A 112,366-nucleotide genomic window follows, 5' to 3' on the forward strand; every position below is an offset into this window, starting at 1 on the left:
GGTCGGCCTGGACGGTTCGCCGGCCAGCGGCGGCAGCGCCGCGCAGAGCGTGGTCGACGAGATCACCGCTGCCGGTGGCGAAGCCGTTGCCGACGGCTCCAACGTCGCGGACTGGAACCAGGCGGGCAACCTGATTGCAAAAGCCGTCGACACCTTCGGTGGCCTGGACGTCGTGGTGAACAACGCCGGCATTGTGCGGGACAGGATGATCGCCAACACCAGCGAGGAGGAGTTCGACGCCGTCGTCGCCGTACATCTCAAGGGACACTTCGCCACGATGCGGCACGCCGCGTCGTATTGGCGCGGGCTGTCCAAGGCCGGCGAAACCGTTGACGCACGGATCATCAACACCAGCTCCGGTGCGGGCCTGCAGGGCAGCGTCGGGCAGGGCAACTACAGCGCCGCCAAGGCCGGCATCGCCGCGCTGACGCTCGTCGGCGCCGCGGAGATGGGCCGGTACGGCGTCACCGTCAACGCGATCGCACCGTCGGCTCGTACCCGCATGACCGAGACGGTGTTCGCGGAGATGATGGCCAAGCCCGACCAGGGCTTCGACGCGATGGCGCCGGAAAACGTTTCACCGCTTGTGGTTTGGCTGGGTAGCAGCGAGTCGAAAGACGTCACCGGCAAGGTCTTTGAGGTCGAGGGCGGCATCATTCGCGTCGCCGAGGGCTGGGCACACGGCCCGCAGGTCGACAAGGGCGCGAAGTGGGATCCGGCCGAACTCGGGCCCGTCGTCGCCGATCTGCTGGCCAAGTCGCGGCCGCCGGTCCCGGTCTACGGAGCTGGGTCCTAGCTCAGGGCTCGCAGATGACGATCGGGATGGTCCGGTCGGTCCACGACTGGTAGTCCTCGAACGACGAGTACATCTCGACCAACGAAGGCCAGTACTTTGCGCGCTCTTCCTCGGTGGCGTCGCGCGCGGTGAGGTCGAGCACCTCTTTTTTGATCTGAACCGAAACCTTGGGATTGGCTTTGAGATTGAGATACCACATCGGGTTGCTGGCGCGGCCGCCGTGCGACGCAACCAGCACGATGCGGTCGCCGTCGCGCAGGTAGAGCAGCGGACTTACCCGCGGCTGGCCAGACTTGCGGCCGACCGTCGTCAACAACGCGACCGGCGCTCCCTGGAGGAACTTGCCGCCCAGCTTGCCGCCGGTCGCCTTGTACAGCCATGCGTTGGTGCGCGACATCCATTTGATGAAGACGCCTGTGCCGGCGGAGTTGAGTGCGCGCGGCGGATTGGCCATCGGTAATCCCTATCGCTGGATGAACGGGCGGAGTTGGGCCCGGATGTGGTGGATTTTGCCATCCGGGATGACAAACGTCTCGTCGACGTGCGCACACACCCGTCGACCCAAGAACGACGGCTTGGTGATCACGTCGAACCGTGCCCGCACAGAATCGCCGTCGACGCTGAACTGCGGCAGCGTGGTGGCCTCGATCAACCGGAATTGCGGGCCGCGATTCAGGCTGCGCCGCAAGTGGTTTCCGGAAAATCCCGTCTTGATGCCCTGCTCGATCCGCACACAGCCCGGCGCGAATGGAACAGCGTCGGCGTCGTGGCTGACCAGCGCGTCGATATAGGCCTGCGCCGCGGCAATGCGGTCGTCGTCGGAAACCACTAGATGCGCTCGATGATGGTGCCCGTCGACAGGGCCCCGCCCGCGCACATGGTGATCAGCGCGGTGCTCTGATCGGAGCGCTCCAGCTCGTGCAGCGCGGTGGTGATCAGCCGACTGCCGGTGCACCCCACCGGATGGCCCAGCGCGATCGCGCCGCCGTTGACGTTGACCCGGTCCATGTCGGCTTCGTGCACCCGCGCCCAGGACAACACCACCGACGCGAACGCCTCGTTGATCTCGGTGATGTCGATGTCGCCCATCTTCATGCCGGCCTTCTCCAGCACCTTCGCGGTCGACTGCACCGGGCCGTCCAGGTGGTAGTAGGGCTCGGCGCCGACCAGCGCCTGGCTGACGATGCGGGCCCGCGGCCGCAAGCCGAGCGCCTTCGCCTTGTCCTCGTCCATCCACAGCACCGCGGCCGCGCCGTCGGAGATCTGCGACGAGGTACCCGCGGTGTGGATACCGCCGTCGAGCACCGGCTTCAACGCTGCCAGGCCCTCCAGCGTGGTGTCCCGCAGGCCTTGGTCGCGGCTGACCATGTGCCGCTCGCTGGTCGGCTGCTTCTGCTCGTCGAGCACCGGCGCCTCGATCGGCGAGATCTCCCGGTCGAAGCGGCCCTCGTCCCAGGCCCGCTTGGCCTTGAGCTGGGACTGGAGCCCGAACTCGTCGATGTTTTGACGTGTGATGCTGCGGCGCTTGGCGATGCGCTCGGCGGCCTCGAACTGGTTGGGCAGGTCGATGTCCCACGATTCGGCGCGCCAGTTGCGGTCCGGGCCAGCGTTGGCGCCCAGCCCGACGCGGCTCATCGCCTCGATCCCGCAGGCGATGCCGATGTCGATGGCGCCGGCCGCGATCAGCCCGGCGATCAAGTGGTTGGCCTGCTGGCCGCTGCCGCACTGGCAGTCGACGGTGGTGGCGCCGACCTGCTCGGGCAACCCGACGGTCAGCCACGACGTGCGGGTGATGTTGTTGGACTGCTCGGCATACTGCGTGACGCAGCCGCCGATCAGCTGCTCGACGGCGCCGGCGTCGATGCCCGCTTTCTGTACTAGGGCCTTTTGCACCGACCCCAGCAGCTCGGTGGCATGCAGCCCCGACAACCAGCCGTTTCGTTTACCGATCGGGCTGCGGGTGGCTTCAACGATTACCGGGTTACCCATGCGGTCAGGCTAGAACACGTTTTATTGCTATGCCAAGCGAGGATGCGTTCACACCTTTTGGTCTGCGGTGGAGCCGTGTTTTACTGGCACTAGAACACGTTGCAATGAGGAGCCAGCGATGCCTACCCCTAATCTTGCCCCCGGGTTCGACTTCCTCGATCCTGATGTGAACGTCAAGGGCCTGCCGGTCAAGGAGCTTGCCGAGCTGCGCCGCTCGCAGCCCATCTTCTGGGTGGACGTCCCCGGCGGGACCGGCGGCTTCGGGGACAAGGGCTATTGGGCGATCACCAAGCACAAGGACGTCAAGGAGATCTCCGTCCGCAGCGACGTCTTCTCTTCTCAGCAGGACTGCGCCATCCCGGTCTGGCCGCACACGATGACGCGAGAGCAAATCGACCTGCAACGCAACGTCATGCTCAACATGGACGCGCCGCATCACACCCGGCTGCGCAAGATCATCTCGCGTGGTTTCACGCCGCGCGCCATCGGACGGTTGCGCGACGAACTCGATGCCCGCGCGCAGAACATCGCCAAGACCGCCGCGGCTGCCGGAACAGGTGACTTCGTTGAGCAGGTGTCGTGTGAGCTGCCGTTGCAGGCCATCGCCGGCTTGCTGGGCGTTCCGCAGGATGATCGGGACAAGATCTTCCGCTGGTCCAACGAGATGACGGGCAACGAGGATCCCGAGTACGCCCACATCGACCCGCAGATGTCGTCGGCCGAGCTGATCATGTACGCGATGAAGATGGCCGAGGAGCGCGCCAAGGACCCTGGGGAAGACATTGTCACCCAGTTGATTCAGGCCGACATCGACGGCGAGAAGCTCTCCGACGACGAATTTGGGTTCTTCGTGGTGATGCTTGCGGTCGCCGGCAACGAAACCACCCGCAACTCCATCACGCTCGGCATGATCGCGTTCGCGGAAAACCCCGACCAATGGGAGCTGTTCAAGAGGGAGCGCCCGGAGACGGCGCCCGACGAGATCGTCCGTTGGGCCACCCCGGTCACCGCGTTCCAGCGCACCGCTCTGGAGGACTACGAGCTCTCCGGTGTGCAGATCAAGAAGGGCCAGCGGGTGGTGATGTTCTACCGCTCGGCCAACTTTGACGAAGAAGTCTTCGAGGATCCGTTCACGTTCAACATCCTGCGCAACCCCAATCCGCATGTCGGCTTCGGCGGCACCGGGGCGCACTACTGCATCGGCGCTAACCTGGCCCGGATGACCATCAGCTTGATCTTTAACGCAGTCGCCGACCACATGCCTGACCTCAAACCGCTTTCGACACCCGAGCGGCTGCGGTCCGGGTGGCTTAACGGCATCAAACACTGGCAGGTCGACTACACCGGTAAATGCCCGGTGGTGCACTGATGGATTTCACCCTCGACCCGGCGCAGCAGGCTGTCGCCGACGTGGTCACGTCGGTGCTGGACCGCGATTTGAGCTGGGACGCATTGGTTTCCGGCGGTGTGACGGCGTTGCCGGTGCCGGAACGCCTCGGCGGGGACGGCGTCGGCTTGGCCGAGGTCGCCACGGCACTGACCGAGATCGGCCGCCGCGGCTTCGTCGGGCCCGCCCTGGCCAGCCTCGGACTCGGCGCCGTGCCGCTGCTGGACCTGGCGTCCGACGAACAGCAGGATCGTTACCTCGCCGGCCTGGCCAAGGGATCGATTCTCACGGCGGCGTTCAACGAACCCGGCGCAGCGCTGCCGGAGCGGCCGGCTGTCACGCTGTCCGGTAACCGGTTGTCGGGCACCAAGATCGGTGTCGGGTATGCCGAGCAGGCCGAGTGGATGCTCGTGACGGCCGACAACGCCGTCGTCGTCATCTCCCCGAAAGCCGAGGGTGTGCAACTGGTGCGCACCCCGACCTCCAACGGATCCGACGAGTACGCGGTGACGTTTGTGGATGCACAGGTCGACGGTGTGCTGGACGGGGCGAGCGCGCATCGGGTGAACCAGCTTGCGCTGGCGGCCATCGGTGCTTACGCGGCCGGCCTGGTGGCCGGCGCGTTGCGGCTTACCGCCGACTACGTGGCCAACCGGCACCAGTTCGGCAAGCCGCTCTCGACGTTCCAGACGGTTGCCGCGCAGCTCGCGGAGGTCTACATCGCTTCGCGGACCATCGATTTGGCGTCGACGTCCGTTGTTTGGCGACTGGCGGAGGGCCGCGACGCCGATGACGACCTCGACGTGCTCGGCTACTGGATCACCTCGCAGGCGCCGCCGGTGATGCAGATCTGCCACCACTTGCACGGCGGGATGGGCATGGACATCACCTATCCGATGCCGCGGTACTACTCCACGATCAAGGACCTGACCCGGTTGTTGGGCGGGCCGTCGCATCGCTTAGACCTCGTGGGAGCGCAATGTTCGTAGATCTGACGCCGGAGCAGCGGCAGCTGCAAGCCGAGCTGCGGCAATACTTTTCGAATCTGATCTTGCCCGAAGAGCGCAAGGCGATGGAGTCCGATCGGCACAACGAGGCGTACCGTGCGGTGATCCGGCGGATGGGCCGCGACGGCAAGCTCGGGGTGGGATGGCCAAAGGAGTTCGGCGGCCTGGGTTTCGGCCCGATCGAGCAGCAGATCTTCGTCAACGAAGCCCATCGTGCCGACGTGCCGCTGCCCGCGGTGACGCTGCAGACCGTCGGGCCTACTCTGCAGATGTACGGCAGCGAGATGCAGAAGAAGAAGTTCCTGCCGGCGATCCTGGCCGGTGAGGTGCACTTCGCGATCGGCTACACCGAGCCGGAGGCGGGCACCGACCTGGCGTCGTTGCGCACCACCGCTGTTCGGCACGGCGACGAGTACATCGTCAACGGACAGAAGATCTTCACCACCGGTGCGCACGACGCCGACTACATCTGGCTGGCGTGTCGTACCGACCCGGATGCGGTGAAGCACAAGGGCATTTCGATCCTGATCATCGACACCAAGGATCCCGGTTACTCGTGGACGCCGATCATCCTGTCCGACGGCGCCCACCACACCAATGCCACCTACTACAACGACGTGCGGGTGCCCGCCGACATGCTGGTCGGTGAGGAGAACGGCGGCTGGCGGCTGATCACCACCCAGCTCAACAACGAGCGGGTGATGCTCGGCCCGGCCGGACGGTTCGCCAGCATCTACGACCGCGTCCACGCGTGGGCGTCCAAGCCGGGCGGTAACGGTGTGACGCCGATCGACCACGACGACGTCAAGCGCGCGCTGGGCGAGATTCATTCGATCTGGCGGATCAACGAGTTGCTCAACTGGCAGGTCGCCGCCGCGGGTGAGGACATCAACGTGGCCGACGCCGCTGCCACCAAAGTCTTTGGTACCGAACGGGTTCAGTATGTCGGTCGGCTTGCCGAGGAAATCGTCGGCAGGTACGGCAATCCTGCCGAGCCGGAGACCGCGGAGCTGCTGAGCTGGCTGGACTCCCAGACCAAGCGCAACCTGGTGATCACGTTCGGCGGTGGGGTGAACGAAGTGATGCGGGAAATGATCGCGGCCTCGGGTCTCAAGGTGCCGAGGGTACCGCGATGACCGACATCCAACAGGCCGTCGAGCAAGTGAAGGCGGCCGGTCGCAGCAAGCCGCGCCTGGGCCGGGATCCGGTGAACCTGCCGATGATCCACCACTGGGTCGACGCGATGGGCGATGCGAACCCGATCTACGTCGACGAGGAGGCGGCGAAGGCCGCAGGGCACCCCGGGATCGTCGCGCCGCCGGCGATGATCCAGGTGTGGACGATGATGGGGCTGGGCGGCGTCCGGCCGGACGACGATCCGTTGGGCCGCATTATCGAGTTGTTCGACGACGCAGGCTATGTCGGCGTCGTCGCGACCAACTGCGAGCAGACCTATCACCGGTATTTGCGGCCCGGCGAAGAGGTCAGCGTCAGCGCCGAACTCACCGACGTGATCGGTCCCAAGCAGACGGCGCTGGGCGAAGGGTATTTCATCAACCAGCACATCACCTGGCAGGTCGGCGACGAGGACGTCGCCGAAATGAATTGGCGCATCCTGAAATTCCGTCCACGCGATGCCGACAAGCCGACGGTGCCCGATGACCTCGACCCGGCTGCGATGATGCGACCGTCGTCGTCGAAAGACACGCAGTTCTTCTGGGACGGCGTCAACGCGCACGAATTGCGGATTCAGAAGCGCGCCGACGGCAGTCTGCAGCACCCGCCGGTACCCGCAGTCTGGCAGGACAAAACGGCACCCATCGACTATGTGGTGGCCAGCGGCAAGGGCACCGTGTTCAGCTTCGTGGTGCACCACGCGCCGAAGGTGCCCGGCCGAACGCTGCCGTTCGTCATCGCGCTGGTCGAACTCGAGGAGGGAGTGCGGATGCTCGGCGAGCTGCGCGGGGTCGACCCGTCGCGTGTCGAGATCGGAATGCCGGTGCGGGCAACGTATATCGACTTCCCGGAAACGGAATCGGGGCCTGCCTGGACGCTGTACGCGTGGGAGCCGGACGCATGACAGCGGTAGGCACGACACTGCCGGAGCTCAAGCTGTATGGCGACCCGACGTTCATCGTGTCGACCGCGCTGGCCACCCGAGACTTTCAGGATGTCCACCACGACCGGGACAAGGCGCAGGCCAAGGGCTCCAAAGACATTTTCGTCAACATTCTCACCGATACGGGTCTGGTGCAGCGCTACATCACCGACTGGGCAGGCCCGTCGGCGGTCATCAAGTCGATCGGGTTGCGACTGGGTGTGCCGTGGTATGCCTACGACACCGTGACGTTCTCCGGTGAGGTCACCGCAGTCGATGACGACCTGATCACCGTGAAAGTGGTGGGCCGCAACAGCCTTGGCGACCACGTCATTGCCACCGCTACTTTGGAGGCCCCTGATGTTGTCCGGTAAGGCCGCGATCGTCGGGATCGGCGCCACCGACTTTTCGAAGAACTCCGGGCGCAGCGAGTTGCGCTTGGCGGCCGAGGCAGTCCAAGACGCGCTCGACGATGCCGGGCTGAGTCCTTCCGATGTCGACGGGCTGACCACCTTCACGATGGACACCAACACCGAGGTGGCCGTCGCCCGGGCGGCCGGAATCGGTGAGCTGAAGTTCTTCTCGAAGATCCACTATGGCGGCGGCGCGGCGTGCGCAACCATCCAGCAGGCCGCGATGGCTGTCGCCACCGGGGTCGCGGATTGTGTTGTCGCTTACCGCGCGTTCAACGAACGCTCTGGCATGCGGTTCGGCCAGGTGCAGACCCGGCTGACCGAGAACGCCGACTCCACCGGCGTCGACAACTCGTTCTCGTATCCGCACGGCCTGTCCACACCCGCGGCGCAGGTAGCGATGATCGCCAAGCGCTACATGCATCTGTCGGGTGCAACCAGCCGCGACTTCGGCGCCATCTCGGTGGCCGACCGCAAGCACGCAGCCAAGAATCCCAAGGCCTACTTCTACGAAAAGCCGATCACCATTGAGGATCACCAGAATTCGCGGTGGATCGCCGAGCCGCTGCGGCTGCTGGACTGCTGCCAGGAGACCGACGGCGCGGTCGCGATCGTGGTGACGTCGGTCGAGCGGGCGAAGGACCTCAAGCACCGGCCGGCAGTTATCGAGGCCGCGGCGCAGGGCTCCAGCCCCGACCAGTACACGATGGTCAGCTACTACCGGCCCGAGCTCGATGGCCTGCCCGAGATGGGTCTCGTCGGCAAGCAGCTGTGGGCGCAATCGGGACTCAAGCCTGCGGACATCCAAACCGCCGTGCTCTACGACCATTTCACGCCGTTCACGCTGATCCAGTTGGAGGAGTTGGGTTTCTGCGGCTGGGGAGAGGCCAAGGACTTTATCGCCGACGGCGCGATCGAGATCGGCGGACGGCTGCCGATCAACACGCACGGCGGGCAGCTCGGCGAGGCGTACATTCACGGCATGAACGGAATCGCCGAGGGTGTGCGGCAATTGCGCGGCACCTCGGTGAACCAGGTCGACGGCGTCGAGCACGTGCTCGTGACGGCCGGCACTGGTGTGCCCACGTCGGGCCTGATCCTGGGCTGACCCCCGCTTTCGGCCGAGCGTGAACTTAGGTTCACACTGGCGGTTAAGTGTGAACCTAAGCTCACATTCGACGGGTGAAGTGACGCTCCGTGCGGCTTGTGCGAGTCTGCCGCGATGGCGGGACCATTCATCGGCAGCGAGGCCCTCTCGGCGGGCGCGTTGACCAAGGGTCAGCTGACTGCATGCCACACGCGGCTGTTTCGAAATGTCTATGTTGCCAAAGACATCGACATCACCGCCGCCGACCGTGCCAAGGCGGCGTGGCTGTGGTCGCGACGGCGCGGCGTGGTCGCGGGCTTCTCGGCGGCGGCACTCCATGGCAGCGAATGGGTGGATGCTGCAGAACCCGCCGAACTCATCCACGACAACCGCCATCGGCTGCCCGGGCTGCACGTACGTAGTGATCGTCTGCTGCCCGACGAAATCCAGATAGTGGGCGGTGTGCCCGTGACCACCCCTGCCCGGACAGCGGTTGATTTGGCCTGCTGGCATCCAACAATCCCGGCCGTGGCCGGCATTGACGCACTGGCTCGGGCCGCCGAGATCAAAGACGTAGATGTGCAGGCAATCCTGCGGCGCTCCAGTGGTCGCCGCGGGATTGCACGCGGGAAGGCGTCACTCGATCTGGTCGATGCCGGCGCAGAGTCGCCGAAGGAAAGCTGGCTGCGTGTCATCCTGATTCAGGCAGGGCTACCCAGACCGCAGACCCAAATTCTGGTCCACGACGACTTCGGGGACGTGTTCGCCCGCCTTGACATGGGGTGGCCCAAGGTGAAGGTGGCTGCCGAGTACGACGGCGAACAGCATCGCAAAGACCGCATCCGCTACAACTGGGATGTCAAACGCCAGGAGAAGCTACACCGCTGCGGCTGGATCGTCATTCGGGTGCTGGCCGGTGACCGAGAACCGGACATCATCCGTCGGGTCCGCACCGCGTTAGCCCAACGAGCGTGAACCTAACTTCGCGCTCGGCGGCAAAGCTAGGCGGTGACCAATTCGACGCCGGACAATGCGGCGCTGCCATCGCGTTCGGGCACCACCACGTCGCCTACGACGCGACCGTCGTCGCGCCACAGCCGCGCCAGCAACGTCTCACCGGGAAACACCACGCCCGCGAAGCGCGCACCGTAGGAGGCCACCCGGCTGACGTCGCTGTCCAGACAGGCGTCGACGATCGCCTTACAGGTGATGCCGAAGGTGCACAGCCCGTGCAGGATCGGCTTAGGAAAGCCTGCGGCAGCGGCGAATTCAGGATCGGAGTGCAGCGGATTGCGGTCCCCGCACAGTCGGTAGAGCAGCGCCTGCTGCGGCAGCGTCGGAAGCTCCAGCTCCACATCCGGTGCCCGCTCGGGCGCGGCAACCGACGTTGACGGTCCGCGCTCACCGCCGAATCCGCCTTCGCCGCGGGCGAAAATCGAGCGTCGCTGCGTCCACAGCGGCGACCCGTCCAAGGCGGTCACCGACGTTTCCAGCACGACGACCGCGGCCTTGCCCTTGTCCCACACCTCGACGATCCGGCTCACGGCGCGGGCACTGCCCGACGGCGGCAACGGCGCAGGCACGCTCACCTGCTCGGAGGCGTGCAGAATTTTGGCGAGGTCGATGTCGACGCCCGGCCAACTGACCTTCGGCGGCTCGATGTCGTTGAAGGACGCCGCCACGCAGCCGAAGGTGGGCAGCACCTGCGGCTTGTGATCTATCACGTAGCTCAACTCGCGGGGATCAAGCGGGTCTGCGCCCGCCCCCAGCGCGAGGTTGTAGAGCTGCACATTGCTTGCTGTCCACGAGAATTCGACGTCGCCGAACTCGGCGCCCAGCGCGACGTCCGGATTGATCGGCATGTCAGGCCTCCCCTGCGATGTGTAGCGCCGCCAGGTACCCGAACGTCATCGCCGGGCCGATGGTTCCACCCGGACCGGGATAGGTGTGTCCCATCACCGGAGCACTGACATTGCCTGCGGCGTAAAGGCCTTCGATGACGCTGCCGTCGTCGCGCAATGCCCGCCCGTGCACGTCGGTGCGGATGCCACCCTTGGTGCCCAGGTCGCCGGGGACCATCTTGGCGGCGTAGTACGGCGGATGGCTGATCTCGCCAAGGTTCGGGTTGGGCTTGTTGGTCGGGTCGCCGTAATAGCGGTCGTAGGCGCTTTCGCCCCGGTGGTAGTCCTCGTCGACACCCGAGCGTGCAAAGCCGTTGAAGCGCTGCACCGTGGCGACGAACTCGTCGGCGGGCAGGCCCGCTTTGGCGGCCAATTCCGCCAAACTGGGGGCCTGGATGATCACGCCGGATTCCAACCACTTGCGCGGAATGCGCTGTCCCGGCTGCAAACCGGCGAAGATGTAGCGGTCTCGGTACTGCTGGTCGAAGATCAGCCAGGCCGGAATGTTTTCTCCCGGGCCGGGCCCCTGGCCGTATTCCCCGCCGTACATGTGATGGCACGCTTCGACGTAGGGCATCGACTCGTTCATGAATCGCTTACCGGACATGTTGACGATGATCGAGCCCGGCGAGTTGCGCTCCGACAAGGCGAACCATGGTGCACCCACCAGCGGAACCGTGGGTCCCCACCATGCGTCTTCCATCAGTTCCAAAGTGGCACCGAGCTTTTCGGCGGCCAGAATCCCGTCGCCCGTGTTGGCCGCGGCGCCCACGGTCCACTCGGTGGTGATCGGCGCACGCTGGTACTTGACCCGCATCTGCTCGTTGTGCTCGAAACCACCGCAGGCCAGGATCACTCCGCGCCGAGCCAGGATCAGCTCGCCGTCGTTGACGTAAACCCCGCGCACCGCGCCGTTCTCGACATAGAGATCGGTCAGGGCCGTGTTGAGCTGAACCGGAACGCCGGCCTGCCGCAGCCCGATTCGGAGCGGGGCAATCAACGCGCGGCCCATCCCGACGAGGTTCTTACCGGTGGCCTTGGCCCACATCGTGCGTGCGCCCACCTTCAGGCTGCGCAGTACGCCGCGGGGATGCCGCTTCAGCTGGTTCAGGCGCACGTAATCCTGCTGCATCACAACCACATTCAAAGGCACCTTGCCGTACGGCGGCTCCAGCCCGGGCAGATCAGGCCCGAGCTTGTTGGCGTCGAACGGTTTCGGCTCGATAGAACGGCCCGTGGGCTTGCCCCCCGGGGCTTCCGGGTAGTAGTCGGAGTAGCCGGGCACCCAGCACATCTTCAACGGGGTGTGCTTGAGCACGAACGAGAGCATCTCCGGCCCACGCTGCAGGTAGGTGTCGATGCGCTCGGGTTCGACGATGTTGCCGATGATGCCGTGCAGATAGGTGCGGGCGGCGTCCGGCGTGTCCTTGACGCCGTCGCGTTCGAGGACCTCGTTGTTCGGAATCCAGACGCCGCCGCCCGAGCGCGCGGTAGATCCGCCGTAATGGCCGGCCTTCTCGATGACTATTGTCTTAAGACCTCGGTGGGCGGCGGTGAGGGCAGCAACCATGCCGGCGCCGCCACTTCCGACCACGACGACGTCGAACTCCTGAGCTGTCATGTAGAACACGTTATAGAATTGCCCGGGTCGGGCGCTACTGGCCCGGTCACACCGACGAGGGGACTTCGGGAAATGCTCACCGTCCAGGCCCGCGAGCAGCTGGCCGCCGACCTGGCGCAGGCCGAGCGCAGCCGTCGGCCGATCGCACCGCTGACGGCGGCGCACCCGGAGATCGACGTCGTCGACGCCTACGAGATCCAGTTGATCAACATCCGTCAGCGGGTGGCCGAAGGCGCGAGGGTGGTCGGCCACAAGGTGGGTCTCTCGTCGGAGGCCATGCAAAAGATGATGGGCGTCGACGAACCCGACTACGGCCACCTGCTCGATGAGATGCAGGTCTTCGAGGACAAGCCGGTCAAGGTCGCCAACTACCTCTACCCGCGGGTGGAGGTCGAGGTCGGGTTCATCCTGGGCGACGACCTGCCCGGCGCGGGGTGCACCGAGAACGACGTGCTGCAGGCGACGGCCGCGTTCGCCCCGGCGATCGAGTTGATCGACACCCGCATCACCGACTGGAAGATCGCGCTGTGCGACACGATCGCCGACAACGCCTCTTCGGCGGGGTTCGTGCTGGGCAAAGAACGGGTGTCGCCCAAGGACATCGACATCACAAGCATCGACGCGGTGCTGACCCGCAACGGCGAGGTGGTGGCCAAGGGCCGCAGCGACGCGGTGCTGGGCAACCCGGTCACCGCCGTGGCGTGGTTGTCCCGCAAGGTGGAAAGTTTTGGTGTGCGGCTGCGAAAAGGTGACATCGTGTTACCCGGCTCGTGCACCCGGGCCTTCGATGCCGGGCCCGGCGACAACTTCGTCGCCGAGTTCGCCGGCCTAGGGTCCGTCCGGCTGTCGTTCGAATAACGGAGCGATCGCAAGCGCGGCGAAGCCGGGCGCAGCGGGTCGTGACCATTTGGAAGGAGCAGACACATGCCGTCCAAGGCTTCAGTGGCGATCGTCGGATCGGGCAATATCAGCACCGACCTGCTGTACAAACTGCTGCGGTCCGACTGGCTCGAGCCACGCTGGATGGTGGGCATCGACCCAGAAAGCGAAGGTCTGGCGCGGGCCCGCAAACTCGGCCTGGAGACCACTCATGAAGGGGTCGACTGGCTGCTGGCTCAGCCCGACAAACCCGACCTGCTCTTCGAGGCGACCAGCGCCTACGTGCACAAGGCCGCGGCACCCAAATACGCCGAGGCCGGCATCCGGGCCATCGACCTGACCCCGGCCGCCGTCGGCCCGGCGGTCATCCCGCCCGCAAACTTAAGGGAGCACCTGGACGCCCCGAACGTGAACATGATCACCTGCGGCGGGCAGGCGACCATCCCGATCGTCTATGCGGTGAGCCGCGTCGTCGAGGTGCCGTATGCCGAGATCGTCGCGTCGGTGGCAAGCGTGTCGGCCGGCCCGGGCACTCGCGCCAACATCGACGAATTCACCAAGACCACCGCCCGCGGCGTGGAAACCATCGGCGGCGCGCAAAAAGGCAAGGCGATCATCATCCTCAACCCGGCCGACCCGCCGATGATCATGCGCGACACCATCTTCTGCGCGATCCCCGAGGACGCCGACCGCGACGCGATCGCCCAGTCGATTCACGACGTCGTCAACGAGGTGCAGACCTACGTGCCCGGCTACCGGCTGCTCAACGAGCCACAGTTCGACGACCCGTCGCTCAACTCCGGCGGCCAGGCCCTGGTCACCACATTCATCGAGGTCGAAGGCGCCGGCGATTACCTGCCGCCGTATGCGGGCAACCTCGACATCATGACGGCGGCCGCGACCAAGGTCGGCGAAGAGATCGCCAAGGAAACCCTGTCAGTGGCAGGAGGCACACGATGACCAGCATTTGGGACGTCCGGATCACGGACACCAGCCTGCGCGACGGCTCCCACCACAAACGCCACCAGTTCACCAAGGACGAAGTGCACGCCATTGTCGCCGCGCTCGACGCCGCCGGGGTGCCGGTGATCGAGGTGACTCACGGCGACGGCCTGGGTGGATCGAGCTTCAACTACGGCTTCTCCAAGACCCCCGAGCAGGAGCTGATCAAGCTGGCGGCCGAGACCGCCAAAGAGGCCAGGATCGCGTTCCTGATGCTGCCCGGGGTGGGCACCAAGGACGACATCAAAGAGGCGCAGGACAACGGCGGCTCGATCTGCCGGATCGCCACCCACTGCACCGAGGCCGACGTGTCGATCCAGCACTTCGGGCTGGCCCGCGAGCTGGGCCTGGAAACCGTCGGCTTCTTGATGATGGCCCACACCATCCCGCCGGAGAAGCTGGCGGCGCAGGCCCGCATCATGGCCGACGCCGGCTGCCAGTGCGTCTACGTCGTGGACTCCGCGGGCGCGCTGGTCCTTGAGGGCGTGCGCGACCGGGTCGCTGCGCTGGTGGCAGAGCTTGGCGACGACGCCCAGGTCGGTTTCCACGGGCACGAGAACCTCGGGCTCGGCGTCGCCAACAGTGTCGAAGCCGTGCGGGCGGGCGCCAAGCAGATCGACGGCAGCTGCCGACGGTTCGGTGCCGGGGCGGGTAACGCGCCCGTCGAGGCGCTCATCGGGGTGTTCGACAAGATCGGGGTCAAGACCGGCATCGACTTCTTCGACATCGCCGACGCCGCCGAGGACGTCGTGCGCCCGGCGATGCCGGCGGAATGCCTGCTTGACCGCAACGCGCTGATCATGGGCTACTCCGGGGTGTACTCGAGCTTCCTCAAGCACGCCGTCCGCCAATCCGAACGCTACGGCGTGCCGGCCCACGAGCTGCTGCACCGGGCCGGTCAGCGCAAACTGATCGGCGGGCAGGAGGACCAGCTCATCGACATCGCACTGGAGATCAAGCGCGAGCAGGCCGGCGCCGCCACGCGCTAGGAGCTTGTTTGGGGTCGTGCCTGCGGGTACGACTGAGGACTATGTCCACCGCGCTTCTCGGCAGCGCGCTGAGTTTGATCGCATCGGTGATGATCGTGCCGACGGCAAACGCGGCACCTGCCCCCTGCAGCGCCAGCGCGATGGCCGCCGCATCGGGATCGGTGTCGACCTCTGTGAGCTCGTATCTCGACAACCATCCCGACGTCAACCAGGCGCTGACCGACATCGTCAACCAGCCGCCGATACAGGCCAGAACGTCGTTCCGCAGCTACTTCAACGACCACCCGGAGGTAGCCAACGACCTGCGCGGGCTGCGAGGTCCGCTCAATGCGCTCGACGGGTGTGGATACCAGATCGCACCGTCGCAATTGGCCGCGGCGCTGCAGTCACTCTGAGCTACCTCTCAGGAGCGGGCGGTACCGTCGGAGGGTGAACCGCAAAGAAGGAGCAATCCGATGTCCATGACTGCCAAGACTGCCGCCGGCCTGTTGGGTGTCATCGCCTCCGCGGTCATCGCGGTGCCGGTAGCCCAGGCGGATCCCCCGTGCAATCAGACCGTCGGTAACTCCATTGACCAGTACCTGCAGCGGCATCCTGACCTCCACGCGCAGCTGCAGGCCAGGGCGACGGCGGAAGGCGACAACGGCAACGTCATCGAATACCTCAATCGTCACCCGGATGTCCGGCAGCATCTGATCGACCTGTCGCAGCAGTGCGCGCCGTAGTGAGTCGGCCTCGTCTTTGAACGCCGGGGCTGACGCCCGGAATGTTCGCCCATTGACGAAAAATAGAACACGTTCTAGCGTCTAGGCGTGTTCTCGCAGCAGCTCACCGATGCCATCGCCGAGGCCGAGAAACTCGTCGCTTCCGCCCCGCACATCGAAACCGAAGCCGACCTGCTCGAAGGGTTGCAGTACCTGGCCGGCTGTGTCGCGGCCTGCACCCATCTGGCTTTCGACTACGAACGCGATCACCCGTTCCTGCTCTCCGGCACCGGGCCCTTCACCAAAATGGGGCTGGACAATCCGGACACCCTGTACTTCGGCTGCCGGGTCCACGCCGACCACGACTACCTGATCACCGGCACCCGCGGCACCACCACCGATCTGAGCTTCCAACTTCTCGGCGGCGAGTACACCGACGACAACGTTCCCGCCAGCCAGGCCGCCTTCGACGACCGCGAACTCGACATCGCCGACGACGGCACGTTCGAGTGGCGGGTGCGGCCCACCAGCCCGGGGCAACTGGTGATCCGCGAGGTCTACGGCGACTGGTCACAACAACGCGGCACGGTAGCCATCTCCCGGCTGGACACCGCCGGCACCGCGCCGCCGCCTCTGAGCCGGGCAACCATCGAAAAGCGTTACGCCACAGCGGGAAAGCAACTTGTGCAGCGGGTGAAGACCTGGCTGCAGTTCCCGCAGTGGTTCTACCTGAACATCCCGGTCAACACGATGGTGCCGCCGCGGCTGACACCTGGCGGGCTGGCGACCCAGTATTCGTCGGCGGGCCATTTCGATCTACAGCCGGACCAGGCGCTGGTGATCACACTGCCGGTGACCGACGCGCCGTACCTCGGCTTCCAGTTGGGCAGCATGTGGTACATCTCGCTGGACTACATCAACCACCAGACGTCGCTGAATGCGACTCAGGCTCAGGCAGATCCGGACGGCAAGATTCGCATTGTCGTGGCTGACCAGAATCCGGGAGTAACCAACTGGGTGGAGACACTGGGGCACCGGCGTGGTTTCCTGCAGTTCCGCTGGCAGCGGGTGTCGCGTCAGCTGACTGATGCCGACGGGCCGAGTGTCGAGCTGGTCGACGTGGACGCGGTGCCGGCCGCACTGCCGTACTACGAGCAGAACAAGATTTCCGAGGACGCTTGGCGTGAGCGAATTGCGCAGCGCCAGAAGCAAATCGCCAACAGAATGCTGGGGTAGTGATGGCCGGAATGCTCGACGGCAAGGTCGTGGTGATCAGCGGTGTGGGCCCTGCGCTCGGCACCACGCTGGCCCGCCGGTGTGCCCAGGATGGTGCCGACCTGGTGTTGGCCGCCCGCACCGCGGAGCGTCTAGACGACGTCGCCAAGCAGATCACCGACACCGGGCGGCGCGCCGTGGCGGTCTCGACCGACATCACCGACGACGACCAGGTGGCCAACCTTGTCGAGGCTTCCATGGCGGCCTACGGCAAGGTCGACGTGCTGATCAACAACGCGTTTCGGGTGCCGTCGATGAAACCGTTGGCGGGCACCAGCTTTCAGCACATTCGCGACGCCATCGAACTCACGGTGCTGGGCGCGCTGCGACTGATCCAGGGTTTCACGCCCGCCCTCGCCGCGTCCAAGGGCTCGATCGTCAACGTCAACTCGATGGTGATCCGGCACTCGCAGGCCAAATATGGCGCCTACAAGATGGCGAAGTCCGCGCTGCTGGCGATGTCGCAGTCGCTGGCCACGGAGCTGGGCGAGCAGGGGATTCGTGTGAATTCGGTTGCCCCCGGTTATATCTGGGGCGACACCCTCAAAGGCTACTTCGCTCATCAGGCCGGCAAATACGGCACCACGGTCGACGACATCTACAAAGCCACCGCGGCCAATTCCGACCTCAAGCGGCTGCCCACCGAGGACGAGGTGGCCTCGGCGATCCTGTTCCTGGCCAGCGACCTGTCCAGCGGTATCACCGGGCAGACACTGGACGTCAACTGTGGGGAGTACAAGGCCTGATGGCGCAGCGCACCGATGTCGGCACCGTCGACGACTTGCACGCCTCGGCGTCGAAGTTCATCGGGCTGGACGACTTCGGCTCCGACGACGACAACTACCGCGAGGCACTAGAGGTGCTGCTGGAGTCCTATCGACGCGAGGCGGACCTGACTCCGTTGGGCAGCAAGATGAATCGCTTTTTCCTGCGGGGCGCGCTGGTGGCCAGGCTGCTGTCGCAAGACGCTTGGAAGCAGTATCCGCAGCACGCCGACGTCGTAATCGAGCGACCGATCTTCGTCACGGGGTTGGTGCGCACCGGCACCACTGCGCTGCACCGCCTGCTCGGTGCGGACCCGGCCCATCAGGGTCTCGAAATGTGGCTGGCCGAATACCCGCAGCCCCGCCCGCCGCGGGAAACCTGGGAATCCAATCCTGTTCATCAACAGATTGACGCCCAGTTCACCCGGCACCACGAGGAGAACCCGGACTACACCGGCCTGCATTTCATGGCCGCCGACGAACTGGAGGAATGCTGGCAGCTGCTGCGACAGTCGTTTCATTCGGTGTCGTACGAGACGCTGGCGCATTTGCCGACCTACGCGCAATGGCTGTCGCAGCAGGACTGGACACCGGCATACCGACGGCACCGCAAGAACCTTCAGCTGATCGGTCTGAACGACGCCGACAAGCGGTGGGTGCTGAAGAACCCCAGCCATCTGTTCGCGCTCGACGCGCTGATGTCGACCTATCCCGACGCGCTGGTCATCCAAACTCACCGTCCGGTCGAGACCATCATGGCATCGATGTGCTCGCTTGCCCAGCACACGGCCGAGGGGTGGTCCAACAGCTTCACAGGTGCCCAGATCGGTTACGACGCAATGGAAACCTGGTCGCGCGGGCTGGAACGGTTCAACGCCGAACGCGCCAAATACGATCCGGCGCAGTTCTACGACGTCGAGTACCGTGATTTCATCGCCGACCCGTTGGGTACAGTGGAAAAGATCTACCGCCAGTTCGGCCTGACGCTGACCGACGAGGCCAGAGCCGCGATGGAGAAAACCCACGCCGAGAGCAAGAGCGGACCGCGGGCCCCCAAGCACACCTATTCGCTGGCCGACTACGGGCTTACGGCTGAGTCGGTAAAGGAACGCTTCGCCGGGCTGTAACAGCCCGCACTCAACTCAGAAGTCGGGTGCGTCCAGGTCCAGAACGCCCTCGGCCACCGCGTGTTTGATGCTGTCGGCCAACTTGGGGCAGGACTTGGTGCGCGCGCTGTCGCCGCCGGACGCGCGAAGCTCAGTGAAATAGGCGCAACGCTTCGCTGCTTCGGTGTTCCACTGGACCGCGGTGTGACCGGGACCGAGCTTCTTGACGTCGACGGTGACGTGGCAGAACCGGCAGTCGACCGGCTGCAGGCCGGACTTCAGGTAGCGATCGCGGTCAGCCTGGGTGGCCTCCCGCACCGCCGCGGCACGCTGCGGATCACCCGCGAAAGCCGGTGCCTTGGACCAGGTTCGGCGGCCATCCTCGACAGAGGGGTGTTCGTCGTCGTCATGTCCGCCGTGCAGCAGCAGCATCGCTCGGGCCAGCCGGTCGACGTCGGGCAGCTGCTCGCGCGAACTCATGTCGCGGGCTGCTCCTCGGCTTGGCGCTTGAGGTTCTCCTCGACCTCGACGTGCCAGCGCTCGTTGGCGACGGTGGTGTCGACCTCGATCTCGAATCGGTCCGTCATATCGGGCGTCACCTTGTCGGCGTCGACATAGAACTGCTGATACCAGCGCCGCATCTGGTAGACAGCGCCGTCCTCTTCGACCAGCAGCGGGTTGTCGATGCGGGTCTTGTGCTTCCAGATCTCGACGTCCTGCAGGAAGCCCTTGCTGACACCCTCGGTGAACGTCGCCGCGAGCTTCTCGGTGGTGGCATCGTCGAGCCCCTTGGGCTTTTCGACGATCACGCCCCACTGCAGCACGAACGAATCCTGAGTCACCGGGTAGTGGCAGTTGATCAGGATCGACTCCGCCTTGTAGTCACCGTATTTGTTGTGCAGCCAGTTGATCATGAACGACGGCCCGAAATAGCTGGCCTCCGAATCCAGGTGGGCCTCACCATAAGTGGTGCCCATGTCATCGATGTCGGGGCGACCGACGTTGTGCAGGTACTGCGAGGCGATGTGGCCCTCGAAGACGTTCTTGAAGTACGTCGGCAGGCCGAAGTGGATGTAGAAGAAGTGCGCCATGTCGGTGACGTTGTCGATGATGTCGCGGCAGTTGCTGCCCTCGATCAGCATCGAATTCCAGCGCCAGTCGGTCCACTCGTCGCTGTAGGCCTCGGGAATGTCGGGGATGCGCACTTCCGGCTGCGGCGGGTTGCCCTCGTGGTCGTGCCAGACGAACAGAAGCCCGCCGCGCACGTCGGTGTGCCAGGCCCGGGTGCGGGCCAGCTTCGGAGTGCGCTTGGCGTAGGGGACCAGCTTGCATTTGCCGTCGCCGCCCCAGCGCCAGTCGTGGAACGGGCAAGCGACCTCGTCGCCCTTGATGGTGCCCTGCGCGAGGTTGCCGCCCATGTGCCGGCAGTAGCCGTCGAGAACCTTCAGGTCGCCATGCGAGTCGGCGAACACCACCAGATGGGTGCCGAACGCCTCGACCCCGTGCGGCTTGCCATCCAGATAGTTCGTGACCGGGCCAAGGCAATGCCAGCCGCGCGCGTACCTGTCGGGCAGGGTGCCGGTGTCGATCTCGCGAATGCCGGCGGTCTCGGTAGCCATGACGCCTCCAACTCGATGTCTCTAACTAGAACACGTTACAGTTTTTCCGCCGGATCGCGCAACGACGGCCACGCCTGTCTGCGATTACCCGTCCTGCGGTATATCTGAACGATGCCGCTATTCGCATTCGAGGGCCGGTCGCCGAAGGTCGATCCGACCGCGTTCGTCGCCCCCACCGCCACGCTGATCGGCGACGTCACCGTCGAGGCCGGAGCCTCGGTGTGGTTCAACACCGTGCTGCGCGGCGACTATGCGCCCGTCATCGTGCGTGAGGGCGCCAACGTGCAGGACGGGTCGGTGTTGCACGCACCGCCGGGCATTCCCGTCGACATCGGCCCGGGAGCGACCGTCGCGCACATGTGCACCATCCACGGCGCGCACGTCGGCGCGGAGGCGTTGATCGCCAACCACGCCACCGTGCTCGACGGTGCCGTGATCGGGGCGCGCAGCCTGATCGCGGCGGGCGCGCTGGTGGTGGCCGGCACGAAAATCCCCGAGGAGGTGCTGGTGGTCGGGGCGCCGGCCACCGTGAAGGGCCCGATCGCCGGGACCAGCGCCGAAACCTGGGTGAACGTCAATCCCCAGGCATATCAAGACTTGGCCCGGCGCTATCTGACCGGCCTCGAGCCGCTCTAGACCTTGCGGGCGGTCGCGGTCGCGCGATCGACTTCCCAGTACGCGCGCAACGCCACCAGCTTGCCGTCGTCGTCGGCCCTATAGGTGAACACTCCTTCGGCGGTGACCTGATAGCCGGCCGTCGTGATCACGATGTTGCCGACGTTGGCTTCCTCGTTGCCGCACTGGAAGGTGTCGACGAAGTTGAACTCGATCTTGTCGGTCGGCGCAATCGCCTTGTCCCAGAATGCCGAGATCGCGTCGCGGCCACGGTGGCCTTTGCCTTCCGGGTCGAACTGCGACGGCCCGATCGGGTCTTCGACGATGGCGTCGTCGGCGAACACGGCCAGCCACGCGTCTTTGTCGCGCGCCATTACCGCGTCGCGGGAGCGCTTGCCTGCTTCGTGAGCCGCGTTGTCGGTCATCTGTCCTGCCATCCCGAGTGGATATAGGTGTCGGCGAAGCGTTTCAGCGAGTCCTTCTTCTTGGCCAGCGGGGCGTCGAAGCCCAATCCATCGAAAACCCACGGGATGACGATGTTGTCGGTGACGCCGATTTCGGCCAGCTGCCGATGCCCGTCGACGCCGAACTTGTCGATGCACACCGCCTGAAATTCGAACGGCTGGTCGGCGCGGCCGTATTCGGCGCGTAGGACGTTGAGCTTGCCGATGGTTTCGGCCAGCTGGTCGGCGGTCATCATCGCGCTGGTCCAGCCGTCCCCGACTCGGGCCGCCCGCTTGAGCGCTACGTCGGTGTGCCCACCGACATAGAACGGCACGGGTTGCGACGGTGCGGGGCTCATCTGCAGCCGGTCGAAATCGAAGAACTGGCCGTGGAATTCGACCATTCCGCCGCCGAGCACCAGCTTGATGACCTCGATCATCTCGTCGACGCGTGCGCCTCGGCGCTTGTATGGCACCCCGCACCACTCGAATTCCTCAGGTGCCCAACCGATTCCGATGCCAAACCCGAAGCGGTTACCCGTCAGGTTGGCCACGGAGCCGACCTGACGCGCCAGCAGCAGCGGGTTGCGGGAACCCAGCTTCATCACGTTGGTGTAGAACCGCAGCGTCGACGTGACCGCGCCCATCGCCGCGGCGGCGATCAGTGGGTCCACCCAGGGGGTGTTCTCGTCCCACATCCGGGAGCCGTCCGGCGTGTACGGGTAGTCGGCGGCCGCTTTTTCCATGTAGAACAGCGAGTCCGGCAGCGCGATCGCGTCGAACCCGACTTCTTCGGCGGCCTTGGCCAGCTCGGTCAGCTGGTCGATCGGACCCATCGCGATGCTGCACGTGTACTTCATGGCTTGTCGGCCCCCACCACCCACATCGAGTAGTACTGCGAGCCACCGCCGTAGGCATGACCTAAAGCCTTGCGTGCGTTCGGAACCTGGTGTGCCTCACCCTTGCCCATCACCTGAATGGCCGCCTCGGCGAAGCGGATCAGGCCGGACGCGCCGATCGGGTTCGACGACAGCACCCCGCCGGACGGATTGACCGGCAGCCGCCCGCCGATCGCGGTTTCGCCGGCCTCGGTGAGCTTCCAGCCTTCGCCTTCGGGCGCAAACCCCAGGTTTTCCAACCACATCGGCTCGAACCAGGAGAACGGCACGTAGATCTCGGCGGCGTCGATCTCGTCGATCGGGCTGGTGATGCCTGCTGCCTTCCAGAGCGCCTTGGCGGCGTCGCGCCCGGCCTGCGGGTTGACTTGGTCGCGGCCGGAATACGCCAGCGGTTCGGTGCGCAACGCGGTGGCGTGGACCCAGGCCACCGGATGACCGTCGGCGATCCGGCGGTCGGCGGTCTGCTCGTCACCGATCACCACCGCGCAGGCGCCGTCCGACGACGGGCACGTCTCGTCGAAACGGATCGGATCCCACAGCATTTGCGACGACATCACCTTCTCCAGCGTGATGTCCGGTTGATGCAAATGCGCCAGCGGGTTCTTGGCGCCGTTCAGCCGATCCTTGACCGCGACCATGGCACCGATGTGGGTCGGCGCGCCCGACCGGCGGATGTAGGAGCGTACGTGTGGAGCAAAGTAGCCGCCGGCGCCGGCACCCACCGGCTTGGTGAATGGCACCGGAATACTCAACGCCCACATGGCGTTTGACTCCGACTGCTTTTCCCAGGCCATCGCCAGCACGCGGCGGTACCGGCCCGACTGCACCAGGCTGGCCGCCACCACCCCGGTGGAGCCGCCCACCGAGCCGGCGGTGTGTACCCGGATCAGCGGCTTGCCGGTGGCGCCCACGGCGTCGGCCATGAACAGCTCCGGCATCATCACGCCCTCGAAGAAGTCCGGCGCCTTGCCCACCACGACGGCGTCGATGTCGTCGAACGTCGAACCCGAGTCGGCCAGCGCGCGGTCGATCGCCTCACGCACCAGCCCGTTCATCGACACGTCGTGGCGCTTGGCGACGTATTTGGTCTGCCCGGTACCGAGCACCGCGGCTAACTGCTTGCTCATCAGCGCCACTCCTCCTCATCGCGCTTCGCGCTCTGCATCGTCGCTGGCGCGCTCATCGTGCCTCCATTACCGCGACCAGATTCTGTTGCAGCGCAGGCCCGCTGGTGGCATGAGCCAGCACCCGCTGCGCCGAGCCGTCCCAAATATGCTGCGCGGCAAACCCGATGCGCTCCAAGCCCGCGACGAACATCGGATTGGCGGCCAGCGCGCCACCGGACGGGTTCACCTTCGTTGACGGGCCCAGCCCGATCGCCTCGGTGAGGATCAGGTGCTGGTGGGTGAACGGCGCGTGGATTTCCGCGACGTCGATCGAGCCGACGTCACCGCCGGTCGCCGTTTGCGCCGACGTCGCCGTCGACGGGGAGCTGGTCAGCTCACGCGCACCGAGCACCGGTGTCTCGATGCGATGGTCGAAACCGGTGATCCACGCCGGGTTTTCGCGCAGTTCCCGAGCCCGGCCGTCAGCGGCCAGCACGATCGCCGCGGCACCGTCGGTGATCGGCGCGATGTCGTGGCGGCGCAGGGGGTCGGCGAAGAACGGCCGGGCCAGCAGCTCGTCGATGCTCTTGCCCGGCTTCTCGGAGTCGGTGCGCTCGGCGTGGGCGAACGAGTCCAGCGCCACCTGCGCCATCTGCTCGGCGGTCCACTTGCCGGCGTCCAGCCCGAAGCGGGCCTGCAGCCCGGCCATCGACACCGAGTCCGGCCACAGCGGCGCCACGGTGTACGGATCGGTCTGCCGCGACAGGATGCGGCGCAACACCCCGGCCGAAGACTTGCCGAAGCCGTACACCAGCGCGGTGTCGACCTCGCCGGTCAGCAGCTTGATGTAAGCCTCATACAACGCCCAGGCGGCGTCCATCTCGACATGCGACTCGTTGATCGGCGGCACCGCGCCAATCGAGTCGATCGCCGAGATGAACGAGAACGCCCGTCCGGCAAGGTAATCCGAGGATCCCGAGCACCAGAAACCGATGTCGGCCTTGGTGATGCCGAGCTCGTCGTAGAGCTGGGCGAAGCACGGCATCAGCATTTCGACGCCGTTGGTGGTGCCGTCGGTGCGGCGTACGTGCGGGGCGTGGGCGAAGCCCACCACGGCTACATCACGAATACTCATAACAGCCTTTACAGGTGGTGCTTGTAGGTGTCGTAGTCGGCGTCCGGTTCGCCGGTGGGCCGGAAATGCGAGATGTTGTCAATGCCCAAACCCCATTCCTCGCGGGGCCGCCACACCGCCTCGACCCGCATGCCCATCCGAACCTCGGATGCGTCGATGTCGGTGACCAGGTGCAGGAATGGGATGTCGGCGCCGTCGAGCAGCACGTAGGCCGCCACATAGGGGGGCTTGATCCGCTGGCCGGCGAACGGGATGTTGATGATGGCGAACGTCGTGACCGTGCCCTTGTCGGGCAGCTCGACGTAGTTGTCGAGTGCCAGCCCGGTTGCGGGGTCGGCCTCGCGCGCGGGGAAGTACACCTTGCCTGTTTCGCCGGTGCGGGCACCGAGCAGCTTGCCTTCCTGCAGCGCACGCAGATAGGCACTTTCCGGCTGTGACGCGCTGTGCTGAATCGTCAGGCTGATCGGCGTTTCGAGCATCGTGACCGGGTCGCGGTCGTCTGGTTGGCCCTCGGGTTCGGCCTCATCACCCAGCGCGAAGTACGCGATGTCGGTGATGGCGCCGACGGGCTCGTCGGCCCAGTGCACATGCACCCGGGTGCCGCGGCTGATCGCGTCGGGCGTGCCTGCGTCGACGGCGTGCAGCAGCGTGGTGTCGGCGCCGTCGAGCTTGATCAGCGCCCAGGCGAACGGGCGGTCCAGCGGCTGCCCCTCGAGCGGCTGCGGCTGCCAGGTCCAGGACTCGACGGTGCCGGTGGCAGCCACCGGTACCATCTCGCCCAGCGGTTCGTAGCTGACCGGGTCGTATTCGGCCGGCGGCACATGCACCCGGCCATCGGATCCGCGTACCCCGAGGATGCGGCGTTCGCGCAGGGCGGTGAAGAATTTGCCCAGGGTGGGACCGACCGAACGGGTGTAGTCAAAGGACAACGTCAGCGGCGCCGAGAGAGGCGGCTCCGGGTGTTCGATCAGCGGTGGGCGAGTTGAACTGGGTGTCACGCATCTGAGTAGAACAGGTTCTAAGAATCTGAGCAAGGAGCCAGGATGAAGCTGGGATTGCAGCTGGGGTATTGGGGCGCTCAGCCCCCGGAGAACGCCGGTGAGCTGGTGGCCGCCGCCGAGGACGCCGGCTTCGACGCCGTGTTCACCGCCGAAGCATGGGGATCGGACGCCTACACCCCACTGGCCTGGTGGGGCGCGTCGACCCGACGCCTGCGGCTGGGCACCTCGGTGGTCCAGCTGTCCGCGCGCACCCCGACCGCGTGTGCGATGGCGGCGCTGACTTTGGATCATCTCTCCGGCGGCCGGCACATGCTGGGCCTGGGAGTGTCCGGGCCGCAGGTGGTGGAGGGCTGGTACGGCCAGCGCTTTCCCAAGCCGCTGGCCCGCACCCGCGAGTACATCGACATCGTGCGTCAGGTGCTGGCCCGGGAGAAGCCGGTGACCAGCGACGGCCCGCACTACCCGCTGCCGTTAACCGGCGACGGCACAACGGGTCTGGGCAAGGCTTTGAAGCCGATCACTCATCCGCGGCGCGCCGATATTCCGATCCTGCTGGGCGCTGAGGGCCCGAAGAACGTCGCGCTGGCCGCCGAGATCTGCGACGGCTGGCTGCCGATCTTCTACACGCCGCGGCTGGCCGGCATGTACAACGAATGGCTCGATGAGGGGTTCGCCCGGCCCGGGGCGCGGCGTAGCCGCGAGGACTTTGAGGTCTGCGCGACGGCCAACATCGTCATCACCAATGACCGCGCAGCCGCCTTCGCGGCGATGAAGCCGTATATCGCCCTGTACATGGGCGGGATGGGTGCCGAAGACACCAACTTCCACGCCGACGTGTACCGGCGGATGGGCTACGCCGAGGTCGTCGACGAGGTCACCCGGCTTTTCCGCAGCGACCAGAAGGAACGAGCCGCGGAGATCATCCCGGACGAAGTCATCGACGACGCCGCGATCGTCGGCGACCTGGACTACGTGCGTGAGCAGATCAAGGCCTGGGAGGCCGCCGGCGTCACCATGATGGTGGTCTCCGGTCGCAGCACCGAGCAGATTCGCGAGCTCGCCTCGTTGATCTGACCGTTGCGGTCCGGTTAGAACACGTTCTAGATTGGCCGAGTGTTCATCCGGTCAGGTGAGCGGGTGGGCGTCGCCGAACGACATTTCCACGTTGGCGACCGACCCGGACACCATCGCTCGCTTCGGCAGGCCCAGCGACGCCAACTCCTTGGCGTACGGGTGATCGCCCAGGCGCAGCGTCGCTCCGCCGAGCCGGCCGCGCAGCCCGCTGACCTTCATCTCCCACGGCACTTCGCGGGTGGTGCCGTCGGCGTAGGTGTAGGTCTTGAGCACCTGTCCGCGCGACGTGAACATCGACGGCACCGGCAGGCCGCGACGAAAGTCGATGCCCGCGATGTGCGAGCCTTCGGTGCTGACGTCGAACCCGAACGTGCGTCCTTCGCGAACGGTGAAGTCCGCCATGATCTTTGGGAAACCCCAAATGGTTCGGCCCGCCTCGAGGGTGAAGGATTGGTCGACCGGCAGGTGGTGGATGAACGCCGCGGCATCCTTGAAAGCCCGCCAGCCGCTGGCCGCCGAGCCTGGCGGGTTGACCATCACGCAGGTGCCGAATTCGTGGTACTGCCCGAGATCGCCGTCGATGTAGCGGGCCAGCATCAGGTTGACCACGGCCCGGCCGGGCCGGTGCTGGCAGACCCGCAGGCCGCTGTAGTCGATGAGCCGCTGCGCCGCCTCGGCGTCCACCGAGAACATCGCGGTATGTACGTCAGCCTTGCGAACCCGGACCGGCATGGTCAGCACGGTTCCGGCGATGGTGTGTTGTGATTCAGGCATATCTGGAGGTTAGTAGATGACGGTCACGATTCCAGACGTTGATCTGACCGATGGCACGTTCTATGCCGACGGTCGGCGAGCTCGCGAGGCGTATCGCTGGATGCGGGCCAATCAACCGGTTTTCCGGGACCGCAATGGCCTGGCCGCCGCGACGACGTATCAGGCGATCATCGAAGCCGAACGGAATCCGGAACTGTTCTCCAGCACCGGCGGTATCCGTCCGGACCAGCCGGGTATGCCTTACATGATCGACATGGACGATCCCGCACATCTGTTGCGGCGCAAGCTCGTCAACGCGGGCTTCACCCGCAAGCGGGTGCGCGAGAAGGAGCCGTCGATCGCGCGGTTGTGTGACACGCTGATCGACGCGGTGTGTGAGCGCGGTGAGTGTGACTTCGTCCGCGATATCGCCGCGCCGCTGCCGATGGCGGTGATCGGCGACATGCTCGGGGTCCTGCCCGAAGACCGCGGGATGCTGTTGAAGTGGTCGGATGACCTGGTGACCGGGCTGAGCTCACACCTGGATCCGACGTCGGCCGAATTCCAGGCGGTGATGGACGCTTTCGCTGCGTACACCGAATTCACGAAGGGCATCATCACCAAGCGCCGCTCCGAGCCCACCGAAGACCTCTTTTCGATCCTGGTGAACGCCGAGGTCGACGGGCAGCGGATGTCCGACGACGAGATCGTCTTCGAGACGCTGCTGATCCTGATCGGCGGCGACGAGACCACTCGGCACACCTTGTCCGGTGGGACCGAGCAATTGCTGCGTAACCGCGACCAGTGGGAGCAGCTGGTGGCCGACCCGTCGCTGTTACCGGGCGCCATCGAGGAGATGCTGCGGTGGACGTCGCCGGTGAAGAACATGTGCCGAACGCTCACCGCTGACACCGAATTCCACGGCACGTCGTTGCGCGAGGGCGAGAAGATGATGCTGCTCTTCGAGTCCGCCAACTTCGACGAGTCGGTGTTCGACAACCCGGAGCAGTTCGACATCCGCCGAGACCCTAACAACCACATGGCTTTCGGCTTCGGCACGCACTTCTGTCTGGGGAATCAGCTTGCCCGCCTTGAGCTTTCGCTGATGACGTCGCGGGTATTACAGCGATTGCCGGATCTGCGGCTAGCCTCCGACGACACGTTGCCGCTGCGGCCGGCCAACTTCGTCAGCGGCCTGGAATCCATGCCGGTGGTGTTCACACCCAGCGCGCCGGTGCTCCGAGCGTGAAGCTGTTGCGAGAAATCGGCGAAAAAGTCGCAACACCTTCACGTTCGGCGCAAAGGGTCAGTGGCCCTTGAACTGCGGCGCGCGTTTTTCCTTGAAGGCCAGCGGGCCTTCCTTGGCGTCCTCGGACAGGAACACCTTGATGCCGAGCTGGGTGTCGATCTTGAACGCCTCGTTCTCGTGCAGGCCTTCGGTCTCGCGAATGGACTTCAGGATGGCCTGCACCGCCAGCGGGCCGTTGTTCGAGATGACGTCGGCGATCTCTAAAGCCTTGGACAACGCCTGCCCGTCGGGAACGACGTGCCCGATCAAACCGATCTCCTTGGCCTCCGCGGCGGTGATGTGCCGTCCGGTCAGCAGCAGATCGCAGGCCACCGTGTAGGGGATCTGGCGGACCAGTCGCACCGCCGAGCCGCCCATCGGGTACAGGCTCCATTTGGCCTCCGAGATGCCGAACTTGGCGCTTTCGCCGGCCACCCGGATGTCGGTGCCCTGCAGGATTTCGGTGCCACCGGCGATGGCCGGGCCCTCGACGGCCGCGATCAACGGTTTGGTCAGCCGCCGCCCCTTGAGCAGGGCGTCGATACGCGAAGGGTCGTAGCTGCCGTCCTTGAACGACTCACCCGGCGGCTTGGCAGTGGCCGCCTTGAGGTCCATGCCGGCGCAGAAATAGCCCCCGGCCCCGGTCAGGATGCAGCAGCGGATGTCGGGATCGTTGTCGACGCGGTCCCACGCCTCGACCATGATTTGCATCATTTCGCCGCTCAGCGCGTTGCGCGCCGCCGGCCGGTTCATCGTGACGATCAGGGTGTGTCCGCGCTGCTCAACGAGGGCGTCGGGTTCTTTTTCGGACTCGCTCACCGGTGTCCGCCTTCCTGTCTGTCGACCCCAGACTTGTCAGGAAATGTAACACGTTCTAATTTGGGGTCCGTGGCCCTGAACATAGCCGACTTAGCCGAGCATGCCATCGACGCCGTGCCTGACCGCGTCGCCCTGATCTGCGGCGACGACCAGCTGACCTACGCGCAGCTGGAGGAGAAGGCCAACCGACTGGCGCACTACCTGATCGACCACGGCGTCAAGAAGGACGACAAGGTCGGCCTGTACTGCCGCAACCGCATCGAGATCGTGATCGCGATGCTGGGCATCGTCAAGGCCGGCGCCATCCTGGTCAACGTCAACTTCCGCTACGTCGAGGGCGAGCTGCGCTACCTGTTCGACAACTCCGACATGGTGGCGCTGGTGCACGAGCGCCAGTACTCCGACCGCGTCGCCAACGTCTTGCCGGACACCCCGAACGTCAAGACGATCCTGGTGGTCGAGGACGGCAGCGACAACGACTACCAGCGCTACGGCGGCGTCGAATTCTACTCCGCGCTCGAAAAGGGCTCTCCGGAACGCGATTTCGGCCCCCGCAGCGCCGACGACATCTACCTGCTCTACACCGGCGGCACCACCGGCTTCCCGAAGGGCGTCATGTGGCGCCACGAGGACATCTACCGGGTGCTGTTCGGCGGAACCGACTTCGCGACGGGCGAATTCGTCAAGGACGAATACGACTTGGCCAAGGCCGCCGCCGAAAATCCGCCGATGATCCGCTACCCGATCCCGCCGATGATCCACGGCGCCACCCAGTCGGCGACCTGGATGTCACTCTTCTCGGGCCAGACCACCGTTCTCGCACCGGAATTCGACCCCGACGAGGTCTGGAGGACCATCCACAAGCACAAGGTGAACCTGCTGTTCTTCACCGGTGACGCGATGGCCCGGCCGCTGCTCGACGCATTGCTGAAAGGCCGTGAGAAAGATGAGGCCTACGACTTGTCCTCGCTGTTCCTGTTGGCCAGCACCGCGGCGTTGTTCTCGCCGAGCATCAAGGAGAAGCTCCTCGAGCTGCTTCCCAACAGGATCATCACCGACTCCATCGGCTCCTCGGAGACCGGCTTCGGCGGGACCAGCGTCGTCGCCAAAGACGCGCCGCACAGCGGCGGTCCGCGAGTGACCATCGACCATCGCACCGTGGTTCTCGACGAGGACGGCAACGAGGTCAAGCCTGGCTCGGGTGTCCGTGGCTTTATCGCCAAGAAGGGCAACATCCCGGTCGGTTACTACAAGGACGAGAAGAAGACTGCCGAGACGTTCAAGACCATCAACGGCGTCCGCTACGCGATCCCCGGGGACTACGCCCAGGTGGAGGCCGACGGCACGGTCACCATGCTCGGGCGCGGCTCGGTGTCGATCAACAGCGGAGGGGAGAAGATCTATCCCGAGGAAGTCGAGGCGGCACTGAAGGGTCATCCCGACGTGTTCGACGCGCTGGTGGTCGGGGTGCCCGACGAACGCTACGGCCAGTGCGTGGCCGCCGTCGTGCACCCGCGGCCCGGCATGCGGCCGTCGCTGGCCGAACTCGACAAGTTCGTGCGCAGCGAGATCGCGGGATACAAAGTGCCGCGGGCACTTTGGTATGTCGACGAGGTCAAGCGGTCACCGGCCGGCAAACCGGACTACCGCTGGGCCAAGGAGCAGACCGAGGCCCGCCCGGCCGACGAGAGACACGCCAACCACGTGACGGCGTGACTTAGAGTCGAAGGGTGAATGGTGCCCTTGCTCTGATCAACGCACTGGTCGACGGCGGCGTCGACGTGTGCTTCGCCAACCCCGGCACATCGGAAATGCATTTCGTGGCGGCGCTGGACGCCGTGCCCCGGATGCGCGGGGTGCTGACGCTGTTCGAAGGGGTGGCCACGGGCGCGGCCGACGGCTACGCGCGGATCGCCGACCGTCCGGCGGCGGTGCTGCTGCACCTCGGGCCCGGGCTGGGTAACGGGCTGGCCAACCTGCACAACGCGCGTCGGGCCCACGTCCCGATCGTGGTGGTCGTCGGCGACCACGCCACCTATCACAAGAAGTACGACGCCCCACTGGAATCCGACATCGGGGCGCTGGCCGGCAGCGTGTCGGGCTGGCTTCGGAGGTGCACCGGCGATGTCGCCGCCGACGCCGCTGCGGCCGTCTCCGTGGCCCAGGCAACCAAGCAGATCTCCACATTGATTCTGCCCGCTGACATTTCGTGGTCGGAAGCTACCGGCACCGCCTCCGCGGTCACGGCGACGTCGATGCCGGAACCGGACATCGAGCTGGCGGCCAAGGTGCTGCGATCCGGCGAACCCGCGGTGATCCTCGTCGGAGGCGACGCCACCCGCGCTGCGGGCTTGCACGCGGCGGCCCGGGTCGCCGCGGCCACCGGTGCCCGCTGGTACTGCGAGACGTTCCCAACCCGCTTGGAGCGCGGCGCCGGGCTGCCGGCGGTCGACCGGCTTGCGTACTTCGCCGAAGCCGTTGCGGCGCAACTCGACGGCGCCAAGCACCTGATATTGGCCGGCGCGGCATCGCCGGTATCGTTCTTCGCCTACCCCGGCCGGCCTAGCGATTTAGTGCCCGACGGGTGCGAAGTCCACGTGCTGAGCGGTCACCGTGGTGCTGCCGATGCGCTGACGGCGCTGGCCGACGAGGTAGCGCCCGGCACGGCCGCCCCGGTGGCCGCGCCGTCGCGTCCGAAGCTACCGACGGGTGCACTGACGGCCATGTCGGTCGCCGACGTGGTCGGCGCGCTGTTGCCGGAGCGTGCGATCGTCGTCGACGAATCCAACACGTCAGGACTGCCACTGGCGGCCGCCACTGCCGGTGCGCCCGCGCATGATTGGCTGACGCTGACCGGCGGGGCGATCGGTTACGGCATCCCCGCCGCGGTCGGTGCCGCCGTCGCCGCGCCGGACCGGCCAGTCCTGTGCCTGGAATCCGACGGCTCGGCGATGTACACAATCTCCGGCCTGTGGACGCAGGCCCGGGAGAACCTCGACGTCACCACCGTCGTCTACAACAACGGCGCCTACGACATCCTGCGTTTGGAGTTGCAGCGGGTCGGCGCAGAAGGCGCGCCCGGCCCAAAAGCGCAGCAGCTGCTCGACTTGACCGGTCCGCGAATGGATTTCGTCAAGATTGCCGAGGGCATGGGAGTGCCCGCCAAGCGGGTGGCCACCGCCGAAGAGTTCGCCGACGCTCTGCGCGCGGCATTTAACGAGCCGGGCCCGCATCTCGTCGAGGCGATGGTGCCGTCGATGCTCGGTTACTGAATCGGCTCGTCGCCAAGCACGGTGGTGCGCAGCATCTCTCGCGGCGAGTCCGGGTCGTAAGGCGCAGCGCGGTGCAGCACCCCGCGGTTGTCCCAGATCACCGTGTCGCCGACCGACCAGCGGTGGCTGTACACCTTGTCCGCGGTCGTGGCCCGGTCCAGCAGCTGGGCCAGCAGCGCGCGACCCTCGTCGAGGTCCATGCCCACGACGTAGTCGGCCGACGCTCCCAGCACCAGCGACTTGCGGCCGTCGTTGTGTGTCCAGACCAGCGGATGCTCGTGGGTCGGCCGCGCCCGCCAGCGCGCCAACTGCTCGGGCGTGGGATCGGGCGTAACGCGGCGCTGCGAAGCCTCCAGGGAGTGAACGACTTTCAGTGACGCGAACCGCTGCTTCTCGTCGTCGCTCAACGCGTCGTAAGCCGCGTACGTGCTGGCGAACTCGGTTTCGCCGCCCCGTTCGGCGACCTGCACCGCGGAGAGAACAGTTGCCTTCTGCGGGCATTCTTCGCCCATCGGGGTGCAGCCGTCGATGTGCCAGTCGAAGGTGGCGCGCAGATACGCCGCCGACGAATTCTTCGCCGGGTCCAGTGTGATGGGGTAGATGCCCGCCACCGGATGATGGCCGTCGGAGGAATGGTCGACCTCGCCGAGCCGGCGGCAAAACGCCACCTGCGCTTCGGGATTCAGATGTAGGTCGGGAAAGACCAGCACGCCGTTGTCCTCCAGCGCCTCGAGCACCGCCTCGGCGAGTAAATCGTCGGTGGCGAGCCGGTGGGGGTCGATGTCGCCGACTTCGGCGCCCACCGATGCGGTGAGCTTGTTGACGGTGAGCAGACTCATGGCAGCGGCTCCCTGATTCTCGTCATGACGGCGTCGGCGGCATCGGTCGGTCTTACCTGGTGCATGATCTCCACCGACATCGCGACCATGATCAGCGAATAGATCAGGTGCAGCAGGTTCAGCGCATCGTCGGGCAGGTCGTCCAGCGAGAACTTGTCGCAATACTCGATCGCCTCTTCCAGCCGGGGAAAGAACGCGTCGTAGAACTCCCGCATCTCGGCCATGCTGCTGGCCATCCGCCGCTCCCACCGTTCGGCTTCGGTTGGCAGACACCAAATCTCGGCAAACGGCTCGAGTTCGGCGAAGGCGCTGGGCAGCTTCGCGTCAGCCATGGCCAGCCCCCACCGGTGTGCGTTCGCCCTGATACTGCGCCACCCAGTCGCCGACCACCTTGTGCAAGTGACGCACCAGGATCTCCTGGTCGTTGACCGGAAACTCGTCGACAATGCCGGTCTCCAGCGCCGCCTGAGTGCCGCCCAGCATGCCGGCGTCCTGTAGCGCGAACTCCTTGAGCACCACCGCGGCCACCTCGTGTTCGATGCGCTCGCGCACGCTGCGGGCTGGGTGAAACGCGGTGAAGGCCTCGAACCGGTGGGTGTTGTGCGACGTCGGCCAATACCGATACAGCAGATACCAGCCGCCGTAGATCAAAATCTCCAGGTTCGGGAAGATCTGGAAATTGCTGATGCCCCACGGCTCGATGCCCCCCGGATTCAGGCCGGCCGGCAGCTCACCCAGATCGGGGGTGCGCCAGGGGCCGACAAGCCCACTGCGCGTGGCCCGTTCGATCGGATACATGTACTCCGGTGCCAGCAGCCAGCGGCGAGTTCCGGCGGTGGATACCATACGGTGCGGCCCGTCGATCTGGAAGTGGGCGCATTCGAAGCCGGCATTCGGGTCGCGCACCGCGGGCGGCACTTGCTGCGGGTGCAGCGACGGCACATGGTAGTACTCCTGGAACGCGTCAGCGAAGATCTTCCAGTTGCTGTTGTTGTCGGCGACCCAGTCGTAGCGCTCGGTGAGTTTGTCGAACGGGTAACCGTCCAGGCCGGTGACCATGGGGCCCAAGAATTCTCGCAAGGTCTGGCGCGGCTCGGAGTCGAAGTTGACGAAGATGAAACCGTTCCAGACGTCACAGTGCACCGGACGCAGGCCGTAAGCGTCGCGATCGAGGTCGAAGAACTCCGACTCCTGCTGCACGAACGTCAGCGCGCCATCGAGGTCGTAGCGCCAGCCATGGTACTTGCAGGTGAACTGCCGGCACACACCGCGGGTTTCCTCGTTGGGAAAGTCGTTCCACACCAACTTGTTTCCGCGATGCCGACAGACGTTGTGGAACGCCCGGATCGTCTGGTCCTTGCCCTTGACCACGATGATCGACGTGCCCACGGCCGCAATGTCCTTGGTGAGATAGCTGCCGACACGCGGAAGTTCCTCGACACGGGCGACGTTGAGCCAGGCCCGTTTGAAGATCGCCTCCCGCTCGAGCGCGTAGAACTCCGGCGAGGTGGAGTCCCGGAACGAGATCGGGCCGGTGCCGAGGTCGGAATAGTGTTGTGTCCAGCTGCCTTCCGCCGGTTTAGGCCACCGCGCCATCTGAACCTCCTGTCACATCACTGCTCCGCCGTTGACGCCGAGCACCTGACCGGTGATGAACCCGGCCTCCTCCGAGCACAGAAACCCGACGGCGGCCGCGATGTCGGCCCCGCTGCCCAGGTGCCCGAGCGGGATCGTTGCGGCCATGGTCTCGTTGGACGGCAGGTTGCCCTCGGCCTGGGACTGGTGCTGCATCGGCGTCTCGATGCCCGACGGCGGGATGTTGTTGACGGTGATACCCGCCGGCGCGTATTCCCGCGCAAGCGATTTCGTCAACGTGATCAGCGCGCCTTTGGAAGCGGCGTAGTGCGCCATGCCGGGGGAGCCGCGTTGGGCGGACGACGACGAGATCATCACGATGCGGCCCCAGCCCGCGGCCACCATGTCGGGCAGCGCCACCTGGCAACAGTGAAACGTGCCGGTGAGATTGACGTCGATGATCCGCTGCCACGACTCGGGAGTGATCTCGGTGAACGGCGCAAAACCCACCATGCCCGCGCTGGTCACCAGAATGCCCACCGGCCCCAGCTCGCTGCGCGCTTTGGCGAATGCCTCCTCGACCGCTCGCCGGTCGCTCACGTCCGCCTCGGCCGCCAGCGCGGTAACGCCAGATGCGCGCAGCTCGTCGCAAACCCGGTGGGCGGCTTGGCCGTTGATGTCGAGCACCGCGACTTTGTGGCCGCGGCGGCCCAGCTCGTGGCAGGTCGCCTCGCCCATGCCCGACGCGCCGCCGGTCACCACCGCCACCCGTCCGCTCACTCGTACACCACCCGCACCGTGCGACTCGTCGGCAGCGACTGGCACGTCAGCACCCAGCCCTCGGCGACGTCGTCGTCGGAAAGCGCGTCGTTGTTGATCATCCGCACGCTGCCCTCGACCAACCGCGCCATACATGTTGCGCACGAACCGGTCTCGCACGACGACGGCGCAGCCAGCCCGGCCATCCGGGCGGTTTGCAAAACCGTGTTGCCCGGCCGATAGGGCACGACGGTGGTGCGGCGGTCCAGCTGGATCGTCACCTCCTCGGTGAGGGTGTCGACCACGTGCATGCTCTCGTCCATCGCCCACGAGAGTATCAAGTACTTGCGATACTTATCAAGTACTTGATTCATCGCCGGTGTGGTCGGTGAACAGCGGGTTGCCGGTGCCCTTTTCGACCACGCGGGCCAGCAGGTCGTGCAGCAGTTGTTGTTCGTCGGGGCTCAGCACGCCGAACACCCGTTCGTGGGCGGCCAGCGCGTCGGCGAGCACCGCGGAGACCACGGCGCGGCCCTGATCGGTGAGATAGGTCTGCAGGATGCGCCCGTGCTCCGGGTCCTGCTTGCGCTCCACTAGGCCGCGGTCCTCGAGCGCGGCGATCGCCAACTGGGCGCCCTGCGGGCTGATCAGCAGCCGGCGGGCCAATTCGGCGCCGGAGAGGCCCGGTTCGTTGGCCAACTGGCGCATCAGGCCGATCTGCGCGGTGGTCACTCCGTGAGTGCTGATCGCGTCGTTGACGGTCTTGAGCGAGAAGTGGAAGGCCTGCTTGAGCAGCCACAGGATGTTGTCGGTGAGTTCCATGGTGTGTCTTACGGCCGCTTGTGAACCTGACCGCCCTTCATGACGAACCGTACGTCGAGCGTGCTCGCGATGTCGCGCGACGGGTCCCCCGGCACGGCGACGATGTCGGCGAGGTAGCCGGGCGCCAGCCGGCCGAGTTCGTGGTCGGCCTCGATGAGTTCGGCGCTGGTCAGCGTCGCCGCGCGGATCGCCTGCATCGGTGTCATGCCGCGGTCGACCAGCGCGCAGAGCTCCTTGGCGTTCTGGCCGTGCGGGATCGCGGGGGCGTCGGTGCCGCAGGCGATCCGCACCCCGGCGGCTATTGCCTTGGGCAGCATGGCTTTAGCCTGTGGGAACACCTCGGCGGCCTTCTTGCGTAACTCCGGTGCTACGCGGTCGACTGCCAGCGCGTCGGTCAGGTAAGTGGTCGACACCAGGAAGGTGCCGTGGTCGACCATCATCTGGATGGTGTCGTCGGTGGCCAGGAAACCGTGTTCGATGCAGTCGATTCCGGCCTTGATGCAGGCCCGGATGGCGCGGTCGCCGATCGCGTGCGCGGCCACCCGGATCCCGGCGCGGTGAGCCTCGTCGGCGATCGCGGCGAACTCCTCGTCGGAGTACTGCTGCGATCCGGGCGCGGTGCTGTGCGACATCACCCCGCCCGACGCAGACACCTTGATCACCTTGGCGCCGTGGCGGATCTGGTAGCGCACGCACGCGCGAACGTCGGGTACGCCGTTGGCGATCCCTTCGGCCACCGACAGCGGCATGATGCCCGGCGCCAGCCGCTGGAACACCGTCGGATCCAGGTGCCCCCCATAGGGTGTGACGGCATGCCCGGCCGGCACCACCCGCGGACCGACGTGCCAGCCTTGGTCGATCGCCCGCTGCAGCGCCACGTCGAGCAGGTAGCCGCCGGTCTTGACCATCAGGCCGAGATTGCGGACGGTGGTGAAGCCAGCGTCCAGCGTGGTGCGGGCGTTCACGGCGCCGCGCAGTGTGCGGTAGGCGGGGTCGTCCTGCACGCCGTGCATGGGCGACGGCAACCCTTCCGGCCCGCCGGGTCCGCCGATGAGCAGGTTGAGCTCCATGTCCATCAGGCCGGGCAGCAGCGTGAGATCCCCGAGGTCGATCTCGGTCACCGAATCGGCCGGCGGCTCAGGCGGATTGACCGCGACGATCCGGTCGTTGTCGACCACCACCACCGCCGGCGAGCGGACTTCGCCGGTGTCGACGTCCGCCCAGCGGGCGGCCCGCAGCACGATCACGGCACGGGTTCGCTGACGCAATCCAGTGTCGATGCGCCCGAATCGGGAATGCGGGGCTGCTTCCAGCATTCGACCGGGAACGACACCATGATCATCGAGTACAGCAGGTGCATCAGGTTCATCACGTCGTCGGGCAGGTCGTCGAGGCTGAACTTGTCGCAGTAGGCCAGCGCGTCCTCCGCGCGCGGAATGATCGCGTCGTAGAACGCCTGCATGTCGGTCATCGAGCTGGTGAGCCGCTTGTGATAACGCTCGGGCTCGGTGGGTAGGCACCAGTCGGAAAATGGCTCCAGGTCGGCGAATTCGGGTGGCAGCTTGGCGCTCATCAGACTCCCGCCGTCGCGCGCCGGTATTCGTCGACCCATGCCGCGGTCTCGCGGTGCAGATGCCGAATCAGCACCTCTTGGTCGTTGAGCAGAAAACCCTCGACGGCACGCGATTCGATCATCGACTGGGTGGCCTCCAGGGTGTTCGCGTCCTGCAGCCCGAATTCCTTGAACGTCACCGCCGCCAGCTCCTGCGCGACGCGCTCGCGCGGCGTGCGCGGCGGCGGGAAATACAGCGTGCCCTCGAAAACGTGGCTGTTGTACGACGTCGGCCAGTAGTGGTAGGTCAGATACCAGCCCTGCCCCCAGATCAGGATCACGAAGTTGGGGAACAGCTGAAACGAGTCCAGCCCCCACGGGTCACAGTTGGCCGGGTTGACGCCGTCGGGCAGCGGGCCGAGATCCGGGCTGTCCCACGGCCCGAAAAGTCCACTGCGACAGATCTCGTCGATTGGCTTGCGCATGTCGGCGTCCATCTCCCAGGCTCGCACACCCGATGTGCTGACCAGCCGGTGCGGCCCGTCGATGCGATAGTGCGGCGCCTCGAAGCCGGCCTCCGCCGCGGCCTTGGAGTACTTGGTCGGCGACTGGTTCGCGTGCAACACCGGCGCGTGGTAGAACTCCTGGAACGCGTCCAGGTAGAGCTTCCAATTCGCTTTCACTTCCGAGCGGTAACGCCACCGCGACGTCAGCTGGCCGAACGGATAGCCTTCCAGCCCGGTGATCATCGGGCCAAGAAATTCGCGCAGCGACTGCTCGGGTTCGGCGGCGAAGTTGACGAAGATGAAGCCTTCCCATACGTCGCAGTGCACCGGCACCAGCCCGTAGCGGTTCTTGTCGAGGTCGAAGAACTCGCCTTCCTGCGGGACGTGGGTCAGGTTGCCGTCCAGGTCGTAGCGCCACGCGTGGTACTTGCACCGGAACTGTTTGCAGAAGCCGCTGGTCTCCTCGAGCGGCATGTCGTTCCACACCAGCTTGTTGCCGCGGTGCCGGCAGATGTTGTGGAACGCCGTGATGTCGCCGTTGTTGTTGCGCACCACGATTATCGAGGTGTTGACGACCTTCAGCTCTTTGGTGAAGTAGCTGCCGTTGCGCGGAAGTTGCTCGGCGCGACCGACATTCAGCCAGGCGCGCTTGAAGATCGCTGCCCGCTCGAGCTCGTAGAACTCCGGGGAGATGGAGTCCTCGTAGGAGACCGGCCCGGTGCCGAGATCGGGGTAGTGCTGGGTCCAGCTGCCCTCCGGCGGCTTGGGGAAACGAGCCATGGGCCGACCGTATATGCTCGACCAAGCAATCGCAAGTAGTTGATATTATGCCGGAGGTTGGTGTGCGAAGAGGCGAACTGTTCATCGGCGGGAGTTGGTCCAAGCCGAGCAGCGACGCGGTGATCGAGGTGATCTCGCCGGCCACCGAAGCACCGGTCGCGCCGGTGGCGGCTGCCGGGCCGGCCGACGTCGACGCCACCGTCGGGGCTGCCCGCCAGGCGTTCGACGACGGACCGTGGCCGCGGCTCGATCCGTCCGAGCGCATTGCCGTGGTGCGCCGACTGGCCGAGCTCTACGGTGAACGGCGTTCGGAGATGGCCGATCTCATCACCGCCGAGATCGGCGCGCCGATCAGCTTCGCGCAGCGCGCTCAGGTGGGTCTGCCGTGGATAATGATGACCGCGTTCTGCGATCTGGCCGAAAGCGTGTCGTGGCAAGAGATTCGGCCTGGCCGCTACGGCGCCGATATCCGCATCCGCCGCGAACCGGTGGGGGTGGTGGCCGCGATCGTGCCGTGGAACATGCCGCAGTTCCTGATCGTCACGAAGCTGATCCCCGCATTGCTGGCCGGTTGTTGCGTGGTGGTCAAACCGGCACCGGAGTCGCCGCTCGACGCGCTGCTGCTGGCCGAGCTGCTCGACGAGCTCGACTTGCCGCCCGGTGTAGTCAGCGTGGTGCCGGGCGGCGCCGACGTCGGCACCTACCTGGTGGCGCACGGCGGAGTGGACAAGGTGTCGTTCACCGGCTCCACCGCCGCCGGACGACAGGTGGCTGCGGCGTGTGCGACCGGGCTGAAACGGGTCAGCCTCGAGCTCGGCGGCAAATCGGCGGCGATCGTCCTCGACGACGCCGACCCGGCGGCCGTCGCCACCGCAATTCGATCGGCGAGCCTGTCCAACAGTGGCCAGATCTGCAACGCGCTCACACGAATCCTAGTGCCGGCCAAGCGAAGCGACGAGTTCCTCGACGCGCTAACCACGGAAATGCAGGGACTCGTCGTGGGCGATCCCACCGACCCCGCAACGCAGGTGGGGCCATTGGCGGCGCAGCGCCAACAACAACGCGTCCTCGGCTACATCGAGGCCGGCCAGGCGGAGGGCGCCCGACTGGTCACCGGCGGCACCGGCATGCCCGACGGCGTCGAGCGCGGCTGGTACGTGCGGCCAACCCTGTTCGCAGACGCCGACAACACGATGCGGATCGCGCGCGAGGAGATCTTCGGCCCAGTGCTGACCGTCATCGGCTACGACGACGAGGACGACGCGGTCGCCATCGCCAACGATTCCGACTACGGGCTGGCCGGCTCCGTCTTCACCGGAGACATCGAGCGCGGCGTGGCGCTGGCCGCGCGCATCCGCACCGGCACCTTCGGCGTCAACCAGGGCTACACGATGGATCCCTATGCGCCGTTCGGCGGCGTCAAATCCAGTGGCTACGGTCGGGAATTGGGTCGCGAAGGCATCGAGGGTTACCTGGACACGAAGTCGATCTCGGTGGCCGGCTAGCGCGGAGACGTAAAGCACCCCAAACCGGCGGTTTGAGGGTGCGTTTAGGGGCGCCCCGGCGTGTCGCAATCCAGGGCGAGGGGGCCGAGGTCGGGGTGGTCGATCGTCTTGCGCATCGACTGCCGCAGTGTGGAGCGTCCTTCTTCCCACATGGGTCGGAATCGATCGCTGCCGGATCTTTTCGACCAACGCATATCCCTACGCAGCGGAGTTGAGGAGTTCGTCGGTGGCGTCCCACAGCCGTGCCTCGCGATGCCGATCGTTCGCGAACGGCTTGACATCGCGCTCTTGGTCTTTGACGACGAATGCGCCGTCCCGCAAGTGCGCCCAGCGGTCGTCGAGGGCGATCGACGCGAGCGTATGACCAGATCGGGTCGGCGACGAGATGCCGGGGATTCGCTGCATGAGCCGCCCGATCCGTTGAAGGCTGGGGCTCTGATTTCTCCCCAGGCCGGTGCCCGGCATGAATCCCGGCTCGAACACCGCCACGTTGATTCCCGTTGGTGCTCGCCGTTGCAATTCGTGCGCGTAGTAGAGGATCGCAAGTTTGGAGTTGGAGTAGGCCGTCCAGCCCCGCTTGAGTGTCGTTGGCACGTCTGAGGCAGTCGGCTGAGCGAGTTCGATCGGATCCCGCCAATCCGCCGGTGCGACTCGCAGAAGGCGACGGAAAATGTTCTGGTAGTAGGTATTTGAACCCAGCAGCACGATACGGGCTGGTGCGGCAAGCGAATCGAGCAGGTCGCCGATGAGCTGGGTGTGTGCGAGGTAGTTCACCGCGAAGGTGAGTTCGTATCCATCCGCCGAAGCGTTGTGGGTGTCAACGACCGAGACGCCGGCGTTGGCCACCAATCCCTGCAGCGGGCCTACCGCGCCGGTCTCCAGCAGCTCCTTGACCTTCTGCCCCGCGCTGCGCACGTCGGCCAACCGAGCAAGATCGCAGCCGATCTCCCGAACTGTGGCTCCTGCAGCCCGGGCGGCCTCGGCCACCTCGGTCAGCGCCTGACCGGGTCTGCCAACTAGCAGCAAGTTGGGGCGTTCGGGCGCAGAGCGATTGGCCATCGCCAACGTGGCAGCCTTCCCCAGGCCGCTGGTCGGACCAGTGAGCAAGACAGTGCCGGACGCGATCGAGTTCATGGCTCTCCGTTCGTCGTACTTGCGATGATTCTTCGACGCCCTTCGTGCCGTTGGTGTTTCGGCGGGACGGTATCTGTTCACCATGTCAGGACGATGCGTCCGCGGACCCCGCCGGCTTCGAGTTTTTGGTGGGCGAGTGCGGCTTGGTGCGCGGGCAGGACTTCGGCGACCGGGGTGCTCAGCACCCCGGCCTCGACGAGGTCGCGCAGTTCTTCGAGCACGTCGCGGCGGGTGATGTGCTCGGGGACGAAGATGGGGTGCCAGGTGATACCCCGGTCGTTGGGTGCGCTGTACCAGCGGGGGGTCGCGATGGATCCGCCGTCGCGCACGGCGGGCTCGATCAGCTCGTGCAGGGCGGCGCAGTCGACGAGCCCGTCCACGCCGCTCGGCGCAACCTCGCGGATGCGTTGTGCCACATCGTCTCCGCGGGCGACAACGTGATCGGCGCCGCGAGCGCGGACCAAGGCCTCATCGGCGGGTTTAGCATCGGCGATCACGACAAATCCGTAGTGCTTGCCGAGTTCGATGACGTATTGCCCGAGGGCTCCGGCGGCGCCGGTCACCGCGACCGTCGATCCCGCAGCCAGCGCCAACGCCTCCAACGCGATGTAGGCGGTTAGGGCGTTCATCAAAAACGTTGCGGCCGCAACGTTATCGACGTTGGCAGGTGCCCGCACCACGGACTCAGCGGACGTCACGATGTATTGGGCGTAGGGCCCGTGGAGGTAGGAATCGACCGGCAGTCCGACCACCCGATCGCCCACTTTGGCTGAGGTTTCGGAGACGCCGGGCCCTACTTCGTCGATGATGCCGCTGAAATCCCAGCCCGGGATGTAGTAGGGCAGCTGCGGGGCGAACTTTGCCGCCCCGCCCCGCTCTGCGGTGGTCTGGTCCCAGTCGTCCCACACACCCGAGCGGAGATACGTATTGGCCGGGGTGACGTCGAACGCGGCGACCTTCACCCGGACCTGCCCCGCACCCGCGTGCGGGTCGTCGACCTCCAGGACCTTCAACACCTCTGGTCCGCCAAACTCGGTGAAACCCACCGCCTTCATCTGCTGATCACCTTTCTGATGGTTGGTCCGCACTTAGGGTCAGGCCAGCGCGGACAACGCAATGTCGGCGTCGTATCCACCGAACCCGTCCAGCTGCCCGTCGCGCAGCCGGTTCACCCACGCCGGGTCGGCCAGCAGCGCGCGTCCGATGGCCACGATGTCGAATTCCCCCGCGTCGAACTGCTCGACCAGGCGGTCAACGGGCGCGGGCTCAATCACCGTGCCCCGCCGCTCGCTGCGGAACTGTGTCGCCAGCCCGACGGAGCCGACTGCGATGACCGGCAGCCCGCTGACCTTCTTGGTCCACCCGGCCAGGCTCAAAGCGGAGTCGACATCGGGAAACGCGGGCACATAGTGCCGGCGCGTCGAGGGATGCAGCACGTCGACTCCGGCCTCGACCAGCGGGGTGAGCAGGTCGTGCAGCTGTGTCGGGTCGTCGGCGATCGACGCCGCGTAGTCGGTGCCCTTCCATTGCGAGTAGCGGAAGATGATCGGATAGTCCGGGCCGACTGCGGCGCGCACCGCGGCCACCACCTCGGCCGGGAAGCGCGTCCGCGCGGCCAGTGATCCGCCGTAGCCGTCGTCGCGCAGATTCGTTTTCTCCCAAAGGAATTGATCCAGCAGGTAACCGTGGGCGCCGTGCAGTTCGACAGCGTCGAATCCGAGCTCGCGCGCGGTGGCGGCACTGTGCGCGAACAACTCCGCAATGTGCGGGAGTTCATCGGTTGCCAACGCCCGGCCTTTCGGGTTGCCGAGCCCGTCAATGCCCGACGGGCTGACTGGCACCACGCCGTCGGCGTCCTCGCGCTGCGCGCCCTGGTGCCACAGCTGCGCGGCGATCGTGGCGCCTTCCTGGTGGACGGCGTCGATGACGCGTGTCCATCCCGCCAGCACCTCGTCGCCGGCAAGCGTGGGAATCGAGTCCGGGTGCCCCGCGGCCGGATCGGGCAGCCGGACGCCTTCGGTGATGATCAGTCCGACACCGCCGGCGGCGCGGCGCCGGTAATACTCGGCGACGTCGGCGCCGGGGATTCCCCCGGGTGACGCCTGCCGGGTCATGGGCGCCATCGCGAACCGGTTCGGCACGGTCAGCGAACGGACGGTTAACGGTTGAAACAGGCTGTCGATTGTCACGGATCTGCCTAACGCGCAGTCCCGCACCGCTATTCCACCCGACACCACGACCGGTCCGTCGGCGCTGGCATCAGCGTTTTCGATGTTGCGCGTTAGCGCCGTCGCAGCAGGATCACGTTGTCTGTCACCGTGCCGGTCTGACCCTCGGGCCCTACCGCCGAGCCTGAAACGGGCTTGGCCTGCAGCCGCTCCCAGGCGTTGTCATCGAGGTTCAGCGATGCGATGACCTCGTCGACACTGGGAAATCGGTGCTCGTGACTCAATTTCGGGGCCCAGGGTGGGGCGGCGCCATGGTCCACGATCAGCAAGAACCCGCCAGCGGCGACGGCTTCCGCCGCGCGGCGCAGCACGTGCTCGCGGTCGAGCCGCGCGGGCGAGTGCAGGTAAAGGGCTGCCACCAAGTCGAAGGTGCCCTCAGGGAAGCTGTCGGACAGATCGTGCTGCTGAAAGTCAATGCGTCGCTCCAGGCCCTGGCAAAGCGCGTCAGTGGCGGCTCGTTGCAGCGCGGTCTGCGAGACGTCGACGGCGACGACCTGCCAACCTCGGTGGGCGAGCCATAGCGCGTCGGCGCCTTCCCCGCAGCCCAGGTCGAGCGCGTGGCCGGGCCTTAGCGGTTCGGCCACTTCGACCAGCCAGGTGTTGACCCGTCCGCTCCAGACCCGATCCCGCGCACCATAGTGCTGCTCCCAATATTCTTGTGCGTCAAGCGTTGACATGGTGGCTCCATTTCGGCATCGGCAGGCCGACCTCGTCGGCCATGACCCGAGCTTGCTCACACCGACCATCCTTTGCCAAACTAATTTGCCATGCAGGCAAACAGCACCGGCAACGACGTCGACGCCCGGGTCCGAAAGCGGCTACGCGAACTGCGCATCCAGCACGGCCTGACGCTGGAAGACGTCGCCGCTCGCGCCAGCATCGATATCTCGACGTTGAGCCGGCTGGAATCGGGCAAACGACGCCTCGCGCTGGACCACCTGCCCAGGCTGGCCGAGGCGCTGTCGGTCAGCACCGACGAGCTCTTGCGCGCACCGGAGTATCCCGATCCCCGTGTGCGTGGCAGCTCACATACTCGCCACGGCATTACCTACTGGCCGTTGACCCGCAGCGGCCCCGCCGGCGGTCTTCACGCGTTCAAGGTCCGGATCAGCATGCGAAGACGGAAGCCGCCCAAAGAATTACCTGTGCACGAGGGCCAGGAATGGATGTACGTGTTATCCGGACGGTTGCGCCTCATCCTGGGCGAGCGGGATTTCACCATCCAACCCGGCGAGGCCGTTGAATTCAGCACCTGGACCCCGCACTGGTTCGGCGTCATCGACGAAGCGGTCGAGGCAATCATGATCTTCGGAGTGCACGGCGAACGGCTCCACCTACACACCTGACTAATGCGCTGATCGCTCACATCCGTGACGGACTAACGCATCTGTCGGCGCACGTCGTGGGCGATCGCTAGGCCCTCCCCGGTTTCAAGTTCGGCGGCTGTCTGCGTCAGGAGTACGCGACTGCGGTTGGGCGACAACAGGATCGATACGTAGTGATGTGGCGAATCCGCCACAAAGGCGACGCAGTCGATCCGAATAACCGCCGAACCGATCGCGGTGTTGAGCAAATGCGCGGTGCGTGGGCCCGCGATCTCCGCTGTGATCGCGTGTTGCATCCGATCGATGACGAAGCCTGCGGCCGAAAGCAACTCGTACAGTGGGGTGCGGCGCAGCGCTGAGGTGGTCAACGTGCTGGCAAGATCCGCCGGCAGCCATGCTTCGGTCCAACGCGGCGACCCCCAGAAGGCGGAAACCGTGATGCGTAAGCACCTCCGCAGCGACAAACAACGGGTACTGGCCTTGCTCGACATCGCGTTCGCCTGAGCGGCTCACGATGTTCGATCTCGGCCGTGGCTCAGACGGATGACCTCCCAGCGCACCCGGCGATACAGCCACGGGCGACGGCCGATGTCTTGAGCTCGATTTCGGTGGCCGGCTAGCGCGAGCAGACACAAAATCGCACGAAAGCGGCTGCGCCAGTGCGATTTTACGTCTGCTCGCGCAGGGTCCAGACCGGGTCGTAACAGTCGACGCCCTCGGCCGAAAGCTCCCGCTTGAGCACCTTGAAGGTCGCGGTGCGCGGCAGCGCGCTACTGACCCGCACGTACCACGGCCACTGCTTGGGCCCGAGATCGGGCTGCTCGGCCAGAAAGGCGCGGAACTTGTCCACGTCGAATTCCGCGCCCGGGGCCATCACCAGCGCGGCCATCACCCGGTCGCCGACGACCGGATCTGGCACGCCATACACCGCCACCTCGCGGACGCCGGGGTAGCGTGCGAGTACCCGCTCGATCGGCGCGGTGCCCAGGTTCTCGCCGTCGACCCGAAGCCAATCACCCAGCCGTCCAGCGAAATACACGTACCCGTTCTCGTCGCAGTAGGCCAGGTCGCCGCTGTGGTAGACACCGTCGGCCATCCGCTGCGCGTCGGCCTCCGGGTCGTTGTAGTAGCCCTCGAACCGGCCCGGGCCGGCGACGTTCACCAACTCGCCGACGACGCCGGGCAGGCACGGCGCGCCGGTCTCGGTGTCGCGGATCTCGATCCCGTCCGGCAGCGGGCCCAGCGAGCCCTCGGGCGTGTCAGGTGTGCGGGCGATCGCCACCCCGCCCTCGGTCGAGCCGAACCCGTCGACGGCGACACAGCCGAACCGGCGGGCAAAGCCTTCGATGTCGGCGGGCGCACCCTCGTTGCCGTACACCACCTTCAGCGGGTTGTCCGCATCATCGGGCCGTTCGGGAGTGGCGAGCACATACGACAACGGCTTGCCCACGTAGTTGGCGTACGTGACGCCGTACTTCCTGATGTCGGGCAAAAAGCCCGACGCGGAAAACTTGCGCCGCAACACCATTGACCCTTTGCACGCCGCGGCCACCGACCAGCCGACCAGCACCGCGTTGGAGTGGAACAGCGGCATCGACACGTAGCAGCGGTCGGCGGGGCCCAGCCCGAACCGCTCGGTCATCGTCACCCCCGCGATCCCAACCTTGCCGTGGCTGCACTTGACCGCCTTCGGGTCGCCACTGGTGCCCGAGGTGAAGATCAGCATGAACAGGTCTTCGGGCGCGGCATCCCGGAAACGCACCTCTGCGTCGCCATGCGTGGCCACCTCGTCGGCCCACTCGTCGGAGTCGACATTGATATGCGCGATATCGCCCAGCGCCGCGGCCGAATTCGCATCCGCCAGCACCAGCTGGCAATCCGCATAGTCGATGTCGCGGGCCAGCGCGGCGCCGCGGCGCACCGGGTTGAGCCCCACCGGCACGATGCCCGACATCCCCGCCGCGACGAGCACCGCCGAGAAGAACGGGGTGTTCTCCAGCAGCACCCCGACATGCGGCGGTCGTGCCGGGTCGAGCCGCGCCCGCAGCGCCGCCGCCACCGCGGCGGCGTGCCGAAGGTGGTCACGCCAGCCGGTGAACGAGTCCTCGAAGTAGACGCCCCGATCGCCGACGTCGACAAGCGGTTTCAGCAAGTCGGCGACGGTCGGGAGAGCCTCCATAAGTCAGGCGGGCGCGTCCGCGAGCTCGCGGCCGATCCGGAGCAGTTGCCCCGTCGCGCTGCCCAGCGCGAACTCGGTCTGCTTGGCCGCCAGGAAATAGCGGTGAACCGGGTGGTCGATGTCGATGCCGACGCCACCGTGCACGTGAACGATGGTGTGCGCCACCCGGTGGCCGGCGTCGGCCGCCCAGAACCCGGCCGTGGCCACCTCGGTGTCGGCGGGCAGGTCCTCGGAGAGACGCCACGCCGCCTGGGTGAGCGTCAATCGCAACCCCTTGACGTCGATGTAGCCGTCCGCCAACCGCTGCGACACCGCCTGGAAGCTGCCGATCGGGCGGTCGAACTGCTCACGGGTACGGGCGTACTCGGCAGTCAGCTGTAAGCCACGGTCCAGCACACCGAGCTGAAAAGCGCTGCGGCCCAACGAAGCACGTGTTGAAATCCAGCTCACGACCTCGTCGCCGCCGACCATCCGCGCCTCACTCAACGAGACCCCGTCCAGCCGCAGGTGCCCGACACTGCCCAGACCGGTGGTCTCCAGCGGTGTGACCGATACTTCGTCGGCGGTGACCAGGAAAACCGCCGTCCCGGAATCGGTTTCGGCGGGCACCAGAAAGCCGTCGGCCACCGGGCCGTAACCGACCTGCGTGCGCGTTCCGGTCAGCCTGTAGCCGTCACCCGAGCGGGTGGCCTGCACCGGGCCGTCGCCCATCTCGCCGTCCAGCGCGACAGTCAAAACCTTGGCGCCGCTCACCGCGGGCGTGCCCCACTCCTGCTGCAGCTCGGCCGAGCCGAACCGCGCCAGCGCGCCGGCGGCCAGCACCACCGACTCCAGATACGGCACGGCCGCCAGCCCCCGGCCCAACGCGACCAGCACGGCCGTCTGCTCCAAAACGCCATAACCCCCGCCGCCCAACGACTCCGGGGCGGCAGCCGAAAGAATGTCGGCGTCGAGGAGCTTGCGCCACAACGACCGGTCGAACCGTTGCTCCAAGCCGTCCAGCTCGCGCTGATGCTCCGGCGTGCACACCGCGTCGACGATCGTGTCCACCAGACCGCCGAGGTCTTGGGCCGCTTCGGTTGTCGAGAAGTCCATCAGAATCCTTTACCGGTTGGCTCGGGGCAGGCCCAGCGCGACCATGCCGATAATGTCGCGCTGCACTTCGTTGGTGCCGCCGCCGAAGGTCAGGATCAGACACGCGCGGTGCATCCGCTCGACCCGCCCCCGCAGCAGCGCGCCGAACGAATCCTGGCGGACGGTGGCCCCCGACCCCAGCACCTCCATCAGCAGCCGGTAGGCCTCGGTGGCCAACTCGGTGCCGAACACTTTGGCCGCCGATGCGTCGGCGGGAGAGGGCGCACTGTCGGCAGCCGATGCCAGCTCCCAGTTGATCAGCTTGAGCACCTCGACCTTGGCGTGTACCCGGGCGAGGTTGAGTTGCACCCATTCGGAGTCGATCAGCCGGGCGCCCGAGGCGTCCTTAGTGTTCTGCGCCCATTCGCGAACCTGGTTGAGCGCCACGATGATCGGCTGCGCGGACACCAGCGCGACGCGCTCGTGGTTGAGCTGGTTGGTGACCAGCTTCCAGCCGCCGTTCTCCTCACCGACCAGGTTGGCTACGGGGACGCGGACATCGGAGTAATAGGTGGCGCTGGTGTCCGGGCCGGCCATGGTGTGCACCGGCGTCCAGGAAAAGCCCTCGGCGGTGGTCGGCACGATCAGTACCGAAATGCCGCGATGCTTCTTGGCTTCGGCGTTGGTGCGCACTGCCAGCCACACATAGTCGGCGTACTGGATCAGGGAAGTCCACATCTTCTGGCCGTTGACGATGTAGTCGTCGCCGTCGCGCACCGCGGTGGTGCGCAGGTTAGCCAGGTCGGTTCCGGCACCGGGCTCGGAGTAGCCGATGGAGAAGTGCAGCTCGCCCGCGGCAATACGCGGCAGGAAGAACTTCTTCTGCTCCTCGCTGCCGAAGGCCATGATCGTCGGCGCGACGCTGTTGATCGTCAGGAACGGCACCGGCGCCCCGGCGATCGCCGCCTCGTCGGTGAAGATCAGCTGGTCCATGGCCGAGCGGGCCTGCCCGCCGTACTCCTTCGGCCAGCCCAGTGCAAGCCAGCCGTCGCGGCCCATCTGCGCGACGGTCTCGCGGTAGACGTTGCCGGTGCCGTACTCACCCGACGTCGAGCTCAGCGCCTCGCGACGCTCCGGGGTGATCAGCTTGGCGAAGTACGACCGCAGCTCGCGGCGCAGTTCCTCCTGCTCCGGGGTATAACTGATCCGCATTGGCCGTCCCTTCGCGATGCGGTTACCTTCCTGGTTGTAACACGTTCTAGTCTGAGGGTCCAGCGAGCCGTCGTCGTATCGTGGGGACACGGCAGCCGGAAACGCAAGGAGGAACCTCGTGCGAGTGATAGTCGACCGCGATCGATGTGAGGGAAACGCGGTGTGCATGGGAATCGCGCCGGATATTTTCGAGCTCGACGACGAGGACTACGCCGTCGTGAAGACGGACCCGATTCCCGCCGACCGGGAGGCGCTGGCCGAGCAGGCGATCGCCGAATGCCCGCGCGCGGCGCTGAAGCGCGAAGACTAGCGGCGGGTCGCCGCCCGAGACTAGAGGTATTCATAAATTGACTAGCAGCACGAACGCGACCGACCTATCCGGGAAGGTCGCGGTGGTCACCGGCGCGGCCGCAGGGCTGGGCCGCGCCGAGGCGATCGGCTTAGCCCGTGCCGGCGCCACCGTCGTCGTCAACGACATCGCCGGCGCGCTCGACGCCTCCGACGTGATCGACGAGATCACCGCGGCCGGCTCCAAAGCCGTCGCGGTAGCCGGCGACATCAGCCAGCGCGCGACCGCCGACGAGCTGGTCAACACCGCCGACGGGCTGGGCGGGCTGAGCATCGTGATCAACAACGCCGGGATCACCCGCGACCGGATGCTGTTCAACATGTCCGACGAGGAGTGGGACGCCGTGATCGCCGTGCACCTGCGCGGCCACTTCCTGCTCACCCGCAATGCGGCCACCTATTGGCGCCAAAAGGCCAAGGACTCGGGCGGTTCGGTGTACGGCCGGCTCGTCAACACCTCGTCGGAGGCCGGGCTGGTCGGTCCCGTCGGGCAGGCCAACTACGGCGCCGCCAAGGCCGGCATCACCGCGCTGACCCTGTCCGCCGCGCGGGCGCTGGGCCGCTACGGGGTCTGCGCGAACGCGATCTGCCCGCGGGCCCGCACCGCGATGACCGCCGACGTGTTCGGCGAGGCGCCCGCGACCGGCGAGATCGATCCGCTTTCGCCCGAGCACGTGGTGACCCTGGTCCGGTTCCTTGCTTCGCCGGCGGCCGAGGCGGTCAACGGTCAGCTGTTCATCGTCTACGGACCTCGGGTGACGCTGGTGGCGGCGCCGACGGTGGAGCAACAGTTTGCGACGGAAGCGCCGGCCTGGGAGCCCGGGCAGCTCAGTGCGACGCTGCAGGAGTACTTTGCTGGGCGCGACCCCGAACGCACCTTCGCGGCGACAGGCCTGATGGAGTCGTGAGGGGTGTGTGAGACGAGCTGTGTCTGCGCCGACGGGCTAGAACACGTTACAGGATGATTTGCGTCACATAGCTTCTGACCTCGACAAACTACTAACTTTTGTCTAATTTTGCAGTTCTTTGACACTGCGAACTTGTTCTAGTTACTATGATCCGGCTCACGCGGAGCAGCGTCCGACGATAGGGGAGACACACCGGCGCGCGTAGGGGACGCATAGGCTTCGCCAAGGTTGCAGACGCCCCCACCCGAGAAGGGACCCAAGGTTGATCGAACAGCTCGCGGTTCCGGCCCGGGCCGTGGGCGGGTTCGTCGAGATGTCGCTGGAGACATTCCGCGCGATCTTCCGGCGGCCATTCCAGTTCCGCGAGTTCCTCGACCAGACCTGGATGATCGCCAGCGTCTCGCTGATCCCGACGCTGCTGGTCGCCATCCCGTTCACCGTCTTGGTGGCCTTCACGCTCAACATCCTGCTGCGCGAACTCGGCGCCGCCGACCTGTCCGGGGCGGGCACCGCCTTTGGGACCATCACCCAGCTCGGCCCCGTCGTCACCGTGCTGGTGGTAGCCGGGGCCGGTGCCACCGCGATTTGCGCCGACCTGGGCGCCCGCACCATCCGCGAGGAAATCGACGCGATGCGGGTACTGGGGATCGACCCGATCCATCGGCTGGTGGTGCCCCGCGTGCTGGCCTCGACGTTCGTCGCGCTGTTACTGAACGGTCTGGTGTCTGCGATCGGCATCGCCGGCGGCTACGTCTTCTCTGTTCTATTGCAGGGCGTGAACCCGGGCGCGTTCGTCAACGGCCTGACGGTTCTGACCCACCTCGGTGAGCTGGTGCTCTCCGAGGTGAAGGCGTTGTTGTTCGGTGTCGTCGCGGGCTTGGTCGGCTGTTATCGAGGCCTGACAGTAAAGGGCGGACCGAAGGGCGTCGGCGTCGCCGTCAACGAGACCGTGGTGTACGCGTTCATTTGCCTGTTCGTGATCAACGTGATCATGACGGCGATCGGGGTGCGGGTGCTGGCCCGATGAGTTACGACGCCACCCTGCGGTTCCGCCGCTTCATGTCCCGGTTCGCCGGGCCGGTCGACACTTTCGGCGAGCAGGCGCTGTTCTACGGCGAATCGATGCGCTACATCCCGAACGCGTTCGGCCGTTATCGCAGGGAGACCATCCGGCTGATCGCCGAGATGACGCTGGGAACCGGCGCGCTCGTACTGATCGGCGGGACGGTCGGCGTCGCAGCGTTTTTGACGCTGGCCTCCGGCGGCGTCATCGCTGTGCAGGGCTACGAGTCGCTGGGCAACATCGGCATCGAGGCGTTGACCGGGTTCCTGTCGGCGTTCCTCAACGTCCGCATCGTCGCTCCCGTCGTAGCGGGCATCGCGCTGGCCGCGACGATCGGCGCCGGCACCACTGCGCAATTGGGCGCAATGCGGGTCGCCGAAGAAATCGACGCCATCGAGTCGATGGCCGTGCACTCGGTGTCCTACCTCGTGTCCACCCGATTGATCGCCGGGCTGATCGCGATTGTCCCGCTGTACTCACTGGCGGTGCTGGCCTCGTTCTTCGCCGCCCGGTTCACCACGGTGTTCATCAACGGCCAGTCGGCCGGCCTATACGACCACTACTTCAATACGTTCCTCAACCCGAGCGATCTGCTGTGGTCGTTCCTGCAGGCGATCGTGATGTCGATCGCGGTCATGCTGGTCCATACCTACTACGGCTACAACGCTTCTGGCGGCCCGGTCGGCGTCGGCCTGGCTGTGGGCCAGGCGGTGCGTACGTCGCTGATCGTCGTCGTCGTCATTACTTTGTTCATCTCGCTGGCCGTATACGGCGCGTCCGGTAATTTCAACCTCTCCGGATAAAGGGAACGATGTCAAGCACAGGGGCAAGACGTACTCATGTCAGGCTGGCAGCGGCGCTGCTGGCCTCTCTGTTGTTGGGCTTTGTCCTGTTGACGTATCTGTCCTACAACGCGGCGTTTACCTCGACCGACGCCGTCACCGTGACCGCGCCGCGGGCCGGTTTGGTGATGGACCGCGACAACAAAGTGAAGTACCGGGGCATCCAGATCGGCAAGGTCAAGAACGTCAGGTACGCCGGGGACCAGGCCCAGCTCGAGCTCGCCATCAACAGCGGCGAATTGCGCTACATCCCGTCCAACGCCACCGTCCACATCGCCAGCAACACGATCTTCGGCGCCAAGTCGGTGGAATTCATTCCGCCGCAGTCGCCTTCGAAGGCCTCGCTGCGGCCGGGCGCGCACGTACAGGCCTCGGCGGTCTCGCTGGAAGTCAACACGTTGTTCCAGTCGCTGATCGAGCTGCTGCACAAGATCGATCCGGTCGACCTGAACGCGACGCTCAGCGCCGTCGCCGAGGGTCTGCGCGGCCACGGCGACGACCTGGGCGACCTGCTGTCCGGCCTGAATACCCTGACGCGGCAACTGAATCCGAAACTGCCGACGTTGCAGCAGGACTTCGCCAGGACCGCCGCGGTGGCCAACATCTACGCCGACGCCGCCCCCGACCTGGTCACCGTGTTCAACAACACGCCGACCATCGCCAAGACCGTCGTCGAGCGACAGGGCGACCTCAACGACACCCTGCTGGCGACGATCGGGTTGGCCAACAACGCCTATGACACACTGGCCCCCGCCGAGCAGGACTACATCGACGCGATCAAGCGGCTGCGCGCTCCGCTCAAGGTCTCCGGCGATTACTCGCCGGAATTCGGTTGCCTATTCGCCGGTATCGAACGCGGCATCGAAGAGTTCGCGCCGCTGCTCGGTGTGCGCAAAGCGGGTCTGTTCACCTCGTCCAGCTTCATCTTGGGCGCGCCGTCGTACACGTATCCGGAGAGCCTGCCGATCGTCAACGCCTCCGGCGGCCCGAATTGCCGTGGGCTGCCGGACATCCCGACCAAGCAGACCGGCGGCTCCTGGTTCCGCTCGCCGTTCCTGGTCACCGACAACGCGTACATCCCGTACGAGCCGTTCACCGAAATGCAGGTGGATGCGCCGTCGACGCTGCAGTTCCTGTTCCACGGCGCGTTCGCAGAACGGGACGATTTCTGATGACCGCGCCTCACGAGTCGCACCGCTCGATGATGATCAAGGTCGGCATCTTCACCGCGACCATGCTGCTGGTCGCCGTCGGCCTGGTGGTGATTTTCGGCGAGTTCCGGTTCGGCCCGTCGAACCTGTACCACGCCAACTTCTCCGACGCGACGCGGTTGAAAGGCGGGCAGAAGGTTCGCATCGCCGGGGTGCCGGTCGGTGCGGTGCGCGACGTCAAGCTCAACAAGGACAACACCGTCGACGTGGCGTTCACGGTGGACAAGCGCTACACGCTGTACTCCTCGACGCGGGCGGTGATCCGCTACGACAACCTGGTCGGCGACCGGTTCCTGGAAATCACCTCGGGCCCCGGCGAATTGCGCAAGTTGCCACCGGGCGCCACCATCGATCAGCACCACACCCAGCCGGCACTCGACCTCGACGCACTGCTGGGCGGCTTGCGCCCGGTGCTCAAGGGCCTCGATGCCGACAAGGTCAACACCGTCAGCAGCTACGTCATCCAATTGCTGCAGGGGCAGGGCGGAGCGCTGTCGGACCTGCTAGCCAACACCAACGCATTCGGTTCGACGCTGGGCGCGCGCGACCAAGTGATCGGCGATGTGATCAACAACCTCAACGCCGTGTTGACCACGGTTGACGAGAAGGGCGCGCAGTTCTCGGCCAGCGTCGATCAACTGCAGCAACTGATCACCGGCCTGGCACAGGGCCGCGACGCGGTGGCGGGCGCGATTCCGCCGCTGGCGTCCGCGGAATCAGATCTGACCGAAATGCTGAAGGCCGCGCGCCGGCCGCTGCAGGGCGTCATCGAAAACACCCGGCCGATCGCCACCGAGCTCGACGACCGAAAAGCTGAGGTGGCCAACGACATCGAGCAACTGGGCGAAGACTACTTGCGGCTGTCAGCGCTCGGTGCCTACGGCGCGTACTTCAACATCTACTTCTGCACGGTGACTATCAAGATCAATGGGCCAGCCGGTAGCGACATCCGGATCCCGATGGGCGGTCAGCCCGATCCCAGCAAGGGGAGGTGCGCTTTTGCCAAGTAAGGCAGACATTCGCGACCCGCTGCGGACCGGCATCTTCGGCCTGGTCCTGGTGACCTGCATCGTGTTGGTTGCCTTCGGCTACACAGGATTGCCGTTTTGGCCGCAGGGCCGGCCGTACACCGCATACTTCAGCGACGCCGGAGGCATCACACCGGGCAACGACGTCTACGTGTCGGGTATCAAAGTGGGCCAGGTGAAGTCGGTTGGGCTGGCCGGCGACACCGCCAGGGTGACGTTCACCGTCGACCGCCACATCGCGGTCGGCAATCAATCGCTGGCGGCGATTCGCACCGACACCATCCTCGGCCAGCGGGCGGTTTCGGTGACCCCGGCCGGCAGCGGCACGGCGACCACAATTCCGTTGAGCCGGACGACGACACCGTATGCGCTCAATTCGGCGCTGGAGGACTTGGGCCGCAACGCCGGCGATCTCGACAAGGCTCAGTTCGAGAAATCGCTACAGGTCCTCACTGACTCGCTGCGCGACGCCACTCCGCAGTTGCGCGGTGCGCTGGACGGCGTGACGTCGCTGTCGCGCACGCTCAACCGCCGTGACGAGGCGCTGGGGAACCTGCTGGCGCACGCGAAGTCGGTCACCGAGGTGCTGGCCGACCGCGCCGCGCAGGTCAACAAACTGGTTCTCGACGGTAACCAGTTGTTCGCCGCGCTGGACGCACGCCGAGCCGCACTGGGTCAGCTGATCGCCGGGATTCGCGATGTCTCCCAACAGCTTTCCGGTTTCGTGGCCGACAACCGCAAAGAGTTCGGGCCGGCGCTCTCCAAGCTCAACCAGGTGCTGGACCTGCTCAACGAGCGCCACGAATACATCACCGAGGCACTGAAACGACTGCCCGCGTACGCGACCACGCTGGGTGAGGTGGTCGGCTCCGGACCGGGGTTCAACGTCAACGTCTACGGCGTGTTGCCGGCGCCGATCGTCGGGATCATGTTCGACGCCGTCTTCCAGCCCGGCAAGCTCCCGGACAGTTTCGCGGACTATCTGCGCGGCCTCATCCAGGAGCGCTGGACGATTAGGCCGCAGTCGCCATGACCGTGATTTCGGCTCTTCAACAACGCAGTCGCGCACTGCGGTTGACCCTGGCTGTGGCACTTGCGGTCCTCATGGCGGCGGGCGCCTACCTGGTCTGGCCGGCACGGACGGGGCACAAGATCGTCGGCTATTTCACCTCCGCTGTCGGGCTCTATCCCGGCGACCAGGTTCGGATTGTCGGGGTGCCGGTGGGCAAGATCGACTCGATCGAACCGCGCGCATCCGATGTCAAGATCACCATGTCGGTCGACCGCAGCGTGAAGGTGCCACAGGATGCGCGGGCGGTCATCATGGCGCCCAATTTGGTTGCGGCGCGGTTCATTCAGCTTGCGCCTGCGTATACCGGTGGTGCGGCGTTGCCCGACGGGGCCAGCATCGACCTGTCCCGCACCGCAGTGCCGGTGGAATGGGACGAGGTCAAACAGGCGCTGAAGGATCTGGCCAATCAGCTGAGTCCCGCCGCGGGAGAGATGCAGGGGCCGCTGGGCAAGCTGATCAATCAGGCGGCCGACACGTTCAACGGCAACGGTGACTCCTTCCACGCCGCACTGCGTGAGCTGTCGCAAGCCGCCGGTCGGCTGGGGGATTCGCGCACCGATGTCTTCGGTACGGTCCGCAACCTGCAGGTGCTGGTCAACGCGCTGTCGTCGAGCAACGAACAGATCGTGGCATTCGCCGGACACGTGGCCTCGGTTTCGCAGGTGCTCGCCAAGAGCTCCGAGCACCTCGACCAGACGCTCGGCACACTCAATCAGGCCCTGAGTGACGTCAAAGACTTTCTGCACCAGAACAATTCGACGCTGATCGGAACGGTCAACAAGCTGGGCGATTTGACCAAGACCTTGAGTGACCAAAGCGAGAACATCGAGCAGGTGCTGCACGTCGCAGGTCCCGGGATCAGCAACTTCTACAACATCTACGACCCGGCGCAGGGCACGCTCAACGGCCTGCTGTCGATTCCCAACTTCTCCAACCCAGTCCAATTCATCTGCGGCGGTTCCTTCGACACCGCGGCCGGACTGGTGGCGCCCGACTATTACAAGCGTGCCGAGATCTGCCGGGAGCGTTTGGCCCCGCCACTGCGCCGGTTGACCGCGAACTATCCGCCGTTCATGTTCCACCCGATCAACTCGATCACCGCGTACAAGGGCCAGATCATCTACGACACCCCGGCCACCCAGGCCAAGGCGCAGACGCCGATCCCGGAGCTGACCTGGATACCGGCGCCAGGGGTTCATCCGCCCAGCCCGGACGACCTGCAGGCCATGCTGGTCCCGCCCGCGCCGTCGAATGCCCCGGCACCCGGACCCGCGCCCGCGCCGGCTGCCGCACCGGTCGGTCCAGCGCCCGGCCCGCTGCCCGCAGAGCAGGGAGCGGGCCGATGAAGCGAGTTATGTTGCGCGGCATGGCAATTGCAGCGAGCGGCATGCTGCTGGCCGGTTGTAAGTTCGGCGGGCTGAACTCCATCTCGTTGCCCGGCACCGCTGGCCATGGCGTCGGCTCCTACTCGATTACCGTCGACTTGGCCGACGTGGCGACATTGCCGCAGAACTCGCCGGTCATGGTCGACGACGTCACCGTCGGCAGCGTGTCGGGGATCGACGCGATGCAGCGCCCCGACGGAAGTTTCTTTGCGGCAGTGGAATTGGCGCTCGACCGCAACGTGGTGTTGCCGGAGAACTCGACAGCCAAAGTGGCACAGACGTCGCTCCTTGGGTCCCAACACATCGAGCTGGCTGCCCCGAAGAACCAGCCGCCGGTCGGGAGGCTGCGCGACGGCTCGAGAATCCAGGAGTCGCACACCAGTCGCTACCCCACGACCGAAGAGGTCCTCTCGGCACTGGGCGTGGTGGTCAACAAGGGCAATCTCGGTGCGCTGCAAGAGATCACCGACGAGACGTACAAGGCGGTGGCCGGCCGGCAAAGCCAGTTCGTCGATCTTGTGCCGAGGCTCGCCGAGTTGACCGCAGGGCTCAACAACCAAGTCAACGAGATCATCGCCGCCATCGAGGGATTGGACCGATTCTCGGCGATCCTCGCGCACAACAAGGACAGCCTGGGCCGAGCGCTCGACTCGTTGCCGGAGGCGCTGCTGGTGCTCAACAAGAACCGGGACCACATCATCGACGCGTTCGCCGCCCTCAAGAAGGTGGCGACGGTCGCCTCGCATGTGCTCTCGGAAACCAAGGTGGATTTCGCCGAAGACCTCAAGAGCGCATATTCGGCGACCAAGGCACTGGCCGACAACCGCAAGAATTTCGTCACGTCGCTGCAGCTCCTGCTGACCTTTCCGTTCCCCAACTTCGGCATCAAGCAGGCGGTGCGCGGCGACTACCTCAATGTGTTCACCACCTTCGACCTCACCGTGCGCCGGCTCGGTGAAACGTTCTTCACCACCGCGTGGCCGCTGGACCCGAACATGCTGCACATGAACGACGTCCTCAACCCGCCGGACTTTTTGGTCGGGGAAATGGCCAACCTGTCAGGGCAGGCGGCAGACCCGTTCAAGATCCCGCCGGGGTACTCGGAGGGGAAGCACTGATGCTGGATCGCCTGACCCGAGCCCAACTGACCATCTTCGGCGTGGTCACCGTGATCACCGTTGCGGTGATGGCGATTTTCTACTTGCGGTTGCCGGCCGCCCTTGGCGTCGGCACCTACCAGGTAACCGCCGATTTCGTCGCCGGCGGTGGTCTGTACAAGAACGCCAACGTCACGTACCGCGGTGTGGCCGTCGGCCGGGTGGAGTCGGTGGGGCTGAACCCGAATGGCGTCGACGCGGTCATGCGGCTGAACAGCGGAACTGCCGTGCCGTCGAACGTAACGGCCACCGTGAAAAGCGTGTCGGCAATCGGTGAGCAGTACGTGGATCTCGTGCCGCCGGATTCTCCGGCCGCGACCAAGCTGCACAACGGATCGCGGATCGCGCGGGACAACACCCGGATCCCACTGGACATCGCCACCTTGCTGCGCCAATCCGAGACCCTGGTCAACAGTGTGGCCGACACCCGGCTGCGCGAATTGCTGCACGAAACATTCAAGGCGTTCAACGGATCCGGTCCGGAATTGGCCCGGCTGATCGAGTCGTCGCGGCTGCTCGTGGACGAGGCCAACGCCTACTTTCCCCAGACTTCGCAGTTGGTCGATCAGGTGGGTCCGTTCCTGCAGGCCCAGATTCGCGCCGGTGACGACATCAAGTCGCTGTCCGACGGGTTGGCGCGCTTCACTTCCGAAGTGCGGCAAGCCGATCCGCAACTTCGCCAGCTGCTGGCTGTGGTTCCACCGGCCGCCGACGAGGCCAACACGGCGTTCTCCGGCATCCGGCCCTCGTTCCCGATGCTGGCGGCCAGTCTGGCCAACCTCGGCCGGGTCGGCGTGATCTACCACAAGTCGCTCGAGCACCTGCTGGTCGTCTTGCCTGCGCTTTTCGCGGCGATCACCACCGCGGCGGGCGGTGAGCCACAGGACGAGGGCGCCAAGCTCGACTTCAAGATCAACATCGACCCACCGCCGTGCAACACCGGCTTCATTCCGCCGCCGCTGATCCGCACGCCCGCCGACGAGACGGTGCGTGAGATCCCGACGGACATGTACTGCAAGACCGCCCAGAACGACCCGTCCACGGTGCGGGGCGCACGGAACTACCCGTGCCAGGAGTTTCCGGGTAAGCGGGCACCGACCGTGGCGTTGTGTCGTGACCCGCGCGGTTACGTGCCGATCGGGACCAACCCGTGGCGCGGTCCGCCGATCCCGTACGGCACCCCGGTGACGAACGGGCTGAACATCTTGCCGCCCAACAAGTTCCCGTACATTCCGCCGGGTGCCGATCCGGATCCGGGCACACCCATCGTGGGACCGCCCCCGCCCGGGGTGGTGCCGGGACCGGGACCGGCACCGAATCAGCCATTCCCGACGCCACCGCCGCCCAACACCGGCGGCACCGACGGTCGACAGGCATGGATACCGCCGGCGCCCTACCCGCCGCAGCCGCCGATGATTCCGTTCCCGAAGGCGGTTCCGCCACCCGGACCACCGGAAGGGCTCTCACCGCCGCCGCCGTTTCCCCCGCCCGAGAAGCCGTGGGGTCCGCCGCCCGGGCCGGTGCCGCAGGCCAGCGGTGCGGCCTACACCACCTACGACGAGAGCACGGGAACCTTTCAGGACCCGGCAGGTGGCACTGGTATCTTCGCGCCCGGCAGATCATCGAGCGCCGAGACGTGGGTGGACCTGATGCGCGATCCGAGGCAGTTGTGAGCGAACCTGCGACGCGGCGTGCGCGCCGGAAGGCTTCGCGCGCGGCCGGACCGGCCGGCGGCGATGCGGCCACGGCCACCGTTCGCGTCGAGGCGCCGGCCGAACCGCTCAAGCGGCGAGTCGCACCGCTCGGTCCGCCGCAACGCCGGCCCGCCAACCGCCGGCTTGTCGGGCTGATCGCGCTGGTAGCCGGGCTGGTGGGCATCGGCGCACTCGGCGCAGGACTGTGGGTCCTGGTTGTCCAGCAGCGCCACGCCGACGCTGAGCGGGACCGCGACCAGCGCTTCGTCGACGCCGCCACCCAAACCGTGGTCAACATGTTCAGCTACACGCAGGACAACATCGACGAGAGCGTGAGCCGGTTCTACGAGGGCACCAGCGGACCGTTGCGCGGCATGCTCAGTTCCAACAACAACGTCGAAAACATCAAAACCCTGTTCCGCCACACCAACGCGACATCGGAGGCGGTCATCAACGGCGCCGCACTGGAGGGCATCGACAATGTCACCGACAATGCGTCGGTGCTGGTGTCGGCACGGGTCACGGTCACCGACATCGACGGTGTCAACAAGCCGTCTCAGCCCTACCGGATGCGGGTCATCGTGCACGAGGACGAGAACGGCCGGATGACCGGCTACGACCTGAAGTATCCAGAGGGAGGCAATTGATGCGGTGGTTGATCGCCGCCGTCGTCACCTTGCTGACCGCCGCGTTCGTTGGGCTGGCCGCGGCCGGCGGGTGGTTCTATTGGGATCGGGTGCAGACGCGGGGCGAGCAGTCGGCCCGCGCAGTGTTGCCGAAGTTGGCCTCTAAGGAGATACCGCAGGTATTCGGCTACGACTACCAAACTGTCGAGCGCAGCCTGACCGACGCCTATCCGCTGCTCACCCCGGGTTATCGGCAGGAGTTCGAGAAGAGCGCCACCGCGCAGATCATTCCCGAAGCCAAGAAGCGCGAGGTGGTTGTGCAGGCCAACGTCGTCGGTGTGGGAGTGATGACCGCTCAACGTAATTCGGCATCGGTGATGGTGTATATGAACCGCACGGTCACCGACAAATCACGCCAGCCGGTCTACGACGGCAGCCGATTACGCGTGGAGTACAAGCGCATTGGTGGCAAGTGGCTGATCAACTACATCACGCCGATCTAGCGCGCTCGCCATTCGTCTAGCGGCACTGTCCGATTTCGTTGCAGTCCAACGGGTAACGCTCGACCGGCACCGGCAGCGGCGACTGAAACGCCAGCGTGAACGGGGTCTTGGTCATCCCGGGCTGCAGGCCACAGACCGCGTCGTGGATGCTGGTGTGCGTGCCGGCCAGCGTGACATCGTCGAACGCATAGGTGTCCGTGGAGGTCGCGGTGCTGCCGTCTGGACACGAGACGCCATTCGCCTTGGACACCTGAAACGTCCACAGGTCGCTGGTCAGCCGGGCCCGGCCGCTGAAGTTCGCCAGCTTCTCGGCGGGACTGATGACGCGCGCCGTGGTACTTACCACGTTGAGTGCGCACAGGTCGGCCGCAATGACCGGGTCGGTGAAGTCCGGGATGGCGCGTTGGCGAGAGGGAGCGTCGCACAACGCCGAGATCTTCCAGGTGGACGGCGGCACGCCCGCTTCGCTGAAGGTGTAGAGGCCGTCTGGTGGAGGGCCTAATGCCTTGGCGGGGCTCGCCGTTCCCACCGCCACCAATGCCATGGCGGCGGCCGCAGTCAGGCCGCGGGAGATGATCATCCGTCGATTATTGCAGCGCCCCTTCGGGCACATCATCGGTTCAGTTGTTCTGCGGGTGCGCTTCGGCGAGCGCGTCGAGAAATGACCGGGCCCATCGGTCCACGTCGTGGGCGAGCACCTGCCGTCGCAAGGCCCGCATCCGGCGTCGTCCCTCCTCCTCGGACTGGTTGAGCGCCGCCTCGATGGCGTCCTTGACGCCTTCTGTGTCGTGCGGGTTGACCAGGTAAGCCTGGCGGAGTTCGGCTGCGGCGCCGGTGAATTCGGACAGCACCAGCGCCCCGCCAAGGTCGCTGCGGCAGGCGACGTACTCCTTGGCCACCAGGTTCATCCCGTCCCTAAGCGGGGTGACGAGCATGACGTCGCTGGCCACGAAGAACGCGATCAGCTCGTCGCGAGGGACTGGACGGTGCAGGTAGTGCACCACCGGGTGGCCGACCTCGCCGTATTCGCCGTTGATGTGGCCGACTTGGCGCTCGATGTCGTTGCGCAGGATCTGATAGCTCTCGACCCGTTCCCGGCTAGGGGTCGCCAGCTGGACGAGGACTGCGTCGTCGCCTTTGACGCGGCCCTCGGCGAGCAGCTCGGAAAAGGCCTTCAGCCGAACGTCGATGCCCTTGGTGTAGTCGAGCCGGTCGACGCCGAGCAGGATCTTGCGCGGGTTGCCGATCTCCGCGCGGATCTCGCGGGCCCGGCGCCGGATGCCGCGGTCACGGGCCTTGTGGTCGAGGTCGCCCGAGTCGATCGAGATCGGGAAGGCGCCCACGCGAACGGTCCGGGAGTCCAGCTGCACCTCGCCGAACCGTGACCGCACGCCGACGGATCCGCGGGACGTGCTGGCGCCGACGAGCCGTCGCGACAGGATCAGGAAGTTCTGCGCGCCGCCGGCCAGGTGGAAGCCGACCAGGTCGGCGCCGAGCAATCCCTCCACGATCTCGGTGCGCCACGGCATCTGCATGAACAGCTCCACCGGCGGAAACGGAATGTGCAGGAAGAACCCGATGGTCAGGTCCGGCCGCAGCTCCCGCAGCATCTTGGGGACAAGCTGTAGCTGGTAGTCCTGCACCCAGACGGTCGCGCCTTTGGCCGCCGCGCGTGAGGTGGCTTCGGCAAAGCGGCGGTTGACGTCGACGTAGCGCTCCCACCACTCCCGGTGGTAGAGCGGTTTGACGATGACGTCGTGGTACAGCGGCCACAGTGTGGCGTTGGAGAACCCCTCGTAGTACTGCGCGACGTCGTCGGCAGACAGCCGCACCGGGTGCAACCGCAGGTCCTCGGCCTCGATGGGCTCCTCGTCGGCATCTACGATGCCTGGCCAGCCCACCCACGCCCCGCGCTGGCGGCGCAGCAGCGGCTCTAATGCCGTGACCAGCCCGCCGGGGCTGCGTTTCCACGTGGTGCTGCCGTCGGGCAGCCGCTCCATATCGATAGGCAGCCGGTTGGCGACCACCACAAAGTCGGAATCCCCCGAGCTCTTGGCTGGCCGGGGAGCCATTTACGCCTCGTTTTTCGCCGGTCCAATACCCAGCATCGACAGGAAAACCCGGCATTCGTCGGCATCGTTCGCGTACGCCGCTACAACACGCCTGGCCTGGCGTGCAGTGCTGTCGGCCAACGGTTCCACATCGCCGATTTCGGCAGGATCAGTTTTAGAAGGCATGACATAACTGTATGCGAAAGTGTGTTTTGGGTCGCATCTGCAGCCAGGGCCAGCGGCGGGCGCGTTACGCGCGGGCCGTAATGTGTAACCATCCAACGAACCAGGTGAGGTGGCGAAATGGCAGTCCACGACGATGTGGGCACCAGTGCGGTCGACGGAGACTCCGCTGAGCTGGTGACCTATGAAACGCTCGACGAGGGCCGCATCGCCCGGGTCTGGCTCAACCGGCCCGAGGCGCATAACGCCCAGAACCGCACCCTGCTGGTTCAGCTCGACGAGGCATTCCTGCGTGCCGAGGCCGACGACGACGTGCGGGTGGTAATCCTGGCCGCGCGCGGCAAGAACTTCTCCGCCGGCCACGACCTGGGGTCGGAGGCCGCGCTGGCTGAGCGCAAGCCCGGGCCGGGTCAACACCCGACGTTCCGCGGGTACGGCGCTACCCGCGACCCGATCGCCGAGAAGACCTATCTGCAGGAGTGGCACTTCTATTTCCAGAACACGTGCCGCTGGCGGGATCTGCGAAAGATCACCATCGCCCAGGTTCAGGGCAACGCGATCTCCGCGGGTTTGATGCTGATTTGGGCGTGCGATCTGATTGTCGCCGCTGACAACGCGAAGTTTTCCGACGTGGTCGGTGTCCGCATGGGTATGCCGGGCGTCGAATACTACGCGCACCCTTGGGAATTCGGACCGCGCAAAGCCAAAGAGCTTCTGCTGACCGGTGATTCGCTGGACGCCGACGAGGCTTACCGGCTCGGGATGGTGTCCAAGGTGTTCCCCGCCGCTGACCTCGAGGACAAGACACTGGAGTTCGCCCGGCGCATCGCGGAGCGACCCACGATGGCGGCGCTGCTGATCAAGGACTCGGTGAACGCCGCCTCCGACGCAATGGGTTTCACGGAGGCGCTGCGGCACGCGTTTCATGTTCACGAGCTCGGGCATGCGCACTGGGCGGCGCGTAACGAGAACCGGTATCCGATCGGGTTGCCGCCCGACGTCGAGGACTGGCGCACCGCCAAGCCGTCGAAGATCGCCCGCCGCGACGAACCCTAACTCGCCGGCTCCGTCAACATTCTGAGCTGACCGCACCGACCTTGTTCATCATCGTGTGCGCAACGTCGATGGCCGCGGTCTTGCGTCGGCTTTTGTCGAAGAGCGGGACGGTGACTTCGACCACGCATTTCGCGCGAACACCAAGGGCTCGTGCTGTTTGCATCATGTCGTTGAACCCGATGTCGGCAGCAACGGTGGCGGCCAGAACCGAATTGGTGAGCCGGACGTCGCTGATCTCATAACGATCGGATGGGTCTACCACCGTCTTATGGTTGCAACCCTGCCACTGTCGGACCGCGGTCGCGAAGACGGCGTCGGCGGCCTGGGCGGTCGGCAGCGCGGCCACGGCCTCGAACACACCAACCACCGTGAGGTGATCGTGTTGGTAGGAGCCGGCATTCCACCACATCTCTTCCGCGACGTCCTGCGGTTTGGATCTCTGGTAGGTGGTGGTGGACAGTTGGTGGATGACTCCGGCGCACTCGAGTGGAGACATCACCGAGATATCCCTCAAAAGGTGGTCGCCGCCGATGCGGCGCGGAGCGTTGGGATCGGCCCGGAATGACTGACCGATCAACGTGGTCAGCTCATCGTTGTCGAGGAGTATCTGTTGGACGCCCGGCGCCGGACGCGCTGCGCCGTTGACGACGACGGTGCAACTCGCCACCCACAGCATCGCCAGCAACAACGCCGCCAGTACGCCGAGATGGTTCAGCCTGTTCCCAACGTGACGCGCACGAAGCTGTTCAGGCATGGCTCTGATCCTCACGCACAGTCCCGCGCCTCGGCCCAATATCGCCTTGCGCGCAATGCGCACACCAGACCCGGGGAAGCGATATCCAATCCGGCGGCCATGGTTCGATGGCTAGAACCTGTTCCAGTTTCGGCGTGAGGAGTCGGCGTGCAGCTTTCGTTCGAAAACCGGACCTACCTGGTCACCGGCGGCGGCAGCGGAATCGGCAAGGCGGTGGCCGCGGGCCTGGCCGCGGCAGGGGCGGCGGTGGTGATCGTCGGCCGCGGTGCCGAACGTTTGCAAACGGCCGCCAAGGAGATCGGCGGCGAAGTTCGGCCCGAGCCGGCCGACATCACCGACGAGGAGCAGGTCGCGCGGGTTGTCGACGCCGCCGCGGCCTGGCACGGCCGGCTGCACGGGGTGGTGCATTGCGCGGGCGGCTCGGAGACCATCGGCCCGATCACCCAGGTCGACTCCGACGCGTGGCGCCGCACTGTCGACCTCAACGTCAACGGCACCATGTACGTGCTCAAACACGCTGCGCGACAACTGGTTCGCGGTGGTGGCGGATCGTTTGTCGGGATCTCGTCGATTGCGGCCAGCAACACCCACCGCTGGTTCGGCGCCTACGGGGTGACCAAGTCCGCTGTCGACCACTTGATGAAACTGGCCGCCGACGAGCTGGGCCCGTCGTCGGTACGGGTCAACGGCATCCGGCCGGGGCTGATCCGCACCGACCTCGTCGCGCCGATCACCGAGTCGCCCGAGCTGTCCGAGGACTACCGGATCTGCACGCCGCTACCGCGGGTCGGCGAGGTGGAGGACGTCGCCAACATGGCGATGTTTCTGCTCAGCGACGCCGCCTCCTGGGTCACCGGCCAGGTCATCAACGTCGACGGCGGCCACATGCTGCGCCGCGGCCCGGACTTCACCGCGATGCTGGAGCCCGTGTTCGGCGCCGACGGGCTACGCGGAGTGGTCTGAGCCCGCATCCCGGCCTGCCAGGGTGGCGATCGCCGACCAATCCTGGTGGCCGCGGCCGTCGGCCAGTAGCGCAAGGAAGCGGTCACGCAGCAGGCTGGCGACCGGCAGTGGTACCTGCATGTCCTCGGCGGCGGCGAGCACCAGCCGGACGTCCTTGAGGCCCAATGTCGCGGCGAACCCGGCCGGCTCGAATTCGCCGCGCGCGATCAGCCCCCCGTAGGTCTGGTAGGCGGGGGCGCTGAACAGCGTCGAGGTGAGGATGTCGACGTAGTGCAGCGGATCGACCCCGGCCTTGCCGACCAGCGCGACGGCCTCGCCCAGCGACTCGATCACGGACGCGATCAGGAAGTTGCCCGACAGCTTGACCAGGTTGGCGGCATCCGGCTTTTCGGACACCACGAAGGTCCGCTGACCGATCGCGTCGAACAACGGTGTCAACCGCGCGAGCGCGTCTGGCGCGCCGGCGGCTACCACGAAAAGCTTTGCGGCAGAAGCGGCTTCGGGCCGACCGAACACGGGCGCGGCAACGTATTGTTGCCCGGCGTCGGCATGCGCGACGGCCAGCCGCTGGGACAGTGCGACGCTGATCGTGCTCGACGAGACGTGCACAGCGCCGGACGCCAGCGAGGCCAGCACGCCGCGCTCGCCGAACACCACGTCGTCGACGGCGGCGTCGTCGGCCAGCATCGTGATCACAACCTCGCCGCGGCAGGCGTCGGAGACGGTGTCCGCGCGCGTTGCGCCCTGCTCGGGCAGCGCGTCGGCCTTGTCGGGAGAGCGGTTGTAGACGGTGACGCGATGACCCGCCTCGACGAGGTTGGCGGCCATGCCGCGGCCCATGTTGCCCAGGCCGATAAATCCGATGTCCATGAGTCCACCATGCCGTGTTCTGCTCAGTGAGATGACGGTCTTGCGATCGTGAGAACAGCTGCAAGGCTAGGTTGTGACTGGACCTATGCGGAGGACACGATGGCTGCAACCTGGGACACGATCGATCGGTACGTCGTCATCTCGACGGACACTCACGCCGGGGCCGATCTCTACGACTACAAGCAGTACTTGCCGGCGCGGCTGCACGACGAGTTCGACGCGTGGGCCAAGACGTACGTCAGCCCGTTCGACGACTTGATCATCGCCACCGCCGCCCGCAACTGGGACCACGAGCTGCGGCTCTCCGAGATGGACGCCGACGGCGTGGCTGGCGAGGTGTTGCTGCCCAACACCGTGCCGCCGTTCTTCCCGACGACACCGAACATCACGATCAGCCTGCCCCGGACTCGTGACGAGTTCGAAAAGCGTTGGGCCGGAGTGCAGGCCCACAACCGCTGGCAGGTCGACTTCTGTTCGCTGGCGCCGACGCGGCGCCGCGGACTGATTCAAATCTTCCCGAACGACGTCGAGTTGGCGTTAGAGGAAATCCGCTGGGGCGCTGAGCACGACTGCTTCGGCGGTGTGCTCATCCCGCCGGTTTCACCCGGCGACCCGCAGGTCGCCCCGCTGTTTCACACCCGCTACGAACCGATCTGGGCACTATGCGCGGATCTGGACTTGACGGTCGTGCAGCACGCGGGCGCCGGTAGCCCCGAGATGCCGATGGACCAGCCGGCATCCAACGCGGTGCTGATCACGGAGATGGCGATCTGGGCTCAGCGCACGCTCGGCCACTTGATTCTCGCGGGGGTATTCGAACGGCATCCGACGCTCCGGTTCGTGCCGACCGAGCAGGGCACGCTGTGGGTGCAGGGGCAACTGGCCGTGCTCGACGCGATGGTCCCCACGATGAAGTCCGAGGCCCACAACCGCACCTATGGCATGTTCGGCGGGTCTTCGGTCGACGCGCTGACCCTGAGCCCGAGCGAATACGCCAAGCGCAACTGCTATCTGGCCAGCGAGCTGATGCCCTTCGACGCGGCGATGATCGATTTCATGGGGGCCGACCACATCATGTGGGGCAGCGACTACCCCCACGAGGAAGGCTTCGCGCCGCACTCCAAGCTCGCTATTCGCTGGGCGCTGCACGACAGGCCTGAGGATGAGTGCCGAAAGATCCTGGGCGGCAACGCCGGTCGGCTGTACCGCTTCGATCTCAATGCGCTGGCGCCGGTGGCCGCCAAGATCGGGCCGACGGTCGACGAGGTGCGCACTCCGTTGGAGGACACCGGCTACCACGCCCCGGCGGCGTTCGGCTATCGCCCGTTCGAAGGCGGGCTGGCGCTCAAGCGCCTGGCACCGGCACGCGGCTAGCGATCCTTGGTCGCTAGCGATTCACCACGGGCGTTTCCCGCGGGTGGATGAAGACCCCCTCGGCCTCGACGGTTACGCCCTGTGCATCAGCAAGGTGGCCGACGGCGAACGTCTTGACGCCCTCGACTCGGTCGATGCGCGCCTCTGCGCGCAGCTTGCCCAGCGGGGTTCCCCGCAGGTAGCGCAACGTAAGAGTGCCGGTATAGGCGGGTCGTCGCGGCTTGTGCGCGGTGGCGCCCAGGACGTGGTCGAGGACCATCGCGCACACTCCGCCATGCACGTGGCCGGGCGGACCTTCGTAGGCCGCGCCAAGAACGAAGTCCGCCCACACCAGGCCGTCGGCTCCGTGGTGGATCACCAGGGGAGGGGCGACCGGGTTGCGCAGCCCGACCACGACGTTGCCCCACACCATCGGTTGGCCATCGGCGGTCTCCATGCCGAACGAGCCGGGCATCAGCGCTGCCCTCAATTCCTCAGTGGCACAGTCGATTTGCTTCTTCACTACGGCCAGGGTCGTGGCGTCGACCTTGGTTCGGATCGTGGCGTCGACGAGGCGTCGGACGGATTCGGTCAACGGACCGTATATCGACTCCAGCTGCACGAGTTGTGATGTCACGGGACCAGCGTGTGGGGCGGGCGCACCCGTCGGCAATGCCGCCTCCCGGCCAGCGGTAAGCAACCGGCCCGCAGCACGACCAAGTTGTTAACCTGGGTAAATGGAAGGCAGCGAGCCGCGGGGCAAGCCGAATCTTGCGGCAACCAGCTGGGCGTTGCTTGGCATGCTGTCTTACGAGTACGAGCTGTCCGGCTATGACATCCGAAAATGGATCGACTGGAGCATGCGCTTCTACTACGGCAGTCCGGCCTACAGCCAGATCTACTCGGAGCTCAAGAAGTTGGAGCAGCTGGGTTTGGTGACATCTCGTGTCGAGAACACGGGCGGCACGCGCAATCGCCGGCTGTACAAGATCACCCAAGACGGGATGGACGCGGTGACCAGGTGGGCCAACGAAGCACCGGCCGACCCGCCGACGCTCAAGCATGGCCCGCTGTTGCGGGTGGCAATGGGACACCTCACCAGCCCGGAAAGGCTGAAAGAGGTGCTGCAGGAACACGTGGCGTATGCCGACGAGATGCACCGCAAGGCGGCCAAGGACGCGCGGTGGGCCGGCGCGGATCCGTCCTGGGCATACGCGCGTGTCGCGTTGCAGTGGGCCGAGCGGTATTACGCGAACGAACGAGAGCTTGCCCTGAAGATGATCAAAGAGCTCGACGAGGCGCAAGCCACGTTCCCACAGGCCGGCAAGGGCGGCCGAACGAAAATTCCTTGGCCCCCACCGGAATTCTGGTACGAGATCGAAAAGCGGGCCAATGCCGACGAACCGGACTGATCACCTGCCGGCCGCGTCGTGCGCGGCGATGTAGCCGTATACCAATCCCTGGGCGATGGTTGCGCCCGCGCCGGGATAGGTGGCCCCGAACGCGTTGGCCGCGGTGTTGCCGATCGCATACAGGCCGTCGATGACGCTGCCGTCCTCGCGCAGCACGCGAGCACGCTCGTCGGCGCGCAGACCGCCGCAGGTCCCGAGGTCGCTGAGAACCATCTTGACCGCATAGAAGGGCCCACGGTCGAGTGCGCGCAGATTGGGGTTCGGTGTGATGGTGGGATCGCCGTAGTAGCGGTCGTAGGCGCTGTGGCCGCGGTGGAAGTCCGCGTCCAATCCGGCTCGTGCCATCTCATTGAACCGCTGCACCGTGGCCACGAACTGTGATTGGGGAACCCCCATCTTCCCGGCGAGGTCATCGACGCTATCGCAGCGATGCGCGATACCTGCGCCGTACCACGACCGCGGAATCGGCATGCGTGGAAACAGCTCGCCGGCAAAGACATAACTGTTGCGGTACTGCTGGTCGAACACGATCCACATGGACTCGACCGGATTTCCCGAGCGTTCCCGTTCCAATAGCCGCTGCCCGAACGACATGTAATCAGTTGCCTCGTTGGCGAAGCGGGTGCCGTGCTGATCGACGATCAGTGAACCCGGCAGGGATCGCTCGGCCAGCATCACCATTGGCGCCGCGCCCGGTAGCGGCGCGACAGCCGGGAACCACCATGCTTGGTCCATGAGATCTGTTGCGGCGCCCAGGTCTTGCGCGATACGGATGGCATCACCGGTGTTGGACTCCGCCCCTAGGCTCATATGCTCGCCGAGGGATTCGGACTGAAACTTCCACCGCATGGACATGGCGTGGTCGAACCCGCCGGCGGCCAACACCACGCCCCGCCGCGCGGTGACGGCAACTTCACGCCCGTCGTGCCCGACCACCGCGCCGGTGACCCGGGCGCCCTCCGTCGTCAAGCGACGCAGCGCGGTGTCGGTCCATATCGGGACTCCCGCGCGGAGCACACCGGCGAATAGCCCGGCGGCCAGGGCCTGCCCGCCCGCGACGTAGCGCCGGCCAAGCAGCAGTCCGCCGACCCCTTGACCGAGCCGTTTGGCGATCGTCGGTATGCCCTTGTGTGGCACCCGGGCCATCAGATTCATCCACCGGTAGTCGGCACCGGTGGTGGGCATCGGGATCTTGACCTCCAATACCCCGGGCCGCAGCCGGGCCCGATGCTCACCGAGAAGCGCGGAGTTCAACGGCCGGCACTCGCAGGTGCGCCCGGCGGCGGTTCCGCCGGGCGCCTCGGGGTGGTAGTCCGAGTAGTCTTTGGCCCACATGAACCGCATCGGCGTGGTGCGCCGCAGCATTTCGACGGTCGGGGTCACGTGCCGTAGGAACCCGGCGGACCGCTCGGCCGGTGCAGTGCCCGCAACCACCGACCGCAAATAGGTCTCGGCACGTTCCACGGTGTCAGCGCCCGCGTCGAGGATCGGGCTGGCCGGAAACCACAAGGCGCCGCCCGAGCGGGCCGTCGAACCCCCGACATAGCACGACTTCTCCACGATCAACACGTTCAATCCGCATTCGCGAGCGGTCAGCGCGGCCGCCATCCCGGTACCCGAGCCGACGACCAACAGGTCGACCGTCAAGTCTCGCACCGGCAGGCCGGCGGGGATGCTAGTCGTCACGGGAATGACATTAGGTCGCAAAACGGGCGCCGTGACCTGGTTTCCCTGCCAGCGGGACGCCGGCCCCGACGGCGGCGCGCCAGACGCGGGACAAGGTCAGGCGAGCTGAAAGGCGCTGATCGGTGCTTCTTCCGGATAGCTCGACGGACCGCCGAGGTCGTAGGCCGCGTTGAGCGTGCGGATGAACTCCGGGTCGTGCAGGGGGTTGTCCGGCATCGCCAATGCGATGCCTCGGGCATTGACGTCCTTGACCAAGGTGTCGATCGCCTGCTCGATGGTCAGGTCGTCGGAGCCTTCCATGTTCTTCTTCAACTCGTCGTAGTCGGAGAAGACCTCCGCCGACCAATGCACCAAAAAGCGAAGCTCGTCGGTGTGGTGGCGGGCGATTACGTCGTTGCCGTTCTTCAGCAGCCAGTGGTCGCGGTCGACGGGATCGCCGGTGAAGACGGTATCGAAGGTCAGCCCGGACGGAATCTGTTGTTCGAGTGGCCCGTTGGCTTCGCCGCGGTGCACCATCATCTCGTTCTGCACGACCACACCTCGGTTGTAGACGGGAGGCAGCAGCCGCGACGGCGGCTTGAGCGGCCCGTCTGGCCAATAGGTGAAACCGCTGCCCGGATCAAGCGAAAACCAGGTGATCACCTGCGCCATCTTTATCAAGTAGTCCTGGAACAGCCCAGACTTGCCCATCACGCTCGTCAGCCACGTCGGCGCGTTCTCGTGCCGCACCCCGCGGAAGCTCGGCGAATCCAAATGTCCCGGATCGCGATTGGCGCACGGGCCGTTGATGTTGAACAGCATCATCTGTGGTTTGGCGTAATCCGCCTTCCAGTAGGCCTTGACCAATTCGACAAAGCGCGCGTTGTAGAAGCAGTCGTGCAGTTCCGGGTATAGGACGGCGCCGTAATTCGCCAAATAGCCGCGGAAGGTCGGGGTCAAAAACAGGTCAAGCGACGGCTCGAACCCGTCGGGAAAGGCGCCGCTCATGGTGGCGATCAGTTCTTCAGCCGAGGCGAAATGGTGGGCGATGATCAGTCGCCACGGCCCGTTGGTGCGCACCACATCCAGCAGCTGTTCTCGTTGCTCGTCGGTGTAGACATCCCGGATCTCCTTCGGAGGCGACGCGGGTCGCAACACATCAGAAAGCTCCATGCGCCGCTCGTCGGTGAGCATCAGACCTCCTCGTGGTTGCTTCGGGTGTCTCGATTCTGCGGTTACGCGTGCTATCGCGGCGTGCAGGTGTCCGGTGATCGGGACGCCGAAACGGCGATCAAAAAGGCAAGGGGTGAGCGAATTTCGCACGCAGCAGGGCGCCGACTTCCGCGATGGCCAGTCGACCTCGCGCCGTGGCATCGGCGCGCATCAGAAACCCGTGGTACATACCGGGGTAGCGGGTCATGGTCACCTGTACTCGGGCCTCGCGCAGCCGGTTTGCGTAGCGCTCGCCCCAGTCGCGGATCGGATCGCACTCGGCGGTGACGACGACCGCCGGGGCAGGCCGGACAGGTCGGTGGCATGTGCAGGTACCTGATAGGCATCGTGCGAGGTAGCGGCGCAACTGTCGACAAGTCCGTGCATGTAGTCGATGTCGTCGACGCACAGCATCGGTGCATCCGCCAACGCAGTGATGGACGGCGCACCCATATCGCGATCCAGTCCCGGATACAGCAGCACCTGACAAAAGATTTGCGGACTGCCCCGGTCGCGGGCGGCCAGCGCCACAGCGGCCGCCAATGATCCGCCGGCGCTGTCGCCGACCACCGCAAGCCGTGCCGGATCAACGCCGAGTCGGCCGGCGTTGCCCGCCACCCATGCGGTCGCGAAGTAAGCGTCATCGAATTGCGCGGGTGGCGGATTCTCCGGGGCGAGACGGTAATCGACGGCCACCACCGTCGCTCCACTTTCGCAGGCCAGCATCCGGGCCAGCGGCTCGAACGAGTGATTGGAACCGAGAACCATTCCGCCGCCGTGGAAATACACCAGCACCGGCGGCTTGGCAGCGCGAGTCGGGCGGTAAACGCGCACGGGAATCGGTCCGGCGGGACTGGGTGTCGTGCAGTCCACCACGGTCACCATCTCCGGCATCGCGTCGGGCAGAGGCGCCGATTCGATGGCCTGACGAACGGCGGCCAAGCCGCGCTGTCGCATCGGCGGAATGTCACCGAATGACGCGACACGAGCGGCGGCGTCGGGATCCAGCGTCACCGGCGCGCCGGGTCGAATCGGCGGCCATTCAGCACGGGAGGACGCTGCGAGACAAGGGTTTCAGCACGCTCGGCCATCGCTGCGCCGACGTACTCGGGTTGCGTGAGCAAGTAGAAACGCCCTTCGGCGGACTGGCCGAATATCGCTTCGGCGGCGGTCAGGGCATCCATCGCATCGGCCTTGATCTCGAGCATCGCCGAGCGCTGAGACTCGGCAGCGGCGACATTGCCATCATTCACCCCGCCCCCGGACTCGAAGATGTTGGACACCACGGCACCTGGCAGCACCGCCTGTACGTGGATGTGATGGTCATGTCCGGCCAGCTGCACCTCTAAGCGCAGGCATTCGGTGAGTGCCAGCACCGCATGTTTGCTCATGATGTACGGCGCCTGCAGCGGCACCGCCACGACGCCGCCAATCGAAGAAACATTCCACACCCATGCATGTTCTTGCGCGGAAAGCATTTTCGGCAGAAACGCGCGCACGCCGTTAAAGACTCCGCTGATATTGACCTCGACGACGCGCTTCCAGTTGTCCAACGGGGTATCCCACAGGTAGCCAAATTGCTCGATGCCGGCGTTGTTGACCAAGAGCCGCACGGGCCCGATGTCGCGATACGTCCGCTCGGCGAGCTGATGCATTGCCTCCGGATCACGCACGTCGCATGCCGTGTCGACGGCGGTGGCGCCTTGCGCGCCGAGTTCCTCGCGCAGCGCCGCAACGGCTTCGGCGTCGATATCGACCAGCACGACCGTCATGCCCAGCCTCGCGGCGTATCGGGCCAGGCCCGCCCCGATCCCCGCGCCGGCGCCGGTGATGACGGCCACGCCGCCGCCGAACATGTCGCGCGCGGCCACGATCAGGTGCTTACCGCGGAGCTGTCGGCCGACAACTCGGAAAGCAGCACGGAGTCCCGGGTGTCGAGCACCACCTCCATCTTGGTGAACTGAAGTCCTGCCGGTGCCCGCCGCACAGCCGCGTCGACGACGGCGGTGGAATTGACGAACGGGACGGAATTGGCGATGTGGGATACCAACAGATAAAAGCGGACGTTGGTGACCTCGCCGCCGGTCTCCGTGCGAAAAACGTTGATGGCGTTGTGGCGCAACGGGTATGGGCTGGCCTTACGGTGTGTTACCAGCCACGCGAGTGCCTCGTCGCGGCCCCGCACGTCGGCGGTCAGCAGCTCCTCGAACGGACTGGCGCCCGTGTCGCTCCGACTCACATAGTGGATGTCGTCGGCGTAGCGGACCGCCAGCTCGTCGTAATGCGCCTCGTCGTAGTGGAACCAGAATTCGGCGATGAATTCCTGGAGCTCGGCCAGCGAGATGTCGTTGCTCACAATCCCGCAGTCAAGCAGCCCATTGGCGTGCCGCCACCGTTGGTGACCGGTCAGTGGGAGCAGAAAACGCGTCCCGCTCAGTAGACACGACGGGCGCGGCGCCTCGCACCCGAGCCGATACTGGCGTCGTCATGCCTACCCAGACGGTGGCCGCCGAGTTGCGCGCCAATCTCGAGCAAGCCGACCCCGGCGTGTTGGTGGCCGTGCTGGCGCAATTGAGTGGCGATCCCGCGGTGGTCGACAGTTTCGGGCCCGCGATCTCCCATGTGCCCGACCCGCCGGAACAGGCCGGCGTCACCGATCCGGAAACCGCCATCGCCATCGTCGAGGCACTGCTGGACGTCCTGACAGGAGCGTCGACACCCGTCCGCGTCGTCGCCGCCGACGACCCGGTGCTGTTCGCGCGGATCGCGCCCATCGCGCTGGGCGTGTCCGTCGACGAGCGAAACGTGCCAATGCTGCTGGAGCAGGGCGGATTCCACAAGCCGCGCGCCGTGCTGCCGCGAACCGTCCCCATCCCACCGACAACGAAGATCGCCATCGTCGGCTGCGGGATGGCCGGAATCGCGGCCGCAATCGCAGCGGCCGACACCGGCGTCGACTACGAGATCTACGAACGCAACCCCGAGGTCGGCGGCACCTGGCTGACCACCACCTATCCGGGCATCGGGGTAGACACGCCGTCCACCTACTATTCGCTGTCGCGCGAGCTCAACCCGGACTGGTCCAGCTACTACCCGATGGGATGGGAGTACCAGTCGTATTTGCAGGCCGTCGCCGACAAGTACAAGATCCGCGACCACACCCGCTTCGACACCGAGGTCGAGGCCCTGCGGTGGGACGATGACCACCAGCACTGGCAGATTCATGCTCGCTCGACCGACGGCACACGCACCATGAGCCACGCCACCGCGGTCATCACCGCGACCGGCTATCTCAACAGGCCGCGGTTCCCGGACGTCGAAGGACGAGAAACGTTCGCCGGCATCAGCATTCATTCTGCCCAGTGGGATCCCGACCTCGACTTGGCAGGCAAGCGGGTCGCCGTGATCGGGGCGGGCTGCACGGCGGTGCAGATCGTCGACGCTGTCGTCGACGACGTCGAGCACCTCACCGTCTTCCAGCGCCAGCCGCACTGGGTGGCGCCTCGCCGCCGGCCCTCGGACGACGTGCCCGACCACCACCGCTGGCTGGCCAGGCATGTGCCGTACTACGCGAATTGGATTCGGCTGAAGTCATATTGGTCGACGGCGGACAACAACTATCCCGTCATCGAGGTGGACCCGGAGTGGGCGTCCTCGCACCTGTCGATTTCGCCCGCCAACGATGTGCTGTTGAAGTACTGCCTCGACTACATCGACCGCACTTTCGGCGCGGGAAGCGAACTGGCGAAGAAGGTCACCCCGGATTTCGCCCCGTACGGCAAGCGCATCATCCGCGACCCCGGCGGCTACTATGCCGCTCTCACCCGCCCCCACGTCGACGTCGAAGCAAACGGGCCGGCGCGGGTCACGCCTAACGGCATCCTCACCGAGGACGGCCGGGAGATCGGTCTGGATGTAATCATCTACGCCACAGGCTATTATCTCGACTTTCTGTCGACGATCGACATTCGCGGGCGCGACGGCCGCACCCTCAAAGACGAATGGGAAGGCACGCCGCGCAGCTATCGCGGCGGCACCGTGCCCGGCTTCCCGAACCTGTTCATCACCTCTCATCCCAACGGCAGCCCTGGCCACGGCGGCGGTCACAACTTCGGCGTCGAGGTGGCCGTGCACTACGTCATGGAGTGCCTGCAATTGATGGCGCTGCGCGGCGCACGGTCGATGGAACCCACCCGGGAGGCGTACGACGAGTACGTCGCGCGTCTCGACGACGTGATGGAAAACCTTGTCTGGCGGCATACCCCGACCGCGCACACGTACTACCGGGTAGCCTCCGGCCGCGTGGTGGTGGCCAATCCCCTCCGGATGATCGACTGGTGGGAAGAGCACCGCGCGCCCATCGAGGAACACTTCCGGCTGCGATGAGCCAGCTACTCTGCGGCAGAACGGCTCTGGTCACCGGCAGCAGCCGCGGCATCGGTCGCGCTATCGCGCAACGTCTTTCGGCCGAGGGCGCCACCGTCGTGGTGACGGCCCGGTCCTATGAATCGTCGCCGTCGGTGCGGGCCGGTAAGGCTACCGCGCTGCCCGGAACGATCGGTGAAACCGTCGAGCTGATCAGACAGGCCGGCGGTGAGGCGCTGGGGATCGCCGCCGATCTGGCGGACGCCGGTCAGCGTCAGCGGTTGGTCGACGAGGTGGTCGATCGCGCGGGGCGGCTGGACATTCTGGTGAACAACGCCGGATACGCCGATTACTCGCTTGTGGCAGACATGAGCATGGCGACTTTCGACAGTACGGTGGAGCACTATCTGAAGACGCCGTTCGTACTGACGAAATCCGCGGTGCCGCACATGCGCAGGCAGGGAGCAGGCTGGATCGTCAACATCGGATCGGTGACCGGGCTGGCACCGATCCGGCCGTATCGCGCCTACAACAAGGCCGCCGGCGACGTGGTCTATGCGTCGGTGAAGGCGGCGTTGCACCGCTTCACTCAGGGGGCGGCCGCCGAGCTGCTCGACGCGAACATCGCCGTCAACTGTGTGGGGCCATCCACTGCGGTACGCACTCCCGGTGCAGCACAGCTGATTCCGGACGACTTTCCGACCGAGCCCGTCGAGTACCTGGCCGAAACCGTACTGGCCATGTGTCAGCTGCCCGCCGCCGAGCGGACCGGGCTGGTGGCCTTCAGTCTGCATTACCCGTGGTCGCAGGGGCTGCCGGTGCACAGCCTCGACGGCAAGACCTTGTTGCCTCCGTTGGAACCGCCCGCAACCGCCAACCCCAATATCTTGCCCGCCGGCCTGTAGTGCTCAGCTGAGCACCGCCGAATCGGCGCGACAGAAGCTGTGGCAGACGCGATCCCGCACAATGACGCCGGGGCATTCCGGGTCGAACCAGCGGTCCACGTGGGCCCAATGAATCGGATGCATCAGATACGGACCCGTCAATCCGTCGACGTCGGTGAATTGCTGTTCGAACACGTGGGTCCAGGCACAGTCGCCGGTGGCGTCTTCCACGCGGCTCAGTTGCCAGGCGGTGATGGTGCGGACGTAACGGGGCATCAGCCGTAGGTCGTCCTCGAAACGGGCGACGGTGGCGTCGTCGGTGCCGGGTGCCACGCGCAACAACAGCGCGCGGTAGACGGTGCCCGGGCGCAGCGACCAATCGGTGCGAGCGGGATGACCCGTATAGCTGGCGCCGTTGACCCGAGCCACCGCCGGGTCGTGCAGCACATCGGTGAATTCACTTGCGATACAGTCCCATTCGCGTCGATCAGTCAACCGCAGATGCATCAGGATGTCGCCGCCATTGCGGCTGCCGGGCAGCGTCGGTTCCGCCAGCAGGTGTTTGGCGCCCACTTTCGTGGCCGCGCCACGCAGGGCCGCCAACAGACAGTCGCGGCCATCCTCTGCTACGTCGATCAGCTTGACGACACTAAACATCACAGAGTCCGTCCACGTCCTGGGCGTCGGAAGCGACGCTGCGGGTTCGCTCGACGACCAGCTCGGAGATATCGGCCCACCACTGTCCAACGGTGGGATCCGGCCGCGCCTGCCACGTCATCTCCCACCACGCCCGAGGATTCGGCAGCGACCAGATGATGGTGACCGTGTTGGTCTGGTCGGCGAACCAGATCGGAGGACTGATCAACACTTGTTGCAACGTCATACCGCGTTCACGCGCTCGCGGCGCGTAGCCGGAAAGGTAAGCGTCAACGAACTTTCTGGCGCAGCCGGGCCGCGTTATCACCCGATCGATGACATAGACCCGACCGTCAGCCATTCGGGCCAGCCTATGGCCATCGACCGGCATGGGACGCCGATGCTCCCGGCCATCGGGACGGGTTCTGTCGGGAGTGGTCCGTCACCCAAACGCCGAGCCGGTAATGGCGGCGCAGAACCCCGAGTGGGGAGCACCCTAGCTACAGGCTCGGGGCGAAACTTCCGGCGCCAGTAGTCGAGACAGCTCGCCGCAGACCTCTACGCGCGCCTGCTGAGCCAAGTCCAACATCGGCATCGTCATGAAGCCGTGGATGCCGCCGTCGTAGCGGCAGCACACCGTGTCCACACCCGCCGCCATCAGGGCCCGGACGAACGCGATTCCCTCGTCGCGCAACGGGTCGTGACCGGCGATCACTACGACCGCCGGCGGCAGCCCGGTCAAATCAGCCTGCAGCGGCGACGCGTAGGGATGCCGACGATCGACCGGGGAGGGCACGTATTGATCCCAGTACCACTGCAGCGCGGGACGCGGGTTGTAAAAGCCGTTGCCGAACAGTCGATAGGACTCGGTGTCGAAGTCGGCCGCCAGCATCGGATACACGAGCAATTGGCCGGCCAGTGGCGGCCCACCACGGTCGCGCGCCATCACCGCGGTCACCGCTGCCAGGTTGCCGCCGGCACTGTCTCCACCGACCACGATGCGGGTGACATCCCCGAGGTCTTTCGCGGTGCCCGCCCAGTGCGTCGCCGCATAGATGTCTTCAGCAGCCGCTGGCCACCGGTGCTCCGGTGCCAGCCGGTAGTCCACCGAAACCACCACGGCCGGAAGAAGGTTCGCGATGCTGCGACACAGCTCGTCGTGGCTGTCGAGGTCGCAGAACACGAACCCGCCGCCATGGGCGTACACCAGGATCGGTAGGGCCGAATCTACGGCAGGTCGATAGATGCGAACGGGGATGCCGCCGGGGATGGTTTCGTCGCACACCGACCCGACTGTCTCCGGGTTCGCCGCACCGACAAATCGAGCCCGAATAGCTTCCCGCGCTTGAGCACCGGTCATCGTTTCCACGCGTGGGAAGCCGGCGTCGAGCGCCTTGAGCATGCCCGCGATCTGAGGGTCGACGGCCATGGCGCCGCTCCTCCTCATCGCTTCGCTCTGCATCGTCGCTGGCGCGTTTCATGCGTACTGCAGGGCGGGTTCGCGTGGCAGGGCACGCGGCGTCGGCCCCACCCGCAACGGGCGTATCTGCTGCAGCGTCGGCGCCACCCGCTGCGGACCGTCTTCCACGTTGTGCCAGATGCCCATTGCGGCCATCCGCACCGGCGCGACCATCCGCTGATCGAACATCATCCGGCTCATCGGCCCGCAAATCGACACCGCGGCGATAGCCTCCCCCGGATCGCCGATCGGCGCTGCGACACAGCCGAATCCGGGCACCGACTCCTCTCGGTCGAACGCCACCCCGCGGGCGCGAACCTTGGCCAATTCGGCGGTCAGCTGCGCCGAACTGCTGATCGAGTACCTGGTCTTGCGGTTGCCGAGATCGGCGGCGTCCGCGCTGTCGTTGTACGCCAGGATCGCTTTGCCTACCGCTGTGCAGTGCGCCGGCTGACGTCCGCCGACACGGCTGGGGATCGCGGCGGTCATCCGGTCGCCGATCTTCTCCAGGTACACGACGTCGGCGCCGTCCAGCACCGCCAGATGGACCACCAGCCCCGTGACGCGGTGCAGATCGTGCAGCAGTGAGACTGCCGCGCGGTGCAGCCGGTCCTGGTGAACGGCCAGCGATCCGAGTTCGACCAGCCGCATGCCGAGTTCGTAGTCGCGACCGTTTCGACGCAGCCACCGCAGCTGCACCAGCCGCTCGAGCATCCGATGTGCTGACGAGCGCGGCAGACCTGTGCGGCGCACGATCTGGGCCAGGTTCAGCCGACCCGGTCCGTCAAAGGCATCCAGTACCAACGACACCCGATCGATGACGGCACTGGGGGTAGCGGGTTCCACGGTCACGCTCACAACGCCTCCTCGCGCGGCAGCATATGACTAATAGAAATATGTCTGTTTGTACCACACTGATGTGGTCGCTGTCACATCCAGAGAAAGTGCTCAGGCGTTGGCGGCGGCTCGGCCCGCGCGGCGCCCGTAGAAGCTGCCGTCGCCGAGCGAGATGCCGCTGGCGTAACCCCATGCCGCCAGGCCCGCGGTGCAGCGGCCCGCCGCGTACAGACCGGGGATCGGTTCCCCGCTGACGTGCAACACCTCGGAATCGAGCGTGGTCTTCAGTCCGCCCAGGGTGAAGCCGCCGGTGCTTTCGCGCAGATCGATCGCACCCACCGGAGATCCGATGGGCCGCAGCCACTCCGGCTTCTTGTGCAGCAGCGGATCTTCGCCGCGTGCGGCGCCGTCGTTGTAGGCGGCCACGGTTGCCTGCAGCGAGCCGGGCGCGAGGCCCATTTCGATTTCGAGCTCGGCGATGGTTTCGCACACCCAGGTGGGCTGGCGGAGCATCAACTTTGGGGAGAGCGACGCCATGGCCTCGTTCTGCCCCGCCTCGTCGATGACGAGGTATGCGGTGTTGTCCTGCTGGTAGAGCGTGAGCTGTCCGATGCGGCCCGGATAGGTGTCCTCGGCGACATAGCGTTGACCGCGACCGTTGACCAGGATGCCGCGCACCAACTGTTGCGGGTCGATGAAGATCGCCACCTCGGTGGCGTCCATGTGGGCCAGGTCGGCGCCCAGCGCCTGCGCCATCCGGATGGCCTGACCGTCGTGCTGCTCGATCGACGCGGCCGGCCGTCCGGCGATCCGCGGGGCGTACTGCGCAACCATCGCGTCGTTGTACGCGAAGCTGCCCATCGCGAGCACCACCCCGCGGCGCGCGCGGACCGTCACCTCGTTGCCGTACTGTCGTGCGCACATTCCGACCACGCGGCCGTCGGATTCGACGATCAGTCGCTGCACCCGTACGTCGTAGACCGCTCGTGTCCCCGCCGCGGTTGCGCTCTCCACGAGCGGCTTCATCAGCATGTAGCCGGCGCTGGCCTCGCCCTGCTTTTTGTTCGACATCTGGGGCACGTGGCCGCGCGGGGCGGGAGTGGCAATGGTGTTGAACGGGTAGGAGTTCTCGCCGCCGCTGTACATCAGGCCCTGGTCGCCCATCGGCTCCCAGCCGGGCTCGGCGAAGAACTCCGCTTTGAACGGCACGCCGCAGTCGACATGCCAGTTGAAGTGATCGATGCTGCCGGCGCAGTAGTCAGCGATGCGGCTCTCGTCGGCTCCCGGTCCCATCGCGACGTTCAAAAACGCCGCCATGTTGTCGGCGGAATCGTCGAAGCCGCAAGCCTTTTGCAGCGGCGTGCCGCCGCCGAGATAGATGAACCCACCCGCCATGGCCGCCGCGCCGCCCCAGGAGCCGGTGCGTTCGAGCACCAGGACATCAGCGCCGGAGCGCGCGGCTTCGACCGCCGCGGCCGCGCCGGCCACGCCGTATCCGGCCACGACCACGTCGGCCTCATGGTCCCAAGAGGTGACGGACGCGGCCGGGACGGGATGGACGTCGGCGCCGGACGTCATAGTCGCATTGCCGCAGGCATCTCACCGACCCACTGGTGGCCCCAATAGCTGTCGGCGGTGATTTCCTCTGCCGTGTAATACGTTTCGTCGACGCGCATGCCGTCGGTGCCGAACTCGATGTCCCAGTCGCCGGGTGCGCGTACGTAGAACGACACCATCTTGTCGTTGGTGTGGCGGCCCAGCGTCGAGGACAACTGGAACCCCTCGGCGTTGACCCGGTCCAGCGCCTGGCCGACCGCGTCGAGGCTGTCTACCTCGACCATGATGTGCACCAGGCGCGGGTCGCGCTGATGTGCGGCCGGTACAATGGCCAGGCTGTGGTGGCGCTCGTTGATGCCGAGGAAGCGCACCCGCACCGGGCCGAACTCCTTGGGCAGCGGCACCCGGAACGCGCCGCGGGAACGGAAACCCAATACCTCTGTGTAGAAGTCGAATAGCGCGCCCGGGTCGGTGGCCGGCACCACGACGTGGCCCATGCCCTGATCGCCGGTGACGAACTTCGCGCCGAACGGGGTGACGACCGGGCTGTGGTCCAGCACGGGGCCGTGGAACACCTCGAGCGTGGTGCCGGCGGGGTCCTCGAAGGTGATCACCTCCTCCACCCGACGGGCCTCGGCCTCGTCGGTGGACAGCTGCTTGAACGGCACCCCGGCACCGTCGAGTGCTGCCTTCACCCGCTGCAGCGCCGGGTGGTCGCGCACTTCCCAGCCGATCGTGAGCACCCGGTCGGTCTGGCCGGGCACCACGATCAGCCGCGCGGCGCGCTCGTCCATCCGCAGATACAGCGCCGATGGGTCAGGCCCCTTGCCCTGGGCGAAGCCCAAGACACCAAAGGCGAAGTGCCGCCAACGCTCGATGTCGTTGGTCGAAATAGTCACATACCCAAGGCTTTTCAAGTCGGTCACGACTACTCCTAGATCAAAGCCCGCAGCGGACCCTCGGGCGGATCGATGCCCAGCGAACTCAGCGCCGACGCGTGGAAGACCGTCCCCGGGACATGAATGGCGTGCAGGTGGCCGACGTGTACGTCACGCCAGTACCGCTGCAGGGGCTTGTCCATCCGGGCCGCATTGCCGCCCGAGCGGGCGAAGATCTCGTCGACCGCCGACACCGCGCGCCATGCCGCGCGGATCTGGGTGCGCCGGCCCGCGACACGGTCCGCGAACGACACCTCCTTGCCGGACGCGACGATGTCGTAGATGCGGTCCACGTTGGCCAGCAGCTCCTGGCGCGCGGCGTTGATGTCTGCCGCGGCCTCGCCGATGGCGTACATGACATACGGGTCGTCCTTGATCGCGGTTCCGGTCGCGCCGACACGCTCGCGTTGGTAGTCCAGGTGGGCGGCCAGCGCCCCTTCGGCGATGCCGACGACTGCGGCGGTGATGCCCAGCGGGAACATCGTCGACCACGGCATCAGATACAGCGGCTCGGTCATCCCGGCCTCGCGCTGGGCGGTGCCGTCCATCACCTTGGTCGCGTCCATGGTCCGGTAGGCCGGGACGAACGCGTCCTTGACGATGACGTCCTTGGACCCGGTTCCGCGCAGCCCCACCACATTCCACGAGTCCTCGACGATCTGGTAGTCCTTGCGAGGCAAGATCATGTGCAGCATCTGGGGCGGCATCAACGGCACACCCTTCTCGTCGCCGAGCATCGCCCCCAGGATGATCCAGTCGCAATGGTCGGTGCCGGAACTGAACTGCCAGCGGCCGTTGAAGAGGTAGCCACCGTCGACAGGCTTGGCCACGCCCTGTGGTGCGTACGGTGAGGCCATCCAGGTGTCGACGTCGTCGGCCCAGATTTCGGCGGGCACCTTCGGATCCGCGTAGGCCAGCTGGTAGGGGTGCACGCCCACCACGCCGACGATCCACCCGGCCGCGGGATCCAGCGCTGCGGTAGCCATCACGGTCTCGGCGAACTCGCGCGGGTGGGCCTCAAACCCTCGGTACTGCTTGGTCTGCAGCAGCCGGATCAGGCCGGCCCCCTTCATCAGCTTCACCGTGTCGTCGGTGAGCCGGCCAATCCTCTCCGCTTCCGCGGCCTGCTCGCGCAGCTGGTCGGCGATGTCGGTCACCCGGTCGATTACCCGCTCGGTCATGCTGTCGTCCTTACGTCGCGTGTGAGACCGATGGTCTCCTGTCGCTGATGATGACACCTCGGGCGATCCCGCTCAGCGGAACTGATGCTCCAAGGGCCTTCACCGTTTTTTATCGTGCGTGGTCATATGGTCCGGAATCCAGGAGATCAACATGCTCGACGTTCCCGAACGAGTGGCTGCCGCACGTAGCGTTGCGATCGGCGGTTACACAGCCGGTCGCGACTGCGGCCGCCTGAGCACCGAGATGTTCGCCGACGACGGTGATGCGCTCAATCTCTCGGGGTTTTGCGACCCGCGCATCGAAGTCGAGTTGGCGTTCGTGTTAGGTGACGACCTACCCGGTCAAGACTGCACAGAACTCGACGTGCTCGACGCGACCGAATATGTGGTGGCGTCGATCGAATTGACAGACAGCCGAATCCACGACTGGCGCATCGGCATCGCTGACAACGCGTCGTCGGTGCGGGTAATACTGGGGTCAGCGCCCTGCTCGCCCCGAGCGACGAACCTGATGAACCTGAGCGCCGTACTCTACTCCGGCTACAGCTGGCGCGAGGTTGTGGTCACACGCGGCAATACCGGTGCGGGAGTTAGCAATCCACTGACGGCAGTAGCGTGCCTGGCTCGCCAAGTCGCACAGTCCGGGATGCGGGTCGAAGCCGGCCACATCATCTTGCCCGGATCGTGCACCCGGGCTGTCGACGTTGCCGCCGGTGACCGTTATCGGGCCGAATTCGTCGGTGTAGGCGATGTTTCGGTCGAGTTCTGCTGATCATTCGATGATCTCGAAGCCCTTGTAGCCGGCGGCGGCCACGTCGGCGATGATCTGGCCGTACACCCCGAAACCCCCGACAAAGGGCATGAACACTCGCGGCTTGCCCGGGATATTGGCGCCCATGTACCACGAATTCGCTTGCGGCATCAGGGTTTCCGCCGCACGTCGGGTGCACTCACTGCCCCATTCGGCTGCCGCGTCGCGGCGCGCCTCGAGCCCGACCGCGTCATGCGTGGCCAGGTATCCGATCGCGTCGGCCACCCAGTTCACATGTAGCTCCGAGTGCAGCGCCATGTTGGCCAGCACAGACGGGCTGCCCGGCCCGGTCATGTTGAACAGGTTCGGGAAACCCGGGACGGCCAGGCCGAGGTAGGTTACCGGACCCGCGGCCCAGGCCTGCTTGAGTGTCTGGCCGCCCCGGCCGACGACGTTCAGCTTGTCCACCGACCCGGTCATCGCGTCGAACCCGGTCGCGAAGACCAGCGCGTCCAGCTCATAGTGGGCATTACAGGTGTGCACGCCTGCCGCGTCGATGCGCTCGATCGGCGTGGCCCGCAGGTTCACCAGGCTCACGTTGTCGCGATTGAAGGTCTGGTAGTAGTTGTCGTCGGTGCAGATCCGTTTGGTGCCAATCGGGTGGTCGTTGGGTATCAACAGCTCGGCGGTCTTTGCATCGTCGATCACCGCGCGCACTTTTTCCTCCCAGAACAGCCGCGCAGTCTCGTTGGCCTCGATGGACACCATCTGGTCGGCGAAGGTCTTGGAAAACAGCACTCCGCCGAGATCCCAGCGTCGTTGGTACGCCTCCCGGCGTTCCTCCTCGGAGGCCTCGACCGCCAACTTGGGATGTGGTTGATGAGGTGAGCCGCCGCCACTGGCCATCGACAGGCGCCGACGCTCGGCGTAACCGGCCTTCTGTGCCCGCCGGGTGGCGTCGTCGAGCGATACGTTGCCGGCCGGAACGCTGTAGTTCGCGGTCCGCTGGAACACCACCAGCTGCGCCGCCTGTTCAGCGATGCACGGAATCGCTTGAATGCCAGAGGATCCGGTGCCGACCACACCGACCCGTTTGCCGGTGAAATCCACACCGTCGTGCGGCCAGCGCGCGGTGTGGTACACCTCGCCGGCGAACGACTCCAGTCCCTCGATCGCCGGGATGTTCGCGTTCGACAGTGGACCGACGGCCAGCACGCAGAACCGGGCGGACACCACGTCGCCTGCGTCCGTGTGAACGTTCCATCGCAGCGCGGCCTCGTCGAGGACCATGTCGGTGACCTTGGTGTTGAACTTGATGTGGCGTCTCAGGTCGAACCGGTCGGCGACGTGGTTGAGGTAGGACAGGATTTCGGGCTGGGTCGCGTACTTCTCGCTCCAGTCCCAGTCCTGCTGCAGGTCGTCGTCGAAGGAGTACGAGTAGTCCACGCTCTCGACGTCGCAGCGCGCACCCGGATAGCGGTTCCAGTACCAGACACCCCCCACACCGTCGGCCGCTTCGAACGCCTGCACCGACAGCCCGTCACGATGGAATCGGTGCACGGCGTAGAGGCCGGCAAATCCGGCGCCGACCACCACCACGTCGACAGTCTGGGTCATGGGCATCGACGGTACGAGCCGCACCGCCGCCGTAGCAGCGATTGTCTCGCTGGGCGGGAAAAGCGGGTCGGCGCCTTTCCGGATGTGGTTGTGTGCACGAGACCAGGCCGACGCATCCGGGAGTTGTCGATATGAAGTCCGACCGACTGGCCTCTGTGACCGCCATCGTCACCGGTGGTTCCCGCGGCCTCGGGGCGGCGTTTGCCCGCCACATCGTCTCGCACGCAGGCAAAGTGGTGGTCGCCGACCTGCTTGACGACGAGGGCAAGCAGCTGGCCGATGAGCTCGGCGGGTCGGCGCGCTATGTGCATCTCGATGTCACCGACCCCGCGCAGTGGGCGTCGGCGGTGCAGTTCACGCTCGACGAATTCGGTGCGCTGACCGGCCTGGTGAACAACGCCGGGGTGGCGACCGGCCAGTTCATCGAACACGAACCGGTCGAGCACTTCCGCAGCGTGCTGGAGGTGAACCTGGTGGGAGTGTTCAACGGGATACAGGCGGTGATCGCGCCGATGCGGGCAGAAGGTGGCGGGTCGATCGTCAACATCTCGTCGTCTGCCGGGCTGTTCGGGCTGGCCCTCACAGCGGGGTACGGCGCATCCAAGTGGGGTGTGCGCGGCCTGACCAAGATCGCCGCGGTGGAACTCGGTACCGACCGGATCCGGGTCAACTCGGTGCACCCCGGCATGACCTATACGCCGATGACGGCGGCGGTCGGCATCCAGCCGGGTGAGGGCAACTATCCGAACACCCCACTGGCGCGTGTCGGCATGCCCGACGAAATTGCCGGGGCGGTCGGATATTTGCTGTCTGATGACGCCACCTATGTCACCGGCGCGGAGATCGCCGTCGACGGTGGCTGGACCGCGGGTCCCACCGTGAAATATGTTATGGGACAGTGATTTCGACCGACGGGAGATGAGATGAAGCGCCTGCAGGGCCACCGGATCCTGGTGACCGGCGCGGCGTCGGGGATCGGCCGGGCCACCGCGCTGCGACTGCTGGACGAGGGCGCTGCCGTGGTCGGCGCGGACGTCGCGGCCGACGGTCTGCAGAAGACCGTCGCGCAGGCGCAGGAGAGCGCACCGACGACCGGCTGACCACCGTGGAGATGAACATCGGTGACGAGAGCTCGGTGATCGGCGGGGTGCGATCCGCCGTCGACGCGCTGGGCGGCCTGGACTCACTGGTCAACGCGGCCGGCATCCTGCGTGCCTCGCACACCCACGACACCACGCTGGAGTTGTGGAATCAGGTCGTCGGCGTCAACCTCACCGGCACGTTCCTGGTGGTCCGCGAGGCGCTGCCGGCGCTGCTGGAAAACCCGCGCAGCGCGATCGTGAACTTCAGCTCGACGTCGGCGAGCTTCGCACACCCCTACATGGCGGCCTACGCCGCCAGCAAGGGCGGTGTCCAATCTTTCACCCACGCGCTGGCGCTCGAGTACGGCAAGCAGGGTGTGCGCGCGGTGTGTGTGGCGCCGGGCAGCATCAAGTCCGGTATCACCGACACCACAGCCGGATACCTTCCACCGGACTCCGACTGGTCGCTGCTGGCCAAGCTGTCGCCGATCTTGCCCACCTCACTGGAATCCAGCGGTGCCCCGATGGCCGATCCCGCGGCGGTGGCCGGGGTGATCGCGATGTTGGTGTCCGACGACGGTGCGTTCATCACCGGGACCGAGATCCGCATCGACGGCGGCACCCACGCATGATGCGCGCCGGCGACGATGCAAAGCGAAGCGACGAGGAGGAGCGGCGCAGGTGACGCCGGACGTCAGCTACGAGGCAACGCTTCGCGAAATCGCGACCGACGCCGGGGTGCTGCGCTATCACGAGGCCGGTGACGGCCCTGCGCTGCTGATGCTGCACGGCTCCGGTCCCGGTGTGACGGGATGGCGCAATTTCCGGGGTGTGCTTCCCGCTTTCGCCGAGTATTTCCGTTGCCTGATCCTGGAATTCCCGGGTTTCGGCGTCAGCGACGACTTCGGCGGCCACCCGATGCTCACCGCGTTCGACGCCGTGGTCCGGTTCGTCGACGCCCTCGGCCTGGACACCGTCGACATCGTCGGCAACTCGATGGGCGGTGGCGTCGCGATTAACTACGCGGTCGCACACCCGGACAAGGTGCGCCGGCTGGTGACCATCGGCGGTATCGGCCGCAATATCTTCAGCCCTGGCCCGGCGGAAGGCATCAGGTTGTTGCAGGAGTTCACCGAGGATCCCACCCGCGAGCGGCTGGTCCGGTGGCTGAATTCGATGGTCTACCACCCGGAGACGGTGACGGAGGAACTCATCGAGGAACGCTGGCGCGACGCGACCCGGCCGGAGACGCTCGCCGCCGCGCGGCGGATGTACGGGAAGGCCGCGTTCGAGCAGATGGTCGCGGCCATGGACTCCTCGAAGGGGCCGCAGCCGTGGGCGATCATGCACCGGATCAAGGCGCCGATGTTGATCACCTGGGGTCGCGACGACCGGGTGAGCCCGCTGGACATGGCGCTTATCCCGATGCGGACGGCCCCGAACGCCGAGCTGCACGTCTTCCCGAACTGCGGGCATTGGACCATGATCGAGGCCAAGGAAGCGTTCGAGAGCACGGTGCTGGCATTCCTGCTTCGTGCGGACGGCGCCTGAACAACAGTCGGGAGGCCAGCGATGTCGGCTGCTGACACGGCGACATCGATGGTGGCGCGGGTCGCGCTGATCATGAACGTGTTCGACGAGCCTGGCAGGCGGTTGCGCCTGGACCAGGTGGTCACCCGCACCGGCCTGCCCCGGTCCTCCGTCCACCGGATCCTCAAGCAGTTGGAATCCGCGGGACTGTTCCAACGCCGCCCCGACGGATACTGCCTCGCGGCCTCCCCACTGCCGCGAACACAGATGGTCGATCACTCCCAGCTGCGCGGCGCGGCGTCCCGCACACTCGAGCGCCTCCACGCGGACACGGGTCTGGTGGTTCATCTGGGGGTGTTGTTCGGACGAGACGTGGTCTATCTGGACAAGGTCGCCGGGCGGAGCGGGGTTTTGGTGCCGACCCGCGTCGCGGGCCACACTCCGGCGCATGCCAGCGCACTGGGCAAAGCAATGCTGGCCCAACTTCCCGCCGAAGAAGTGGATGCGGTCGTCGGGGAACGGCTCGAGAAACGCACCCGGGCCACGATCGCCAACCTGGCGACATTGCACCAAGAACTGGCGCGAATTCGGTCAAGGCACGGATTGGCCTACGACACTGAGGAATTGGCGATCGGTCTGTGCAGCGTCGCGGCGCCGATCCGAACTTCCGACGATGGGATAGCGGGTCTGTCACTGACGGGCGCGGTCCCGATGAACCGGCTGCAGCGAACCGCTCCGTTCGTCCTTCGCGCCGCACGGCGCATATCTCAGCAGTTGGGCGGAACCGATCCCGAAGCGGCGGTGAGCGGTTCGCAACCAACCGTCAGCGACACCGACAGCATGCTGTCGCGTGTTCTTCGCACGCTGACATCCGACGCGTGGGTCTGATCGCCGCTCACAAGATGAAAGCGTCGACTTTCAGCCCGAATGCGAACTGGCCGGCCACCGACAGCACCCGTTCGACGTCGTTGGCGACGTGCATCTGCGCGGTTTGCACGTCGCGCCACACTCGCTCCACCAGTTCGCCGTCGACATCGGGCGCGAGCAACCGGATCGCCGCCATCGCGCGCTCGAACGCTACTACCTGGTCTCGCCGTGACCGCAGCATCAGCTCCGCCTCAGGGGTGGCGTCGGCGCGGGCGCAGTCCATGAGCTCGGCCACATTGCGGCGCATTTGAAGCACTGACAGCTCCAAATCGGCGTCGGCCATCGCGACGGCACTCAACGGGTGGCTGACCTCCGGATGCCGCGCGGTCAGCATGCCCAGCGCGGCGCCGAGAACCGGCGCAGTGCCGGTGTGGGTGTACAAGATTGGCTGCGGAAGCCGGTACAGCGGGGCAAGCCTGCTCCGCTGGTCGGGACTGACCCATCCGAACGTGCGATAGCCCGGCACGATGGCACCGGCGACCACGACGTCGTGTGCGCCAATTCCGCGTAGTCCCAACCCATTCCAATTCGCCTCGACCACGTAATCATGTCGTGGCACCAGGGCGACGACGAAGTCTTGGGCAGCGCCGTCGTCTCCGACAACCAATGCGCCGGCCATCAGCCACGAGGCGTGATCGATGCCCGTGCAATGGCTCCAGCGTCCCGACAACCGGAAGTCGCCGTTCACGCGCTCCAGTCGTCCGGTCGGGGCATACGACGCGCACAGCAAGGCCCGCCGGTCGGAATCCCAGACGTCGTGCTGCGCCCGTTCGTCGAACAGCGCAAGATGCCAGGTGCTGACCCCGAGCATCCCGGCCAACCAGCCCGTGGACGTGCACGCCGCCGATATCTCGCGCGTGGCCGCCAGATAATCATCCGGTTCGCCTTCCAGGCCGCCGAACGAGGTGGGCTGCAGCATCGAGAAGAATCCGGCCTCCTGCAGACGTGCGACGGTGCCGGGGTCGACTGCGCCGTTTCGATCGACATCGGCGGCGGCCTCGGCGATCGCGGGAAGCAGCGCACGGACCGCGGTCAGCACACTCTCGGCCTTCGCCATGGATACCATCATTGCGTCCCGAGGAGGTCTGCATGGCCGAACCGTCCGCTGTGGCGCGCGAGATACTCGACGTGGTGACGCCGATGGCCGCCCGCCAGATCGGTGAGCGTGCGTTTGCAGACGAATTGATCGCAGGATTGCGGGATTCGGGCGTCTGGCGGATACTCCAACCGGTCCAATACGGCGGGCGCGCAATGGCCCCCGAGGAATTCATCTCCGTGGTGTGCGCGCTCGCCGCGATCGACGGGTCGATCGGTTGGCTTACCGCAATGTTCAACGTGGCGACCTACCACGTTGCCGGTTTGCCGCATGGGGTGGCCGACGAGGTTTGGAACTCTGGCGGCAGATCGCTGGTGACCGCCTGCTATCGGCCCGAGGGACAACTGGTTCGAAGCGCCGAGGGTCCGCGGCTGACCGGTCGGTGGGCCGCGATCGCCGGCGCTGAACTCGCGGACTGGGTGTTGCTGACGGCCCTCGACGACGGCGGTCGCTGCTGCGTCCTGGTGCCGCGGCAAGAGGTCCAGCTCGCACCCGCCGCGAGCTCAAACGGGTTGCGGGGAGCCGGAATCTGTCACGTGTCGGTCTCCGGGTTGGGGGTTGACGAGCGGCGTATCTTCCAAAGCGCGTGTGCCAGTGGGCAAGTCGACACGAATCCGCCTATCCCGGTGGTGGTCGGTGCCGGCGCGGCCGCGGTAGTGGTTGGCGCGGCCGACGGTGTCTGGCGGGTACACGTCGACCAAGTGCGTGAACGACTCGCCGCCTCCTACGGCAGTGAGGAGGTGACCGATCGGATGTCGTCGACGGTGCAGGTGGCCCGGGCGGCCTCCGACATCGACGCCGCCAACCTGCAACTGGCGACCACGCTGCAGGCCGAAAGTCGCCACGCCGCGGCGGTGGCCCAGCGGCAGGCCGTCGTTCGGGCGCGTGACACCGCCGATCGGCTGCTGGGCTGCAGCCGGCGGCACGCGCTGGATGCGTCAGACCCGGTTGCTCGGCTCTGGCAGGACGTCCACGCCGGCTGCCGTCTTGCCCTCGGCCTGCTCGACGGACTCGACCCCAACTGACGCCCGCTCGGCCAACTCGGCGAGTGCTCGCGGCAGCCCGTCCGCGATTTCCCACGGGTCGGCCACATGGTCACCACAGGTGAGCACGCCGATGGTCATCTGGTCTTCGTAGCTCCAGCCGGTGAAGTTCAGACCCATCGGGAAGACCAGCGGGCCGGTCGAGATGAGCTGTTCGATCGGCGCTCCGCCCCAATAGAGCCGACGCTGTGGACCCCTCATGTTCGAGGCGATCAGGCTGAATGTCGGTCGGTGGCTCATCCGTTCGCCGACGAGCGGCAATGCGCGGGAATAGAACCAGAACAGCGGCCAGTACTCCATCCAGTCGTGCTGGAGCAAGGCATCTCGTTCGGCCTGCACCTCACGGGCGGTTCGGGTGGCCGCGGCAATCGCGGTGAGGCGTTCGACGGGATCGGCGATGTTGGTGGCAAGCAGGACGTTCCACCGCGCGACGTGATTGCCCCACCCGATCTCGGCGCCGGGCGGTCGCATGGATACCGGCACTACCGCGGTCAGCGTTTCGGCGGGAAGTTCTGCGTGCCGGTCCAGGAACTCGCGAAGGGCCCCGCTGCAGCATGCCAGGAACACGTCATTCACCGTGACGCCCAACGTTTTTGTCACCTGTTTGATCGTTTGCATGTCGCAGCGTTGATAGGCGAACCGGCGGTCGGAGGTCAGCGGCGCGTTGAACCGCGCCCCGGGGGCGGCAAAGGCGGCGGCATAGCCGGGCTTGCCGGCCTTTTGGCGGCGCCGGATGGTGCGGGTGACACGGGCGGTGCGAGCGATGATGCGGGGGAAACCGAACAGCGCGGCGAGCTGATGCCGCATTACCAGCGGGAGCCAGATCCAGGGCGCGGGGCGCCGCTCGTTCGGCAACGGCGTGACGGCCGGCTCCGGCAACCGAGCCTGGGGGTCGGTGCTGTACATGGTCTCGAGGAGATGCAGCGAGGCCATGCCGTCGGCGACGGCATGATGAATCTTCAAGACCAGCGCGATCCGTCCGCCGGCCAGGCCGTCGACGTACCACAGCTGCCACGGCGGGCGGCCGCGATCGAGTCGGGGCTCGAAGATCGCGCTGATCGTCGCCGCGAGTTCCCGATCCCCTCCCGGTGCCGCGGCGGCGACTCGCTTGACGTGGTAGTCGATGTCGAGCCGGGGCCGCGAGATCCACCATGGCCGACCGAACCGCAGTCGCGGCATCAGCAGCTGCCACTGCAAGGGCTCGATGCGATCGACCATGCCCTGCGCAGCGGCTTTCACGCGTTCGAACGTGATCGGCGTGTGGCCGCGGGCCGGGTCGAGCACCACCGCCTTGATCGTGTGCTGCGGTTGCACGTCGTTTTCCCATGCCAGAAAACTGTTGTCTTCGCCCTTCAAACGGCGCATGTTTCACCTCATTCGTGGGTGCCGCCTCCGCGGGCGGCACGTGGCATGAGTCACTTCTACGCGGGAAGTGTGGGCGAAAAGACAACTTGTCTCGTCCAGTGAGACTCGGCGGTGATCAGCGCCCGCAGCCGCCCTACGTTTCGCTGCATGACGCGGTTGCAACGACTCAGGGTGACTGCCCGCAGCATCAAGGTGCTGCGCGAGGCCGGCCTGTCCGGAGGTCTCATGGACGGGATCAGGTCCGCCACATTGGTGCGCAAGTACGGGGGGTTCGCCGGAGTTATCGAGGCCGCGGCGGTGCGGAACACCGACGCCATTGCGATCAGCGACGAATTCGGCGACGTGACATTCGCCGAACTCAACGGCCGCGTCAACGCGCTGGCTCGGGCGTGGACGGCGCGGCGGATCGGCCCGGGCGATGTCATCGCGATGCTGTGCCGCGATCACCGCGGGCTGATCACCGTGCTCGCGGCGGCGAACAAAGTCGGTGCCCAGCTGCTGCTGATGAACACCGGGTTCGCCAAGCCCCAGCTCGCCGACGTTGCCCGGCGCGAACAGGTGTCCGTTCTGGTCTACGACGAGGAGTTCACCGAACTGCTCGGGGCGATCGATCCCGGCGTGCGTCGATTCGTCAGCTATCGCACCGCCGGCACAGAACGAGGTGTCGACGAGTCACTCGAGGGGTTGATCCGATCGACATCCACTGAACCCGTTGCGCCGCCGGACAAACCCGGCGGTCTGACGCTGCTGACCAGCGGCACGACCGGCACACCGAAGGGCGCGCCGCGCGGCAAGACCTCGCCGCTGTTCTCCGCGCAGCTACTGGACCGGGTGCCGCGCCGGCGCGACGAAACCTGCATGCTGGCCGCACCGATCTTTCACGGCACCGGGCTGGGGCAAGCGGTCCTGTCACTGGCCCTGGGGAACCGGCTGGTATTGCGCCGCAAGTTCGATCCTGAAGCGACGCTGGCGGCGATCGAATCTTATCGGTGCAACGTGCTCGTTGTCGTGCCCACCATGTTGCAGCGAATCTTGGCGCTGCCCAAAGACATTCGCGATCGCTACGATACGTCGTCGTTGCGGATCGTCTTCGCATCGGGGTCGGCCATGCCGCCCGACTTGGTCCGTCGGGCGCTGGACGAGTTCGGCCCGGTGCTCTACAACCTCTACGGCTCAACCGAACTCGCGGTCATGACCGTCGCTATGCCCGAGGACCTGCTGCACGATCCCCGCACGGCCGGACGGCCCCCGGTGGGCTGCGCTGTCCGGTTATACGACGCGCAGGGCAAGCGGATCACCGCACCGGGAGAAATCGGCCGCATCTTTGCCGGCAGCAATATCAGCTTTTCCGGCTACACCGACGGGCGGAAGAAGGACGTCATCGACGGCCTGCTCAGCAGCGGCGACGTCGGTCACTTCGACGAGACGGGCCGGCTCTACGTCGACGGCCGCGACGACGACATGGTGATCTCCGGCGGCGAGAACGTCTACCCGCTCGAGGTAGAGAACCTGATCTGTGGCCACCCGGATGTGGCGGAAGCCGCGGTACTCGGGGTCGACGATCCCGACTTCGGCCAACGTCTCAAGGCGTATGTGGTCCGCGTCGAGGGCTCCACCGTCGACGCCGACGGGATCAAGGACTACGTGCGGGCAAACCTGGCCCGCTACAAGGTCCCCCGGGACGTCGAATTTCTCGACGTACTTCCGCGCAACGCCACCGGCAAGCTGCTGCGCGGCCAGCTGACGGGCGGCGGAGTCAAATGACCCGCGCCGGCGACGATGCAGAGCGTAGCGATGAGGAGGAGCGGCGCAAATGACCGATGTCGACTCCATGAAGCAGGAAGTCGCGGCGAGGATGAGCGCGGCGTTCGCGTCGATCGTCGCCGGCAACGGAGACGCTGCCGAGGTTCGCGCCAGCCTTCGGGCAAGTCGGCGGCCCGCAATCGGAGTCCCGGTGAGTCGGATCGAGGAGCGCAGCATTGCGGGCCCGGGCGGTAAGTTGCGGCTGCGGATCTACTTTCCGTTGAATCCCGACAACTCCAACGGCGGGCCGCCGGTGCTGATCTATTTCCACGGCGGGGGTTTCGTGCTGTGCGACCTCGATTCGCACGACTCGTGTTGCCGCCGGCTCGCCAATGGTATTGGGGCGGTGGTCGTTTCGGTCGATTACCGACTGGCCCCGGAGTCTCCGTTTCCGGCCGCTGTGGACGACGCCTGGGCCGCCACCGAGTGGGTGGCGGCTCACATGGGCGAACTCGGCGGTGACCCGGCGCGACTCGTGGTCGCCGGCGACAGCGCCGGCGGCAACCTGGCCGCCGTGGTGGCCATGATCGCCCGCGATCGCGGCGGCCCGCCGATCGCGTTCCAGCTGCTGATCTACCCCGTCGTCGACCAGCGTCGCAAGTCCTCGGCGACAAGCCCGCACACCGCCAGCGGAGTGCTCACCGCTGCGCACATGCAGTGGTTCACCGAGCAATATCTCGGGCCTGACGGTGACCGGACGAATGTGCTGGCATCCCCGATCCTCGGCGAATTCGGCGAACTCCCACCGGCACACATCGTCACCGGTGAATTGGACCCGTTGTGCGAGGAGGCCGAGGATTACGCGGGGCGGCTTCGCGGCGCCGGCGTGCCGGCCACGGTGCGACGCTACGAGCGCGGATTTCACGGCTTCTTCAACCTCGCTGACCATCTGCCGATCGCCCGGCAAGCCAGCGACGACGTGTGTGCGGTGGTGCGTGACGTACTGAGCCGCAAGCCTTCCCAAGACCGACCATCACCGAAAGGCACGTCATGCAATTGAGCCACACGCGCGCGCTGGTCACCGGCGCGAGCCGGGGGTTGGGAAAGAGTATCGCCGAGGTACTGGCCCGGCGTGGCGCCGACGTCGCGCTGGTGGCGCGCAGCGGCGACTCGCTGGCGGTGCTGGCAAAAGAGCTGGGCGGCACGGCGTATCCGACCGACCTGTGTGACCCCGACGCCGTCGAGCAGTTGGTCGACCGGGTCGAAGCCGACGGCCCGGTGGACGTGCTGGTCAACAACGCCGGAATCGACCATGTGGGCCGCTTTCCCGAGGCCAGCGCACAGCAAGTGCGCGACCTCCTGCAGGTCAACCTGGCCGCGCCGATGGAGCTCTGCCGTCAGTTGATGCCCCGCATGGTGCAAAAGGGACGCGGTCACATCGTCAACGTGTCGTCGTTCGGCGCCATCTCGCAGGGACCCGGCGTGACCTTGTACGGCACCTCCAAGGCCGGCCTCAGCCACTTCACGGCGGGAATCCGTTCGGAATTGCGGGGTAAGCCGGTGGGAACCACACTCGTGCAAATCGGTGAGGTCAAGACCGACATGATCGATCACATCAGGGAATTCGGCCCGGCGCGTCGCACGATCGAGCGGTCCATCAAATGGCGCATGATTCCGCCGTCCGCATTGGAACCTGAGGTCGTCGCCACCGCGATCGTCGACGCGATCGAGCGCAACCGTCGCCACGTGATTCTGCCGCGTCAGATCGTGCCGATGGCCATGTTCACCGAGTTCCCGCGCCGGGTATCGGAAATCATGCTCACCGGCATCGACCAGGACAGCGACTGACAATGGCGGGCCAGGGGCTGGACCTGTCGGGAAAGGTCGCGATCATCACCGGGGCCGCGCGCGGGCAAGGCGCTGCCGAGGCCCGACTGTTCGCCTCCCTCGGCGCCCGGGTCGTGCTGACCGACATTTTCGCCGACGAGGGCCGGCGGGTTGCCTCCTCGATCGGCGCGGCGGCACACTTTGTCTGCCATGACGTCGGTGACGAGAATGGTTGGGCGGCAACGGTTGACACCGCCGTCAAGGAGTTCGGACGTGTCGACGTCCTCGTCAACAACGCGGCGATCTGCGATGTCCATCCGCTTGTCGATCAGAGCCTCGACAGTTTCGAACGAATGCTGCGGGTCAATCTCATCGGTGCATTTCTGGGTATCCAGGCGGTGGCGGAGCCGATGAAGGCGGTCGGCGGCGGGTCGATCATCAACGTGTCGTCGCAGGCGGGCCTGCAAGGCCTGGCCGGCTACGGCGCCTACGGCGCGTCGAAATGGGGGCTGCGGGGCATGTCCAAGGTCGCCGCGATCGAGTTGGGCCCCTTCGGTATTCGGGTCAACTCGGTTCACCCAGGGATGATCGACACCCCGATGGTCGCGCACCTCGACGTCGAACGCGGGCCCGGTGGACACCCCGGCGCGCCGCTGACCCGGGTCGGGACGCCGGAGGAGGTTGCCGACGTGGTCGCCTTCCTGGCCTCGGACTCTTCCTCGTACATCACCGGCGCGGAGCTGGCCGTCGACGGTGGTGCCAGCGCAGGCAGGGTACCGACTCCGACCGCTACCGCCGTCCCACGCTAGCGGGGCGCTTGCGCCGAGTGGCGGCCAACAGCTGGTTCAGTTCTTCTTGCACGAAATCGACCAGGGCCCAAGGGTCGTCGACCAAGGCCGGGTCGACCTGCATGCCGACATCGACCGCATCCCGGTAGCTGAAAACGGTGATGTTGATTCCCATGCCCATCGTCAGCGGACCCACCGGAATGATGTGCTCGATTCGCGCACCCGCCAGATACAGCGCAGTCCGCGGACCCGGCACATTCGAAATGATCAAGTTGGTGGACAACGGCCCTCGCTTCTCGAGTTTCGCGGCCTGAATGGTGCGGAACAGGAGGGTGAGCAGAAGCGGCGGAGCGACGTCGGTCACCTCGACCCTGCTTCTGGTCTTCTGCGCCTGTGCCAACTCCTTCACGACGGTCATGTTGTGGTGGATCGCCGACAGCCTGGCGACCGGATCTTCGATGTCCGTGGCGATCGAGCACACCATCGGGCGTACCGCGTTGCCGAGCTCGGTGTCCTCCGTTGTGCGTGTCGACATCGGCACGGTCGCCTGCAGGCTTCGCTCCGGAAGCTCGTCGCGCTCCGTAAGGTAGCGGCGCAGAGCGCCCGAAACAGCGCCGAGAACAACGTCGTTGACCGTTACGCCGAAGTGACTCTTCACCCGCTTGACGTCGTCGAGCGCCAACGAACAGTACGCGAAATCGCGGCGGCGCCCGATGACACCGTTGAACGACGTTCTGGGCGCGCTCAGGGGGCGGGGCGGCGGCTCGTCTCGCCGCAGATTGCCGAGGGTTGTGATCGCGTCGCCAACGGCCTGCCGTACCAGCCGTGCCATCCGGGGCGGCGATAGCAGTGCCGAAAATGCCCCGCGGGCAACGAGTTCGATACCCGATCGCTCCGGGTCCGACCGGTCGTCCGGTACCGCCGCCGGCAGCTTTGCCGGCCGCTCCTCGAGGTCGCAGAGAACGTCGGACAATCCGGCTCCGGAGATCCCGTCGACCATCGAGTGGTGCTGCTTCAAGAGGATCGCGACGCGGTTCCCTTCAAGCCCCTCCAGGCACCACGCCTCCCACAGTGGGCGGGATCTGTCCAACGGATACGCGAGCAGGTTGCCGACTAAAGTGCCCAATTCCCGCGGACCGCCGGGACAGGGCACCGCCGCCCGGTGCACATGGGCCTTGAGGCTGAAATGAGGGTCATCGGCCCACACCGGCCGGTCGAGTCGCAGCGGCACCTGCTGCACGCGGCGGCGGAATTCGGGAAGGTAGCGAAGACGATCCTCCAGGTGTGCCCGCAACCTGTCATGGTCGAATTCCGCACTAGACGACGGGTCGAGGATCACCAGTCCTGCCGTGTGTTGTGGCCATGCCGTGTTCTCCAGAGACAGGAAGAAGGCATCCGTGCCTGACAGTCGCTTCATTCGACATCCGTTCGCTGCAGCGATGATCGACTGCGTCAATGTATGGCGATCGCCCGGCGCCTGACGGCAATGTCCCGGTGGGTAAGACAATCCCCTCCCGTGCGTGCCATGCACTCTAACGTCGACACCCGTAGGGCAAGGGAGGATTCGTGATTCCGTCGGTTTCGAAGGTTCTCGACGCGGCGGTGTTGGCGGTCATCCGCAATCGCCAACCGAGAACACCACCGCAGTCGGCGGCGAATCGCACTGTGACGGACATGCTGAGGGCCGCGGCGCTCTTCGAGGAGCGTGGGTGGCTGGTTCCGCCCGCGGCATATCATCGCCGGCCGCCGCCGTTGCACGATGCGGATATCACTGCGGCGCACGCGTGTTCGTGGCCCGCGCACCATGAGACGCTAACGTTTCCTTCGGGATTCAGTCCACGGGATATCGAACCGGGCGCCGACCGGTGGGTTGCGAGCACGCACAACGACACGGTCCTGGTCCGGCTCCTGCGGCACCGAGAACCGGCCCCATGGGTGGTGTGCCTGCACGGCTTCGGTATGGGGGCAACCCGATTCGACCTCACGGTTCTGTGGGCGACGGTGTTGCATCGACGGCTCGGTTTCAATGTCGCGGTGCCCGTGTTGCCGCTGCACGGGCCGCGACGGTCAGCCGAAGACAGGCAGCTACTTTCGTTGGACTTAGCCATGACGTTGCACGGAATAAGCCAGGCGATCTGGGACACCCGTCGGCTCGTGAGCTGGATCCGCAGCACGAGTGGGCTGCCGGTGGGCGTATACGGACTGTCCCTCGGCGGCTATCTCGCGGCACTGCTGGCCGGCGTCGAACGGCTCGACGCCGTGGTCGCCGGCCTCCCGTTTGCCGACGTCCTTGGGTTGATGGCGCACCACGGCCCGCCGCCGGATGACCTGGAAACCCTACGCGCACAAGCGACAAGGAACGTTTTCACCGTTGTCTCCCCCTTGGCGATGACGCCGCTTCTGCCAGTGGATCGGCGCGCGATCTTCGCTGCGCGTGACGATCGGTTGATCCCCGCCGATCAACCGATCGCGCTTCAGGGAGCCTGGCAGGACTGCCAGCTCTACTGGTACAACGGTGGCCACGTCGGGTTCGCATGGTCGCGCCAGTCCAGACGATTCGTCGCCGACCGATTGCACAGCGCGCTGTGCGCGCGGATTTGATGAATCCCCGGATGTCGGAGTTGGGATCCGACCCCGCCTCGATGCTGAGACTCATCTCGTACTTCGATGAGCTCGAGGAGTCGGCTGTGAACGCCGACACGGTGGTCCGGTCGGCCGCATTGGTTGCCGAATGTCCGGTCGGTGCGCGGTGGGAGTCGGGCACGGTGATCCGCTACGACGCGACGGGTCGACTCGACCCGCACGGGGACTCACCGGGGCCGCCGTCGCTCGAGGACGAGCCGACCGTGTGGCTCGACCGCACTGGCGACGAGTGCTCACTTGACGCAGTGCTGCTCGACCGGTTGCGCCACTCACTGCGCGTGGTCGCGACGCGCGCTGGGATCTCGGGCAGTCCACAGCTCGGGGATCCGGCGCTGCTCGAGGTCGTGTTGTCCGGCAAGGAGCACCGCGAGGACCGAGCGCGGGCAATCCGCCTGCTGGGGTTGGACGAAACGCGGCAGATCTGCGTTCTTGTGGTGTCCGCACACTCTCCCCCGGAGGCGCTGAAGATCATCGTCGGCGAACTTCCCGGGCTGTCGGTGCGCTCGGCCGCCATAGGAAAAACGACGGCCGTGCTGTGCCAGGGTGCGATCGACACTCGCGCGCTTTCGGATGGGTTGCAGAGCGCCATCGTCGACGCGTTTCCCGCGCCGATGGCGGTAGATTCCGATCGGGGACCGTGGGTCGGGATCGGTTCCAGCGTAAACATATTCGCTGCATCGACGTCGTGGCATCAGGCTCTGCAGGCGCTGCGCTTCGCCTCGTCGACCGGCTACGGCCGGCGGGCCGTGGCCTACGATCGGCTCAGCTCGCTGGAGCTGTTGGCCGACCTGCCGCTGGACCGTGTGCAGCGCAACCCCGACGTGGCCCGGATCAACGAGATCGCCGCGTCGCCGACTGGCGCCCTCGACGTGAGCACCGTCGAAGCGTTCTGCGTGTTCGGTTCGCTGCGGCGTACCGCGGCCGAACTGCACCTGCATCACAGCACCGTCGCAGCGCGGCTCGCGCATGTGGAGTCGACGATGGGATGGGATCTCGACGATCCGATGGACCGTTTCATGGCCACATTGGTGCTTATGGTCCGCCGTATTGCGCTGTCCTCGGCCGAACTTGCGGATTCGAGCCTGCCCTCAGCGCAGCCCGACAGTTGTCGGATGACTCACGGCATTCGACCGACAGGCGGCGGATGACTGGACGTCACCGAATTCGTGATGATGTGCGGATGGCTGTTATCGATCCGAATCGCACCTGGGAGCCGCTGCAGAAGAGGCTCGCCGCCACCACCAACGAACGTCACCGCGTCGTGCTGCGCGCGGTGATCGAGCACATGAAGGCTGAAGCAGTACCGGACCTGGAGCGACTGATGGCGACGCTGAGCCCATCGCCTGATTATCATTTTTGGGGCGCCGACGGGGATTTCGGCCCGAAAGGGTTCGACGTCGTGCGGGCCTACTACGCGGACTTCGTGGCCTCCGGGACGAACATCCTCGAATTCGAGGTGGAGCGACTCGTCGTCGACGACCATTGCGTGGTGACCGAGGGCTACCTCAAGCAGATCTACCCGGGTGCGCAGGCGCAGCGCATCGGCATCCCGGTCGACGACGTCGACGCAGATTACCTGGTGGTGTTCCGTCAGCTGTTGTTGTGGCCGGTCGACGAGGACGGGAAGATCCAGGGTGAGGACTCTTACAATCCCGGCGTGATCAGCGTAACCAAACTGACGCGGGAAGAACTGCCGCAGAAGTACATCGACCTCATGCGAGCCTCTGCCTGACATGCGGGCCGACATCGCGACGATGCTGCTCGATCGCCTCGGCGACGAGCACCTTGGGCTACGCACGCGGCAACGTGACTGGTCCTGGGATGCGGTGGTGCGCGAATCCGCCGCCCGGGGTGCCGTGGCACGGTCGCTGCGCCGCGACGGGCCGTTTCACATCGGCGTATTGCTGGATAACATACCGGATTTCGTGTTCTGGCTCGGCGGCGCGGCATTGGTGGGGGCCGTCGTCGTCGGCATCAACCCCACCCGGGGCGCGGCAGAGCTGGCGACCGAAATACGGCATGCGGACTGTCAATTGATCGTCACCGACACCGCACACGCGGAGCGGCTGCGCGATCTGGACCTCGGTCTGGGGTCGGACCGGTTCCTTCTTGTCGACGACCCGGGATACGGCCGCCTCGTCGACGCCCACCGCGTCCAACCCGCTGTCGCCCCGGGAGTGGGCGAGGATTCCCTGTTGCTGTTGCTGTTCACCTCGGGGACGACCGGTGCGTCCAAAGCGGTCAAGTGCAGCCAGGGCCGGCTGGCCCGAATTGCCTACGCCGCCACCGACAAATTCGGCCATGGTCGCGACGACGTGGACTACTGCTGCATGCCGCTGTTCCACGGCAACGCGATCATGGCGCTGTGGGCCCCGGCGCTGGCGAACGGCGCCACGGTATGCTTGACACCGTCGTTTTCGGCATCGCGATTCCTGTCAGACGTGCGGTACTTTGGTGCGACGTTCTTTACCTACGTCGGCAAGGCGCTGGCCTATCTGATGGCCACTCCGGAACAACCTGACGATTCCGACAATCCTTTGGTGCGCGGATTCGGCACCGAGGCGTCGCCGGAGGACCAGGCCGAGTTCCGCCGGCGCTTCGGTGCCGCCTTGTTCGAGGGCTACGGCTCCAGCGAGGGTGGCGGGACCGTGGTGGCGCGCGACCCCGCCGCCCCTGCGAGCGCACTGGGCCGCCCGGCGCATGCCGGTGTCGCAGTGGTCAACCCGCAGACGCTGACCGATTGTGCCCCAGCTGTTTTCGACGAGCTCGGGCGGGTGCGCAACCCCGACGAGGCGGTCGGTGAGATCGTCGACAAATACGGCGTCCAGAGCTTCGAGGGCTACTACCGCGATGACGACGCCGACGCCGAGCGGATTCGCAACGGCTGGTACTGGACCGGCGACCTCGGCTATGTCGACGAGGCGGGATTCCTGTACTTCGCCGGCCGGCGGGGCGACTGGATCCGGGTCGACGGCGAGAACATCTCCGCACTGGCGATCGAGCGCGTTTTGCGCCGCCATCCGCGCGTGGTTTCGGCTGGGGCGTATGCCGTGCCGGACCCACGGTCCGGCGACCAAGTGATGGCGGCGATCGAGGTGACCGACCCGGAGGCGTTCGACACCTCGGAGTTCGCCGCTTACCTGTCGGCTCAAAAAGAACTGAGCACCAAGGGCATCCCGCGGTTCCTGCGGCTCTCGACAAGCCTGCCCGTCACCGGCTCCAGCAAGGTACTCAAGCGTGAACTGCAGCGCCAGCGGTGGAACACCGGCGAGCCGGTGTATCGGTGGGCCGGACGCCGGGCGCCGGTATATCACCGGATGAGCGCCGACGAAAAGTGTTCGCTCGACGGCGAGTTCGCGCGCTATGGCAGGGAGCGCTACGTGTAATGGTCAACTGGGACGAAGAATGCGACGTGCTGGTCGCCGGGTCGGGCGGTGGCGGGGTCACGGGCGCGTACACCGCGGCTCGTGAGGGACTCGATGTCATCCTCATCGAGGCGACCGATAAGTTCGGCGGCACGACCGCGTACTCCGGTGGCGGCGGGGTGTGGTTTCCGTGCAACCCGGTGCTGATGCGCGCCGGCGTCGACGACACCCTTGAGGACGCGCTGGAGTACTACCACGCTGTGGTCGGCGACCGCACCCCGCGGGAGTTGCAGGAAACTTATGTCCGCGGCGGCGCCCCGCTGATCGAGTACCTCGAGCACGATTCCGGCCTGAAGTTCGAAATGTTGCCGTGGCCCGACTATTTCGGGAAAGCACCGAAGGCACGGTTGGATGGCCGGCGACACATCGCCGCCAAGCCATTGCCGGTGCTGCAGGCGCCGGAACTGCGCGAGATGGTGCGTGGACCGCTCGACGCCGACCGGCTCGGCGCGCCGCAACCCGACGACTACTTCATCGGCGGTCGTGCGTTGATTGCCCGGTTCCTCAAGGCCACCGAGAAGTATCCGAACGCGTCCCGTCGATTGAACACCGCGCTGATCGAGCTGGTGGTCGAAAACGGTGCGGTAACGGGCGCGATCGTCGAGACCGCGGGGGAGCCCCGGGCGATCCGCGCGCACCGCGGTGTGTTGCTGGCCGCCGGTGGTTTCGAGGGCAACGAGAAGCTGCGCCGCAAGTACGGTGTGCCCGGCGCTGTTCGGGACACGATGGGCTCGTGCGGGAATCTCGGCCAGGCCCACCAGGCTGCTATCGCCGTCGGCGCGGACACCGACTTGATGGATCAGGCGTGGTGGTCGCCGGGGCTGACGCATCCCGACGGTCGCTCCGCGTTCGCGTTGTGGTTCACCGGCGGCATCTTCGTCAACCAGGACGGCAACCGGTTCGTCAACGAGTCCGCGGCCTACGACCGGATTGGCCGCACCGTCATCGCCGACCTGGCGAACGGGTCAATCACCTTGCCCTACTGGATGGTCTACGACGACAAGGAGGGTCGGGTGCCACCGGTCAAGGCGACCAACGTGTCGATGGTCGAGCCGGACAAGTACGTCGCCGCCGGCCTGTGGCACACCGCCGACACCCTCGACGGGCTGGCCGCAAAGATCGGCGTGCCGGCGCAGAACCTGGCGGCAACAGTCGCGCGGTTCAACGGATTCGCCGCCGGCGGTGTGGACGAAGATTTCGGCCGCGGCGACGAGGCCTACGACCGGGCCTTCTCAGGCGGTGAGTCGCCGCTAGTGTCCATCGATCGGCCGCCGTATCACGCAGCCGCGTTCGGCCTTTCGGACCTCGGCACCAAGGGCGGGCTGCGTACGGACACCGCGGCACGCGTGCTCGACACCTCCGGCACGATCATGCGCGGGCTGTATGCGGCCGGCAACACGATGGCCGCGCCGAGCGGTTGCGCTTATCCGGGCGGCGGCAACCCGATCGGCACCAGCATGCTGTTCAGCCACCTCGCGGTGTTGGACATGCTCGACAGGCGCGCTGACGCTTAGTTGACGCAGGGCACGCCGCCGCCGTCGATCGGTGCGCCCCGGTCGGGGGTGGGCTCGGTGCTGCTGGTGGTGGTGTGCGAGCCGTGATACGACCCGGCCACGGTTGACGCCGTGGTGGTCTCGTCCTGGGACGGGACGGAGTAGTCGTCGCCGACGAAGATTTGAACCTGGTCGGCGCTCAGCGCGGAGTCGCTGTGCTCGGCGGCGTCGATGCCCAGAAGCGCCGCGATGGCCTGCGCATCGGTTTTGGCGCCGGAACCGTAGTCGATGGTTGTCGAGCTCGGCTCGCCGTACTCGCGGTCGCGCACGGTGCCGGCGGTATAACCCTTCTGGGTCAGCGTCTTTGACACCTTGGTGGCGAGTCCGGAGGTGCTACTGGCATTGACCACGTCGACCACGGTGGACGGGTTCGGCGCCGTGGTGGTCGTGGTGGCGGGTGCGCTGGTGCCAAACGCCGTCGCCACTTCGGCCTTGATCGCCTTGGGGTCGACGATGTTGACGTCCTGGCCGTCGATGTTGTCGTAACGCACGACCGGCAACGTCCGGTATTCGACGTCGGCACCGGCGAGAGCGCCCATCCTGCGGAACAGGTTCTCGTCCCAACCCGACGACAGCACAACATCTTTGCGCGCCACCGCCATCAGGCCCTTCAGCTTGGTCAAGTCGGTGAAGGTGCCCGAATCCTGCAGCTGGTGCATGACCGACGACAGGAACGCCTGTTGGCGGTGAGTGCGGTCCAGATCGCCGTTTTCCAGACCGTGGCGCTGCCGCACGAACGCCAGTGCCTGTTCGGCATCGAGAGTTTGGCGGCCAGCAGGGAAGTCAGCGCCCGAATATGAGTCGTACACAGCGTGTTTCAGGCACACCTGGACGCCGCCCAGGCTTTCGGTCAGGTCGTAGAAGCCAGCCAGGTTGACCTCAGCGAAGTAGTCGATCGGCACGCCGGTCAGGTTCCGGACCGCCCGCAGCGTCGCTGTTCGGCCTGCCTCGCGGCCTTTGGTCTCGAGTTCTTTCTGGTTGCTCACACCTTTGTCCATGAGCTTCTGCTCGGTGTAGGCCTTGGTGAGCCCGTACGCTTCCTTGATCTTGATGTGGTTGTAGCCCGGAACGCCGCCGAACGGCACATAGTCGTCGCGGGGGATCGAGAAGGCGGCGACTTTGTCGTCGGCGCCGACGTGCACCAGGATCAGCGTGTTGGTGTTGTAGCCGCCGTCTTCGGAGTCGCCGGCGTGCAGGTGCTTGAGGACCGCCCAGGGCAGCTCGTTGCCGTTTTGGTCTTTGCGGGAGTCCAGGCCGACCAGCAGGATGTTCATCGCGCCGCCGGAAGAATGCGGGTCCTCTGAGCGCAGCGCCTCGGAAACGGTGATGCCGCCCAGCATGCCGTGCGCCATCCACCAGCCCGCGCCGGTCGCCGCCACGGCCAGCACCGCAGCCAGCGCCATGCCGCCGCGGGCCAGCCGCCGGCGGATCTGCCATGGTTTCGCGCGGCGGTGCCTGCCGCCGGATCGGTTCACCACAATCTCGACTCTGTCGGGAAGCGCCGCGCCTGCCCCCCGATGGCAACTTGCGGCGACAACGTCTACTACTTGGCGCTCCAGTATGCCGGAGCCGGCTGGAAAGTGCCCAGACAAGGCGCGTGACCTGCGGCGGAATCTGCGACTTTGCACCGATGCGGGTCGTTGACTGGCAGACTTTTCTGATCGGCCAGTGAAGTGAGACCAGCACGATGCATGCCGTTGCGATGGGAATGAGTTGGGCGGCGGTAGCGGGCGACGCAGTAGCCCGTCCGCGCCGCGAGGCCGATGCGGTTGCCTGCCTGGTCAACGGTCCCCGGTCTGTGGGACCGCCACCTGAGAATCCCGGGGGCAACCCCGTGAAGGGAGTCTGGCAGATGTTGAACACCGTTCCGGTCCACGACAGCCGGGTGTCCGAGCAGCGCGCAGAGGATGCCGAGTTACTCAGGGAATCGGGTGTGCACAAGCTCGTCGTCGCAGACCGCGACGGCAATTGCTTGGCCTTCGTATTGGCTTGGGACAGCTTCGAATACGACGCTGAAACCGACACCTACGTATGCGTTGTCGACGCTGATGGCAGAGAACTCATGACGATGTATGCCGCCGGCGAAATCAAGTCGGCACCTGGCGCCAACATGTACGTTGTGACTGCGCCGGATCGGCCCAGCGGCCGCAGGGCGTTGCGCCCCTGTTGACCTCGCGGTCACCAGGTCAGCGCCAGAGATTAGACGCCACTAACCTCTCAGGTTTGCCGGTAACGCCGGAAGCCAGCTCGTCGCACCACCCGCAGTGCCGTCTGACGTGCGCTTTCAGCCCTGTGTTGACGGATCCGGCGACCTGGCCGACCTCCGCGAGGCGGCGGCTTTGCGGCCGACTGGGAGGTTACTCACGCCGCGAGAGTATGGTAGACCGTTCGTACGGTTAGTTTGCTCCGAAGGGTTGAGATGCCCAGATCACCAGGCAGACGCAGCGAGATCCTGGATGCGTTTGTCCGCTACGTCGCCGAACGTGGTTACGACAGAACAAATATCGGCGACATCGCCGACGAGCTCGGCATGTCCAAAGGCACTATCGTCCATCACTTCGGAACAAAAGCGCAGATGCTGCGGGAACTGGAAGAAAGCCGTCTGGCCCGTCAGCTCGAGGTGCTAAGGATGGTGTGGAGCCGTCTGGCCGCGCCGCACGAACGCCTTGCCGCGATCATTTATGCGTCCACCATGCTGCAGGTGCTCGCCCGCAACGCGACGGTGGCAAGCCAGCGCGAGGTGGTTTCGCTGTCAGATGACCCGGCGATGCAGCAGGTACGCAAGTCGCGCCAGGAACTGCAAGCGTTGACGATCGACGAGATCCGCAAAGGCGTCGCGAGCGGTGTGTTCCGAGATGTGGACGTCGAACTAGCAGCATTACAGCTGTGGGGATCGCTGGAGTGGATGTGGGTGTGGTTCGACCCTGACGGTTCCCGGACGGCCGAACAAGTCGGCGCAGCTTTCGTCGACGTCTTCCTCGGTGGCCTGCTGCTCGACCGTCTGGGGCTTAGCAAGTGGGCCGGCCCATCCACCGAGGTTGTCTCAGTGGTGCGTGAATGCCTTGCTGCGGTAAGCGGTGTGGCAGATTGGCCGCCCAGCGGCCTGGCCGATAGATAGCCGTAATCTGCGGACGCCGACATCGAGCGGCATTATGACCGTACGTATAGTCGTCTAAGCCCAGCCGTCCACGGCCCTGCATCACGACGATTCTGCTCAAAAAACCTGGTAAATACTCCACCGACCTCGTCCCTGTCGTTGGTCAAGGAACCGCCGTGAAAGGCAAATTATTGACTGTCCGTACGGTCTAATGCGATAGTTGCCGTGTGGCACACACCAGGGCGACACGGATCCACTGCGCGGGCGGCAACACCGTCCACTGCAAAGACAACGATGTGTCGCGTCGCAGCGCGCATCAAGAACCGTTGCGCTGCAATGCGGGTCAGCGAATTCGCGGCAATCGCGCACATACCGGGATCTCGTACGGCCATATGGCACAACGTTTTTTGAGGTGCCGATGACTACCGCGGACATGGTCGGCGGCCGCGTACTCAACCGGATCCGGCCAGGAGCGGAAGTCGTAGGCGGGTTCTTCCGGATGTGCGTGCTGACCGGCAAAGCCTTGATGAGGCCGTTCGAATGGCGCGAGTTCATCTGGAACGGCTGGTTTCTCATGCGCGTATCGCTGTTGCCGACTATCGCGGTGTCCATCCCGGAAACCGTGCTACTCATCTTCACGCTCAACGTGCTGCTGGCCGAGTTCGGCGCTGCCGACGTTTCCGGTGCCGGCGCCGCAATCGGTGCGGTCACCCAGCTCGGCCCGATCGTGACGGTCCTTGTGGTCGCCGGTGCCGGTGCCACCGCTATCTGCGCCGACCTCGGCGCCCGCACCATCCGCGAAGAGATCGACGCAATGGAAGTGCTCGGCATCGAACCGATCCAACGGCTGGTGGTGCCGCGCGTCGTCGCCTCGATTGTCGTCGCGGTCCTGCTCAACGGCCTCGTGGTCGCCGTCGGCCTCGGAGGTGGCTACCTCTTCAGCGTGTACCTGCAGAACGTCTCGAGCGGTGCGTACCTCTCGACGCTGACAGCGCTCACCGGGCTGCCCGAAGTGGTGATCGCGAATGTCAAAGCGGCGATGTTCGGGCTGATCGCCGGCCTCGTCGGCTGCTACCGGGGGCTGGTCGTCCGCGGCGGGTCCAAAGGTCTGGGCACGGCCGTCAACGAGACCGTGGTGCTGTGCTCCATCGCTCTGTTCGCCGTCAACGCGGCGCTGACGACAATCGGCGTCCGCTTCGGAACTGGGCGCTGACATGGCGACGGCTGTCGCACCGCATGCCCGCTTCCCGCAGGCAGCCGCCACCTTCCGCCGATACCGGCGCGTCCCGGCACACCAACTGACCGAGCTCGGGCAGATCGTCTGGTTCGCCCTGACCGCAGTGGGGCAGATCCCCTTCGCTCTGCAGCGCTACCGCAGAGAGCTGCTGCGCCTGATCGCCCAGATGGGCATGGGCACCGGCGCGATGGCTGTGGTCGGCGGAACCGCCGCCATCGTCGGCTTCATCACCCTGTCCGCCGGTTCGCTGGTCGCCATCCAGGGCTTCGCGTCGCTGGGCAACATCGGTGTCGAGGCATTCACCGGATTTCTGGCCGCGATGGTCAATGTGCGCTTCGTGGCGCCGGTGGCCGCCGGTCAGGCGCTGGCCGCCACCGTCGGCGCCGGCGCCACCGCCGAGCTGGGCGCGATGCGCATCAGCGAGGAGATCGACGCGCTGGAGGTGATGAGCGTCAGGTCGGTCGCCTACCTGGTATCCACCCGGGTGGTGGCGGGTTTCGTCGTCATCATCCCGCTCTACGGGTTGGCGATAACCTTGGCCTTCCTGTCCGCACAGGTGACCACGGTCTTGTTCTACGGGCAATCCATCGGCACATACGACCACTACTTCCATACCTTCCTGCGCCCCAACGACGTCGCGTGGTCGTTCGCCGAGGTGATCCTGGTCGCGCTGGTCGTGATGACCACCCACTGTTACTACGGCTACACCGCCAGCGGCGGGCCGGTCGGGGTCGGCGAAGCGGTCGGCCGGTCGATGCGGCTGTCGCTGATCACGATCGTCGTCGTGGTCGTGCTGACCGCGATGTCGGTCTACGGCAAGAACCCGAACTTCAACCTCACGGTGTAGTCGTGATGACGACGCTGGTCCACGGCAAGGTCAACAAGCCGCGTATCCCT

The 112,366-nt window shown here is 66.0% G+C and carries 113 protein-coding genes and 3 pseudogenes (2 of these 116 only partly in view); 62 read left to right on the forward strand and 54 right to left on the reverse strand.

From position 1 onward, the window contains the following. Positions 1-796: the 3' portion of an SDR family oxidoreductase gene (locus G6N47_RS10100; RefSeq protein WP_083131087.1), read on the forward strand. The gene continues 116 nt to the left of window position 1, outside the view; 796 of the gene's 912 nt are visible here — the last part of the coding sequence; its start codon lies off the left edge, out of view; the stop codon is at positions 794-796. 1 nt (position 797) lies between these two features. On the opposite strand, the gene G6N47_RS10105 is transcribed toward G6N47_RS10100, so the two are convergent. From G6N47_RS10105 to G6N47_RS10115, 3 genes are read right to left on the reverse strand one after another with little or no spacing between them, the layout of a single operon-like run. Next, positions 798-1,250, reverse strand: coding sequence for a nitroreductase family deazaflavin-dependent oxidoreductase (locus G6N47_RS10105; RefSeq protein WP_083131086.1), 453 nt, complete (start codon positions 1,248-1,250; stop codon positions 798-800). 9 nt (positions 1,251-1,259) lie between these two features. Beyond that, positions 1,260-1,625, reverse strand: a complete 366-nt coding sequence (locus G6N47_RS10110) for a nuclear transport factor 2 family protein (protein ID WP_083131085.1) — start codon at positions 1,623-1,625, stop codon at positions 1,260-1,262. Next, positions 1,625-2,785 carry a steroid 3-ketoacyl-CoA thiolase gene (locus G6N47_RS10115; protein WP_083131084.1) on the reverse strand — a complete coding sequence of 387 codons (1,161 nt, stop codon included), beginning with the start codon at positions 2,783-2,785 and terminating at the stop codon, positions 1,625-1,627. Before G6N47_RS10115 ends, G6N47_RS10110 begins: the two co-directional genes overlap by 1 nt. A gap of 118 nt (positions 2,786-2,903) precedes the next feature. Between G6N47_RS10115 and G6N47_RS10120 the strand changes: the two genes are divergently transcribed. The 7 genes from G6N47_RS10120 to G6N47_RS10150 all read left to right on the forward strand — a co-directional run bounded on the left by G6N47_RS10120 (position 2,904) and on the right by G6N47_RS10150 (position 9,752). Further along, a complete protein-coding gene (locus tag G6N47_RS10120; RefSeq protein ID WP_083131083.1) occupies positions 2,904-4,154 on the forward strand; it encodes a cytochrome P450 in 1,251 nt (416 codons plus the stop codon). Beyond that, positions 4,154-5,161: an acyl-CoA dehydrogenase family protein gene (locus tag G6N47_RS10125; protein ID WP_083131244.1), complete on the forward strand. Its 1,008-nt coding sequence runs from the start codon at positions 4,154-4,156 to the stop codon at positions 5,159-5,161. Before G6N47_RS10120 ends, G6N47_RS10125 begins: the two co-directional genes overlap by 1 nt. Continuing rightward, on the forward strand, positions 5,152-6,315 hold the full coding sequence (gene fadE29, locus G6N47_RS10130; RefSeq protein ID WP_083131082.1) for an acyl-CoA dehydrogenase FadE29: 1,164 nt from the start codon (positions 5,152-5,154) through the stop codon (positions 6,313-6,315). Before G6N47_RS10125 ends, fadE29 begins: the two co-directional genes overlap by 10 nt. Continuing rightward, positions 6,312-7,259, forward strand: a complete 948-nt coding sequence (locus tag G6N47_RS10135; RefSeq protein ID WP_083131081.1) for a bifunctional MaoC family dehydratase N-terminal/OB-fold nucleic acid binding domain-containing protein — start codon at positions 6,312-6,314, stop codon at positions 7,257-7,259. The genes fadE29 and G6N47_RS10135 overlap by 4 nt, the downstream gene beginning before the upstream one ends. Beyond that, positions 7,256-7,651 (forward strand): MaoC family dehydratase, encoded by a 396-nt coding sequence (locus G6N47_RS29300; protein WP_083131080.1) that lies wholly within the window; start codon positions 7,256-7,258, stop codon positions 7,649-7,651. Before G6N47_RS10135 ends, G6N47_RS29300 begins: the two co-directional genes overlap by 4 nt. Beyond that, on the forward strand, positions 7,638-8,798 hold the full coding sequence (locus G6N47_RS10145) for a lipid-transfer protein (protein WP_083131079.1): 1,161 nt from the start codon (positions 7,638-7,640) through the stop codon (positions 8,796-8,798). The genes G6N47_RS29300 and G6N47_RS10145 overlap by 14 nt, the downstream gene beginning before the upstream one ends. A 114-nt stretch (positions 8,799-8,912) precedes the next feature. After that, positions 8,913-9,752, forward strand: a complete 840-nt coding sequence (locus G6N47_RS10150) for a type IV toxin-antitoxin system AbiEi family antitoxin (protein WP_083131078.1) — start codon at positions 8,913-8,915, stop codon at positions 9,750-9,752. Positions 9,753-9,778: 26 nt separating this feature from the next. On the opposite strand, the gene G6N47_RS10155 is transcribed toward G6N47_RS10150, so the two are convergent. Further along, positions 9,779-10,639, reverse strand: coding sequence for a MaoC/PaaZ C-terminal domain-containing protein (locus tag G6N47_RS10155; RefSeq protein WP_083131077.1), 861 nt, complete (start codon positions 10,637-10,639; stop codon positions 9,779-9,781). A 1-nt stretch (position 10,640) separates the two neighbouring features. Beyond that, positions 10,641-12,299 carry a 3-oxosteroid 1-dehydrogenase gene (gene kstD, locus G6N47_RS10160; protein ID WP_083131243.1) on the reverse strand — a complete coding sequence of 553 codons (1,659 nt, stop codon included), beginning with the start codon at positions 12,297-12,299 and terminating at the stop codon, positions 10,641-10,643. Between the two features lie 72 nt (positions 12,300-12,371). Between kstD and G6N47_RS10165 the strand changes: the two genes are divergently transcribed. The 8 genes from G6N47_RS10165 to G6N47_RS10200 all read left to right on the forward strand — a co-directional run bounded on the left by G6N47_RS10165 (position 12,372) and on the right by G6N47_RS10200 (position 19,039). Next, a complete protein-coding gene (locus G6N47_RS10165; protein ID WP_083131076.1) occupies positions 12,372-13,157 on the forward strand; it encodes a 2-keto-4-pentenoate hydratase in 786 nt (261 codons plus the stop codon). 66 nt (positions 13,158-13,223) lie between these two features. Further along, positions 13,224-14,138: an acetaldehyde dehydrogenase (acetylating) gene (locus G6N47_RS10170; RefSeq protein ID WP_083131075.1), complete on the forward strand. Its 915-nt coding sequence runs from the start codon at positions 13,224-13,226 to the stop codon at positions 14,136-14,138. Next, a complete protein-coding gene (dmpG, locus tag G6N47_RS10175) occupies positions 14,135-15,169 on the forward strand; it encodes a 4-hydroxy-2-oxovalerate aldolase (RefSeq protein WP_083131074.1) in 1,035 nt (344 codons plus the stop codon). The genes G6N47_RS10170 and dmpG overlap by 4 nt, the downstream gene beginning before the upstream one ends. A gap of 41 nt (positions 15,170-15,210) precedes the next feature. Then, positions 15,211-15,564 (forward strand): hemophore-related protein, encoded by a 354-nt coding sequence (locus G6N47_RS10180; RefSeq protein ID WP_083131073.1) that lies wholly within the window; start codon positions 15,211-15,213, stop codon positions 15,562-15,564. 60 nt (positions 15,565-15,624) lie between these two features. Next, the gene (locus G6N47_RS10185; RefSeq protein WP_062538504.1) at positions 15,625-15,894 is read left to right on the forward strand and encodes a hypothetical protein; all 270 of its coding nucleotides are present in this window, start codon (positions 15,625-15,627) and stop codon (positions 15,892-15,894) included. Between the two features lie 87 nt (positions 15,895-15,981). Next, the gene (locus G6N47_RS10190) at positions 15,982-17,109 is read left to right on the forward strand and encodes a hypothetical protein (RefSeq protein ID WP_083131072.1); all 1,128 of its coding nucleotides are present in this window, start codon (positions 15,982-15,984) and stop codon (positions 17,107-17,109) included. 2 nt (positions 17,110-17,111) lie between these two features. Then, positions 17,112-17,894 (forward strand): SDR family oxidoreductase, encoded by a 783-nt coding sequence (locus G6N47_RS10195; RefSeq protein WP_083131071.1) that lies wholly within the window; start codon positions 17,112-17,114, stop codon positions 17,892-17,894. Then, on the forward strand, positions 17,894-19,039 hold the full coding sequence (locus G6N47_RS10200) for a sulfotransferase family protein (protein WP_083131070.1): 1,146 nt from the start codon (positions 17,894-17,896) through the stop codon (positions 19,037-19,039). Before G6N47_RS10195 ends, G6N47_RS10200 begins: the two co-directional genes overlap by 1 nt. Before the next feature lie 15 nt (positions 19,040-19,054). Here G6N47_RS10200 and G6N47_RS10205 read toward each other — a convergent pair whose 3' ends face one another. Next, positions 19,055-19,498, reverse strand: a complete 444-nt coding sequence (locus tag G6N47_RS10205; RefSeq protein WP_083131069.1) for a hypothetical protein — start codon at positions 19,496-19,498, stop codon at positions 19,055-19,057. After that, entirely contained in the window at positions 19,495-20,637 is a 1,143-nt protein-coding gene (locus tag G6N47_RS10210; protein ID WP_083131068.1) for a Rieske 2Fe-2S domain-containing protein, read from the reverse strand. Before G6N47_RS10210 ends, G6N47_RS10205 begins: the two co-directional genes overlap by 4 nt. Positions 20,638-20,748: 111 nt before the next feature. On the opposite strand from G6N47_RS10210, the gene G6N47_RS10215 reads away from it, so the two are divergent. Next, positions 20,749-21,273, forward strand: coding sequence for a gamma carbonic anhydrase family protein (locus G6N47_RS10215; RefSeq protein WP_062538499.1), 525 nt, complete (start codon positions 20,749-20,751; stop codon positions 21,271-21,273). Here G6N47_RS10215 and G6N47_RS10220 read toward each other — a convergent pair. From G6N47_RS10220 to G6N47_RS10240, 5 genes are read right to left on the reverse strand one after another with little or no spacing between them, the layout of a single operon-like run. After that, positions 21,270-21,677 (reverse strand): nuclear transport factor 2 family protein, encoded by a 408-nt coding sequence (locus G6N47_RS10220; RefSeq protein ID WP_083131067.1) that lies wholly within the window; start codon positions 21,675-21,677, stop codon positions 21,270-21,272. The genes G6N47_RS10215 and G6N47_RS10220 overlap by 4 nt on opposite strands. Further along, positions 21,674-22,555, reverse strand: coding sequence for a TIGR03619 family F420-dependent LLM class oxidoreductase (locus tag G6N47_RS10225; protein ID WP_083131066.1), 882 nt, complete (start codon positions 22,553-22,555; stop codon positions 21,674-21,676). The genes G6N47_RS10220 and G6N47_RS10225 overlap by 4 nt, the downstream gene beginning before the upstream one ends. After that, a complete protein-coding gene (locus G6N47_RS10230; protein ID WP_083131242.1) occupies positions 22,552-23,721 on the reverse strand; it encodes a thiolase domain-containing protein in 1,170 nt (389 codons plus the stop codon). Before G6N47_RS10230 ends, G6N47_RS10225 begins: the two co-directional genes overlap by 4 nt. A 52-nt stretch (positions 23,722-23,773) precedes the next feature. After that, complete coding sequence (locus G6N47_RS10235) at positions 23,774-24,835, reverse strand: thiolase domain-containing protein (protein WP_083131065.1); 1,062 nt, start codon at positions 24,833-24,835, stop codon at positions 23,774-23,776. A gap of 8 nt (positions 24,836-24,843) precedes the next feature. Then, the gene (locus G6N47_RS10240) at positions 24,844-25,806 is read right to left on the reverse strand and encodes a Zn-ribbon domain-containing OB-fold protein (RefSeq protein WP_179966441.1); all 963 of its coding nucleotides are present in this window, start codon (positions 25,804-25,806) and stop codon (positions 24,844-24,846) included. A gap of 72 nt (positions 25,807-25,878) precedes the next feature. On the opposite strand from G6N47_RS10240, the gene G6N47_RS10245 reads away from it, so the two are divergent. Further along, complete coding sequence (locus G6N47_RS10245; protein ID WP_083131063.1) at positions 25,879-26,910, forward strand: LLM class F420-dependent oxidoreductase; 1,032 nt, start codon at positions 25,879-25,881, stop codon at positions 26,908-26,910. A gap of 51 nt (positions 26,911-26,961) precedes the next feature. Here the strand turns inward: G6N47_RS10245 and G6N47_RS10250 are convergent, their stop codons facing one another. Then, positions 26,962-27,684 (reverse strand): acetoacetate decarboxylase family protein, encoded by a 723-nt coding sequence (locus G6N47_RS10250; RefSeq protein WP_083131062.1) that lies wholly within the window; start codon positions 27,682-27,684, stop codon positions 26,962-26,964. Positions 27,685-27,700: 16 nt separating this feature from the next. Between G6N47_RS10250 and G6N47_RS10255 the strand changes: the two genes are divergently transcribed. Beyond that, the gene (locus G6N47_RS10255) at positions 27,701-28,912 is read left to right on the forward strand and encodes a cytochrome P450 (RefSeq protein ID WP_083131061.1); all 1,212 of its coding nucleotides are present in this window, start codon (positions 27,701-27,703) and stop codon (positions 28,910-28,912) included. A gap of 57 nt (positions 28,913-28,969) precedes the next feature. On the opposite strand, the gene G6N47_RS10260 is transcribed toward G6N47_RS10255, so the two are convergent. Beyond that, a complete protein-coding gene (locus G6N47_RS10260) occupies positions 28,970-29,770 on the reverse strand; it encodes a crotonase/enoyl-CoA hydratase family protein (RefSeq protein ID WP_083131060.1) in 801 nt (266 codons plus the stop codon). Between the two features lie 60 nt (positions 29,771-29,830). On the opposite strand from G6N47_RS10260, the gene G6N47_RS10265 reads away from it, so the two are divergent. Together G6N47_RS10265 and G6N47_RS10270 are read left to right on the forward strand one after the other, a co-directional pair. Next, a complete protein-coding gene (locus tag G6N47_RS10265; protein ID WP_083131059.1) occupies positions 29,831-31,486 on the forward strand; it encodes an acyl-CoA synthetase in 1,656 nt (551 codons plus the stop codon). A 14-nt stretch (positions 31,487-31,500) separates the two neighbouring features. Beyond that, the gene (locus tag G6N47_RS10270; RefSeq protein WP_083131058.1) at positions 31,501-33,042 is read left to right on the forward strand and encodes an acetolactate synthase large subunit; all 1,542 of its coding nucleotides are present in this window, start codon (positions 31,501-31,503) and stop codon (positions 33,040-33,042) included. Here the strand turns inward: G6N47_RS10270 and G6N47_RS10275 are convergent. The 9 genes and pseudogenes from G6N47_RS10275 to G6N47_RS10315 all read right to left on the reverse strand — a co-directional run bounded on the left by G6N47_RS10275 (position 33,036) and on the right by G6N47_RS10315 (position 39,875). After that, entirely contained in the window at positions 33,036-33,881 is an 846-nt protein-coding gene (locus G6N47_RS10275) for a TauD/TfdA dioxygenase family protein (RefSeq protein ID WP_083131057.1), read from the reverse strand. The genes G6N47_RS10270 and G6N47_RS10275 overlap by 7 nt on opposite strands. Next, on the reverse strand, positions 33,878-34,213 hold the full coding sequence (locus G6N47_RS10280; protein WP_083131056.1) for a hypothetical protein: 336 nt from the start codon (positions 34,211-34,213) through the stop codon (positions 33,878-33,880). Before G6N47_RS10280 ends, G6N47_RS10275 begins: the two co-directional genes overlap by 4 nt. Further along, positions 34,206-35,477, reverse strand: a complete 1,272-nt coding sequence (locus tag G6N47_RS10285) for an aromatic ring-hydroxylating oxygenase subunit alpha (protein WP_083131055.1) — start codon at positions 35,475-35,477, stop codon at positions 34,206-34,208. Before G6N47_RS10285 ends, G6N47_RS10280 begins: the two co-directional genes overlap by 8 nt. 12 nt (positions 35,478-35,489) lie before the next feature. Then, positions 35,490-36,236 carry an SDR family NAD(P)-dependent oxidoreductase gene (locus G6N47_RS10290; RefSeq protein ID WP_264007097.1) on the reverse strand — a complete coding sequence of 249 codons (747 nt, stop codon included), beginning with the start codon at positions 36,234-36,236 and terminating at the stop codon, positions 35,490-35,492. After that, positions 36,233-36,505: pseudogene (locus tag G6N47_RS29610) on the reverse strand (2Fe-2S iron-sulfur cluster-binding protein); the annotation flags it as partial. The gene G6N47_RS10290 and the pseudogene G6N47_RS29610, both read right to left, overlap by 4 nt. Positions 36,506-36,572: 67 nt before the next feature. Beyond that, the gene (locus G6N47_RS10300; protein ID WP_083131052.1) at positions 36,573-37,037 is read right to left on the reverse strand and encodes a MarR family winged helix-turn-helix transcriptional regulator; all 465 of its coding nucleotides are present in this window, start codon (positions 37,035-37,037) and stop codon (positions 36,573-36,575) included. Between the two features lie 8 nt (positions 37,038-37,045). Next, positions 37,046-38,353 (reverse strand): metal-dependent hydrolase family protein, encoded by a 1,308-nt coding sequence (locus G6N47_RS10305; RefSeq protein ID WP_083131051.1) that lies wholly within the window; start codon positions 38,351-38,353, stop codon positions 37,046-37,048. Beyond that, positions 38,281-38,610 carry a hypothetical protein gene (locus G6N47_RS10310; RefSeq protein WP_083131050.1) on the reverse strand — a complete coding sequence of 110 codons (330 nt, stop codon included), beginning with the start codon at positions 38,608-38,610 and terminating at the stop codon, positions 38,281-38,283. Before G6N47_RS10310 ends, G6N47_RS10305 begins: the two co-directional genes overlap by 73 nt. Then, the gene (locus G6N47_RS10315) at positions 38,610-39,875 is read right to left on the reverse strand and encodes an aromatic ring-hydroxylating oxygenase subunit alpha (RefSeq protein WP_083131049.1); all 1,266 of its coding nucleotides are present in this window, start codon (positions 39,873-39,875) and stop codon (positions 38,610-38,612) included. Before G6N47_RS10315 ends, G6N47_RS10310 begins: the two co-directional genes overlap by 1 nt. Positions 39,876-39,937: 62 nt before the next feature. Here G6N47_RS10315 and G6N47_RS10320 point away from each other — a divergent pair, with 62 nt between their 5' ends. After that, the gene (locus G6N47_RS10320; RefSeq protein WP_083131241.1) at positions 39,938-41,380 is read left to right on the forward strand and encodes an aldehyde dehydrogenase; all 1,443 of its coding nucleotides are present in this window, start codon (positions 39,938-39,940) and stop codon (positions 41,378-41,380) included. 198 nt (positions 41,381-41,578) lie between these two features. On the opposite strand, the gene G6N47_RS10325 is transcribed toward G6N47_RS10320, so the two are convergent. From G6N47_RS10325 to G6N47_RS10340, 4 genes are all read right to left on the reverse strand, one after another. Then, positions 41,579-42,514: an SDR family NAD(P)-dependent oxidoreductase gene (locus tag G6N47_RS10325; protein WP_083131048.1), complete on the reverse strand. Its 936-nt coding sequence runs from the start codon at positions 42,512-42,514 to the stop codon at positions 41,579-41,581. 77 nt (positions 42,515-42,591) lie between these two features. Next, positions 42,592-43,569, reverse strand: a complete 978-nt coding sequence (locus tag G6N47_RS10330) for an NADP-dependent oxidoreductase (RefSeq protein ID WP_083131240.1) — start codon at positions 43,567-43,569, stop codon at positions 42,592-42,594. Positions 43,570-43,608: 39 nt separating this feature from the next. After that, on the reverse strand, positions 43,609-44,703 hold the full coding sequence (locus G6N47_RS10335) for an NADH:flavin oxidoreductase (RefSeq protein WP_083131047.1): 1,095 nt from the start codon (positions 44,701-44,703) through the stop codon (positions 43,609-43,611). 92 nt (positions 44,704-44,795) lie between these two features. Next, positions 44,796-45,419: a class I SAM-dependent methyltransferase gene (locus G6N47_RS10340; RefSeq protein WP_083131046.1), complete on the reverse strand. Its 624-nt coding sequence runs from the start codon at positions 45,417-45,419 to the stop codon at positions 44,796-44,798. Between the two features lie 90 nt (positions 45,420-45,509). Here G6N47_RS10340 and G6N47_RS10345 point away from each other — a divergent pair, with 90 nt between their 5' ends. Then, positions 45,510-46,088: a helix-turn-helix domain-containing protein gene (locus tag G6N47_RS10345; protein ID WP_083131045.1), complete on the forward strand. Its 579-nt coding sequence runs from the start codon at positions 45,510-45,512 to the stop codon at positions 46,086-46,088. Positions 46,089-46,120: 32 nt separating this feature from the next. Here G6N47_RS10345 and G6N47_RS10350 read toward each other — a convergent pair whose 3' ends face one another. After that, positions 46,121-46,435, reverse strand: coding sequence for a UTRA domain-containing protein (locus G6N47_RS10350; protein ID WP_232080169.1), 315 nt, complete (start codon positions 46,433-46,435; stop codon positions 46,121-46,123). Between G6N47_RS10350 and G6N47_RS29615 the strand changes: the two genes are divergently transcribed. After that, positions 46,371-46,571 carry a hypothetical protein gene (locus tag G6N47_RS29615; RefSeq protein ID WP_232080395.1) on the forward strand — a complete coding sequence of 67 codons (201 nt, stop codon included), beginning with the start codon at positions 46,371-46,373 and terminating at the stop codon, positions 46,569-46,571. The genes G6N47_RS10350 and G6N47_RS29615 overlap by 65 nt on opposite strands. A gap of 163 nt (positions 46,572-46,734) precedes the next feature. Here the strand turns inward: G6N47_RS29615 and fadD17 are convergent, their stop codons facing one another. The 3 genes from fadD17 to G6N47_RS10365 are packed head-to-tail and all read right to left on the reverse strand — an operon-like array spanning position 46,735 to position 50,532. Further along, the gene (gene fadD17 / locus G6N47_RS10355; RefSeq protein ID WP_083131043.1) at positions 46,735-48,246 is read right to left on the reverse strand and encodes a long-chain-fatty-acid--CoA ligase FadD17; all 1,512 of its coding nucleotides are present in this window, start codon (positions 48,244-48,246) and stop codon (positions 46,735-46,737) included. Positions 48,247-48,249: 3 nt separating this feature from the next. Continuing rightward, the gene (locus tag G6N47_RS10360) at positions 48,250-49,341 is read right to left on the reverse strand and encodes an acyl-CoA dehydrogenase family protein (protein ID WP_083131042.1); all 1,092 of its coding nucleotides are present in this window, start codon (positions 49,339-49,341) and stop codon (positions 48,250-48,252) included. A gap of 9 nt (positions 49,342-49,350) precedes the next feature. Beyond that, positions 49,351-50,532 carry an acyl-CoA dehydrogenase family protein gene (locus G6N47_RS10365; RefSeq protein WP_083131041.1) on the reverse strand — a complete coding sequence of 394 codons (1,182 nt, stop codon included), beginning with the start codon at positions 50,530-50,532 and terminating at the stop codon, positions 49,351-49,353. 118 nt (positions 50,533-50,650) lie between these two features. Here G6N47_RS10365 and G6N47_RS10370 point away from each other — a divergent pair, with 118 nt between their 5' ends. The 12 genes from G6N47_RS10370 to G6N47_RS10425 all read left to right on the forward strand — a co-directional run bounded on the left by G6N47_RS10370 (position 50,651) and on the right by G6N47_RS10425 (position 62,369). Then, positions 50,651-50,842: a ferredoxin gene (locus tag G6N47_RS10370; protein ID WP_045377263.1), complete on the forward strand. Its 192-nt coding sequence runs from the start codon at positions 50,651-50,653 to the stop codon at positions 50,840-50,842. Positions 50,843-50,879: 37 nt separating this feature from the next. Then, a complete protein-coding gene (locus tag G6N47_RS10375; protein WP_083131040.1) occupies positions 50,880-51,788 on the forward strand; it encodes a 3-oxoacyl-ACP reductase in 909 nt (302 codons plus the stop codon). A gap of 262 nt (positions 51,789-52,050) precedes the next feature. Further along, entirely contained in the window at positions 52,051-52,815 is a 765-nt protein-coding gene (locus tag G6N47_RS10380) for an MlaE family ABC transporter permease (protein ID WP_083131039.1), read from the forward strand. Next, positions 52,812-53,654 carry an MlaE family ABC transporter permease gene (locus G6N47_RS10385; protein ID WP_083131038.1) on the forward strand — a complete coding sequence of 281 codons (843 nt, stop codon included), beginning with the start codon at positions 52,812-52,814 and terminating at the stop codon, positions 53,652-53,654. The genes G6N47_RS10380 and G6N47_RS10385 overlap by 4 nt, the downstream gene beginning before the upstream one ends. 8 nt (positions 53,655-53,662) lie before the next feature. Further along, complete coding sequence (locus G6N47_RS10390; RefSeq protein ID WP_083131037.1) at positions 53,663-54,865, forward strand: MCE family protein; 1,203 nt, start codon at positions 53,663-53,665, stop codon at positions 54,863-54,865. Then, positions 54,865-55,914 (forward strand): MCE family protein, encoded by a 1,050-nt coding sequence (locus G6N47_RS10395; RefSeq protein ID WP_083131036.1) that lies wholly within the window; start codon positions 54,865-54,867, stop codon positions 55,912-55,914. The genes G6N47_RS10390 and G6N47_RS10395 overlap by 1 nt, the downstream gene beginning before the upstream one ends. Next, positions 55,904-56,965 (forward strand): MCE family protein, encoded by a 1,062-nt coding sequence (locus G6N47_RS10400; RefSeq protein WP_232080170.1) that lies wholly within the window; start codon positions 55,904-55,906, stop codon positions 56,963-56,965. The genes G6N47_RS10395 and G6N47_RS10400 overlap by 11 nt, the downstream gene beginning before the upstream one ends. After that, entirely contained in the window at positions 56,962-58,350 is a 1,389-nt protein-coding gene (locus G6N47_RS10405) for a virulence factor Mce family protein (protein WP_083131034.1), read from the forward strand. Before G6N47_RS10400 ends, G6N47_RS10405 begins: the two co-directional genes overlap by 4 nt. Next, complete coding sequence (locus tag G6N47_RS10410) at positions 58,347-59,507, forward strand: MCE family protein (protein WP_083131033.1); 1,161 nt, start codon at positions 58,347-58,349, stop codon at positions 59,505-59,507. The genes G6N47_RS10405 and G6N47_RS10410 overlap by 4 nt, the downstream gene beginning before the upstream one ends. Beyond that, a complete protein-coding gene (locus G6N47_RS10415) occupies positions 59,507-61,219 on the forward strand; it encodes a virulence factor Mce family protein (protein WP_083131032.1) in 1,713 nt (570 codons plus the stop codon). The genes G6N47_RS10410 and G6N47_RS10415 overlap by 1 nt, the downstream gene beginning before the upstream one ends. Then, positions 61,216-61,887, forward strand: a complete 672-nt coding sequence (locus G6N47_RS10420; RefSeq protein WP_083131031.1) for a mammalian cell entry protein — start codon at positions 61,216-61,218, stop codon at positions 61,885-61,887. The genes G6N47_RS10415 and G6N47_RS10420 overlap by 4 nt, the downstream gene beginning before the upstream one ends. Then, complete coding sequence (locus tag G6N47_RS10425; RefSeq protein WP_083131030.1) at positions 61,887-62,369, forward strand: mammalian cell entry protein; 483 nt, start codon at positions 61,887-61,889, stop codon at positions 62,367-62,369. The genes G6N47_RS10420 and G6N47_RS10425 overlap by 1 nt, the downstream gene beginning before the upstream one ends. Positions 62,370-62,385: 16 nt before the next feature. Here G6N47_RS10425 and G6N47_RS10430 read toward each other — a convergent pair whose 3' ends face one another. Genes G6N47_RS10430 through G6N47_RS10440 form a run of 3 tightly spaced genes read right to left on the reverse strand, consistent with a single transcriptional unit; the run spans position 62,386 to position 64,606 of the window. Next, the gene (locus G6N47_RS10430; protein ID WP_083131029.1) at positions 62,386-62,949 is read right to left on the reverse strand and encodes a hypothetical protein; all 564 of its coding nucleotides are present in this window, start codon (positions 62,947-62,949) and stop codon (positions 62,386-62,388) included. A 40-nt stretch (positions 62,950-62,989) separates the two neighbouring features. After that, a complete protein-coding gene (locus tag G6N47_RS10435; protein ID WP_083131028.1) occupies positions 62,990-64,441 on the reverse strand; it encodes an alpha,alpha-trehalose-phosphate synthase (UDP-forming) in 1,452 nt (483 codons plus the stop codon). Further along, complete coding sequence (locus G6N47_RS10440) at positions 64,442-64,606, reverse strand: hypothetical protein (protein WP_163659610.1); 165 nt, start codon at positions 64,604-64,606, stop codon at positions 64,442-64,444. 117 nt (positions 64,607-64,723) lie between these two features. On the opposite strand from G6N47_RS10440, the gene G6N47_RS10445 reads away from it, so the two are divergent. Then, on the forward strand, positions 64,724-65,659 hold the full coding sequence (locus G6N47_RS10445; protein ID WP_083131027.1) for an enoyl-CoA hydratase: 936 nt from the start codon (positions 64,724-64,726) through the stop codon (positions 65,657-65,659). Between the two features lie 13 nt (positions 65,660-65,672). On the opposite strand, the gene G6N47_RS10450 is transcribed toward G6N47_RS10445, so the two are convergent. Continuing rightward, entirely contained in the window at positions 65,673-66,413 is a 741-nt protein-coding gene (locus tag G6N47_RS10450; protein WP_083131026.1) for a sensor domain-containing protein, read from the reverse strand. A 147-nt stretch (positions 66,414-66,560) separates the two neighbouring features. Here G6N47_RS10450 and G6N47_RS10455 point away from each other — a divergent pair, with 147 nt between their 5' ends. Beyond that, a complete protein-coding gene (locus tag G6N47_RS10455) occupies positions 66,561-67,376 on the forward strand; it encodes an SDR family oxidoreductase (protein WP_083131025.1) in 816 nt (271 codons plus the stop codon). Here the strand turns inward: G6N47_RS10455 and G6N47_RS10460 are convergent. Further along, on the reverse strand, positions 67,359-68,246 hold the full coding sequence (locus G6N47_RS10460) for an NAD(P)-dependent oxidoreductase (RefSeq protein WP_083131024.1): 888 nt from the start codon (positions 68,244-68,246) through the stop codon (positions 67,359-67,361). The genes G6N47_RS10455 and G6N47_RS10460 overlap by 18 nt on opposite strands. Positions 68,247-68,345: 99 nt before the next feature. On the opposite strand from G6N47_RS10460, the gene G6N47_RS10465 reads away from it, so the two are divergent. After that, complete coding sequence (locus G6N47_RS10465; protein WP_083131023.1) at positions 68,346-69,620, forward strand: amidohydrolase family protein; 1,275 nt, start codon at positions 68,346-68,348, stop codon at positions 69,618-69,620. Between the two features lie 13 nt (positions 69,621-69,633). On the opposite strand, the gene G6N47_RS10470 is transcribed toward G6N47_RS10465, so the two are convergent. After that, positions 69,634-70,236, reverse strand: a complete 603-nt coding sequence (locus G6N47_RS10470) for a PaaI family thioesterase (RefSeq protein WP_083131022.1) — start codon at positions 70,234-70,236, stop codon at positions 69,634-69,636. A 100-nt stretch (positions 70,237-70,336) separates the two neighbouring features. Between G6N47_RS10470 and G6N47_RS10475 the strand changes: the two genes are divergently transcribed. Further along, entirely contained in the window at positions 70,337-71,011 is a 675-nt protein-coding gene (locus G6N47_RS10475; protein WP_083131021.1) for a PadR family transcriptional regulator, read from the forward strand. On the opposite strand, the gene G6N47_RS10480 is transcribed toward G6N47_RS10475, so the two are convergent. The 5 genes and pseudogenes from G6N47_RS10480 to G6N47_RS10500 form a co-directional block, all read right to left on the reverse strand. After that, on the reverse strand, positions 71,012-72,697 hold the full coding sequence (locus tag G6N47_RS10480) for a 3-ketosteroid-delta-1-dehydrogenase (RefSeq protein WP_083131020.1): 1,686 nt from the start codon (positions 72,695-72,697) through the stop codon (positions 71,012-71,014). Positions 72,698-72,793: 96 nt separating this feature from the next. Then, positions 72,794-73,870, reverse strand: a complete 1,077-nt coding sequence (locus tag G6N47_RS10485; protein WP_083131019.1) for a hypothetical protein — start codon at positions 73,868-73,870, stop codon at positions 72,794-72,796. Positions 73,871-73,967: 97 nt separating this feature from the next. Continuing rightward, positions 73,968-74,845: pseudogene (locus G6N47_RS10490) on the reverse strand (alpha/beta hydrolase). Between the two features lie 53 nt (positions 74,846-74,898). Next, positions 74,899-75,759: an SDR family oxidoreductase gene (locus tag G6N47_RS10495; protein ID WP_179966377.1), complete on the reverse strand. Its 861-nt coding sequence runs from the start codon at positions 75,757-75,759 to the stop codon at positions 74,899-74,901. A 2-nt stretch (positions 75,760-75,761) separates the two neighbouring features. Further along, positions 75,762-76,244, reverse strand: a complete 483-nt coding sequence (locus G6N47_RS10500; RefSeq protein ID WP_083131018.1) for a polyketide cyclase — start codon at positions 76,242-76,244, stop codon at positions 75,762-75,764. Positions 76,245-76,375: 131 nt separating this feature from the next. Here G6N47_RS10500 and G6N47_RS10505 point away from each other — a divergent pair, with 131 nt between their 5' ends. Both G6N47_RS10505 and G6N47_RS10510 read left to right on the forward strand, forming a co-directional pair. Next, the gene (locus G6N47_RS10505; protein ID WP_083131017.1) at positions 76,376-78,274 is read left to right on the forward strand and encodes a flavin-containing monooxygenase; all 1,899 of its coding nucleotides are present in this window, start codon (positions 76,376-76,378) and stop codon (positions 78,272-78,274) included. Continuing rightward, complete coding sequence (locus G6N47_RS10510) at positions 78,271-79,158, forward strand: SDR family NAD(P)-dependent oxidoreductase (RefSeq protein ID WP_083131016.1); 888 nt, start codon at positions 78,271-78,273, stop codon at positions 79,156-79,158. Before G6N47_RS10505 ends, G6N47_RS10510 begins: the two co-directional genes overlap by 4 nt. 3 nt (positions 79,159-79,161) lie before the next feature. Here the strand turns inward: G6N47_RS10510 and G6N47_RS10515 are convergent, their stop codons facing one another. From G6N47_RS10515 to G6N47_RS10545, 7 genes are all read right to left on the reverse strand, one after another. After that, on the reverse strand, positions 79,162-79,794 hold the full coding sequence (locus G6N47_RS10515; RefSeq protein ID WP_083131015.1) for a Dabb family protein: 633 nt from the start codon (positions 79,792-79,794) through the stop codon (positions 79,162-79,164). Beyond that, positions 79,787-80,134: a hypothetical protein gene (locus G6N47_RS10520; RefSeq protein ID WP_083131014.1), complete on the reverse strand. Its 348-nt coding sequence runs from the start codon at positions 80,132-80,134 to the stop codon at positions 79,787-79,789. The genes G6N47_RS10515 and G6N47_RS10520 overlap by 8 nt, the downstream gene beginning before the upstream one ends. 135 nt (positions 80,135-80,269) lie before the next feature. Then, positions 80,270-81,202, reverse strand: a complete 933-nt coding sequence (locus tag G6N47_RS10525) for an alpha/beta hydrolase (protein WP_083131013.1) — start codon at positions 81,200-81,202, stop codon at positions 80,270-80,272. A gap of 48 nt (positions 81,203-81,250) precedes the next feature. Beyond that, positions 81,251-82,090 (reverse strand): IclR family transcriptional regulator, encoded by an 840-nt coding sequence (locus G6N47_RS10530; protein WP_083131012.1) that lies wholly within the window; start codon positions 82,088-82,090, stop codon positions 81,251-81,253. Positions 82,091-82,180: 90 nt separating this feature from the next. Further along, on the reverse strand, positions 82,181-83,647 hold the full coding sequence (locus G6N47_RS10535; RefSeq protein ID WP_083131011.1) for an FAD-dependent oxidoreductase: 1,467 nt from the start codon (positions 83,645-83,647) through the stop codon (positions 82,181-82,183). Continuing rightward, positions 83,644-84,552, reverse strand: coding sequence for a biphenyl-2,3-diol 1,2-dioxygenase (gene bphC / locus G6N47_RS10540; RefSeq protein ID WP_083131010.1), 909 nt, complete (start codon positions 84,550-84,552; stop codon positions 83,644-83,646). Before bphC ends, G6N47_RS10535 begins: the two co-directional genes overlap by 4 nt. Before the next feature lie 8 nt (positions 84,553-84,560). Further along, a complete protein-coding gene (locus G6N47_RS10545; RefSeq protein WP_083131009.1) occupies positions 84,561-85,745 on the reverse strand; it encodes an acyl-CoA dehydrogenase family protein in 1,185 nt (394 codons plus the stop codon). A gap of 118 nt (positions 85,746-85,863) precedes the next feature. On the opposite strand from G6N47_RS10545, the gene G6N47_RS10550 reads away from it, so the two are divergent. Then, on the forward strand, positions 85,864-86,517 hold the full coding sequence (locus tag G6N47_RS10550; RefSeq protein WP_083131008.1) for a 2-keto-4-pentenoate hydratase: 654 nt from the start codon (positions 85,864-85,866) through the stop codon (positions 86,515-86,517). Here the strand turns inward: G6N47_RS10550 and G6N47_RS10555 are convergent, their stop codons facing one another. Next, entirely contained in the window at positions 86,518-88,113 is a 1,596-nt protein-coding gene (locus G6N47_RS10555; protein ID WP_083131007.1) for a flavin-containing monooxygenase, read from the reverse strand. Positions 88,114-88,244: 131 nt separating this feature from the next. Here G6N47_RS10555 and G6N47_RS10560 point away from each other — a divergent pair, with 131 nt between their 5' ends. From G6N47_RS10560 to G6N47_RS10575, 4 genes and pseudogenes are all read left to right on the forward strand, one after another. After that, the gene (locus G6N47_RS10560) at positions 88,245-89,015 is read left to right on the forward strand and encodes a glucose 1-dehydrogenase (protein ID WP_083131006.1); all 771 of its coding nucleotides are present in this window, start codon (positions 88,245-88,247) and stop codon (positions 89,013-89,015) included. A 21-nt stretch (positions 89,016-89,036) separates the two neighbouring features. Then, positions 89,037-89,827 (forward strand): annotated as a pseudogene (locus G6N47_RS10565) (SDR family NAD(P)-dependent oxidoreductase). 49 nt (positions 89,828-89,876) lie between these two features. After that, entirely contained in the window at positions 89,877-90,746 is an 870-nt protein-coding gene (locus G6N47_RS10570) for an alpha/beta fold hydrolase (protein WP_083131005.1), read from the forward strand. Positions 90,747-90,767: 21 nt separating this feature from the next. Further along, positions 90,768-91,613 carry an IclR family transcriptional regulator gene (locus tag G6N47_RS10575; protein WP_232080171.1) on the forward strand — a complete coding sequence of 282 codons (846 nt, stop codon included), beginning with the start codon at positions 90,768-90,770 and terminating at the stop codon, positions 91,611-91,613. A 7-nt stretch (positions 91,614-91,620) separates the two neighbouring features. On the opposite strand, the gene G6N47_RS10580 is transcribed toward G6N47_RS10575, so the two are convergent. After that, positions 91,621-92,709 (reverse strand): acyl-CoA dehydrogenase family protein, encoded by a 1,089-nt coding sequence (locus G6N47_RS10580; RefSeq protein WP_083131238.1) that lies wholly within the window; start codon positions 92,707-92,709, stop codon positions 91,621-91,623. Positions 92,710-92,741: 32 nt separating this feature from the next. Here G6N47_RS10580 and G6N47_RS10585 point away from each other — a divergent pair, with 32 nt between their 5' ends. Next, positions 92,742-93,773, forward strand: coding sequence for an acyl-CoA dehydrogenase family protein (locus G6N47_RS10585; RefSeq protein ID WP_083131003.1), 1,032 nt, complete (start codon positions 92,742-92,744; stop codon positions 93,771-93,773). Here G6N47_RS10585 and G6N47_RS10590 read toward each other — a convergent pair. Beyond that, positions 93,687-95,156 (reverse strand): wax ester/triacylglycerol synthase family O-acyltransferase, encoded by a 1,470-nt coding sequence (locus G6N47_RS10590; RefSeq protein ID WP_083131002.1) that lies wholly within the window; start codon positions 95,154-95,156, stop codon positions 93,687-93,689. The two genes, G6N47_RS10585 and G6N47_RS10590, sit on opposite strands and share 87 nt — an antisense overlap. A 147-nt stretch (positions 95,157-95,303) precedes the next feature. On the opposite strand from G6N47_RS10590, the gene G6N47_RS10595 reads away from it, so the two are divergent. Genes G6N47_RS10595 through G6N47_RS10610 form a run of 4 tightly spaced genes read left to right on the forward strand, consistent with a single transcriptional unit; the run spans position 95,304 to position 99,535 of the window. Further along, positions 95,304-96,920 carry an AMP-binding protein gene (locus G6N47_RS10595; RefSeq protein ID WP_083131001.1) on the forward strand — a complete coding sequence of 539 codons (1,617 nt, stop codon included), beginning with the start codon at positions 95,304-95,306 and terminating at the stop codon, positions 96,918-96,920. Positions 96,921-96,969: 49 nt separating this feature from the next. Then, the gene (locus tag G6N47_RS10600) at positions 96,970-97,959 is read left to right on the forward strand and encodes an alpha/beta hydrolase (protein ID WP_083131000.1); all 990 of its coding nucleotides are present in this window, start codon (positions 96,970-96,972) and stop codon (positions 97,957-97,959) included. After that, positions 97,950-98,747, forward strand: coding sequence for an SDR family NAD(P)-dependent oxidoreductase (locus tag G6N47_RS10605; protein ID WP_083130999.1), 798 nt, complete (start codon positions 97,950-97,952; stop codon positions 98,745-98,747). Before G6N47_RS10600 ends, G6N47_RS10605 begins: the two co-directional genes overlap by 10 nt. A gap of 2 nt (positions 98,748-98,749) precedes the next feature. Next, positions 98,750-99,535: a glucose 1-dehydrogenase gene (locus G6N47_RS10610; protein WP_083130998.1), complete on the forward strand. Its 786-nt coding sequence runs from the start codon at positions 98,750-98,752 to the stop codon at positions 99,533-99,535. On the opposite strand, the gene G6N47_RS10615 is transcribed toward G6N47_RS10610, so the two are convergent. Continuing rightward, on the reverse strand, positions 99,516-100,931 hold the full coding sequence (locus tag G6N47_RS10615) for a WS/DGAT/MGAT family O-acyltransferase (RefSeq protein WP_083130997.1): 1,416 nt from the start codon (positions 100,929-100,931) through the stop codon (positions 99,516-99,518). The genes G6N47_RS10610 and G6N47_RS10615 overlap by 20 nt on opposite strands. A gap of 149 nt (positions 100,932-101,080) precedes the next feature. Between G6N47_RS10615 and G6N47_RS10620 the strand changes: the two genes are divergently transcribed. The 5 genes from G6N47_RS10620 to G6N47_RS10640 are packed head-to-tail and all read left to right on the forward strand — an operon-like array spanning position 101,081 to position 107,096. After that, entirely contained in the window at positions 101,081-102,115 is a 1,035-nt protein-coding gene (locus tag G6N47_RS10620; protein ID WP_083130996.1) for an alpha/beta hydrolase family protein, read from the forward strand. 11 nt (positions 102,116-102,126) lie between these two features. Beyond that, positions 102,127-103,305, forward strand: coding sequence for a PucR family transcriptional regulator (locus tag G6N47_RS10625; RefSeq protein WP_377059179.1), 1,179 nt, complete (start codon positions 102,127-102,129; stop codon positions 103,303-103,305). Positions 103,306-103,337: 32 nt separating this feature from the next. Next, positions 103,338-103,889 carry a nuclear transport factor 2 family protein gene (locus G6N47_RS10630; RefSeq protein WP_139799414.1) on the forward strand — a complete coding sequence of 184 codons (552 nt, stop codon included), beginning with the start codon at positions 103,338-103,340 and terminating at the stop codon, positions 103,887-103,889. Between the two features lies 1 nt (position 103,890). Beyond that, on the forward strand, positions 103,891-105,543 hold the full coding sequence (locus tag G6N47_RS10635) for an AMP-binding protein (RefSeq protein ID WP_083130994.1): 1,653 nt from the start codon (positions 103,891-103,893) through the stop codon (positions 105,541-105,543). Further along, positions 105,543-107,096, forward strand: coding sequence for an FAD-binding protein (locus tag G6N47_RS10640; RefSeq protein ID WP_083130993.1), 1,554 nt, complete (start codon positions 105,543-105,545; stop codon positions 107,094-107,096). The genes G6N47_RS10635 and G6N47_RS10640 overlap by 1 nt, the downstream gene beginning before the upstream one ends. On the opposite strand, the gene G6N47_RS10645 is transcribed toward G6N47_RS10640, so the two are convergent. Further along, positions 107,093-108,610 (reverse strand): LCP family protein, encoded by a 1,518-nt coding sequence (locus G6N47_RS10645; RefSeq protein ID WP_083130992.1) that lies wholly within the window; start codon positions 108,608-108,610, stop codon positions 107,093-107,095. The two genes, G6N47_RS10640 and G6N47_RS10645, sit on opposite strands and share 4 nt — an antisense overlap. 377 nt (positions 108,611-108,987) lie before the next feature. Between G6N47_RS10645 and G6N47_RS10650 the strand changes: the two genes are divergently transcribed. The 5 genes from G6N47_RS10650 to G6N47_RS10670 form a co-directional block, all read left to right on the forward strand. After that, the gene (locus tag G6N47_RS10650; RefSeq protein ID WP_139799413.1) at positions 108,988-109,305 is read left to right on the forward strand and encodes a hypothetical protein; all 318 of its coding nucleotides are present in this window, start codon (positions 108,988-108,990) and stop codon (positions 109,303-109,305) included. A gap of 249 nt (positions 109,306-109,554) precedes the next feature. Continuing rightward, positions 109,555-110,253 (forward strand): TetR/AcrR family transcriptional regulator, encoded by a 699-nt coding sequence (locus tag G6N47_RS10655; protein ID WP_083130991.1) that lies wholly within the window; start codon positions 109,555-109,557, stop codon positions 110,251-110,253. A 412-nt stretch (positions 110,254-110,665) separates the two neighbouring features. Further along, positions 110,666-111,445, forward strand: a complete 780-nt coding sequence (locus G6N47_RS10660) for an MlaE family ABC transporter permease (protein ID WP_372517522.1) — start codon at positions 110,666-110,668, stop codon at positions 111,443-111,445. Position 111,446: 1 nt separating this feature from the next. Continuing rightward, positions 111,447-112,316: an MlaE family ABC transporter permease gene (locus G6N47_RS10665; protein WP_083130989.1), complete on the forward strand. Its 870-nt coding sequence runs from the start codon at positions 111,447-111,449 to the stop codon at positions 112,314-112,316. Between the two features lie 5 nt (positions 112,317-112,321). Continuing rightward, on the forward strand, positions 112,322-112,366 hold the 5' end (the start) of the coding sequence (locus tag G6N47_RS10670) for an MCE family protein (protein WP_083131235.1). 1,269 nt of this gene lie beyond the right edge of the window; the window shows 45 of its 1,314 coding nt (coding positions 1-45); its start codon is at positions 112,322-112,324; its stop codon lies off the right edge, out of view.

This window comes from Mycobacterium branderi (genome assembly GCF_010728725.1).
GTDB lineage: Bacteria > Actinomycetota > Actinomycetes > Mycobacteriales > Mycobacteriaceae > Mycobacterium > Mycobacterium branderi.

Excerpts from the sequence above, each read along its gene's own strand:
- G6N47_RS10105 (WP_083131086.1), bottom strand. The coding sequence starts at position 1,250 with ATGGCCAATCCGCCGCGCGCACTCAACTCCGCCGGCACAGGCGTCTTC.
- G6N47_RS10115 (WP_083131084.1), bottom strand. The coding sequence starts at position 2,785 with ATGGGTAACCCGGTAATCGTTGAAGCCACCCGCAGCCCGATCGGTAAA.
- G6N47_RS10120 (WP_083131083.1), top strand. The coding sequence starts at position 2,904 with ATGCCTACCCCTAATCTTGCCCCCGGGTTCGACTTCCTCGATCCTGAT.
- G6N47_RS10125 (WP_083131244.1), top strand. The coding sequence starts at position 4,154 with ATGGATTTCACCCTCGACCCGGCGCAGCAGGCTGTCGCCGACGTGGTC.
- fadE29 (WP_083131082.1), top strand. The coding sequence starts at position 5,152 with ATGTTCGTAGATCTGACGCCGGAGCAGCGGCAGCTGCAAGCCGAGCTG.
- G6N47_RS10135 (WP_083131081.1), top strand. The coding sequence starts at position 6,312 with ATGACCGACATCCAACAGGCCGTCGAGCAAGTGAAGGCGGCCGGTCGC.
- G6N47_RS29300 (WP_083131080.1), top strand. The coding sequence starts at position 7,256 with ATGACAGCGGTAGGCACGACACTGCCGGAGCTCAAGCTGTATGGCGAC.
- G6N47_RS10145 (WP_083131079.1), top strand. The coding sequence starts at position 7,638 with ATGTTGTCCGGTAAGGCCGCGATCGTCGGGATCGGCGCCACCGACTTT.
- G6N47_RS10150 (WP_083131078.1), top strand. The coding sequence starts at position 8,913 with ATGGCGGGACCATTCATCGGCAGCGAGGCCCTCTCGGCGGGCGCGTTG.
- G6N47_RS10155 (WP_083131077.1), bottom strand. The coding sequence starts at position 10,639 with ATGCCGATCAATCCGGACGTCGCGCTGGGCGCCGAGTTCGGCGACGTC.
- kstD (WP_083131243.1), bottom strand. The coding sequence starts at position 12,299 with ATGACAGCTCAGGAGTTCGACGTCGTCGTGGTCGGAAGTGGCGGCGCC.
- G6N47_RS10165 (WP_083131076.1), top strand. The coding sequence starts at position 12,372 with ATGCTCACCGTCCAGGCCCGCGAGCAGCTGGCCGCCGACCTGGCGCAG.
- G6N47_RS10170 (WP_083131075.1), top strand. The coding sequence starts at position 13,224 with ATGCCGTCCAAGGCTTCAGTGGCGATCGTCGGATCGGGCAATATCAGC.
- dmpG (WP_083131074.1), top strand. The coding sequence starts at position 14,135 with ATGACCAGCATTTGGGACGTCCGGATCACGGACACCAGCCTGCGCGAC.
- G6N47_RS10180 (WP_083131073.1), top strand. The coding sequence starts at position 15,211 with ATGTCCACCGCGCTTCTCGGCAGCGCGCTGAGTTTGATCGCATCGGTG.
- G6N47_RS10185 (WP_062538504.1), top strand. The coding sequence starts at position 15,625 with ATGTCCATGACTGCCAAGACTGCCGCCGGCCTGTTGGGTGTCATCGCC.
- G6N47_RS10195 (WP_083131071.1), top strand. The coding sequence starts at position 17,112 with ATGGCCGGAATGCTCGACGGCAAGGTCGTGGTGATCAGCGGTGTGGGC.
- G6N47_RS10200 (WP_083131070.1), top strand. The coding sequence starts at position 17,894 with ATGGCGCAGCGCACCGATGTCGGCACCGTCGACGACTTGCACGCCTCG.
- G6N47_RS10205 (WP_083131069.1), bottom strand. The coding sequence starts at position 19,498 with ATGAGTTCGCGCGAGCAGCTGCCCGACGTCGACCGGCTGGCCCGAGCG.
- G6N47_RS10210 (WP_083131068.1), bottom strand. The coding sequence starts at position 20,637 with ATGGCTACCGAGACCGCCGGCATTCGCGAGATCGACACCGGCACCCTG.
- G6N47_RS10215 (WP_062538499.1), top strand. The coding sequence starts at position 20,749 with ATGCCGCTATTCGCATTCGAGGGCCGGTCGCCGAAGGTCGATCCGACC.
- G6N47_RS10220 (WP_083131067.1), bottom strand. The coding sequence starts at position 21,677 with ATGACCGACAACGCGGCTCACGAAGCAGGCAAGCGCTCCCGCGACGCG.
- G6N47_RS10225 (WP_083131066.1), bottom strand. The coding sequence starts at position 22,555 with ATGAAGTACACGTGCAGCATCGCGATGGGTCCGATCGACCAGCTGACC.
- G6N47_RS10230 (WP_083131242.1), bottom strand. The coding sequence starts at position 23,721 with ATGAGCAAGCAGTTAGCCGCGGTGCTCGGTACCGGGCAGACCAAATAC.
- G6N47_RS10235 (WP_083131065.1), bottom strand. The coding sequence starts at position 24,835 with ATGAGTATTCGTGATGTAGCCGTGGTGGGCTTCGCCCACGCCCCGCAC.
- G6N47_RS10245 (WP_083131063.1), top strand. The coding sequence starts at position 25,879 with ATGAAGCTGGGATTGCAGCTGGGGTATTGGGGCGCTCAGCCCCCGGAG.
- G6N47_RS10250 (WP_083131062.1), bottom strand. The coding sequence starts at position 27,684 with ATGCCTGAATCACAACACACCATCGCCGGAACCGTGCTGACCATGCCG.
- G6N47_RS10255 (WP_083131061.1), top strand. The coding sequence starts at position 27,701 with ATGACGGTCACGATTCCAGACGTTGATCTGACCGATGGCACGTTCTAT.
- G6N47_RS10275 (WP_083131057.1), bottom strand. The coding sequence starts at position 33,881 with ATGAGTCTGCTCACCGTCAACAAGCTCACCGCATCGGTGGGCGCCGAA.
- G6N47_RS10280 (WP_083131056.1), bottom strand. The coding sequence starts at position 34,213 with ATGGCTGACGCGAAGCTGCCCAGCGCCTTCGCCGAACTCGAGCCGTTT.
- G6N47_RS10285 (WP_083131055.1), bottom strand. The coding sequence starts at position 35,477 with ATGGCGCGGTGGCCTAAACCGGCGGAAGGCAGCTGGACACAACACTAT.
- G6N47_RS10300 (WP_083131052.1), bottom strand. The coding sequence starts at position 37,037 with ATGGAACTCACCGACAACATCCTGTGGCTGCTCAAGCAGGCCTTCCAC.
- G6N47_RS10305 (WP_083131051.1), bottom strand. The coding sequence starts at position 38,353 with ATGCTGGAAGCAGCCCCGCATTCCCGATTCGGGCGCATCGACACTGGA.
- G6N47_RS10310 (WP_083131050.1), bottom strand. The coding sequence starts at position 38,610 with ATGAGCGCCAAGCTGCCACCCGAATTCGCCGACCTGGAGCCATTTTCC.
- G6N47_RS10315 (WP_083131049.1), bottom strand. The coding sequence starts at position 39,875 with ATGGCTCGTTTCCCCAAGCCGCCGGAGGGCAGCTGGACCCAGCACTAC.
- G6N47_RS10325 (WP_083131048.1), bottom strand. The coding sequence starts at position 42,514 with ATGAACTCGATCGCGTCCGGCACTGTCTTGCTCACTGGTCCGACCAGC.
- G6N47_RS10330 (WP_083131240.1), bottom strand. The coding sequence starts at position 43,569 with ATGAAGGCGGTGGGTTTCACCGAGTTTGGCGGACCAGAGGTGTTGAAG.
- G6N47_RS10340 (WP_083131046.1), bottom strand. The coding sequence starts at position 45,419 with ATGTCAACGCTTGACGCACAAGAATATTGGGAGCAGCACTATGGTGCG.
- G6N47_RS10345 (WP_083131045.1), top strand. The coding sequence starts at position 45,510 with ATGCAGGCAAACAGCACCGGCAACGACGTCGACGCCCGGGTCCGAAAG.
- G6N47_RS29615 (WP_232080395.1), top strand. The coding sequence starts at position 46,371 with ATGACGAAGCCTGCGGCCGAAAGCAACTCGTACAGTGGGGTGCGGCGC.
- fadD17 (WP_083131043.1), bottom strand. The coding sequence starts at position 48,246 with ATGGAGGCTCTCCCGACCGTCGCCGACTTGCTGAAACCGCTTGTCGAC.
- G6N47_RS10360 (WP_083131042.1), bottom strand. The coding sequence starts at position 49,341 with ATGGACTTCTCGACAACCGAAGCGGCCCAAGACCTCGGCGGTCTGGTG.
- G6N47_RS10365 (WP_083131041.1), bottom strand. The coding sequence starts at position 50,532 with ATGCGGATCAGTTATACCCCGGAGCAGGAGGAACTGCGCCGCGAGCTG.
- G6N47_RS10385 (WP_083131038.1), top strand. The coding sequence starts at position 52,812 with ATGAGTTACGACGCCACCCTGCGGTTCCGCCGCTTCATGTCCCGGTTC.
- G6N47_RS10390 (WP_083131037.1), top strand. The coding sequence starts at position 53,663 with ATGTCAAGCACAGGGGCAAGACGTACTCATGTCAGGCTGGCAGCGGCG.
- G6N47_RS10395 (WP_083131036.1), top strand. The coding sequence starts at position 54,865 with ATGACCGCGCCTCACGAGTCGCACCGCTCGATGATGATCAAGGTCGGC.
- G6N47_RS10405 (WP_083131034.1), top strand. The coding sequence starts at position 56,962 with ATGACCGTGATTTCGGCTCTTCAACAACGCAGTCGCGCACTGCGGTTG.
- G6N47_RS10410 (WP_083131033.1), top strand. The coding sequence starts at position 58,347 with ATGAAGCGAGTTATGTTGCGCGGCATGGCAATTGCAGCGAGCGGCATG.
- G6N47_RS10415 (WP_083131032.1), top strand. The coding sequence starts at position 59,507 with ATGCTGGATCGCCTGACCCGAGCCCAACTGACCATCTTCGGCGTGGTC.
- G6N47_RS10425 (WP_083131030.1), top strand. The coding sequence starts at position 61,887 with ATGCGGTGGTTGATCGCCGCCGTCGTCACCTTGCTGACCGCCGCGTTC.
- G6N47_RS10430 (WP_083131029.1), bottom strand. The coding sequence starts at position 62,949 with ATGATCATCTCCCGCGGCCTGACTGCGGCCGCCGCCATGGCATTGGTG.
- G6N47_RS10435 (WP_083131028.1), bottom strand. The coding sequence starts at position 64,441 with ATGGCTCCCCGGCCAGCCAAGAGCTCGGGGGATTCCGACTTTGTGGTG.
- G6N47_RS10440 (WP_163659610.1), bottom strand. The coding sequence starts at position 64,606 with ATGCCTTCTAAAACTGATCCTGCCGAAATCGGCGATGTGGAACCGTTG.
- G6N47_RS10445 (WP_083131027.1), top strand. The coding sequence starts at position 64,724 with ATGGCAGTCCACGACGATGTGGGCACCAGTGCGGTCGACGGAGACTCC.
- G6N47_RS10450 (WP_083131026.1), bottom strand. The coding sequence starts at position 66,413 with ATGCCTGAACAGCTTCGTGCGCGTCACGTTGGGAACAGGCTGAACCAT.
- G6N47_RS10460 (WP_083131024.1), bottom strand. The coding sequence starts at position 68,246 with ATGGACATCGGATTTATCGGCCTGGGCAACATGGGCCGCGGCATGGCC.
- G6N47_RS10465 (WP_083131023.1), top strand. The coding sequence starts at position 68,346 with ATGGCTGCAACCTGGGACACGATCGATCGGTACGTCGTCATCTCGACG.
- G6N47_RS10475 (WP_083131021.1), top strand. The coding sequence starts at position 70,337 with ATGGAAGGCAGCGAGCCGCGGGGCAAGCCGAATCTTGCGGCAACCAGC.
- G6N47_RS10485 (WP_083131019.1), bottom strand. The coding sequence starts at position 73,870 with ATGCTCACCGACGAGCGGCGCATGGAGCTTTCTGATGTGTTGCGACCC.
- G6N47_RS10505 (WP_083131017.1), top strand. The coding sequence starts at position 76,376 with ATGCCTACCCAGACGGTGGCCGCCGAGTTGCGCGCCAATCTCGAGCAA.
- G6N47_RS10510 (WP_083131016.1), top strand. The coding sequence starts at position 78,271 with ATGAGCCAGCTACTCTGCGGCAGAACGGCTCTGGTCACCGGCAGCAGC.
- G6N47_RS10515 (WP_083131015.1), bottom strand. The coding sequence starts at position 79,794 with ATGTTTAGTGTCGTCAAGCTGATCGACGTAGCAGAGGATGGCCGCGAC.
- G6N47_RS10520 (WP_083131014.1), bottom strand. The coding sequence starts at position 80,134 with ATGGCTGACGGTCGGGTCTATGTCATCGATCGGGTGATAACGCGGCCC.
- G6N47_RS10525 (WP_083131013.1), bottom strand. The coding sequence starts at position 81,202 with ATGGCCGTCGACCCTCAGATCGCGGGCATGCTCAAGGCGCTCGACGCC.
- G6N47_RS10535 (WP_083131011.1), bottom strand. The coding sequence starts at position 83,647 with ATGACGTCCGGCGCCGACGTCCATCCCGTCCCGGCCGCGTCCGTCACC.
- G6N47_RS10545 (WP_083131009.1), bottom strand. The coding sequence starts at position 85,745 with ATGACCGAGCGGGTAATCGACCGGGTGACCGACATCGCCGACCAGCTG.
- G6N47_RS10555 (WP_083131007.1), bottom strand. The coding sequence starts at position 88,113 with ATGACCCAGACTGTCGACGTGGTGGTGGTCGGCGCCGGATTTGCCGGC.
- G6N47_RS10560 (WP_083131006.1), top strand. The coding sequence starts at position 88,245 with ATGAAGTCCGACCGACTGGCCTCTGTGACCGCCATCGTCACCGGTGGT.
- G6N47_RS10575 (WP_232080171.1), top strand. The coding sequence starts at position 90,768 with ATGTCGGCTGCTGACACGGCGACATCGATGGTGGCGCGGGTCGCGCTG.
- G6N47_RS10580 (WP_083131238.1), bottom strand. The coding sequence starts at position 92,709 with ATGGCGAAGGCCGAGAGTGTGCTGACCGCGGTCCGTGCGCTGCTTCCC.
- G6N47_RS10585 (WP_083131003.1), top strand. The coding sequence starts at position 92,742 with ATGGCCGAACCGTCCGCTGTGGCGCGCGAGATACTCGACGTGGTGACG.
- G6N47_RS10590 (WP_083131002.1), bottom strand. The coding sequence starts at position 95,156 with ATGCGCCGTTTGAAGGGCGAAGACAACAGTTTTCTGGCATGGGAAAAC.
- G6N47_RS10595 (WP_083131001.1), top strand. The coding sequence starts at position 95,304 with ATGACGCGGTTGCAACGACTCAGGGTGACTGCCCGCAGCATCAAGGTG.
- G6N47_RS10600 (WP_083131000.1), top strand. The coding sequence starts at position 96,970 with ATGACCGATGTCGACTCCATGAAGCAGGAAGTCGCGGCGAGGATGAGC.
- G6N47_RS10605 (WP_083130999.1), top strand. The coding sequence starts at position 97,950 with ATGCAATTGAGCCACACGCGCGCGCTGGTCACCGGCGCGAGCCGGGGG.
- G6N47_RS10610 (WP_083130998.1), top strand. The coding sequence starts at position 98,750 with ATGGCGGGCCAGGGGCTGGACCTGTCGGGAAAGGTCGCGATCATCACC.
- G6N47_RS10615 (WP_083130997.1), bottom strand. The coding sequence starts at position 100,931 with ATGAAGCGACTGTCAGGCACGGATGCCTTCTTCCTGTCTCTGGAGAAC.
- G6N47_RS10625 (WP_377059179.1), top strand. The coding sequence starts at position 102,127 with ATGTCGGAGTTGGGATCCGACCCCGCCTCGATGCTGAGACTCATCTCG.
- G6N47_RS10630 (WP_139799414.1), top strand. The coding sequence starts at position 103,338 with ATGGCTGTTATCGATCCGAATCGCACCTGGGAGCCGCTGCAGAAGAGG.
- G6N47_RS10635 (WP_083130994.1), top strand. The coding sequence starts at position 103,891 with ATGCGGGCCGACATCGCGACGATGCTGCTCGATCGCCTCGGCGACGAG.
- G6N47_RS10640 (WP_083130993.1), top strand. The coding sequence starts at position 105,543 with ATGGTCAACTGGGACGAAGAATGCGACGTGCTGGTCGCCGGGTCGGGC.
- G6N47_RS10650 (WP_139799413.1), top strand. The coding sequence starts at position 108,988 with ATGTTGAACACCGTTCCGGTCCACGACAGCCGGGTGTCCGAGCAGCGC.
- G6N47_RS10655 (WP_083130991.1), top strand. The coding sequence starts at position 109,555 with ATGCCCAGATCACCAGGCAGACGCAGCGAGATCCTGGATGCGTTTGTC.
- G6N47_RS10660 (WP_372517522.1), top strand. The coding sequence starts at position 110,666 with ATGGTCGGCGGCCGCGTACTCAACCGGATCCGGCCAGGAGCGGAAGTC.
- G6N47_RS10665 (WP_083130989.1), top strand. The coding sequence starts at position 111,447 with ATGGCGACGGCTGTCGCACCGCATGCCCGCTTCCCGCAGGCAGCCGCC.